The sequence below is a fragment of the Natrialba magadii ATCC 43099 genome, assembly GCF_000025625.1.
GTDB classification, from domain to species: domain Archaea; phylum Halobacteriota; class Halobacteria; order Halobacteriales; family Natrialbaceae; genus Natrialba; species Natrialba magadii.
On the sequence record NC_013922.1, the window covers coordinates 2,036,630 to 2,151,972 of the forward strand.

The 115,343-nt window shown below is 60.7% G+C and carries 102 protein-coding genes, 1 tRNA gene and 3 pseudogenes (2 of these 106 running past the window's edge); 54 read left to right on the forward strand and 52 right to left on the reverse strand.

Features of this window, described 5'->3' with window-relative positions:
- From NMAG_RS20915 to NMAG_RS09590, 7 genes are all read left to right on the forward strand, one after another.
- Positions 1-71, forward strand: partial view of a hypothetical protein gene (locus NMAG_RS20915; protein WP_004267452.1) — the 3' portion only. The gene continues 319 nt to the left of window position 1, outside the view; only the last 71 of its 390 coding nucleotides appear in the window; the start codon falls outside the window, past its left edge; it ends in the stop codon at positions 69-71.
- Between the two features lie 1,002 nt (positions 72-1,073).
- Positions 1,074-1,619 (forward strand): hypothetical protein, encoded by a 546-nt coding sequence (locus NMAG_RS09565; protein WP_004267451.1) that lies wholly within the window; start codon positions 1,074-1,076, stop codon positions 1,617-1,619.
- A gap of 301 nt (positions 1,620-1,920) precedes the next feature.
- The gene (locus NMAG_RS09570) at positions 1,921-4,680 is read left to right on the forward strand and encodes a hypothetical protein (RefSeq protein WP_004267450.1); all 2,760 of its coding nucleotides are present in this window, start codon (positions 1,921-1,923) and stop codon (positions 4,678-4,680) included.
- A 92-nt stretch (positions 4,681-4,772) separates the two neighbouring features.
- Positions 4,773-6,464 carry a PKD domain-containing protein gene (locus tag NMAG_RS09575; RefSeq protein ID WP_237076779.1) on the forward strand — a complete coding sequence of 564 codons (1,692 nt, stop codon included), beginning with the start codon at positions 4,773-4,775 and terminating at the stop codon, positions 6,462-6,464.
- 70 nt (positions 6,465-6,534) lie between these two features.
- Positions 6,535-7,926: a metal ABC transporter substrate-binding protein gene (locus tag NMAG_RS09580; RefSeq protein WP_004267448.1), complete on the forward strand. Its 1,392-nt coding sequence runs from the start codon at positions 6,535-6,537 to the stop codon at positions 7,924-7,926.
- Between the two features lie 97 nt (positions 7,927-8,023).
- Positions 8,024-9,139, forward strand: a complete 1,116-nt coding sequence (locus NMAG_RS09585; protein ID WP_004267447.1) for a metal ABC transporter permease — start codon at positions 8,024-8,026, stop codon at positions 9,137-9,139.
- A 158-nt stretch (positions 9,140-9,297) separates the two neighbouring features.
- Positions 9,298-10,056 (forward strand): PHP-associated domain-containing protein, encoded by a 759-nt coding sequence (locus NMAG_RS09590; RefSeq protein WP_004267446.1) that lies wholly within the window; start codon positions 9,298-9,300, stop codon positions 10,054-10,056.
- 104 nt (positions 10,057-10,160) lie between these two features.
- Here NMAG_RS09590 and NMAG_RS09595 read toward each other — a convergent pair whose 3' ends face one another.
- The gene (locus NMAG_RS09595; RefSeq protein ID WP_004267445.1) at positions 10,161-11,708 is read right to left on the reverse strand and encodes a DHH family phosphoesterase; all 1,548 of its coding nucleotides are present in this window, start codon (positions 11,706-11,708) and stop codon (positions 10,161-10,163) included.
- 179 nt (positions 11,709-11,887) lie between these two features.
- On the opposite strand from NMAG_RS09595, the pseudogene NMAG_RS22770 reads away from it, so the two are divergent.
- Positions 11,888-12,626 (forward strand): annotated as a pseudogene (locus NMAG_RS22770) (IS6 family transposase).
- Between the two features lie 373 nt (positions 12,627-12,999).
- Here the strand turns inward: NMAG_RS22770 and NMAG_RS21610 are convergent.
- The 4 genes from NMAG_RS21610 to hemC all read right to left on the reverse strand — a co-directional run bounded on the left by NMAG_RS21610 (position 13,000) and on the right by hemC (position 17,401).
- Positions 13,000-13,974: a hypothetical protein gene (locus NMAG_RS21610; protein WP_012996617.1), complete on the reverse strand. Its 975-nt coding sequence runs from the start codon at positions 13,972-13,974 to the stop codon at positions 13,000-13,002.
- A 706-nt stretch (positions 13,975-14,680) separates the two neighbouring features.
- Positions 14,681-15,409: a uroporphyrinogen-III synthase gene (locus tag NMAG_RS09605; RefSeq protein ID WP_004267444.1), complete on the reverse strand. Its 729-nt coding sequence runs from the start codon at positions 15,407-15,409 to the stop codon at positions 14,681-14,683.
- A 3-nt stretch (positions 15,410-15,412) separates the two neighbouring features.
- Positions 15,413-16,264 (reverse strand): uroporphyrinogen-III C-methyltransferase, encoded by an 852-nt coding sequence (cobA, locus tag NMAG_RS09610; protein WP_004267443.1) that lies wholly within the window; start codon positions 16,262-16,264, stop codon positions 15,413-15,415.
- Positions 16,265-17,401, reverse strand: a complete 1,137-nt coding sequence (gene hemC / locus NMAG_RS09615) for a hydroxymethylbilane synthase (protein WP_004267442.1) — start codon at positions 17,399-17,401, stop codon at positions 16,265-16,267. It abuts the gene before it with no gap.
- A gap of 220 nt (positions 17,402-17,621) precedes the next feature.
- On the opposite strand from hemC, the gene NMAG_RS09620 reads away from it, so the two are divergent.
- Positions 17,622-17,987 (forward strand): group I truncated hemoglobin, encoded by a 366-nt coding sequence (locus NMAG_RS09620; protein ID WP_004267441.1) that lies wholly within the window; start codon positions 17,622-17,624, stop codon positions 17,985-17,987.
- A gap of 34 nt (positions 17,988-18,021) precedes the next feature.
- On the opposite strand, the gene NMAG_RS09625 is transcribed toward NMAG_RS09620, so the two are convergent.
- From NMAG_RS09625 to NMAG_RS09650, 6 genes are all read right to left on the reverse strand, one after another.
- A complete protein-coding gene (locus NMAG_RS09625; protein ID WP_004267440.1) occupies positions 18,022-18,702 on the reverse strand; it encodes a hypothetical protein in 681 nt (226 codons plus the stop codon).
- Between the two features lie 84 nt (positions 18,703-18,786).
- Complete coding sequence (hemL, locus tag NMAG_RS09630; protein ID WP_004267439.1) at positions 18,787-20,061, reverse strand: glutamate-1-semialdehyde 2,1-aminomutase; 1,275 nt, start codon at positions 20,059-20,061, stop codon at positions 18,787-18,789.
- A gap of 117 nt (positions 20,062-20,178) precedes the next feature.
- Entirely contained in the window at positions 20,179-20,769 is a 591-nt protein-coding gene (locus NMAG_RS09635) for a PH domain-containing protein (protein ID WP_012996619.1), read from the reverse strand.
- Positions 20,770-20,987: 218 nt separating this feature from the next.
- Entirely contained in the window at positions 20,988-21,989 is a 1,002-nt protein-coding gene (hemB, locus tag NMAG_RS09640) for a porphobilinogen synthase (protein ID WP_004267437.1), read from the reverse strand.
- Positions 21,990-22,080: 91 nt separating this feature from the next.
- Complete coding sequence (locus NMAG_RS09645; protein WP_004267436.1) at positions 22,081-22,371, reverse strand: hypothetical protein; 291 nt, start codon at positions 22,369-22,371, stop codon at positions 22,081-22,083.
- Between the two features lie 8 nt (positions 22,372-22,379).
- The gene (locus NMAG_RS09650; RefSeq protein ID WP_004267435.1) at positions 22,380-23,468 is read right to left on the reverse strand and encodes an asparaginase; all 1,089 of its coding nucleotides are present in this window, start codon (positions 23,466-23,468) and stop codon (positions 22,380-22,382) included.
- Positions 23,469-23,618: 150 nt separating this feature from the next.
- Here NMAG_RS09650 and NMAG_RS09655 point away from each other — a divergent pair, with 150 nt between their 5' ends.
- Complete coding sequence (locus tag NMAG_RS09655) at positions 23,619-24,863, forward strand: MFS transporter (protein WP_004267434.1); 1,245 nt, start codon at positions 23,619-23,621, stop codon at positions 24,861-24,863.
- A gap of 161 nt (positions 24,864-25,024) precedes the next feature.
- Complete coding sequence (locus NMAG_RS09660; protein WP_004267433.1) at positions 25,025-25,348, forward strand: 4Fe-4S dicluster domain-containing protein; 324 nt, start codon at positions 25,025-25,027, stop codon at positions 25,346-25,348.
- Between the two features lie 93 nt (positions 25,349-25,441).
- Here NMAG_RS09660 and NMAG_RS22090 read toward each other — a convergent pair whose 3' ends face one another.
- Together NMAG_RS22090 and NMAG_RS09665 are read right to left on the reverse strand one after the other, a co-directional pair.
- On the reverse strand, positions 25,442-25,606 hold the full coding sequence (locus tag NMAG_RS22090) for a DUF6757 family protein (RefSeq protein WP_004267432.1): 165 nt from the start codon (positions 25,604-25,606) through the stop codon (positions 25,442-25,444).
- Between the two features lie 44 nt (positions 25,607-25,650).
- Complete coding sequence (locus tag NMAG_RS09665; protein WP_004267431.1) at positions 25,651-26,457, reverse strand: PHP domain-containing protein; 807 nt, start codon at positions 26,455-26,457, stop codon at positions 25,651-25,653.
- Between the two features lie 187 nt (positions 26,458-26,644).
- Here NMAG_RS09665 and NMAG_RS09670 point away from each other — a divergent pair, with 187 nt between their 5' ends.
- Entirely contained in the window at positions 26,645-26,932 is a 288-nt protein-coding gene (locus tag NMAG_RS09670) for a DUF5789 family protein (RefSeq protein ID WP_004267430.1), read from the forward strand.
- A 138-nt stretch (positions 26,933-27,070) separates the two neighbouring features.
- Here the strand turns inward: NMAG_RS09670 and NMAG_RS09675 are convergent, their stop codons facing one another.
- Complete coding sequence (locus tag NMAG_RS09675; protein WP_049916303.1) at positions 27,071-28,078, reverse strand: DUF5784 family protein; 1,008 nt, start codon at positions 28,076-28,078, stop codon at positions 27,071-27,073.
- A 236-nt stretch (positions 28,079-28,314) separates the two neighbouring features.
- Here NMAG_RS09675 and NMAG_RS22095 point away from each other — a divergent pair, with 236 nt between their 5' ends.
- Positions 28,315-28,488 carry a DUF5786 family protein gene (locus tag NMAG_RS22095; RefSeq protein ID WP_004267428.1) on the forward strand — a complete coding sequence of 58 codons (174 nt, stop codon included), beginning with the start codon at positions 28,315-28,317 and terminating at the stop codon, positions 28,486-28,488.
- Between the two features lie 180 nt (positions 28,489-28,668).
- Here NMAG_RS22095 and NMAG_RS09680 read toward each other — a convergent pair whose 3' ends face one another.
- Positions 28,669-29,715 (reverse strand): YkgJ family cysteine cluster protein, encoded by a 1,047-nt coding sequence (locus NMAG_RS09680; protein ID WP_004267427.1) that lies wholly within the window; start codon positions 29,713-29,715, stop codon positions 28,669-28,671.
- A 116-nt stretch (positions 29,716-29,831) separates the two neighbouring features.
- Here NMAG_RS09680 and NMAG_RS09685 point away from each other — a divergent pair, with 116 nt between their 5' ends.
- Positions 29,832-30,101, forward strand: coding sequence for a DUF7561 family protein (locus NMAG_RS09685; protein ID WP_004267426.1), 270 nt, complete (start codon positions 29,832-29,834; stop codon positions 30,099-30,101).
- A gap of 233 nt (positions 30,102-30,334) precedes the next feature.
- On the opposite strand, the gene NMAG_RS09690 is transcribed toward NMAG_RS09685, so the two are convergent.
- A tRNA-Gly gene (locus NMAG_RS09690) sits at positions 30,335-30,430 on the reverse strand.
- 210 nt (positions 30,431-30,640) lie between these two features.
- Between NMAG_RS09690 and NMAG_RS09695 the strand changes: the two genes are divergently transcribed.
- Positions 30,641-32,551, forward strand: coding sequence for a helicase C-terminal domain-containing protein (locus NMAG_RS09695; RefSeq protein ID WP_004267425.1), 1,911 nt, complete (start codon positions 30,641-30,643; stop codon positions 32,549-32,551).
- A 72-nt stretch (positions 32,552-32,623) separates the two neighbouring features.
- Here the strand turns inward: NMAG_RS09695 and NMAG_RS22650 are convergent, their stop codons facing one another.
- The 4 genes from NMAG_RS22650 to NMAG_RS09710 form a co-directional block, all read right to left on the reverse strand.
- Positions 32,624-32,746: a hypothetical protein gene (locus tag NMAG_RS22650; RefSeq protein ID WP_257719838.1), complete on the reverse strand. Its 123-nt coding sequence runs from the start codon at positions 32,744-32,746 to the stop codon at positions 32,624-32,626.
- 105 nt (positions 32,747-32,851) lie between these two features.
- Entirely contained in the window at positions 32,852-34,081 is a 1,230-nt protein-coding gene (locus NMAG_RS09700) for a class I SAM-dependent methyltransferase (protein ID WP_004267424.1), read from the reverse strand.
- Positions 34,082-34,084: 3 nt separating this feature from the next.
- Positions 34,085-35,236 (reverse strand): 60S ribosomal export protein NMD3, encoded by a 1,152-nt coding sequence (locus NMAG_RS09705; protein ID WP_004267423.1) that lies wholly within the window; start codon positions 35,234-35,236, stop codon positions 34,085-34,087.
- A 92-nt stretch (positions 35,237-35,328) separates the two neighbouring features.
- Entirely contained in the window at positions 35,329-37,065 is a 1,737-nt protein-coding gene (locus NMAG_RS09710; protein WP_004267422.1) for an outer membrane protein assembly factor BamB family protein, read from the reverse strand.
- 336 nt (positions 37,066-37,401) lie between these two features.
- On the opposite strand from NMAG_RS09710, the gene htpX reads away from it, so the two are divergent.
- The 3 genes from htpX (at position 37,402) to NMAG_RS09725 (ending at position 39,205) form a co-directional block, all read left to right on the forward strand.
- Complete coding sequence (htpX, locus tag NMAG_RS09715) at positions 37,402-38,295, forward strand: zinc metalloprotease HtpX (protein WP_004267421.1); 894 nt, start codon at positions 37,402-37,404, stop codon at positions 38,293-38,295.
- Positions 38,296-38,383: 88 nt separating this feature from the next.
- Entirely contained in the window at positions 38,384-38,656 is a 273-nt protein-coding gene (locus NMAG_RS09720) for a DUF7472 family protein (protein WP_004267420.1), read from the forward strand.
- 108 nt (positions 38,657-38,764) lie between these two features.
- Positions 38,765-39,205 (forward strand): DUF3995 domain-containing protein, encoded by a 441-nt coding sequence (locus NMAG_RS09725; RefSeq protein WP_004267419.1) that lies wholly within the window; start codon positions 38,765-38,767, stop codon positions 39,203-39,205.
- A gap of 56 nt (positions 39,206-39,261) precedes the next feature.
- Here NMAG_RS09725 and priL read toward each other — a convergent pair whose 3' ends face one another.
- A complete protein-coding gene (gene priL, locus NMAG_RS09730; RefSeq protein WP_004267418.1) occupies positions 39,262-40,545 on the reverse strand; it encodes a DNA primase regulatory subunit PriL in 1,284 nt (427 codons plus the stop codon).
- Between the two features lie 219 nt (positions 40,546-40,764).
- Here priL and NMAG_RS09735 point away from each other — a divergent pair, with 219 nt between their 5' ends.
- Positions 40,765-41,715: an alpha/beta fold hydrolase gene (locus tag NMAG_RS09735; protein ID WP_004267417.1), complete on the forward strand. Its 951-nt coding sequence runs from the start codon at positions 40,765-40,767 to the stop codon at positions 41,713-41,715.
- A 51-nt stretch (positions 41,716-41,766) separates the two neighbouring features.
- Here NMAG_RS09735 and NMAG_RS09740 read toward each other — a convergent pair whose 3' ends face one another.
- The 5 genes from NMAG_RS09740 to NMAG_RS09760 all read right to left on the reverse strand — a co-directional run bounded on the left by NMAG_RS09740 (position 41,767) and on the right by NMAG_RS09760 (position 47,418).
- The gene (locus tag NMAG_RS09740) at positions 41,767-42,201 is read right to left on the reverse strand and encodes a HalOD1 output domain-containing protein (protein ID WP_004267416.1); all 435 of its coding nucleotides are present in this window, start codon (positions 42,199-42,201) and stop codon (positions 41,767-41,769) included.
- Between the two features lie 337 nt (positions 42,202-42,538).
- Complete coding sequence (locus tag NMAG_RS09745; RefSeq protein WP_004267415.1) at positions 42,539-43,282, reverse strand: DNA polymerase sliding clamp; 744 nt, start codon at positions 43,280-43,282, stop codon at positions 42,539-42,541.
- Between the two features lie 234 nt (positions 43,283-43,516).
- Positions 43,517-44,950, reverse strand: coding sequence for a receiver/sensor box histidine kinase (locus NMAG_RS09750; RefSeq protein ID WP_004267414.1), 1,434 nt, complete (start codon positions 44,948-44,950; stop codon positions 43,517-43,519).
- A 96-nt stretch (positions 44,951-45,046) separates the two neighbouring features.
- On the reverse strand, positions 45,047-46,348 hold the full coding sequence (locus NMAG_RS09755) for an ATP-binding response regulator (protein ID WP_004267413.1): 1,302 nt from the start codon (positions 46,346-46,348) through the stop codon (positions 45,047-45,049).
- Positions 46,345-47,418: a winged helix-turn-helix transcriptional regulator gene (locus NMAG_RS09760; RefSeq protein WP_004267412.1), complete on the reverse strand. Its 1,074-nt coding sequence runs from the start codon at positions 47,416-47,418 to the stop codon at positions 46,345-46,347. Before NMAG_RS09760 ends, NMAG_RS09755 begins: the two co-directional genes overlap by 4 nt.
- Before the next feature lie 200 nt (positions 47,419-47,618).
- Here NMAG_RS09760 and NMAG_RS09765 point away from each other — a divergent pair, with 200 nt between their 5' ends.
- The 4 genes from NMAG_RS09765 to NMAG_RS09780 all read left to right on the forward strand — a co-directional run bounded on the left by NMAG_RS09765 (position 47,619) and on the right by NMAG_RS09780 (position 52,687).
- Positions 47,619-49,064, forward strand: a complete 1,446-nt coding sequence (locus NMAG_RS09765) for a DUF2334 domain-containing protein (protein ID WP_004267411.1) — start codon at positions 47,619-47,621, stop codon at positions 49,062-49,064.
- The gene (locus NMAG_RS09770) at positions 49,061-50,710 is read left to right on the forward strand and encodes a glycosyltransferase (protein WP_004267410.1); all 1,650 of its coding nucleotides are present in this window, start codon (positions 49,061-49,063) and stop codon (positions 50,708-50,710) included. The genes NMAG_RS09765 and NMAG_RS09770 overlap by 4 nt, the downstream gene beginning before the upstream one ends.
- Positions 50,711-50,876: 166 nt before the next feature.
- A complete protein-coding gene (locus NMAG_RS09775) occupies positions 50,877-51,740 on the forward strand; it encodes a midas domain-containing protein (RefSeq protein ID WP_004267409.1) in 864 nt (287 codons plus the stop codon).
- 125 nt (positions 51,741-51,865) lie between these two features.
- Positions 51,866-52,687 carry a 23S rRNA (uridine(2552)-2'-O)-methyltransferase gene (locus NMAG_RS09780; protein ID WP_004267408.1) on the forward strand — a complete coding sequence of 274 codons (822 nt, stop codon included), beginning with the start codon at positions 51,866-51,868 and terminating at the stop codon, positions 52,685-52,687.
- Positions 52,688-52,866: 179 nt separating this feature from the next.
- On the opposite strand, the gene NMAG_RS09785 is transcribed toward NMAG_RS09780, so the two are convergent.
- Both NMAG_RS09785 and NMAG_RS09790 read right to left on the reverse strand, forming a co-directional pair.
- Entirely contained in the window at positions 52,867-53,046 is a 180-nt protein-coding gene (locus tag NMAG_RS09785) for a ribbon-helix-helix domain-containing protein (protein ID WP_004267407.1), read from the reverse strand.
- 141 nt (positions 53,047-53,187) lie between these two features.
- On the reverse strand, positions 53,188-55,560 hold the full coding sequence (locus NMAG_RS09790; protein WP_004267406.1) for a twin-arginine translocase subunit TatC: 2,373 nt from the start codon (positions 55,558-55,560) through the stop codon (positions 53,188-53,190).
- Between the two features lie 176 nt (positions 55,561-55,736).
- Between NMAG_RS09790 and NMAG_RS09795 the strand changes: the two genes are divergently transcribed.
- Entirely contained in the window at positions 55,737-56,882 is a 1,146-nt protein-coding gene (locus tag NMAG_RS09795; RefSeq protein ID WP_004267405.1) for a twin-arginine translocase subunit TatC, read from the forward strand.
- Positions 56,883-57,721: 839 nt separating this feature from the next.
- On the opposite strand, the gene NMAG_RS09800 is transcribed toward NMAG_RS09795, so the two are convergent.
- The 4 genes from NMAG_RS09800 to NMAG_RS09815 all read right to left on the reverse strand — a co-directional run bounded on the left by NMAG_RS09800 (position 57,722) and on the right by NMAG_RS09815 (position 61,039).
- Positions 57,722-58,132 carry a hypothetical protein gene (locus tag NMAG_RS09800; RefSeq protein ID WP_004267404.1) on the reverse strand — a complete coding sequence of 137 codons (411 nt, stop codon included), beginning with the start codon at positions 58,130-58,132 and terminating at the stop codon, positions 57,722-57,724.
- A gap of 156 nt (positions 58,133-58,288) precedes the next feature.
- Positions 58,289-58,648 (reverse strand): hypothetical protein, encoded by a 360-nt coding sequence (locus NMAG_RS09805; RefSeq protein WP_004267403.1) that lies wholly within the window; start codon positions 58,646-58,648, stop codon positions 58,289-58,291.
- A gap of 182 nt (positions 58,649-58,830) precedes the next feature.
- Positions 58,831-59,670: an ATP-dependent sacrificial sulfur transferase LarE gene (gene larE / locus NMAG_RS09810; protein WP_049916301.1), complete on the reverse strand. Its 840-nt coding sequence runs from the start codon at positions 59,668-59,670 to the stop codon at positions 58,831-58,833.
- An 85-nt stretch (positions 59,671-59,755) separates the two neighbouring features.
- Positions 59,756-61,039 (reverse strand): MFS transporter, encoded by a 1,284-nt coding sequence (locus tag NMAG_RS09815; RefSeq protein ID WP_004267401.1) that lies wholly within the window; start codon positions 61,037-61,039, stop codon positions 59,756-59,758.
- A gap of 139 nt (positions 61,040-61,178) precedes the next feature.
- Between NMAG_RS09815 and NMAG_RS09820 the strand changes: the two genes are divergently transcribed.
- Positions 61,179-61,799 carry a DUF6789 family protein gene (locus tag NMAG_RS09820; protein WP_004267400.1) on the forward strand — a complete coding sequence of 207 codons (621 nt, stop codon included), beginning with the start codon at positions 61,179-61,181 and terminating at the stop codon, positions 61,797-61,799.
- A 74-nt stretch (positions 61,800-61,873) separates the two neighbouring features.
- Positions 61,874-62,815: a metallophosphoesterase family protein gene (locus tag NMAG_RS09825; RefSeq protein WP_004267399.1), complete on the forward strand. Its 942-nt coding sequence runs from the start codon at positions 61,874-61,876 to the stop codon at positions 62,813-62,815.
- A 2,075-nt stretch (positions 62,816-64,890) separates the two neighbouring features.
- Here NMAG_RS09825 and NMAG_RS09840 read toward each other — a convergent pair.
- From NMAG_RS09840 to NMAG_RS09850, 3 genes are all read right to left on the reverse strand, one after another.
- Positions 64,891-65,622, reverse strand: a complete 732-nt coding sequence (locus NMAG_RS09840) for a Yip1 family protein (RefSeq protein WP_004267396.1) — start codon at positions 65,620-65,622, stop codon at positions 64,891-64,893.
- Between the two features lie 129 nt (positions 65,623-65,751).
- On the reverse strand, positions 65,752-65,982 hold the full coding sequence (locus NMAG_RS09845; protein ID WP_004267395.1) for a hypothetical protein: 231 nt from the start codon (positions 65,980-65,982) through the stop codon (positions 65,752-65,754).
- Positions 65,983-66,168: 186 nt separating this feature from the next.
- Complete coding sequence (locus tag NMAG_RS09850) at positions 66,169-69,024, reverse strand: PAS domain S-box protein (protein WP_012996624.1); 2,856 nt, start codon at positions 69,022-69,024, stop codon at positions 66,169-66,171.
- Between the two features lie 179 nt (positions 69,025-69,203).
- Between NMAG_RS09850 and NMAG_RS09855 the strand changes: the two genes are divergently transcribed.
- The 4 genes from NMAG_RS09855 (at position 69,204) to NMAG_RS09870 (ending at position 74,648) form a co-directional block, all read left to right on the forward strand.
- Positions 69,204-71,357, forward strand: a complete 2,154-nt coding sequence (locus NMAG_RS09855) for a MutS-related protein (RefSeq protein ID WP_069673590.1) — start codon at positions 69,204-69,206, stop codon at positions 71,355-71,357.
- Between the two features lie 93 nt (positions 71,358-71,450).
- A complete protein-coding gene (locus NMAG_RS09860; protein ID WP_012996625.1) occupies positions 71,451-72,881 on the forward strand; it encodes an amidohydrolase family protein in 1,431 nt (476 codons plus the stop codon).
- 96 nt (positions 72,882-72,977) lie between these two features.
- On the forward strand, positions 72,978-74,108 hold the full coding sequence (locus tag NMAG_RS09865) for an ORC1-type DNA replication protein (protein WP_004267391.1): 1,131 nt from the start codon (positions 72,978-72,980) through the stop codon (positions 74,106-74,108).
- A gap of 156 nt (positions 74,109-74,264) precedes the next feature.
- Positions 74,265-74,648: a RidA family protein gene (locus tag NMAG_RS09870; protein ID WP_004267390.1), complete on the forward strand. Its 384-nt coding sequence runs from the start codon at positions 74,265-74,267 to the stop codon at positions 74,646-74,648.
- 352 nt (positions 74,649-75,000) lie between these two features.
- On the opposite strand, the gene NMAG_RS09875 is transcribed toward NMAG_RS09870, so the two are convergent.
- Positions 75,001-75,270 carry a DUF7553 family protein gene (locus tag NMAG_RS09875; RefSeq protein WP_004267389.1) on the reverse strand — a complete coding sequence of 90 codons (270 nt, stop codon included), beginning with the start codon at positions 75,268-75,270 and terminating at the stop codon, positions 75,001-75,003.
- Positions 75,271-75,524: 254 nt separating this feature from the next.
- Between NMAG_RS09875 and NMAG_RS09880 the strand changes: the two genes are divergently transcribed.
- Positions 75,525-76,478: a DUF4397 domain-containing protein gene (locus NMAG_RS09880; protein WP_004267388.1), complete on the forward strand. Its 954-nt coding sequence runs from the start codon at positions 75,525-75,527 to the stop codon at positions 76,476-76,478.
- Positions 76,479-76,691: 213 nt separating this feature from the next.
- On the opposite strand, the gene NMAG_RS09885 is transcribed toward NMAG_RS09880, so the two are convergent.
- Positions 76,692-77,915 (reverse strand): outer membrane protein assembly factor BamB family protein, encoded by a 1,224-nt coding sequence (locus tag NMAG_RS09885; protein ID WP_004267387.1) that lies wholly within the window; start codon positions 77,913-77,915, stop codon positions 76,692-76,694.
- Between the two features lie 160 nt (positions 77,916-78,075).
- Between NMAG_RS09885 and uvrB the strand changes: the two genes are divergently transcribed.
- From uvrB to NMAG_RS21620, 4 genes and pseudogenes are all read left to right on the forward strand, one after another.
- Entirely contained in the window at positions 78,076-80,136 is a 2,061-nt protein-coding gene (gene uvrB / locus NMAG_RS09890; protein ID WP_004267386.1) for an excinuclease ABC subunit UvrB, read from the forward strand.
- A 163-nt stretch (positions 80,137-80,299) separates the two neighbouring features.
- Positions 80,300-80,460 (forward strand): annotated as a pseudogene (locus NMAG_RS21615) (IS6 family transposase); the annotation flags it as partial.
- A gap of 250 nt (positions 80,461-80,710) precedes the next feature.
- Positions 80,711-81,247 (forward strand): hypothetical protein, encoded by a 537-nt coding sequence (locus NMAG_RS09895; protein ID WP_012996626.1) that lies wholly within the window; start codon positions 80,711-80,713, stop codon positions 81,245-81,247.
- A 601-nt stretch (positions 81,248-81,848) separates the two neighbouring features.
- A complete protein-coding gene (locus NMAG_RS21620; protein ID WP_148221908.1) occupies positions 81,849-82,991 on the forward strand; it encodes a hypothetical protein in 1,143 nt (380 codons plus the stop codon).
- 560 nt (positions 82,992-83,551) lie between these two features.
- Here NMAG_RS21620 and NMAG_RS09905 read toward each other — a convergent pair.
- A complete protein-coding gene (locus tag NMAG_RS09905) occupies positions 83,552-84,040 on the reverse strand; it encodes a GNAT family N-acetyltransferase (RefSeq protein WP_004267384.1) in 489 nt (162 codons plus the stop codon).
- Positions 84,041-84,162: 122 nt separating this feature from the next.
- Positions 84,163-84,459, reverse strand: coding sequence for an SUI1 family translation initiation factor (locus tag NMAG_RS09910; RefSeq protein ID WP_004267383.1), 297 nt, complete (start codon positions 84,457-84,459; stop codon positions 84,163-84,165).
- 167 nt (positions 84,460-84,626) lie between these two features.
- Here NMAG_RS09910 and NMAG_RS09915 point away from each other — a divergent pair, with 167 nt between their 5' ends.
- Complete coding sequence (locus NMAG_RS09915) at positions 84,627-85,070, forward strand: hypothetical protein (RefSeq protein ID WP_004267382.1); 444 nt, start codon at positions 84,627-84,629, stop codon at positions 85,068-85,070.
- A 91-nt stretch (positions 85,071-85,161) separates the two neighbouring features.
- Here NMAG_RS09915 and NMAG_RS09920 read toward each other — a convergent pair whose 3' ends face one another.
- From NMAG_RS09920 to NMAG_RS09930, 3 genes are all read right to left on the reverse strand, one after another.
- On the reverse strand, positions 85,162-85,695 hold the full coding sequence (locus NMAG_RS09920; RefSeq protein ID WP_004267381.1) for a hypothetical protein: 534 nt from the start codon (positions 85,693-85,695) through the stop codon (positions 85,162-85,164).
- Positions 85,696-85,791: 96 nt separating this feature from the next.
- Entirely contained in the window at positions 85,792-87,606 is a 1,815-nt protein-coding gene (locus NMAG_RS09925) for an excinuclease ABC subunit C (RefSeq protein ID WP_004267380.1), read from the reverse strand.
- Between the two features lie 88 nt (positions 87,607-87,694).
- Positions 87,695-88,564: a hypothetical protein gene (locus NMAG_RS09930; RefSeq protein ID WP_004267379.1), complete on the reverse strand. Its 870-nt coding sequence runs from the start codon at positions 88,562-88,564 to the stop codon at positions 87,695-87,697.
- A 137-nt stretch (positions 88,565-88,701) separates the two neighbouring features.
- Here NMAG_RS09930 and NMAG_RS09935 point away from each other — a divergent pair, with 137 nt between their 5' ends.
- From NMAG_RS09935 to NMAG_RS09945, 3 genes are all read left to right on the forward strand, one after another.
- The gene (locus NMAG_RS09935) at positions 88,702-88,971 is read left to right on the forward strand and encodes a hypothetical protein (protein WP_004267378.1); all 270 of its coding nucleotides are present in this window, start codon (positions 88,702-88,704) and stop codon (positions 88,969-88,971) included.
- Between the two features lie 92 nt (positions 88,972-89,063).
- Complete coding sequence (locus tag NMAG_RS09940) at positions 89,064-89,996, forward strand: ABC transporter ATP-binding protein (RefSeq protein ID WP_004267377.1); 933 nt, start codon at positions 89,064-89,066, stop codon at positions 89,994-89,996.
- A complete protein-coding gene (locus NMAG_RS09945; RefSeq protein ID WP_004267376.1) occupies positions 89,993-90,952 on the forward strand; it encodes an ABC transporter permease in 960 nt (319 codons plus the stop codon). Before NMAG_RS09940 ends, NMAG_RS09945 begins: the two co-directional genes overlap by 4 nt.
- Before the next feature lie 42 nt (positions 90,953-90,994).
- Here NMAG_RS09945 and NMAG_RS09950 read toward each other — a convergent pair whose 3' ends face one another.
- From NMAG_RS09950 to NMAG_RS09965, 4 genes are all read right to left on the reverse strand, one after another.
- Positions 90,995-91,396: a PPOX class F420-dependent oxidoreductase gene (locus tag NMAG_RS09950; RefSeq protein WP_004267375.1), complete on the reverse strand. Its 402-nt coding sequence runs from the start codon at positions 91,394-91,396 to the stop codon at positions 90,995-90,997.
- 76 nt (positions 91,397-91,472) lie between these two features.
- Complete coding sequence (locus NMAG_RS09955) at positions 91,473-92,033, reverse strand: universal stress protein (RefSeq protein ID WP_004267374.1); 561 nt, start codon at positions 92,031-92,033, stop codon at positions 91,473-91,475.
- A 57-nt stretch (positions 92,034-92,090) separates the two neighbouring features.
- Positions 92,091-94,190: an NAD-dependent DNA ligase LigA gene (gene ligA, locus NMAG_RS09960; protein ID WP_004267373.1), complete on the reverse strand. Its 2,100-nt coding sequence runs from the start codon at positions 94,188-94,190 to the stop codon at positions 92,091-92,093.
- A 225-nt stretch (positions 94,191-94,415) separates the two neighbouring features.
- Entirely contained in the window at positions 94,416-94,793 is a 378-nt protein-coding gene (locus tag NMAG_RS09965) for a 2Fe-2S iron-sulfur cluster-binding protein (RefSeq protein WP_004267372.1), read from the reverse strand.
- Positions 94,794-94,985: 192 nt separating this feature from the next.
- On the opposite strand from NMAG_RS09965, the gene rio1 reads away from it, so the two are divergent.
- The 5 genes and pseudogenes from rio1 (at position 94,986) to NMAG_RS21625 (ending at position 100,333) form a co-directional block, all read left to right on the forward strand.
- Positions 94,986-95,861, forward strand: coding sequence for a serine/threonine-protein kinase Rio1 (gene rio1, locus NMAG_RS09970; protein ID WP_004267371.1), 876 nt, complete (start codon positions 94,986-94,988; stop codon positions 95,859-95,861).
- Positions 95,862-95,939: 78 nt separating this feature from the next.
- The gene (locus NMAG_RS09975) at positions 95,940-96,854 is read left to right on the forward strand and encodes a hypothetical protein (RefSeq protein ID WP_004267370.1); all 915 of its coding nucleotides are present in this window, start codon (positions 95,940-95,942) and stop codon (positions 96,852-96,854) included.
- A gap of 258 nt (positions 96,855-97,112) precedes the next feature.
- Positions 97,113-98,336 (forward strand): tryptophan--tRNA ligase, encoded by a 1,224-nt coding sequence (locus NMAG_RS09980; RefSeq protein WP_004267369.1) that lies wholly within the window; start codon positions 97,113-97,115, stop codon positions 98,334-98,336.
- A gap of 156 nt (positions 98,337-98,492) precedes the next feature.
- Positions 98,493-98,915: pseudogene (locus NMAG_RS09985) on the forward strand (IS5/IS1182 family transposase); the annotation flags it as partial.
- Positions 98,916-99,526: 611 nt separating this feature from the next.
- Positions 99,527-100,333: a hypothetical protein gene (locus tag NMAG_RS21625; protein ID WP_012996629.1), complete on the forward strand. Its 807-nt coding sequence runs from the start codon at positions 99,527-99,529 to the stop codon at positions 100,331-100,333.
- A 287-nt stretch (positions 100,334-100,620) separates the two neighbouring features.
- Here the strand turns inward: NMAG_RS21625 and NMAG_RS09995 are convergent, their stop codons facing one another.
- Positions 100,621-101,505, reverse strand: a complete 885-nt coding sequence (locus NMAG_RS09995) for an IS1595-like element ISNma3 family transposase (RefSeq protein WP_012996630.1) — start codon at positions 101,503-101,505, stop codon at positions 100,621-100,623.
- Between the two features lie 656 nt (positions 101,506-102,161).
- On the opposite strand from NMAG_RS09995, the gene NMAG_RS10005 reads away from it, so the two are divergent.
- The 3 genes from NMAG_RS10005 to thsA all read left to right on the forward strand — a co-directional run bounded on the left by NMAG_RS10005 (position 102,162) and on the right by thsA (position 105,320).
- Positions 102,162-102,665: a metallophosphoesterase family protein gene (locus NMAG_RS10005; protein WP_004267365.1), complete on the forward strand. Its 504-nt coding sequence runs from the start codon at positions 102,162-102,164 to the stop codon at positions 102,663-102,665.
- Positions 102,666-102,761: 96 nt separating this feature from the next.
- Positions 102,762-103,340, forward strand: a complete 579-nt coding sequence (locus tag NMAG_RS10010) for a KH domain-containing protein (RefSeq protein ID WP_004267364.1) — start codon at positions 102,762-102,764, stop codon at positions 103,338-103,340.
- Positions 103,341-103,661: 321 nt separating this feature from the next.
- Positions 103,662-105,320 (forward strand): thermosome subunit alpha, encoded by a 1,659-nt coding sequence (gene thsA, locus NMAG_RS10015; RefSeq protein WP_004267363.1) that lies wholly within the window; start codon positions 103,662-103,664, stop codon positions 105,318-105,320.
- A 426-nt stretch (positions 105,321-105,746) separates the two neighbouring features.
- On the opposite strand, the gene NMAG_RS10020 is transcribed toward thsA, so the two are convergent.
- Positions 105,747-106,175, reverse strand: a complete 429-nt coding sequence (locus NMAG_RS10020; RefSeq protein ID WP_004267362.1) for a hypothetical protein — start codon at positions 106,173-106,175, stop codon at positions 105,747-105,749.
- A 179-nt stretch (positions 106,176-106,354) separates the two neighbouring features.
- Entirely contained in the window at positions 106,355-107,167 is an 813-nt protein-coding gene (locus NMAG_RS10025) for an alpha/beta fold hydrolase (RefSeq protein ID WP_004267361.1), read from the reverse strand.
- 206 nt (positions 107,168-107,373) lie between these two features.
- Here NMAG_RS10025 and NMAG_RS10030 point away from each other — a divergent pair, with 206 nt between their 5' ends.
- Positions 107,374-108,060 (forward strand): helix-turn-helix domain-containing protein, encoded by a 687-nt coding sequence (locus NMAG_RS10030; protein ID WP_004267360.1) that lies wholly within the window; start codon positions 107,374-107,376, stop codon positions 108,058-108,060.
- Between the two features lie 198 nt (positions 108,061-108,258).
- On the opposite strand, the gene NMAG_RS10035 is transcribed toward NMAG_RS10030, so the two are convergent.
- Positions 108,259-108,441, reverse strand: a complete 183-nt coding sequence (locus NMAG_RS10035; RefSeq protein WP_004267359.1) for a hypothetical protein — start codon at positions 108,439-108,441, stop codon at positions 108,259-108,261.
- Positions 108,442-108,981: 540 nt separating this feature from the next.
- Between NMAG_RS10035 and NMAG_RS10040 the strand changes: the two genes are divergently transcribed.
- The 4 genes from NMAG_RS10040 to NMAG_RS10055 all read left to right on the forward strand — a co-directional run bounded on the left by NMAG_RS10040 (position 108,982) and on the right by NMAG_RS10055 (position 112,751).
- On the forward strand, positions 108,982-109,845 hold the full coding sequence (locus NMAG_RS10040) for a hypothetical protein (protein WP_004267357.1): 864 nt from the start codon (positions 108,982-108,984) through the stop codon (positions 109,843-109,845).
- Complete coding sequence (locus NMAG_RS10045; RefSeq protein ID WP_004267356.1) at positions 109,846-110,628, forward strand: hypothetical protein; 783 nt, start codon at positions 109,846-109,848, stop codon at positions 110,626-110,628.
- A complete protein-coding gene (locus tag NMAG_RS10050; RefSeq protein WP_004267355.1) occupies positions 110,625-111,560 on the forward strand; it encodes a hypothetical protein in 936 nt (311 codons plus the stop codon). The genes NMAG_RS10045 and NMAG_RS10050 overlap by 4 nt, the downstream gene beginning before the upstream one ends.
- A 111-nt stretch (positions 111,561-111,671) precedes the next feature.
- On the forward strand, positions 111,672-112,751 hold the full coding sequence (locus tag NMAG_RS10055; RefSeq protein ID WP_004267354.1) for an alanine dehydrogenase: 1,080 nt from the start codon (positions 111,672-111,674) through the stop codon (positions 112,749-112,751).
- Positions 112,752-112,765: 14 nt separating this feature from the next.
- Here NMAG_RS10055 and NMAG_RS10060 read toward each other — a convergent pair whose 3' ends face one another.
- Positions 112,766-113,548, reverse strand: a complete 783-nt coding sequence (locus NMAG_RS10060; RefSeq protein WP_004267353.1) for a YqjF family protein — start codon at positions 113,546-113,548, stop codon at positions 112,766-112,768.
- 479 nt (positions 113,549-114,027) lie between these two features.
- Here NMAG_RS10060 and NMAG_RS10065 point away from each other — a divergent pair, with 479 nt between their 5' ends.
- A complete protein-coding gene (locus NMAG_RS10065) occupies positions 114,028-114,207 on the forward strand; it encodes a hypothetical protein (protein ID WP_004267352.1) in 180 nt (59 codons plus the stop codon).
- 234 nt (positions 114,208-114,441) lie between these two features.
- Here the strand turns inward: NMAG_RS10065 and NMAG_RS10070 are convergent, their stop codons facing one another.
- On the reverse strand, positions 114,442-114,942 hold the full coding sequence (locus NMAG_RS10070) for a PaaI family thioesterase (RefSeq protein WP_004267351.1): 501 nt from the start codon (positions 114,940-114,942) through the stop codon (positions 114,442-114,444).
- Positions 114,943-115,173: 231 nt separating this feature from the next.
- Here NMAG_RS10070 and NMAG_RS10075 point away from each other — a divergent pair, with 231 nt between their 5' ends.
- Positions 115,174-115,343, forward strand: the start of a protein-coding gene (locus tag NMAG_RS10075) for a DUF4385 domain-containing protein (RefSeq protein WP_004267350.1). Its footprint extends 301 nt past the window's final position; only the first 170 of its 471 coding nucleotides appear in the window; it begins with the start codon at positions 115,174-115,176; the stop codon falls past the right edge of the window.

Here is a 115,343-nt window from a genome sequence, read left to right on the forward strand (position 1 = left end):
AGGTAGTGGACGCGCTGCGTGGCGTTTCGGTGTCCGATCTCGTCCCGGAGCGACGGTTTTCGCGCAGGTAATCCGGAGTTTGCGTTGCAGGGCCTCCTGGCCTGTGTTCTGTATAGCACAATTGAATATATCCTCGTTGAGTGTACGGTGCTCCTACTCTCATCTCTCATTCCGGTCAGTGGCTCTCTCCACCCTGCCAGGGTGCGTTGCAGCCAAGGAATGGCAGTGCTCTCAGCAGTTCTCACTTTGAAACGGACCGTACTCGAGTGCCACGACCCGTACGGTGCCCGTTCCGTGAAGAGAAACTGTCTAGCATCCTTGTGCTGCCAGCGCCACCGCAGTTCAGTTTCGTGTCTCTGATCGCGAACGCCTAACCTGCTATTCCAACGGCTAGCCGCGATCTGAGTGGCAGCGCCGCTGAATCGACTGTCTTGCTCGATGGCAAGCACGTTGCCTGATAGTTTGGCCGACGACCAACACGTCGTCTCCGCATTTTGTGCGATGTCCAGCGTGAGTGGCTTGTTGTGCTTGAGCCGTCACGAGCGGGTGTCTGGTTTGGCGGGTACTGGCTCCTCGGCTGGCAGGGCCGGGATGAACAGCTCTGGAGCGCACATCTCGATGTGCTACTGGAAGGCGGAAACGATCGAAAGTGGAGTGGCGTTACCGTCACGGGTCGCTGTCGGAGATCAGACTCAACGTCATCTGTCATAAACGGCTTTTCGAGTTGATCAGCTAGCGCAGAAATTTCGTTCTGTCACAGTTACCGGCCGCTTGTAAACTCTATGGTACGATACAAAATGTTGGGGATCGGGCGAGAACGAGCCGCCGAATAGTTTGCATCTACAGCGTACGTTCTGGCGGTATCGAACCGGCAGATGGTCGGCATGCAGGTCGGCAGTTAACAGTGCTATTGCCTGAAACGTTCCGTTGTCTGGTTTTCTCCACCCAGAATATGTTCCCTTAGACGTATTAAAACTACCGCAGACAATAACAATTTTAAACAACCTCTCGGAATGAGGGCCATGGAGCTAACACGACGAAAGGCGCTCACGACGAGTTTTAGTGGCCTTGTGATGGGAACCATCGCTGGTTGCACAGATGATACCCCCGAAGATGAAGAAGAACCGGATACTGCGGACAGTCCAGACTCCGATTCAGCGTCGGCAGACCAGGAGAGCGATGGGAACGATGGGGCGGATGACGAATCAGATTCTGCCGACGAAACGAACGACGAAGCGGATACAGAAACGCACACTCTGGAGTTGCTAGCCGAAGAAAAAATCGATCACAACCACGCGTGCCTTCATGCCGAGTTTGATGAGCGAGAGCCCCTGGAGGCTGGTGAGTCGCCTGATACGTCCCCAACGGAAGACGAGACACACGTGATCTGGGAGGTGACCTACGAAGGCGACGCTGGTTACGTTGCGTTCGATGCAGACGAACACGAGTATGACGGACCGTTCGTGTTCTACACAGCAGAGGGTTCAGCGCTTGCTACTACCGGTACGGAAGTTGACCGGGACACCGTTGGTGATGATGACTGTGCTGACCTGGACGAATACGTTCAGGTCGAACCTGACGACGGACAGATTGTACTCGAACTGACGAGTTCGTCCTGATCGGCCGAGGTGATCAAAGGTCTGACTGGGGCCTCGGATGGAGTCCCACCCAGAAGTTCCCATAGGTCTTCATTTTACAAATTTTCACCGTAGTTTCGGATATTGGCTGCCAAAAGGTTCCTGGCGACGACTACAGCTGTCAAACTCATATCACTGAAAAAGAAATAAGAAACCTATATTAATATGGTGTCTCATCATAACATTCTTGAATAGGAAGGGTTCTTTTGTTAATAGAATGGCTCACAAAACCCATCCGTCGGCTGAACAGGCACTCAAGCTCGGAGTTGTTCTGATAGCGGTGATGTTATTTGCTAGCACAGCTTTCGCAGCTGGGGTCGGCGCTGTTGGAGATGTTCCGCCCGAAGAGGCTGAGGGTCCTGAATTGCTCATCGAAACAAGCGTCGATAACGATCATGCATGTACACATGACGAATACGACGACAGGACAGCGCTCGATGCGGGTGACTCACCCGATGATGCACCTGTTGTAACGGACGATCACGTCATCTGGAACGTCACCGTTGACGGGGGCGAAGGATTTGTTCAGTTCGATAATACTGAGCACGATGTGTACCCTGGCCTCGACTCGTGGGTCTTCTACTACGCTGACGGTGACCTAGAGCCCACTGACGGCGAGGTTCTGGAGACTGGAGACGTGCCCGAGTGTGGCCTCGACAGCTACGCCGAGGTAGAGACGCCCGAAGACGGTGTGTTCAACCTCCAGCTCACGAGTGATGAACACGATGATGGCGACGACGCTGACGGCGAAATCAGCGTCGAGGACGACATCAACGCTGACGACGAGAGCTTCGACGTGACGACGTCGGACTACACGGAGCTCACTGACGGGGTCGTGCTCGTCGAGGACGGCCAGGATAACGGGGAAACCTACGACCCAGTCGGCGAGGGTGAGACGCTCACCGTTGACGTTGGTGACGCTGGACTCGACCTCAACGACGGAGAGGACGTTACCGCAACGCTGTACGAAAGCGATAGTCAGGAGAACGAACTCGACACCGACAGCACGACCGTCGAGGAGGCCGTCGGTGACGAAATTGAGGAGGTCGAAATCGTTGACCGCAGCACAGACGAAGTAGCTGCGTACGTCCACGACGACCACTGGCACGATGAACTGCCACATGTCGACGAGGGAGAGCACATCTCACTCGGTGCGAATATCGAGACCGCCGACGGCGAGGAAATCGACCTGAGCGACGAGGAATACTCGCTCGATGTTGAACTTGCCGACGAAGCTAATGAAGATGTCGTCACCTTCGACGAGCACGGCGACCACGTCCACATCGAGGGTGAGGAAGAAGGCCACACCGACGTTGTGTTCCAGCTCGTTCACGACGACCACGTCGAGTACGAGACGCCCTCGATAGCAGTCGAGGTCGAAAACCACAACGACGGTGATGGGAGCGAATTCGACGAAGTCAGCGTCTTTGAACTCCACCAGGACGGAGAGGAAGTCGCTTCGGTCGATGACGGCGAATGGGATGGCGAGGTGCCCGGCATCGTCTACGAGCCGGGAGAGGAGAGGTACGGTAACTTCATCGCTGTTACTCTTCATGCCTCTGCTGAAGATGAACACGGGAACGAAATCGAGCTCGGTCCCGACTCTCCCTACGAACTCGGCGTTGAACCCGCCGACGAAACTGCTGAAGAACTGTTGAGCATCGATGAACGCGGAGACAGCGTCGTACTGGGTGGTGAAGGGAGCGCTACGGCCGATGTTACCTTCCAGATCCGCGACGCGGATGGCGTCGAATATGAGACACCAGTCACTAGCGTCGATATTGACGCGCCCAAGGGAGTCAAACTTCTTGCAGAAACAGAAGTTGACCACGACCATGCTGCCTTCCACGGTGAAATCGATCCGCGGACGCCGATCGACGCTGGTGCTGCACCCGGTGACGGGCCAGTACTAGAGGAGGATCACGTTTACTGGAACGTAACGTACGACGGCACTGCCGGCTACGTCACGTTCGACGCTCACTCGGATGAAACGATCATTGATGGTCCGTTCGTCTTCTATACCGCTGATGGTTCAGTAGAACCTGTTAACGCAGAGGTTCTCGAACGCGGTGAAGTCGGCGAGATCGAACAACCCTCGGGTGGAACATACGAGACCGACACCATCGAAGAATACATCAAAGTCGAAACGCCCGAAGATGGACAGATTCACTTCCAGGTCAGCAGGAACCTCTCGGCTAACAGTACCACTACAGAGAACGACTTCGCTGGTATCGTTGCTGACGACGAGCCGTTGCCGGTCGCTGCCGATGGCCTCATCGACGAAGATGGGGCCACTATCGATGACGACGAGGCAACGGTTCAGCTAGTTCGCGACGGGACAGTACTCGCTCAAACGCACGGCGTATCGATCGACGACGGCCAAATCTCCGACGCGACGATCGACACCGAAGCGATCGCCGACGATGTCGAACCCGGACCGGCGACGGTCGAGATTGCGGGAGTCGAGACCGAGACCGAGGCGCAGGTCGAACTCGTCCACGAAGCGCACTCCCTCGAAAACGAGTTCACCACTACATCGCTTCCCCAGCCGGCAACCCTGCACACTGAATCGGTAGACACGATCGATCGGTGGGACACCGACAACCAGAGTTACGTCAGTCTCGGAGCACAGTACGGCGACGGTGACACTATCGCTAACCCAGATGACCTGCACCGCGGATTGTACATCGGGGCAGCAGATGATGCGAGACTCGGGTACGAATTCGAGACCGATAGCAGACCGGCCCCGAGTGACACCCACCTCTCCAACGGATGGCATCTCGCGAGTTCCAACTTCGCAGTCGGTGAGAACGATGGAAATCGAACCCTCGAGAAGGATCTGGTGAACGTCGATCCGGCTGCCGACGGTGTCACGATCTTCGACTACGAGCAGCGGACACAGCTAGATCCATCGGCATCGATCGCTGGATTTGACACGTACTGGGTGTACGTCGACGATCCCGACCGAACCGACCGTGGGATCGTCAGACCGAACTACGATCCAGTTGAGCGTTCGGATATTCTCCACGGAACGGACGAATAAGCTGACCGAAATCTACAATTCACACTTTCATGAAGTACTTCAGAATACTCGTCGTTGCAATCGTGGTCGTATCCGTAGCCACAGCTGGTGGTATGGCTGTTGCAGTCGCACAGGACGATCCACCAGGACCACCGGCAAGTTTCTACGGTGAAGCCATCGACGAAGATGGGAACGCTGCAGACAGTGATACAACGATCGTCGCTGTCGTTGAGGGAGAGGTTGAGGGACAGATTACTGTCGAAACCGCAGGTGAGTACGGTGGCCCTGATACCTTCGACGAAAAACTCAGTCTCGACAGTGCTGCAGGTGACGAGGTATCGTTCCACGCCGGAAATGCATCCGGTCCGGCAGCTCTCGAGAGTCCAGTCGATCTAGACCCTGGACTGAGCGAACGAGACCTCACGTTCCCGGCAGGGACGTTCGACGACAGTCCAGACGACCCAGACGACGGCGATGATGAAGATAACGGTGACGACGCAGACGAGGGTGACGACGCAGACGAGGGTGACGACGCAGACAACGGCGATGATGAAGACAACGGTGACGACGCAGATGTCGGTTCTGGGAACGTCGAGTTCCTCATTGAAACAGACATCGACAACGACCATGCATGCACTCATGGGGAGTACGACGAGCGCACACCGCTTGAAGCGGGCAACTCACCTGACGATGCACCTGTGGTTGTAGAAGACCACGTAATCTGGGATGTCACCTACGAGGGTGACGAAGGGTACATCCGGTTTGATAACACCGAGCATTCTATCTATCCTGGTCTCGACTCGTGGGTCTTCTACCAGGCCGGTGCCGACCTGTCGCCCACCGACGGAACCGTTCTCGAAACTGGTGACGTAGATGAGTGTCCATCGCTTGATGGGTACATGGAGGTCGAGACACCATCCGATGGGGTCTTCGATATCGAAGTTACCGAAGATGGCGACGTCACAGGACCTGCCAGCGATCGAGAAGACGATCAAGAAGAGCAACTCGAGGCAGCCTTCGATGTCGAGCCATCGGAACCGGTTGTCAACGAGACTGTGGCGCTAAACGCCAGCAACGCTACGAGCGGTGAGGCAGGTATCGTTGCATACGAGTGGGTTGTTGCCGACACGGAGTTGACCGGCGAACAGGTCAATACGACCTTCGATAGTCCTGGCGAGATCGACATCGAACTGACAGTCGAGAACGATGACGGTGACACAGATACGACCAATAAAACGATTCCCGTCTCGACGGAATCTGAGCCTCGTTTTGAGGTAACTGAGGTCGATACTCCTGAGACCGTCCCACCGGGGACTCAATTCAACGTAACAGCGACGATTGTGAATACCGGTGAAAAGAACGGAACGGCAGCGGTTGCACACACATTCGATGGCGAACCAGAGACCGAGCGGACGATTGAACTCGCCAGCAACGAGACCGGCGTCGTTCCCTTCAACGTCAGTGCACCAGAGACAGAAGGAGAATACCGGCACACGATTAGCACACCCATCCACAACAAATCAGTGACAACAGCAGTCGAAAAGACGAGCGGAGCAGACGAGGAAACGGACCCAGAATCAGAAGACGGACCTGAACCCGAAGAGGAAGGGGACGGTGAAGAAAATGGTGTAGAAACGGACGAAACAGCCGAAGCGGAATCGGATGCAGAGGATGAGACTGATGATTCCGTTCCTGGCTTTGGTATTGTGACCATGGCGGGAGTCGTTCTCGTGCTCATCGTTTCTTTCCATAGCCAGCAGCGGATTAGGCGTAGAAGGCAGTCACTTATTAAAAACTCCTTCTGACAGCACATAGATTGTTAATAGGAGTAGAATGGATAATAACATTCTTGCGTAATGAGTTCGACACCTCGGTATGGACGTGACACGACGGTCAGTGTTGAAACGCACTCTGGGTGGCGCGGCGCTGGGTGCTCTCGCCGGCTGTCTGAACGAACCTGACGAAACGAGTGGTACTGATGGCGGATACGCCTCGTTCTTCGCGCTCTGGGACTGGGCTACGCAGATTGCTGGCGATGAGATGGTGTTCGAGAACCCGGTCGACACCGGAGAGATGGGACACGGCTGGGAGCCTGATGGGAATCTCGTCCCGGAAATCGCCTCGAGTGAGGTATTTCTCTACCTCGACACACCGGAGTTTGCGTGGGCACAGGACATCGTTGCTGACCTCGAGCGCGACTACGAGGACGAAATTGTCGTCGTCGATGGACTCGAGGGAATGGATCCGTATCTCATTCCGTTCGATGGTGACAGTGAGTCGCTCCCGGAGCCCGACCACGAACACGGGTTCGATCCAGAGAGTATCTCGAGAGACCTCTTCGACTTCTACGACCTCCGCTCGAACGACCAGCTTGGCTACTGGCATATCGATCACTGGCACGGCGGCGTTCCCGACGTTCCTGTCGATGATAGCGTCCCGATCAGCGCGGCGTTCAGAGATCAGGAAGAACGGGTCGTTCCGCTCGGGCCCAACGAGGAATTCCAGTTTGATGCTCGATTAGCTGACACTGCGCCAACCGATGTCCTCGATATCGCATCACACGGGGATTCCGTCGAGCTAATCGGCCTCGAAACAGGAGAAACGGAGATTATCTTCCAGCTCCGCCACGACGGCGAACTCGTCTACGAAACTGATGCGGCACCGATGAGTGTCGATGTCGTTGCCGAGGTCGACGAAGCGGGCGCAGGTGTGTTCCATGACCCGCACGTATGGGTTGATCCGGTCCTCGCGAGTCGAGTTGTGGACACCATTGCGGATGGCCTTGCAGAAGTTGATCCCGAGAATGCCGAGCTGTTTGCCGAGAACGCTGCGGCGTACAAAGAACGGCTCGATGAGGTCGACCAACAGTTCGAAGCGCTCGTCGAGAACGCAGAGCGCGACGTTGCTGTCTTCGTCGCTCACGACTCGTATCGATACGTCGAACGGCGATACGGCTTCGAGTTACACACCCCGGTAGGTGTTGCACCTGATGCAGCGGAATCTCTCGAGGACATTAGCGATATGATCGATATTGTCGAGAAACATGATATCGATACGATTCTCTACGATCCGTTCGAAACACCGGGGGAGGACGTTCTCCCAACAGCAGCGGAGATGCTCATCGAAAACAGCTCAGCAACCGATGCTGAACCGCTCAGCCCTGCCGAGGGAACGACTCACGAGTGGGCCGAGCAGGAGTGGGGTTGGGTCGAACAGATGGAAGAGGTGAACATTCCGTCTCTCGAGAAAGCGCTGGGGGCAGAGTAAACGTGCTGTCACGTCTCTGTGGGGAACCGTCGTTCTGCACGAGTGCCTCGTTTGCTGACCGCTTCGAGTCGGAAACGAGCTTTGAACACGCTCAGCGATGAGCGCTGACGAAAACGGGCCCATTGCTGCCGGTGAACCGGCCGAATGGAGTCGCAGTCGTTTCGAACAGTGGAGCGGCTACTCACTGCGCAAGCTGATCGAACTGGTCGGTGCGGTTGTCACGATTGGCCTCGCCGTCGCCATGCTCGGATTCATCACGCTCGATTGGCTTCGGTTCGCACCGGAGTGGGCAGTCATTGGCTCCTACGCGGAGTTGTTGCTTGGGCTGTTCCTGACTGGCGGAGCGTGGCTGGATACGTCCCTGGGAACGAACGTGTTCCAGTACTTCTTCACGTGGCGGGTAATCGCAACGGGTGTCCTCGTCGGGATCGCTGCGCCACTCATCGGAACGTTTCTGATCCATCGACAGATGGCCCTTATCGGCGAAACGCTCGCACACACAGCGTTTACCGGTGTTGCTATCGGAGTACTACTCGTCGCTGTTACCGGCTGGACTGGATCTCTCTTGTTCGTCGCACTTATCGTGAGTGTACTCGGTGCGCTTGTACTCCAGTGGTTGACCGAACACACCGCGGCCTATGGCGACGTCCCCATCGCAATCGTCCTCAGCGGGAGTTTCGCAATCGGAACACTGCTCGTCAGTTGGAGCCGAGATTTCGCTTCGGTGTCGCTCAATATCGAGGGGTTCCTCTTTGGCAGCCTCGCAATTATCACTGCCGAAGGCACGCGGATGGTCGCCATACTCACCGTTGCCGTCGTTGCCGTTGTCGCGGTCACCTACAAGCAACTGCTGTTCATCACGTTCGACGAGCAGGCTGCCCGCGTTGCGCGGCTCAACGTCGACCGTTACAACACGCTGCTAATTGGGATGGCTGCAGTCATCGTCGTCGGTGCGATGCAAATCCTCGGTGTTATTCTCGTTGCGGCGATGCTCGTTATCCCGGTCGCAACGGCCTCACAGATTGCCAACAGCTTCCGGGAAACGTTATTGCTCTCTGTCCTGTTTGGACAGGGTGCAGTTCTCGGCGGGCTAGCGTTTTCGATCAGAACGAACCTCCCGCCTGGCGGTTCAATTGTCGTCGCCGGAATCGTCTTTTACGGGCTTACTATCGTCCTCTCAGACCGATCCGCGGTTGCAATCTCTACACACTAACGAACAGGTGGTCGGGAGACGTTTCCTTGGTTGTGGATACTCGATTCGCTCTCTTGTGTCAGTCCACGGCCGTCTGCAATGGAAGGACGTGAACTGAGTGCTAGCGGAGTGCTTATGCCGCCATCGACGGTACAGGGAGTAGCCCCTGCTGGACCTCTATGACACCGCTCCCCTTTACGATCGACTTCCACGTCCACTCGGACGACTCCTACGACGGCCACGAACCGATCGAACTGATTCTCGAGCACGCGACGGATATCGGTCTCGACGGCGTCGTCATCACGGACCACGACGAGATCGGTGAATCACTCCGTGCGGCGGAGTTAGCACCGGAGTACGGACTCATCGGTATTCCGGGCGTCGAAGTCTCGACACGTCACGGCCACCTTCTCGCGATCGGGGTCGAAGAGCGACCGGACCCCGGTCGGCCGTTTATGGACACCGTCGAGACGGTCCGCGAATTCGGTGGGATTGCAATCGTTCCGCACCCGTTTCAGCGTAGCCGCCACGGCGTCCGCAAGCGCCACATCAAGGATGCAGACGCAATCGAGACGTACAACTCGATGCTCTTTACGGGGTATCGCAACCGCCGAGCGCGGACGTTCGCTCGCCGCCGCGGATATCCCGAGATCGGTGCGAGCGACGCTCACTATCTCCCGAACGTCGGCAAAGCGTATACTGAGATTCTCGTTACGCCGAAACCGGCCGGCAACACACCTTCGAAGGCGGAGATCGACGGCGACGACCTCGTCGACGCGATACTCGAGGGGAGAACACAGATTCGCGGGAAGCGAACGCCGGTTCACAAGAGTACGGTTCAGTACGCCAAGGGTGCAGTTCGCAAGTCGGCCTATATGCTGACCTCGCGTGCGCCGCTCGTGCCGACGGTGCCGGCGTCAATGAATCGGTCACGATAGCTATTCGTCGACGATCACGAGAGCTGTTCGCCGCTGCTCACGGTAGCTGTCGCCGCTGCTCACGGTAGCTGTCGCCGCTGCTCACGGTAGCTGTTCGCCGCTGCTCACGAGAGCTGCTCGCCGACGAGTTCGTCCGCGTGCTCAATAAAGTCCGCCTCGTTCCCTTTCGGGACGGTCGCACCGGCCGCCACGTCGTGTCCGCCACCATCTCCGCCGACAGCGCGTGAGGCCTGTCCCATCACGGCGGAGAGGTCGAGCCCCTTCCGAACCAGACTGTGCGTGCCGCGAGCGGAGACTTTGACCTCCTGATGCTGGTCGTCCGTTGGCTTCGGGTCTGGGTCCGGGTCCGGGTCCATCCCTGCTCCTGCGTCATCACCCGACTTATCCGCGAACGCGATGATCGGCTTCGAGCGGCTGATACCCTCGTTGCCCATCGCCATGCCGGCAACGATTCCAACGATCGTTTCACGGATGCGGTCTTCCGCGTGGAACCACTGGAGGTTGTCCGTCTGTGTCACACCTTCCTCGGTGACGAGGTCGATACCGTTCGAGAGGTTACGCCGGTGGTTCCGTAACAGGGTTCGAGCCTGCTCGAGTGCCGCTCCGCGATCACCGAGACAGACTGCCAGGCCAACGTCGGCACGCTCATAGCGTGCGGTCGCGTTGAGCAGCGTGGAAAACTCGCTGGCGTCGCGCAGTTCGGTGCCGACAGGTTCGTCGCACAGGACGTAGGCAGTGCCGACGAGTCGATCGATCTTCCCCGCCGGAACGCCGCGAGAGACGGCTCGCTTGACGAGCGCGCTGGCGACGGTCTGTTTCTCCTCGGCGGTCAGTTCCGCCCAGCGGCGCCACTCGCCGGCGTCGGAGCCAGTGGCGTCTGCCGGCCGACGCAACTCGAGTGGCAACTCGTCTAAAAACGAGAGCACCCCGCGTTCGCTGCCGGAGATGCCCGGGATACGAACGTCGGTGGCGTACTCGAGTAGCTTCGGGAGTGGGCGGGTCTGCTTGCCGTAGAGGGCGAGGTCGGTGCTGGGTTCGACGACGCCGGCGTCGACGCCTTCGGCGACGATGTGTTCGTTTGCGCCGTGGAGTTCGCCGTCGGAGTCTTGCATGTCGCCGACGGCACCGACGATGGCGAGGGCGGCGAGGTCGCGGTTGTCGGCGCGGGCTGCAGTTTCGCTGCCACCGTCGGGAATGATCGTCTCGTCCGACACCTCGGCAAGCGCCCGCGCGAGGACGTAACTCGCGCCAGCGCCCGAAAGTTCGGACGCGCCGTTGATACCGAACAGAAGCGGGTTGAGGTGGTAGTCCGTCTCCGCGTCGGCGGGCTGGTGGTGGTCCGCGATGACCGGCGTAAACGCACCCGCTGCTTCGTGGACGCTGATCTCGTCGAGCTGGCCGCTCCCGAAGTCAGTAAAGAGGACGGTGTCGTACTCGGTGGCCGCAATAGCCTCGATAGCCGCCGCGTCGAGCTGTTTTTCGAAAACGGTCTCGAACGGAATGCCCGCGCGTTCGAGCGCCTGGCTCGCGATGGCGGCGCTCGTCAGTCCGTCGGCGTCGATGTGGGAGGCGAGTAACACGCGCTCTGCCTCACAGAGTGTCTGTGCACACTCGAGTGCGCGGTCCTCGAGTTCGGGGATTGGGCCAGCCATCGCGGTATCGTTGGATCGGCTTCCCGAATAAAGGTGCGGATCAGGCACAGGTGGTGATTGATTGTTGTTGGTCGGACGTTCGTGTTGATATATCCCCTGACTTTATATTGCGACTCCCTCTGGACGGTGGTGTTCAGATAAGATTCAAGGAGTGAGGTGTGGCGTTTTCTGAGTGACTCATGCCCGAAAACGCACGTCTCATAGGAAGTTCGTCCAGATCGACTTGGATTTTGTGGAGCGGGAAGCCACACTGCGACTGTTGATGAAGCTCAGTATTCAGCTCTACCTTGCCGGACTCTTGCTTTCGAATACTGTCTAGGACTCTATATCTTCAGTGTTGAACGGCCCTGATCTACCGTTCACAACTGGGTTCACGAGGGCGACCTACGACCGGAATTCGGCCGGAATCCAGATCACGTTGCGGTTGACGAGGTGATCCGACTCGACGATGAACAGTATTGGCTGTACGCTGCCGTTGACTTCGAAACGAACGAATTGCTGCATACAAAGTACGAACCGATGAGAACCAAGGTTCTCGCGAGCGGCTTCATTCGAGAGCTCCGGGAAAACACGACGTCAAGAGTGATCAGTGCAATAGTTGAACCCCTCTACTGGAGACCACCAACGACTTGCGAGAAGGGGATGTAAAGTAAGTTTCATGAGATGATCAGAACTTATGCAGACCACTTATGACGTCGTGTTTCTCATCGACACAGATCTCTCGTTATAGTGCGCCTGTGACCGCCACGGTCTCGAATTCCGGTACGAACGGCACGGTGAACGAAACAGTTCGTACGTGTCTTCTATAAGATAAAACGACGAACAATCCCGCCCTCGAACAGCTTCAGCAATGCCACGGTAATAACTACCGATCAGTGGCTCAAATCATTGACGTTCGCATGGAACCAGTTTATCTGAACACGACCCTCTGACAGGCTGTTTCAATCGTTATTAGAACCGATACTGGACGCAATCCGAAAAGCTTGTTCGCATAACCGACTTCAACCGTTGACCGCCGAGTAATCTTGCAGGTTGATGTTACTGAGAAGAAGTAGTCGCGTATTTAAGATAGGTGAATAGCTCAACGGTTTGGGCCCCATCGCAATGCGTACATTCTGCAGCCGTCCCCCCTAGAGGGAGCCTCTGGAGAGTACCGACTTTATGTAGTTCTATCCGACAACATATGCCAGTGTGCTTTTGAGACACAACTCTACCCATTCTTCCCCAACTTAGTGTTTGCCACAACAGAAATAAATAATCTGATGTATGTAATATTGTTTTTGTGTATATGTTATATTTCCTCTGGACACCATGTTCCAGTACATTCCTCTTCCATTTCTGATTGAGCTACTTTTATAACGTCCCCCTCAGAATCTGTGAATATTTCATCTTGTTCAATTGTCCCTGTTCCAGTTATTGACACAGATGGTGGGACCCCTACACTTACAGATTCATTAACAGCATAACTGTTATACGCATGTGCATATCGCGCAAATACCTCTCGATCTTCTTCATTGTAGTCACCGCTCGGTTCCAACATTAACCCTGCATACCCACCTACTTTTGGGCCCGAAAATGTTTCGCTTAAGTTCCGTTCTTGACAGTCATAGCTGTCGATTTTTGGCTGGCTCCAGTCATCGTAAGCCTGTTCGTCATTGAACCTGAACGCCATTGCTCCTTCGGCATCACTTGATTCTGACTCAGTAAATGCTACTTCTCCTCCTGTCAAAATATCATCGTTAACATTTCCTGTGGCAAGACTCCAATGCGGATTCTCTGCTTTATAAAATAACCCCGCTCCATCTTTGGGCGATGTGCCATAACTGTGATGATCTGGCCCGCACTGTGAGTAATCTGTAGATGGATGCATAGTAAACTCAAAATTATATGTTATATGAAATTCGACCGTATATATGTGTTCATCGGGCTCTTCAATACCAGTTATACTAAAAACAATCCCACCAGTAGACGGGTCTTCAATAGAATTTGTATTATTTTCACCTTCCTTTCCCTTTTCGTCTGACTCCTGTCCAAGTTTTCTATTTATCGTTGTAGAACTTGACACGGCATTATATCCATGATTGGCTAGGTACTTTTTCTGCGCCTCAGCACCTTCTTCCATTCGAATTTTACCCGATTCTTTCATTTCTTTCCTAATCATATCCACTTTCTTGCTGGATGTGGCAATCACATTCCCAGTGAATCCACCTGCTCCTAATGCAGTCGTTGCTCCTATTGTCTTAAGCAAAGTTCTTCGGTTTGCCATATCTATATCCAATAGATATATCTAAGTAATATTAAAACTTACGACACTATAAGAACTGTGTAAAGAATGCATGTGGCCATATTTTATAACTACAAAACCCAGCAAATATCGGGTGGCCTTCTGATGCCCTCATTTCTGATATACTCTGTAGTCTATATGATTATAATCTCTAAATATCCACGTGTAAAAATACCCTTTTGTGGATGTGAATATTCACTTTTTGGTAGTATAACCTAAATATGGCAGAAGTGTTCCTATAGTTATTGCAAGGCCAATAATAATCATAAAGAAAGAGAACGTTGGTGGTTCCACGCCGCTTAAATGAGAGTCAATCATTAACAAGCCACCTACTATTGATATATGCAGACCAATAATACTAATGTGGGTTTTGCTCATACAGATGCTTTATCGAAGGTTGTCTAAATATTTTGGTTACAATTACTATTGGTTGAATACCTATACTCCCATGTCAAACTACAACATCACTCCGAACAGAATTTCTTGTAAAACAAGTCGTAAATCCGAGGGTGTTGATGATTTAACGGGTTATAATGTTCATCAGAGCGCGTACGTTTTGTGAACGTCGCTATTGAAGACGGCCTTCGGAGAGTGGAGTGCGTTTCGGAGGTGTTCGTTACAGCAAAGAGGTTGTGCGTGTGTGCTGACACTCATCACTGGATCCAAGTCTCGAGTGGTTCTCGTATTGCTACAGAAGTAGTTCGACCGTCTCTCGGGCCAGCGCGTTGAACGTTGCCTCACTCGCGACGAGGTCGACGTCGATGCCGAACTCGGCGGCGGTCTCCCGGGTCGGCTCGCCGATGACACCGACAGTCGCGTCCTCGAGTCCCGCCAGCGCGTCCGCTCGAACGTCGCGCTCGGCGGCCGCCTCGAGGAAGTGTTCGACGGTCAGCGACGAGGTAAAGCAGGCGGCGTCGAGGTCGCCAGCGGCGGCGCGTTCGGCTGACTCACCGCTCCCCTCGGGTCTGACGAGTTGGTAGAGCACCGTCTCGTGGACGTACGCGCCGGCAGCCTCGAATCCGTCGAGCAGGACGGGACTGCCGTGGTCGCTGCGGGCGACTTCGACCCGCGCGCCGTCGAGGGCCGACTCGAGTTCCGCGACGAGGCCGCTCGAGGTGTACTCGTCGGGCACGATGTCGACCTCGTAGCCCGCGGCGCGGATCGCGTCGGCGGTCTTCGGGCCGATGGCACAGACGGTAGCCTCGCCGGGCTCCCAGTCTGTCTCTGCGACGAGTTCGACGCCCGTCTTGCTCGTGAGCACGACGTAGTCCGCGTCCGTGCGGGGGACGGCGTCCGTTGGGTCGACGGCGAGCATCGGATCCGACACTGCTGTCGCACCAAGCGAGTCGAGGAGTTCGACCGCATCCGCGAGGCGTTCGTCGTCGGGGCGGAAGACGGCGACGGAGAGGTCGCGCATGGGTTAGTCTTCCTCCTCGGTCTGTTTGGTCGCTTCGTTTGTGTCGTCCGTGCTGTTCGCTGCGTCTACTCCGTCCGCGCCATTCGTGCCGTCCGCTTCGTTCGCCAGAAACCCGAGTACCCCCTCGCGCGTTCCGGCAACGTCACCGATCACGGTGACCGCGGGCGGCGAAATGTCGTGCTCGTCGCGCACGTCGACGATGGACTCGAGTGTCCCCGTCGCGACCTGCTGGCCGGGCCAGGTGCCGCGCTCGATGAGCGCGACCGGTGTCTCGGGGTTCATTCCGGCCTCGCGAAGGGCCTGCGTGTAGTCCGGGAGCCGACCGACGCCCATCAGGACGACGATGGTGCCACCGGTGGCGGCAAGCGCCTCCCAGTCGACGGCGGATTCGTCCTTCGTCGGATCCTCGTGGCCGGTGACAAACGAGACGGAGGAGGCGTGGTCGCGGTGGGTGACCGGAATCCCGGCCACCGCGGGGGCAGCGATGGCGGAGGTGACGGCGGGGACGACCTCGAACGGGACTCCATGATCCGCCAGGTACTCTGCCTCCTCGCCGCCGCGGCCGAAGACGAACGAGTCGCCGCCCTTGAGCCGGACGACACTTTTCCCCTCGCGGGCGAGTTCGACCAGTCGCTCGTTGATCGCCGACTGGGGCGTCCGCTCGCCGCCGGCGCGCTTGCCGACATCCTCGCGTCGGTCCTCGGGCAACTGGTCGATGATCTCTGGACCCGGAAGTTTGTCGTGAAGCACGACGTCGGCGGACTCGAGTAGCCGCGTCGCTTTGACGGTGAGCAGGTCGGGGTTGCCGGGGCCGCTGCCAACGAGGTAGACGGTGCCCGGCTCGGGTGCGGTCATTTATTTCCCCTCCGGCTGGTCCTCCTGACTCGGCTCGGACTCGCTTTCGGTTTCCTTGCGCGCGTTTTCGATTAGTTCTGCAGCGCCGCGGTCGGCGAGGTCCTGTGCGAACTCGCGGGCGGCCGTCGCGTGGTTCTCGACGGGGAGATCCCGCGTCGCCGCGACCGACTCCTCGCCGTCGCGGTTGAAGACGCTGACCGTTGCGTGGACGTACTCGCCCTGGACGATGGCGTAGATGCCAATTGGGGCGATACAGCCGCCGCCGAGTTCGGCCAGCACGGTGCGCTCGACGGTGGTCTCGACACGACTTCGCGGATGATCGATTGCGGACTGGATCTCCGTGGCGGTCTCGCCGTCCGTTGCGGTGACGGCGAGTGCACCCTGTCCCGGTGCTGGGACGAAGGTTCCGGTGGGAAGCTCCTGTGCGTCGACGTAGTGGTCGAGACCGCTGCGCACCAGTCCTGCCTGTGCGAGGACGATGGCGTCGTACTCCGTTTCGACCTCACGGCCGAGTGCCTGCTTTTCGAGTTCCGAGAGCCCGTCGAACCACTCGTCGACAGTCTGGTCGAACTCGGGCTCGAAGTCCTCCTCACCAGTATTCCCTTTCCGCTCTTTGTCGGCCTCGCTGCGCTCTTCGTGTTCGGCCTGCAGCGACGGCGCGAGGAGCTTCTCGAGTCGGGTGTCGACGTTTCCGCGCAGTGGCTCGACGGTGAGGTCGGGCCGCTCAGAGAGCAGTTGCGCGCGCCGGCGGAGACTCGAAGTACCGACAGTTGCGCCCTGTGGAAGCTCCTCGAGTGTGGCTCCCTCGGGCGTGATCAGGTAGTCACCGGGACGGCCGCGTTCCGGCACGGCCGCGGTGACGAGGTCGTCGGGCTGTTCGGTCGGCATGTCCTTCATCGAGTGAATCGCGCCGTCGAGGTCGCCCTCGAGTACGCGTTCGTCGAGTTCACGGACGAAGGCGCCGGTCTTGCCGAGGCGGTGGATGAGTTCGTCTCGGATCTGGTCGCCTGTGGTCTCAACGGTGACGAGTTCGACCTCGTACCGACGGTTTTCCAGGGCCTCCTTGACGAGTGTGGCCTGCCGCCGGGCGAGAGTGGATCCCCGTGTCGCCAGTCGCAACGTCCCACGCGTTCTCATAGTAGGTAATCCTCGCCTGAGGTATGAAAAGCGCACGCTTGTCGGCCGACTCACCGCGAACCCGTGCTCGGTGTACTCTCGTGCTTCCGAAGTGGGGTTCATCTGCCGGCGATCGGCTGTGGTCGGCCACTCCACCGTCATGTATGTTATCAATAGACATACTTTTTGACTAATATATTCGGGACGGGGTTTATTCACTTCACCAGAGAACCCGTACACGATGACAGACACGCTGTACGACCGACTCGGCGGAGCGGACGCGATCGGTGCCGTCGTCGACGAGTTCTACGACCGCGTCGTGGCCGACGAGCAGGTCGCACACTTCTTCGACGACGTGGACATGCAGAAACAGCGCACCCACCAGGCCCAGTTCATCAGTTCGGTCGCGGGCGGGCCAGTCGAGTACACCGGCGGCGAGATGGAAGCCGTTCACGACGGGATGGGAATCGACCACGACGAGTTTGACGCCATCGCGACGCACCTCAACGACGCGCTACTCGAGTTCGACGTCGACGACGACGACCGCGAGGCTGTTCTCGAGGCAATCGAGAGCTACCGGGAGCCGATCGTCGTCGCAGCGGACTGACCCTGCAACTGTGACTGTGGTTCATTCCGACGGCTCACTCACCGCCGAGACCGATCTCTTGGCGTCGCCTTCGCAGGTAATACCCCGCAACGAGCGGCTGCAACGGTGCGACCGAGAGGCTCAGAAACGCGAGCCCCAGGTAGACGCCCGGATTCGGTCGCCACGAGTTCGACTGGGTGCAGACGTAGGCCGCATCCTGGTGGATCGCTACCGGAAACGCGCCCACAGCGATCGCACCTGCGAGTCCGAGCGCGGCGGCGACGACGCCCGGAATCGCGAGCAGGAACGCCACGACTGCCGCGGTGAGACCGGCTACCGACGTCACCAGCGAGGCCGCGACGACCAGCCACCAACCCGCCCACCCCGGCGGCGTCCCGAAACGCCTGTGCCGGCGCGCGAGATAGACGACGCCCGCCACCGGTGCCCAGACGAGCGCGAAAAGACCGTTGAGCCACGGGTGCGGTCGCCAGTTTCCGCTCGCCTTTGGACGCCGCCGAACCCGTTTCGCGTCCAGCACGAGCGCCGCTGCGAGTGCCACCGTCAGTACTGTATAGCCGAACGTCCCAACGAGAAAGAGCCCAAAGTCGAGTCCAGGGAGGGGGTACTCGAGTTCCTGGAGCACGCCGACGATGCCGACGCCGATTACAGGTGGGAAGAGATAGAGGAGGCGCTCGACGACCCGTGCCCAGTCGAGTCCGTCTACGATCGGCGACACCTGCGAGAGCGAACGATGCCCGGCCTCATAACAGTTCGTCGTTTCCGTTTCGTCTGGTCGCGGCCGGTTTTGAGGGGGTCGACGCTATAGCGCGTGTTTGTACGCTTCGAGTGTTTCCTCGACGTCTGCCTCAGTGTGACCGTAGCTGACGAACTGGCACTCGAACTGGTTCTGTGAGAGGAAGACCTCCTGTGCTTTCATCTGGCCCCAGAAGACACGCCGCCAGCGGTCCGTCTCGGCGTTCTTCACGTCGGCCGCGTTTTTGGGTGCCTCGCCGTCGCGCGTGAAGATCACCTTGAACATGCTGTCGGTGCCCGCGACCGTGTACTCGGGGGCCTGATCGGCGACGATGTCTGCGAGTCCCGACCGCAACTGGTCGCCCAGCGTGTTGACGTGGTCGTAGACGTTGTTCGCCGCTGCGAACTGGAGCGTCTCGAGTCCGGCCGCCATCGTGACGGGGTGGCCGGAGAAGGTGCCGGCCTGGAAGACGGGGCCGGAGGGGGCCAGTTGCTCCATGATTTCTGCGCGGCCGCCGAGCGCGCCGACGGGGAAGCCGCCGCCGATGACCTTGCCGAACGTCGTCAGATCGGGCGTGACGCCGAACTCGCTCTGAGCGCAGCCGAGGCCGCCGACGCGGAAGCCGGTGATCACTTCGTCGAAGATGAGCAGGGAGCCGTGTTCGTCGGTGATCTCGCGCAAGAAGTCGTGGTAGCCGTCGTCGGGGTCGACGATCCCGTAGTTGGCGAGAATCGGTTCGGTCATGACGGCGGCGATGTCGTCGCCGTGTTTCTCGAACGCCTCGCGAACGGCGTCCTCGTCGTTGAACGGCACCGGAATCGTGTGCTCGGCGACCGACTGCGGGACGCCGGCCGAGGAGGGTGCGACGCTCTCTACGTCGCCCTCGACCAGCGTCGAGTCCTGGGCACCGTGGTAGCCGCCCTGATTGACGATGATCTTGTTTCGGCCGGTATAGCCGCGCGCGAGGCGGACGGCCGAGGTGGTCGCCTCGGTGCCGGAGTTGACGAACCGGATCTTCTCGACGCTCGGGACGTGGCGCACGACGAACTCGGCGAGGTCGACCTCGATTTCGGTCGGCGTGCCGTACATCGGTCCCTCGCTGGCGTTCTGCTGGATGCCAGCCTGGACGGATTCGGGGAGGTTGTGTCCAAGCAGCAGCGGGCCGAGACCCATTACCCAGTCGATGTAGCGGTTGCCGTCGGCGTCGATGACGTGGCCGCGGTCGCCCTTCTGGACGAAGAACGGGTAGGGCTCGATCGCGGCGCGGACGGCGGAGTTTACGCCGCCGGGCATTACCGAGAGCGCTCGATCGTACAGCGCGCGCGAGTTGTCGTCGTTCATGCGCGGGTCTAGGGAACGGGACGGCAAAGTAGTACCGAGGTTCGCCTGCGATGTGTCCGGTAGCAGCTGGTGTCTGTCTATCCCGTCTGAACCGGTTGCACCCGGTCGGTAGCCGACTCAGCGCCCCTTCCGCTCGGACTGACGCCGCCGAATTGTCTGTGCTACGTCTGCGTAGTTCGGGACGCCTTGCAACTGTAGGTCACCGCCCAGACTGAAGCCGCTCGGCGTCACTGTGTGTGAAACCGTGATCGTGCCGTATCCACGACTGCGGCTGAACGATGTCGTCTTGGTCTGGAGCCCGCTTACGTCTTCCACCCACGTTTCGTTCGTCGTTCTGGTCGTCATCCCGGTTGAGACGATGATTCGACGGTCAGTGACGAGATATCGCTGATAGGTGCGCTGGTACCAGACGTACCCCACGAGCAGGACGCCTGGAACGAGTGTCAGGAGCCCGACCGCGACCTCGACGAGACTAAGGAGGAGCCCCAGCCCGACGAACATGCCCGCAAGCGCGAGGTAGCCGGTCCACCCCCACCACGTCGGCCGCGTGTCGACCAGCACCGTTTCGTCGTCGAGCAGGTACGACTCATCCTTCGAACTGGAACCGGAACCGCTGTCCGTCCTCGACTGCACTGTTTCGCCCTCCTTGTGCTCGTCCCTCTTCGTTTCCTCGTACTCCACCGTCGACCGGTTCCCACGTTGACTCATTCAGCACCTAGCTTCGAGAGATGCATGATAAATGCAATCATCCGTGATGACAGTCACTAGATCTAACACATACCGTTCACAGACAAGAACTCGCACGTACAGGCACCTCCCGGTCGTCCTCTTGCTTACTCGAGTGCAGCTGCCATCATACGATCACACCTGCGGAAAACCAATCTGTCCACCGACACACCACTCATCACACGACGTCTTCACACTGGTCAGCGCAGTCGTTCCGCAACGTCCTCAGCGAAGTAGGTCAGAATCAGATCCGCGCCCGCCCGCTTGATCGAGAGCAGGGACTCGAGTGCAACCTCTTCTAGGTCGAGCCAGCCCTTCTCGGCGGCGGCGTGGAGCATGGCGTACTCGCCGGAGACGTTGTAGGCGGCGACGGGGTGGTCGAACTCCTGGCGGATGTCGCGGACGATGTCCAGGTAGGGAAGGGCGGGTTTGACCATAAGTACGTCTGCGCCCGCGTCGGCGTCGAGACGGACTTCGCGCAGCGCTTCGCGCGAATTCGCGGGGTCCATCTGGTAGTGGCGGCGGTTGCCGAAGGCGGGTGCGCCGTCGGCGGCGTCCCGGAACGGGCCGTAGAAGGCGCTCTCGTACTTCGCGGCGTAGCTCATGATGGGGACATCGTGGAAGCCTTCGTCGTCTAACCCCTCGCGGAGCGCGCCAACCATCCCGTCGGTCATGCTACTCGGCGCGACCATGTCTGCGCCCGCTTTGGCGTGGGAGACTGCTGTTTTTCGGAGCGAGGTGAGGGTGGCGTCGTTGTCGACAGTCAACGAGGGATCTGGCGTCTCGCACTCGCCGTGACGGAGGTCGGGTTCGAGCGTGCCGCAGTGGCCGTGTTTGGTGTACTCACAGAGGCAGACGTCAGTAATCACGTAGGCGTCCGTCTCGGCGGTGATCCGCCGAGTCGCCTCCTGTATCACGCCGTCGTCGGCCCAGGCGCGCGTTCCCGTCGCGTCCTTGGACTCGGGGATGCCAAAGAGCATGATGGCTTCGACGCCGGTATCGAGTACTTCCTCGACGCGCGCGACGCTCTCTTCGATCGGGACGCGCTCGTGGCCGGGCATCGACTCGATCTGCTGGCGCGTCGTCGCCGTCGCGTCGATGAACACCGGCGCGATGAGATCCGCCGGCTCGAGGCTCGTTTCGCTGACGAGCCCACGTATCCGGTCTTGCCGGAGCCGACGCGGACGGTGTGTAAGATCCATACTTGCGTTATTGACGGCATACGCAAAAGCGGTGCGTTCACGATCCGTCGGGTTCAGTGAAAGATTGGTTTGAGCTAGCGGCCGATTTATACTACCTTCCCAACATGTCTGCGGATGGACCGCCGTCCCGGTCACCGCTCTCGCCGCCGCTTTCTCTGAACAACTCCCGCGCCGTCGATTCCACAGTTTCCGAAACACACTCCCGCTCTTCGATGACGACGACATCGACCGCGTCGTCCTCGAAACGGATCGCGGAACGGCACTCCGCTGGTTCGGCTACGAGGAGATCACGCGAACGGTTTCCTACAAGGAGACCGTGTTCGAGGTGACGGGTGTACTCGAGTCCGACTGATGGCTCCCACTCTCCGGCTCTCACCCGCATCGGTCCGCTTAGACTACCGACTCCACACCCTCGAACGCCGCAGCGATACGATCTTGGGCCTCGACTTCGGCGTCGTCACCAGCCACCGACAACACCAGCGCCACCTTCAACCGCGCCTTCCACGCCGGCAGATCGCCACCCGAAATCGCACCCACCTCGCGGAGCGTCTGTCCACCACCCGGCCCACCGTACAACCCCGCCGCCTCACCCGCGTAACACCGTGAGGTCAGGACTACGGGGAGGCCGTCGTCGATGGCGGACTCGAGTACACTCCCCAACTCACCGGTCGCGTTCCCGAGCCCAGTGCCGGCGAGGACGATGGCGTCGGGAGCGGCGGTGGACTCGAGTGCCCGTTTGATCTGTCGGCCGTCGACGCCCATCGCGTTCGTCACGATATCGACACGGATGTCGGGGTCAATTCGCGCGCCGGCGTCCGGAATTGCTGACGCGTCGGTGTAGCTGCGTGGTTCGCGAAACGTTCGGAGGCCGTTGGGGGTCAGTTCGGCGACCGGTCCCGCGCCGGGTGAGGCAAACGTCTCGAGTTTGCTGGTGTGTGATTTGACGACCCAGCGGGCGGCGTGGATGGTGTCGTTGAACGCGAGGTAGCTACCGGTCTCGAATCGGTCGTCGACGGCGGCACGAACGGCGGTGAGCAGGTTCGAGGGGCCGTCGGTCCCCTCCTGGTCGAACGGGCGCTGTGCGCCGGTGAAGACGACCGGCACGTTGGCGGTGGTGACGAGGTCGAGGTAGTACGCCGATTCGGCCATTGTGTCGGTCCCGTGAGTGACGACGACACCGGTGACGTCTTCATCGGCCGCACGCTCGGCGGCGTCGACGATATCGGTTGCGTTCTCGACGGTTATCTGGAATCCGGATCGCTGACAGACGGTTTCGACGTCGAGGCTGGCGTAATCGGTGAGCTCCGGGACGGCGTCGAGAAGGTCTTCTCCCGACACCGACGGTGTCTTGCCGCTCGTCTCGTTGTCATCACCGGTGCTCGCGATGGTGCCGCCGGTGCTGATGACTCTGACGTGTGGTTTTGAGTGGGACTGTGTCTGTGACTGTGACGATCGTGACGTCGAATCCGTCGCTGGCATACGCGTGTGCTCGACTCCCAGGGTGAAGGGTCTTCTCGCTCGACGGAACCTTGCTGCGAAGCGACATTGTGCTTTGTTGTCGCTTGCACAACCTGGGGGCGCTGGCTGCCGGGACCAATACCCTCATCTGTCAGCATCGGTGACGAACGGGTGAACGATCAGAACGACGATGGCGAGGAATTCGATGCGATCGACACGGAGATGGCTCGTTGGTGGCGAATGAGACGCTGGCGATACAGCGAGACAGTGCTCGCGCTGTGTACACTCGCGTTCTTCGCGACGATGGTTGGCCGGTTGGCGATCAGTCCGGTCTTGCCGATGATCACTGAGGACTTCGATGTCACCAACTCGGTCGTTGGCGTCGCGATGACCGGGATGTGGATGGCCTACTTCCTCTCGCAGTATCCGAGCGGGATCTTCGCAGACCGCTACGGCGAGCGACCGATCATTCTGATCGCCGTCGGCGGGACGGCAGTGACGAGTCTCTTTCTCGCACTGTCGCCCTTCTTCGCGGTGTTCGTTTTCGGAACGATTGCACTGGGTGCCGTCGCCGGCCTCCACTATAGTGTCGCGACGACGCTTCTGACCCGGACCTACGACGATATCGGTGCTGCCATCGGGGTTCACAACAGCGGTGGCCCCGCTGCGGGTCTCGTCGCACCGCCGATCGCTGGCTGGGTCGGTGTCACCTACGGCTGGCGAGCGGCCGTCGCAATCGCCGTTCCCATCGCGATTCTGGTCTACGTGCTATTCTCCCGGTTTATCGACCCAACAGAGCCTCGGCGACCGAACCAGTCCATGCAGGAACGCGTCGACGTCGGGGCGATCACGGACCTCCTCTCGCGGCCGAAGATTGCGTTCCCAATCTGTCTCGCCATCGCCGCGGCGTTCGTCTGGCAGGCAACCTCAACCTTCCTCCCCACGTTCCTCACCGAACACCGAGAGCAGTCGACCGAACTTGCAGCTGTCGTCTTCGCGAGCTACTTCGTCGTGCAGGCAATCACGCAGGTTGGTGTCGGCGCCGTCTCGGACCGCGTCGGGCGTGACTTCGCGACGGCTGGCTGTCTGCTCCTTGCGGGAGTCGGCTTCGTGATTTTCGTCGTTGGTCCCGGATTCGAAGCCGTCGTCGTCGGAGTGGTACTGGTCGGAACCGGTCTCGGCTGGGGAGCAGCGCTTCTCCCGCGGTTTATGGATGTCCTCTCTGACGAGGAACGCGGTGCCGGATTCGGACTCATCCGCACGGTGTACGGCTTCATCGGCGCGCTCGGTTCGGTCGCGACCGGGCTGTTTGCCGACCTCTTTGGCTGGGGGGTTGCATTCCTCGTGTTGGCTGGCCTTCTCGGACTTGGGTTCTGTGCGATTCTGGTCAACTGGCTGTTCTCGCTCGGGTATTGATTGCGATGTGCCGTGTCGCGCTGGATCCCTTGGTACTCTCAGTTGGTGGCTACGTGGCTATCGGCTATCGACTCATCGTCGATGAGCGGGAGAGCCGCGGTTGCACGGACGTACACAAGTCCGTACTTTTAAGTGCGCATCTATCGTCTCAACTGTTAGCAATGGCCATAGATCCACAGTTCCACGAAAACCGCGAGCAGGTCGACGAGCACAAGGGCCACGTCGTCTGGGGTCCCGTCGACGAACCCGAAGAACTCGGGATCCACGGCACCCACGTCGCCGTCGACTTCGACCTCTGTATCGCCGACGGTGCCTGTCTCGAGGACTGTCCCGTTGACGTCTTCGAATGGGTCGAGACCCCCGGTCACCCCGAGAGTGAGGAGAAAGCAGACCCCACCCACGAAGCCCAGTGTATCGACTGCATGCTCTGTGTAGACGTCTGTCCGGTCGACGCGATCGACGTCGACGCCGGACGAACGGCCTAATCTCTGCAGTGTCTCCCGTGAAGCGTGCCGATCGCGAAAGATTTGAACGATAATCCGTGACCGACGATACGTATTCGTCGACTGCGCTCGAGCTTATTCTGCGCGATCGACGTCGACTTTCTCTTTGAGGTTTTCGAGCCCGTCGGCTTCCGCGAGCTCTTGCAGGCGCTCCCGGAAGTGTTCCTCACAGAGACCGACTTTGAGGCCGCCCGACTCCGCGGCAAAGGCGGCCTCGCGGTCACAGTAGTGACAGTTCATACACAGCCGTTGGAGCCACGAGGCATTGAACCCTCCGCTCCCGGCTAGTCCGTCTGTCTTTCTGCGGTCAGTCCCAACTGGTCAAATTCAACCTTCGACAGTCCTGCAACGCCGAGTTCCGCCTCGTGTGCGTCGGTGCCACCAGTCGCGAGTAGGTCGTTGCGATCGATCGCTCGCTCTACTGGTTCGAGATCGACCGTTCGACCGTAGGGGTACGAGAGTTCGACCGCATCGAGATCCGCTGCGTGCGACAGCGCGTGCTCCGGGTTCGGATACCGAAGCGGGTGAGCGAGCGACACGACCTGTGCAGCCTCGCCGAGAATCCGTCGCCCCTTCTCGAACGAGGGAATCTCCCGTGCAACGAAACAGGGGCCGTCGTTCCCGATGAGCCGATCGAAGGCATCCTCGTAGTCGTACTCAGTTTCGGGATGAGCGTCGATCGCGCGGGCGACGTGCGGGCGGCCAAAGCCGTCCGTCACAGTGACGCCGAGGTCGATCCCCAGTTCATCCTCGACGTTGTCGACGATCGCCTGTCCGCGCTTGATGCGGTTCTCCTGAATCCCAGCCGTCAGGGACTCGAGTTCCGCTGTCGGTTCGATCCCGTATGCGAGCAGATCGACGCGCTGACTCGGCGTGTCGCCGTCGCCCTGAATCTCGACGCGGAGTTCGATGCCGTTGACGAGAGTGATACCATCGCGCTCGCACATGGGTTCGTCGAACGGCTGAAGCCGGTCGTGGTCGGTGATCGCGACGACGCGGAGGTCCGCTCGGGCGGCCGCGTCGGGGACGGCCTCGAGTTCGAGACTACCGTCCGATCGCGTTGTGTGGACGTGCAGATCGGCGTAAGGCATTGGTCTGGCTCATCCGAGCAGTTCCGTCGGTAAAGGCGTTTTCAGTGGCGATGATGGGCATCGCTGGCAGCTTCGCGGCTAACCCGCACGCCAGTTGAACCCATTCTAGCGATATTAGGTCTTGGGTGAGGCTAGTAATCCATTATGGACAATGTTTATAATTATCGTTCACGCACTATAGGGTGTAATGCTTCCAACCGGCACCGCCGAGGTCATCGACGACCACGAGTACCCCGCAACGACCGAGGAACTGATCGAGGACTGTGGCGACCGCACCCTCGAACTCCCAAACGGCTCCGAGACGGTTGGCGACGTACTCGCGCGTCTCGAATCCGAAACGTTCGAATCGGCGGATGACGCTCAACTCGCCGTCTACTCCGCGGTGAGCAACAAGGCCGTTGGCCGCGTCGGCTACAGCGACCGCGACCCAACACCGGTCGGCAGTCCGTACTCGCCGGACGCGGTTTCCTTCTGAGGTCGGCCTGTTCGATTCTCTTCTTGGCTGTTGCGCAACTACTCGATCGACGGAGAGTCATCGACCGCGCGCAGAGCAGTCGTTCAGTCGTTCAGTCGTTCAGCCGTTCAGCACCCCAGCACTCCAGCCGCTCAGTAATCAGTCCAGAAAATCGACCGCCCCGGCCAACTCGAGTGGCACCGATCCTTTCCGGTAGCCTTCGACTCGGCCGTTCGGGCGTGCGCGGTAAACGACAGCGGGACGGTGTCGGACGTCGGGTCGTTCGCCGCGAACCGCAGCCCAGGCGTCGTCACGGAAACTCGTACAGTCGACGAAGAGCACTGCGCCGCCGCCGTGTTCGGCGAGTTGGCCGTTCGTCTTCGTCTCCGCAGTATCGCGTACTGCTGCGACGGGGCCGTCTGCCGCCCGGTTCGTCGGCGGCTGCGGTCGGGTGACCTCGACGAGGACGTTCGTCTCGGCGTCTTCAGCGCGGAAGTCGAGTGAGTGGCCCGTCGTCACCTCGATTTCGGGCGTCACGTCGTAGCCCGCGTCGGTGAGGATTTTCGCGGCGATGAACTCGCCGAGTGCGGCGCTCATACGCACCCGGTCGACGTGGTCGCTGGTGCCGAGTTTGCCCGACATGACGTGTCGGTACTCGTCGAGCGCGCCGGTTTTGAGAAAGTCCTCGAAGAAGCGTGTCGTCTCCCGGCGGCCTGCATCGGGGAAGCCGGCGGCGTGCTGGCGGAAGAACGCGCGGGTCGATTCGCGGCCGTCTTTGGACATGAATACCGGCAGGAAGTACCACGAGAGGTGCGGATAGTCGGCGAGCCACGGGTCCTCCTCGTGCAGCGTCGCGAGGAGTTCACGCTGGGTCCAGCGCGCGACGTGATACGGAATCTCGCGCCAGCCGTACTTGTCTGTGCGCCAGAGCGAGGACGGTGTTTCCGTGTTCCCCATCCAGTAGGCCTCGTCGTCAGTGCGCGCAAAGAGGGCGATATCGCCGTTTTGCATCTCGAAGCGGTGTGTCTCCCAGCCTGCGCCGATGTCGAACTGCGGCGTCACTGCACGAGCACCGATATTCGATCTGAGCGGCTGGAGTATCTTCTGTCGAACTCGCTGCTCGCTCCAGGATGTGGGCGAATAGCGAAAGCGAAGCGGCCGTGCCACGGGCATCCTATGGCCCGGCCGGCCATACGTTTTGCGAGACAGCGTCTCATACTACCGGACAGAACTATTCGAAGATTTGGGGCGCTACTGCGGCCGTCTCCGAAGATAACGGCTACAACTTCGTGATTGACCGCTCACGGACTCCTGTCTCACAGTATCACTCATCATGACTGCCTTCGAATATGAACGACCGTTACATTGATATGCGAATCGTTCCTACTATGTGTATACTTGCCATGTCAATGGGTGCCTATGACGAAGACGAACACGAACGCCGTGAAGAACAAGCGTCTCGAGTCGACGCCGACTTCGATGACGAGCGGACAATATATCACGGCCGCGTAGAGTACGATTCGGGTGACTCCGCGGAGGACCTCCTCGACCAGTTCGAGCAGATCAAGTCGGACTAGTGTCTACTTCCTCCCTTCTACGGTCCAGCAGGACAAGTCGTGAGCCACAGCGCTCGCCGCGGGACCGTCCGCTCCCGTCGTCAGTACAGGCGTGACCGGCGGCCGTCGCGCTCGTCGGTGAGCCGTTCGGTACAGGGTACTCGAGTACCATTCCTCACGTTGGGTTTCCGCCTCGCATTCTCACTCTGTCCGCGTCTCCGCTTCGTCTTCTCTTTCCTTCCAGCCGGGCGTCTCGGGTGCGCCGCGGTCCTCCTCAACTGTGACCGCGAGATCCGGTGATGGCGTTGACCCGCTGTCGCACTCTGCTGCGTCGTGACGCTTGTGCCACTCGGTGATTGCGGGGCCGACCCAGGACGCACCGTCGGGAGCGCTGTTTCCACCGTCTCCACCGCCGGCTGATGGCATTGCCGCCATCGCCCGTGTTTTTCCCGTCTCGTAGTGGTGCTCCGAAATCGCGAGCGTCCCCGGACTCGAGGCGCTCGCGACTGCGATGCACTCGGCACGATCTTTCGGCCGAAGGGAACCGGCTTCGAGACGCTCGATAACGCCGTCGAGGTCGTCTGGCCGCGGGTGACAGAAGAGCTTTTCACCGATGGCGTGCGAGCCGAGTAGCGGTCCGTCGTCGAGTTCGCCGTCCGAAAGTTGGTCGTCGAGTAGCCGGTCGTCCCCGAAGGTCGCCTCGACGCGTTCGCACTCGGTTTCTTGCCCGAGTTCGAGATTGTGCGCTGGATAGGCACCGCACTCGGCGGGAAAGTGCTCGTCGCCGTGGATGCGACACTGCAGCGTCGTCGGATCGAGAAAGACACAGGTCGGTAACCAGTTCGGTTCTGTGCGGCCGAAGGGTGCGACCGGTTTCGGCGGTTTTCGGAGGCCGATGAAGAAGGCCGGTCGGCCCGCGATGGCGGCGACCTGTTGACCGTCGATTTCGACGGCCTCGTGTTCGTCGCGGGCGCGCCAGAACCGCGGCGTCATGGCAGCAGCCATTCCCCGATCGAGGACGGTTCGGACCTCGTCCCGGGTGAGCGGAACGAAGTTGGCGTCGTCGTCGAACGGGAGGCGGCGCTCGTTTTCGCTGTCGGCGCTGTCGGCGCTGTCGGCGCTGTCGCTGTCGCTGTCGCTGGCGTCAGCGAATCGCCCGCGCTGGCGCGTTCGGTCCGCCTCGTAGTCATCGAGCAACGCTGTCCAGTCCATACAGCAGCCGGCACAGCCAGCACAGTGCACCTCCATACCCGGCGCTACCACGGGGGGCGGTATAACTCGTCGGCCGACGACGGAAGCCGACTCCGGGAGCCGAACCTGGGGTCGGGGGAACGACTTTGACCACGCAGCACCCAGTGTCAGCTATGGCAACAGATGCCTGCGACGGCTGCGGTCGAGCGGTCAGCGTTGCCGGTGGCATCGCCAACCTCTGGACCTTCGGCGAGAACGACGGCAGCGACGGTTCGGCGATCACGCTCGAACTCGCCGACGGCACGGAGCACCTGCTGTGTTACCCGTGTCTCGAGGCCATCCCCGACGAGCCGACCGCCGAGGACGTGGCGCGACTCGAGCAGGTCGACCCGGAGACGTCCCGCCTCGCTCCAGTTGGCGAGCGCTCTGGGGAGTCGCTGTGAGGCTGTAGATCTGCGAGGCTGCGAGTCCGTGAGTCTGCGAGGCTGTTGCGTTGCAAGCTGCCGGACTCCAAGACTGTCTAGCTATATCGTACTCGAGACCTGCCGGGACGGAGAGAAGACATGAGTCGTGGTCCGCGAACGGTCTGGCCGACGCAGCGGACCACGAACAGGCCACTGTGATGGGGGGAGGGTGGCAATGCAACGGGAAAGGTCATGCAGACCGATCCCGTAAACGGAAGGGGTGGGATTTGAACGCCACGAGGCATGTGCTGCCGTCGCGGGCCAGGGTCAGCTGGCACCGCGATGCTCTACCGCTGAGCGACCCTTCCGCGACTAAAGCCAAGGGCGGTGTTCGTATTTGTAATCGGTCGGTTACCTGCAGGTAGCTGGCACCTACCGGCCGTTTTTGAACGGCTTCTTCGCTCTGGGTTGCCGCCAGTCAGTTTCGATCCCGACCAGTATCGCTCACTATGGCCGAACAGTTCAGCGCGAGCAACGCTCCGTAGCCTTTAGGAGTCGGCCGGTCCGTGACTCAGACGGTGAACCCCGAGCGGATCTTCGACGCCTTTCCCGCGCCCAGCTACCGCGGGAACCAGGAGCAGGCCCTCCGCGACATTCGTGACGCCTTCGCGGCCGGCAACGATGTCGTCCTCGTGCGCGCACCCACCGGGAGCGGCAAGTCCCTTCTCGCACGGTCCGTCGCCGGCTGTGCCCGAACGATCGACGAGGCGGAGCCGAGCGAGGCCGCCGGGGCCTACTACACGACCCCGCAGGTCTCACAGCTCGACGACGTCGCCTCGGACGACCTGCTCGCCGATTTGAACGTCATCCGCGGCAAGTCGAACTACACCTGTATCCTCCCCCAGGAGCGCAATACGCCGGTCAACCAGGCACCCTGCGTCCGCGAACGGGGCTATGACTGCTCGGTCCAGCATCGCTGTCCGTACTTTTCGGACCGTGCAATCGCCTCGAATCGCTCGATTGCGGCGATGACCCTCGCGTACTTCATGCAGACTGCGGGTAGCGAGGTCTTTCGCAAACGCGACGTCGTCGTCATCGACGAGGCACACGGTCTCGCCGAGTGGGCGGAGATGTACGCGACGATCCAGCTTGGGCCGCGAACCGTCCCGTTCTGGGACGACCTCCGTGTGCCGCAAATCGACAGTATCGAACGGGCCGTCCGCTACGCCGAGAACCTCGAGCAGACCTGTACCCGTCGCAAGGACGACCTGCTCGCACAGGAGACGCTCTCGCCTCGCGAGGTCCGCGAACGCGACCGGCTGCAGGAGCTGATCGGCGAACTCGACTGGTTCGTCTCGGACTTTCGGGACCCACAGAGTCCGACGACGTGGTTGGTCGACCAGTCCGAGCGGAACGCAGCCAGTACGGACGACGAGACCGACGACGAGGAACTCGGCGGTCCCCTGACCATCAAGCCGATGAACCCCGAGAAGTACCTCGCCCACACCGTCTGGGACCGAGGCAACAAGTTCGCGCTCCTCTCGGCGACCATCCTCAACAAGGCGGCCTTCTGCCGGCAGGTCGGGCTCAATCCTGACGACGTCGCGCTCGTCGACGTCAGCCACACCTTCCCCGTCGAAAACCGGCCGCTGTACGACGTCACCCAGGGGAAAATGACCTACGAGCACCGTGACGAGACGACGCCGGACATCGCCCGTACCATCGTCCGGCTCATGCAGCGCCACCCCGACGAGAAGGGGCTGATTCACGCCCACTCCTACAACATTCAGGAGCGACTCGCCGACCTCCTGCGCGATTTCGGCGTCGGCGAGCGTATTCGCGTCCACGACCGCGACGGCCGCGACGCCGACTTAGAGGAGTGGAAAGCCAGCGACGACCCCGACGTGTTTATCTCCGTGAAGATGGAGGAAGCGCTCGACCTCAAGGGCGACCTCTGTCGCTGGCAGGTGCTCTGTAAGGCCCCCTACCTCAACACCGGCGACTCGCGCGTCGCCCACCGACTCGAGGAAGGCCAGTGGGCGTGGTACTACCGGACCGCGCTGCGAACCATCATCCAGGCCTGCGGCCGCGTCGTCCGCGCCCCCGACGACCACGGCGCGACGTACCTCGCGGACTCGAGTCTCCTCGATCTTTTCGAGCGCGCGCGAACGGACATGCCCGACTGGTTCGCAGCGCAGGTCGACCGCATGTCGACGCCCGAGTTGCCGGCGTTCGATCCACAGGCGGCGTGTGACTCGTCCGGACCGGGTGGCCGGCGCGGCTCTGGTCGTGGTGGTGGCTCGGGCAGGGACTCGAGTACAAGTGGGTCACAATCCGAGTCACCGGGTCAGTCTGCAACTGGGTCGGATTCGGGGAGTGCGTACACGCGCTCTCGGTCTCGGTCTGGTTCTCGCTCGCGCTCACAGTCGGGGTCGTCGAAAGACTCATCATCGAGTCCGCTCGCAGATGTCTGGGATACGGACGGCTAATGAGGTCGACTGCCGACCGGCGAGCGAACGCTCATCGCAAAATCGAGTTACACACGCCGGGGCGATGCTGCCTCAGAACGCGGCGAGTGCGCCCCACGCGATCATCGACGTGACCATGAGGAACGCGAAGCCGAGCGCGATGAACTGATTTTTGTCCATAGATGATGCAATTCGCCCGGGAAGTATGAATGTCACGACCGATCGCGGTCGAGTAGGGCCGACGACGGCCACACTGTGACGTGGTGTCTCTCTTGGTCTGGTCTGGGCTGGTTCGATGCATCAATCGCCACGAACCGACCGCTACTCGAACACAACGTCGACGACGACGTGTTCGACGCCGGCGCTGTGGCTCTTGACGCGGCGCTTCTCGAGAATTTCGTACTCTCTCCCCGCAGCGGCTCCAGCAGCGTCGATGCGCTCGAGTGGCCGCTCCCAGAGCCGTGATTCCGGGGTCGCCTCGTGGTAGTGGAGCACGCCGCCAGGGACGAGTGCGTCGAGGGCGTCCGCGAGGAAGGTGTGGGCCGCTTCATCGCGGGTCTCTGCCTGTGCTGTGTCTACTGCTCGCTCGTTGTCACTGTCCGTTTTGGATCCGCTGCTGCTCCCGCTGCCGCTCCCGCTCCCGTAGTACCCCATCACGATCCGATCTGCCGCCACCTCGCTCGTCAGGTCTCGACAGTCGCTCATGTAGGCATCTACCCGGTCACCCACGTCGTTCAGCATCGCGTTCTCGAGTAGGTACCGAAACGCGGTCGGGTTGATTTCCGTCGCCGTCACCTGCGCACCGGCGCGGGCCATCGGCAGTGTGAAGTAGCCAATCCCCGCGAACATGTCGAAGACACGCTCGTCCGGCTCGCAGACGTCGCCCATCCGGACACGTTCGGCCTGATTCCCCGGCGAGAACATCACTTTCGTCGGATCGAGCCCGTACCGCGTCCCGTGTTCGGTGTGAATCGTCTCCGTATCGCGCTCACCTGCGAGCAGTCTCGTCTGCGGCTCGCGCACGCGGCCTGCTTCCCCCTCGTTCGCAATTCCCTCGTCCGCGAGCACGCTCTCCGCTTCGCCGTGTAACTCGAGTAGCGCCTCGCCCAGGTCGCGCTCTCGATCTGCGGGGAAGTCAGCCGGCAGCGTCACCAGAATCACTGAGCCGATGACCGCCCACGAGCTCGGGGTGGACTCGAGTGCGTCGTCGCTCCAGCCGCGGTCTGCGAGGAGGGTCGCCAAATCCTGGGTTCGGTATTCGGGGTCGAGTTGGCGAACGATGTCGAGGACATCGGTGTCTGCAGGCGGTGCGGTGACGGGTAGTGCGACTCGTTCCGGACTGTCTTCCTGTACGTGTCGCGAGTTGTCGTAGATGCCCTCGGTTCGGAGCGATTCGATCGCAGTTTCGGCGCGCGGTTTGTCGACGATGACTGCGAGCGGGCCGTCTGCGCTTGCGTGCTCGAGGATGTCTGTTACGCGCTCTGCAGTGTCTGTTTCTCCCCTGCTGTCTGCGTGTTCAGCTCCGCCTTCATCTGTCGGTTCATCCGACATGGGCTACTCCTCCGCGGATGCGGACTCGTCGGGAAGAATGTGCAGCCCCGCGCGACTCTTTAGAACGGGGACCATCTCGGCCTCCGGATCGAAGTAGTCCGGCCGGGCGACGGTCTTCGCCTGGTAGGTCTCGGGGTCGAGCACCTGCACGGCGTTCTCGTCCTCGACGGTGACAACGGTGGTCTCCTCGGCGTCCTCGTGCTCGCCGAGTTTGCGCGCGTCGGGTGAGTTCCCCTCCTCGTAGCCCGCCTCGTAGCGCTCGCCGGTCGTCACGCGGATCCCCTTCAGGTTGCCGCGAGCGCTGCGGACCAGAACCGGCCCGTCGTCGTCGGCGTCGTCCGCGAGGTCGATCACGTCGCCGGGGGTGTACGGCGGGAGACGGACGGCGAAGGTGACGCGATAGACTTCGTTGCCGTCGGAGTCCTCGGTGACGAGAGTTTCGGCGTCGTTGACGGTGCCGCCGAACTCCTCGACCATCTTGTTTGAAATTTTCTTGCCGATCTTGTTGGTCGAGACCTTGATGTTCAGTCCGTCGTCGGTCTCGCCGACCTCGGTGACGAAGGCGTTGCGGTCGCCCGTCGCCTCCATGTCGGCGACGATGCTGTGGGCGATTTCCTTGGCGCGATCGGTCTCCTCGCTCGTCGGCGTGCGTCCCTCCGCGCGGATCTGGACGATGCTGGCGTAGTAGTCGCCGGCGATGCGGCCACAGCGCTGGCAGGTCTGGCGGGCGATCTTGACTGGGACCGTCACCTGCTCTTCGACTGGCGTGCCGCGGACGACACCCGTGAAGAAACAGTGCATCCGGATCGTGTTCTGGTCGACCTGTTCGGGTTCGACCTGCCAGGCGACGTCCTCGACATCGACGTGGACCGAGAGCGCCTCGCTCACCTCCTCAATCGCAATGTCCGTGTAATCCTGTGCGCCAACGTCAATCCAGCGGTTGCCCCGATACACGGCGCCACAGCGGGCGCAGACGCGGACGTCGATCCGATTCGGCGCGTCCACGAAGTCGAAATCCTCGAAGTAACACGAATCGCAGAGGTCGACCTCGCTGCCGGGACGAAGCGGATCGGCGGCGTCGCCCGACTCGTCGTCGGCCGATCGCTCGGGAACAGGGTCCCCACATCGGGGACAGAACGCGCGAGACTCACTCATTATCTCCGATTGGTGGCTGAAAGAGTTAAACGGCGCGCTCTGAACCCGGTTCGGAACGCACCGAACCGACACGTCGCGGTGCAGGCACTTCGTTACTCGCGTCGGTCAGTACCACCGCTCGCATTGCTTCCACCGCCGGCCCGTCGGCGGAGCCACTCGAGTGTCGCTCCAGCACCGAGGACGCCCGCGCCGGCGGTGAAGCCGGGCGTGCCGTCCTTGTTGTTGTCGTTGTCGTTCGAGTCGGCTTCAGATTCGGTGGATTTGTCGGCGGTTTCGTTGGTTCCGCCGTTTCCGTCGGCCGATCCGGTCGAGTTGTTTTCGGTCTCGTTGTCAGTGCCAGTGTCAGCGTCCGTGTCAGTGCCAGTGTCAGCGTCCGTGTCAGTGCCAGTGTCGTTGTCTGTGTCCGTCTCACTCTCCTCACTGGTGGTGTCCTCGCTCTCCTCCTCGCCCGCTGCCTCGTCTGTCGTATCGTCGGATTCGTCCCCACCCTCGTCGTCCGCCGTGTCCGCCTCCTCCTCGTGCCAGTCGTCGTTCTCCGAACGGAGCGCTACGAGCGTTTCCGAACTGGCGTAGACCGTCTCGTTCGCGAGTGCGATATGCGGAATGCCGTCCGTTCCGACCGACCACTCGATCTCACCGGTATCCGCGTCGAAGGCGTACACGCCGTCGTAGTGCTCTGGTACGTCGTCCTCGTCCGGGTCGTATCCAGCCCCGTCGAGCGTCAGTCCTGCATAGACGATTCCGTCGCCGACGGCTATCGAGGGGACGCGGTACGTGATACTGCTTGGATCCCAGCTTTCCTCGCCGCTGTCCCGGTCGTAGCCCCTGACATTGTGCGAGTCAAGGGCGTAGAACCGCTCGTCGGTGATTGCACCCGGATCGAACGTCGAGCGCTCGCTCGTGACCCGCCGCTCGCCGGTCTCCACGTCGTACAGCGTTGTGTAGCCAAGCGGCCACATCGAAGCATCGCCCGTGTCCACGCTGCCGATCGCCACGACCTCGTCCGTCGCGACCGGGTAGCTCGTCTGGCGCGGGTTCGGTTCCATGAACCGGCTGTATTCGTCATCACCGACGGGGTCGTCGACCCGCCAACGCTTGGTGCCGTCCTCGAGTTCGAACGCAACTGCATGGCTCTCGCTGACGGCGACGACGGCCCCGCCGCCGACGGCGACGGGCTGTTCGTACAGCGGTTCGTGCTCGTCAGTATCGGCTGTTGGTGTAAACTCCCAGGCGACCTCGCGCGGGTCGATGTCGAACGCGAACAGGGTCCCGTCACCGACCGTGAACGCGTAGTCGCCCGCGACAACGGGCGAGGCCAGCGCCCCGTCGTAGCCGAGATCGTGCTGACAGCAAATCTCGCCGTCGGCAGCGTCGATCAGCGTCAGGCGCTCGCCGCCGACCAGGACGGTGTCACCTCGCACCGCGGGCGTCCCGCTCGCACCAATGTTGTGGGTGGCCCACTCGAGTGCCCCGTCGGCTGCGTCGAGGGCGTGGACCTCGCCGTCGGTGGTGAGATAGACGGTGTCGTCGACGATCGCCGTCGGGCCGGCGTGTTCGTACTCCCAGGCGACGTATACTGGCGGCTCGGGTTCGGCTGCCGGCTCGACGACCGGGTTGTTTCCGGGAGTACCGCCGATCGATGGCCAGCCGGCTGTCTCGGTGACAGTCGTGTCAGCACCGACGGCTGAGTGAGTGGTTGTCGTCGACGCTCCTGTCGTGTCGGTGCCGGTCTCAGCGCTGGCACTCGACGTGCTCGCCGCTGCGAGTGTCGCACCGACTGTTGCGAGTCCAGTTCGCTTCAGCACGCGCCGCCGATCGTGTTCGACCATGGCGTGACGTGTTCGGTTGGGCACCTTCGCTATCCGGACGGTAGCACGGTTTTGCAGGGGAGAACGACCACGTCGTTGTATGGAGCTCTGTTTCACGCACTGAAAACTCGACACGAAACGAGGGGGTTCGCTGGGAACCGAAATCCTGTCTGACGGGCGTCAGACAGCGACTGGCTGTGAAATCGTGGTCTTTCCGTCTGCCGGTTTCCATCCGAAACGGAGGGGGTCAGATCGCGAGAATATCGGTCTGTTTTCGATCGAGGCACAGTTCGACTCGACGCGACAGTTGACCGTGAGGTCAGGATACTTATTTCCTCTGAGCACTTACAACAGCCTATGAACTGGCAGCCGGACTGGGGTCTTCGCGGCCGGATGTTCCTGACGATGTTCCTGCTGTTCGCGCTGTACATCGTCTTCGCAGCCGTCCTCACGCTCTACATCGGTGGTGGACTGTGGACGATCGCGATCCTGTTTGGTGGGTTCTCGCTCGTCCAGTACTACTTCAGCGACACGCTCACGCTTCGCAGCATGGGCGCGAAGGAGGTCTCGGCCGACGAGTATCCACAGCTTCACTCCTCGGTCGAACGGCTCTCTCAGCAGGCGGACCTTCCGAAGCCGACGGTCGCCGTGGTTGATTCGAACGTCCCTAACGCCTTCGCGACGGGACGCAACCAGCGCAACGCTGCCGTCGCAGTGACGTCTGGCCTGATGAACACACTCGATCGCGAGGAACTCGACGGCGTCATCGCCCACGAACTCGCCCACGTCAAGAATCGAGATATGATGGTGATGACCATCGCGTCGTTCCTCTCGACGATCGCGTTCATGATCGTCCGCTGGGGTGCGTTCTTCGGCGGAGGACACGGCCGCGGCGGTGGCGGCGGGAAAGGCGGTGGCGGAGTCCTCGTCGCGATCCTCGTCTCCCTCGTCGTCTGGATCATTAGCTACGTCCTCATTCGCGCGCTCTCGCGCTACCGTGAGTTCGCGGCCGACCGGGGGGCCGCGGCGATCACCGGCAACCCCTCGGCGCTCGCCTCTGCGCTCCTGAAGATTTCGGGCGAGGTCGACAAGGTTCCGGACAAAGACATGCGCGAGGAGGCCGAGATGAACGCCTTCTTCATCATCCCGCTGAAGTCCGGCGTCGTCGGTCGGCTGTTCAGCACCCATCCCTCGACGGAACGACGCGTCGAACAGCTTCGCGAGCTCGAACGGGAATTGACCACGGCCTGAGTGCCTGTAGCGCCGGCCGGCCGCGAGCGTGCGCCACCTTCGACCCCTTCGAAGCGCTTTTGACGCGTCCGGCGAAATGTTCGCTATAATGCTCGAGCGTGAGCGACTCATCGAACTGGTCGTCGCTGTCTCCTCCGTTCTCCTGATGCTCGGCGTCATGGCCAGCATCGGCACGAACTACGGTGGCGACGACGGAATTCTCACCCCTGACGGCGCACAGCTACTTGTCGGTGCGATCATCGGCTTCGTCTTCCTTCTGACTATCATCGGCATCGCCCTGGCGTTCGTCCTGAACGACCCCGAAGACGGTCTCGAAAGCGACGACGACAACGTCGAGACGGATACACCGGACGCGGTCTAACTGTCAGGGCTCGCGCTTTTGTACTGTTCGTCGTACTTCGCTATCTTCTGTCCACACTGTTCTCTCCGCCGTCGGCACATTTTTTAGTCACTGCGATAACATCTCCGTATGACCAGTTCCGATACCGCGGTTGAGATGACCGGATCATCCTCACAGCCGTCCCTGTTCGGTCAACTGGCCGTCCTCGCGGTCTTCGTACTGCTCGGAACCTCTGTCCTCGTCCGCTCGGCAGGGGCCGTCTCACCTGGGTCTGCCGTCGGACTCACCGTAATCCTCGCCGGCGTCGGCGTTGTGCTCCTCTGGCGACGCGCGACGAGCACAGCCGATGCTGGCGATCACGATTCAGCGCAGACACAGAACACAGACGCCACCGACACAGACACGCCACCAGACGAGTCGGACTCGAGTGTCTGGAACGCGATCCCTTCCTGGCAGTACGAGGGTCGCCACGTCGAGTCCGGCGGTTTAGCTCGCAGCGAGCAGGAGAAAGCGTTGCAGGATATTCAACAGCAGGCTGCCGAATTGTCGGAAGAACCCAACGAAAAGTAATCCGCTGTTCTGGCCGTTGCGGTATTCCCGGCTGCTGCCTTCTTCTGGCTGGTATTCTATTTCTGGCCGTTGGTGTCGGTTACGTCGCCGTTCTCACTCCCTGCATCGCCATCGTCGTCATCGTTATCGCCATCATCACTATCACTATCACTATCGCCATCACCGTCACCTTCCCGCCAGTCCTCGAGTTCGTCGTCGTCAGCGTCGTCGACGCGCTGCTCGTAGTAGGCCATCGGGTGCGGAATTCGCTCGCAGAGGTCGTCCTTGTTCACACAGTCGCCGTACGACTGCATCGTCGCACACGAGGGTGGTGAGTACTCCGTCGGTGAGGTCTCGCCCCGGATATGGTCGGTCTGGTAGCGCGTCATCTCCTCGCCGAACGAGGAGTTCACCCGATAGAGATCGACGATTTCGTCCGTCGTCATGCCGATACTCGAGAGGAAGGCCGTGATGGCAAACCGGGAGTGATGGGGCAGGTGTTCGCCCTTCTGGACCTGATCCAGCAGTGACTTCATACACGGCGGGAAGAGTTCGGGGACGACGGTATCGATCTCGCGCGTGAGGTCGAGATTGGCGAGCACCTCCCGAACGTCGTCGGCGGCATCCTCGAGTGGGTCACCGATCGTAGTGGGGACTTCGAAGGGGAGGCCGTCTTCGATTCGGTCGCGGATGGCTTCGCGCAGGAGGAGCAGGAGGTCATCTTTCTCGACGGGAACCTCGCCGTCGGACAGGGGCTGGTTGACGAGCCCCCATTCGTCGTCCCAGAGGTCGGCGGCGAGCGGGAGGTAGGTGCCGACGTCGATTCTGAATCGGTCGGCGTCGTCGGGGTCGGTTGCTGTCGTTGTGCCGGCTGTGGTTGTGCCGGCGTTGGTCCCGGTTCCGGAGCCGGCTCCGGTTCCGGTCCCGGTCCCGGTCCCTGTAGTCGCACTCGCCGACACGGACTCGGCGGTAACCGTCTCTTCGAGGTCGAACTCCGCGAGGAGTTCCGCGAGTTCGAGCCCCGTCGACTCGACGCTCTTGAGTTCGGTTGTGTTCTCGAGGTCGGCGGTAAATCGTTCGTGGGCAGTCTCGGCTTCGGCACGGGCGTATCGGCGCACGAGGACGCGTTCCTCGACCATCGAGACGAGGACGCGCGCAACTGGATAGGAGAGCAGTTCGGTGCGGGGGTCCCGGTGGGGCTCACCAATCTCGCCGTCTTCGAGCGCGGTAATCACTCGTTGTCGCGCGCGCTCGACGACTGCTTGCTCCTGCTCGACGACGGTTGCCAGATCGACCGTCTCCGTCGCCACAGTCTCGCGGGCGGCTTCGAGAAACGGGTATCGAGCGTGCAGTCGCTGCATCGGTAATGGGAAACTACTCTGATGGATTAAGTCCACTGATTGTCGCTGGCTTGCGACGGTGTCGGTATCCAATGATTACGGCCCGTTCTGATCGCGCTGTCTGATCACGTTTCCCGCCTTTCGTTCGCGTTTCCCGCCGTTTGTACAGGCGTGCGCCACCGTCGCACGGGCCGGAAGACGAGCCCCCAATTCAAGAGGATCCGACCCATTGTCTCGCCTATGCCACGGGCGACGCGGGACGGCGTGTCGATCTACTACGAGTTCGACGAGCGACCGATGGACGAGCGACGAACCGCGACACCTGTCGTCTTCCTCCAGGATCTGGGATACGGCCGATGGATGTGGCGCTGGCAGCGCGAGGCCGTTGCGCGCGAGTTCGGCGCACCCGTAATCGCGCCCGACCTGCGCGGCACCGGTCGTTCGGACGCCGGCCTCCCGCCGCTCGTTTCGCGCCTGCCGGGCCGACTCCGAACTCCACTGCTTCAAAACGTAGCGAGCTACTCGGTGTCTGGGCTGGCGGCCGACCTGGAGGCCGTCCTCGACGACGCCGGCGTCCACAGCGCCCACCTCGTCGGCTCGGGCCTCGGCGGAATGATCGCCCAGCAGTACGCCATCGACCACGACCGCGCAGCCTCGCTGACACTCTGCGGGACGACCCACGGCGGGGCGGACGCCGATCCGATCCCCGACGAAATACCCAGCCGGCTGCTCGCCGCCTCCGCCGGCGGGAGCGAGCGCCACCGCCTCCGCGAACAACTGCGCCCCGTCTTCACCCCCGCGTTCACCAACCGGAACCCGCACCTGATCGAGCAGCTACTCGAGTGGCGACTGGAACAGGATGCGAGTCGGCCGGCACTCGAGGCCCAACTCGGTGCGTTCCTCGGGTTTGACAGCAGCGCCGACCTGGACCGCATCGATGTGCCGACGCTACTCGTTCATGGGACGAACGACGAGGTCGTTCCCTGGTTGAACGCCAGGCTGTTAGAAGAGGGGATTCCAGATACTCGCCTCGAGGTAATCGAGGGTGGCCCGCATCTGCTTGGTGTGGAGCGTGCGGACGAGGTGACGGACGCGCTGTTGTCGTTTTTGGGGACCCAGGCGGCGGTCGAGGACGGGACGACGGGCACGGCCAGTGAGCGCTCACAGACCCGAGTCGACACACACGCCTAGTGCCTCCATCTTGGCTGCACGGCAGGCAGGTTCGGTAGCGCGAATCCGGCTTCAAACCGGCGGCGCGTCGACCGTATCGGCCTCGCCTCGAACGGTGATCGTTCCAGTACTGTTCAGCCCAACGTCGAACCCGGCGTAGGCGAACCAGACTTCCTGTTCGCCAGCCGCTGCGTTCGTCGCTGCGCGTTCGACAACCCGATCCAGTGCGTCCGGGTCGATGACGCGCAGCAACGGCGGCAAATCCTCGGGTGCAGTGTCTGTGAGCGCGGCAATCGTGAGGATAACGCGCTCGCTCGCGCTGTCTGTTGCCGGATCGAAACTGGTCGTGTACTCGAGTGGGGTCTGTGGTTGTTCGTGGTGCTGGTTCTGTTCTTGCTTCTGGCTGTCTCTCGCTTGCTCTTGCTCTTGCTCTTGCTTTCCACTTCGGTCTCGATCCGGTAGTACGGCGGAGTCGTCGGCATCGGGGGTATCGTCGCGGGAGGGCATGATCGTATCTGACACACCAGTACTGGACAGGTAACGACTATCCTGTCTCTGTGCAGCCTTTATGTCCGGCTTGATGGACTATCACCAATGGATCACGGTCAGCGGTGGGAGACGGAGCGGAGAGCGAGGAAGAATCGTGCCGGTTCCGGTTTCGGTTCCGGTGCCGGTACTAGTAGCCAGCGTCAGTGTCGATGCCGGTGGCAGAAACACCAAACCGGCATCGAAACGGTGGCTGACTCGATGAGAAAACAGCGTGGACTGGTTTCGGTTCAGTTCGGTTCAGTTCGGTCCAGTTCGGCTCAAACCTCGCCGAAAACCGCCTTCGTAGCGTTCGGGATCAGTCGCTCTGGATCCGCGGTGCGAGCATGTAGGTAACCTGGCCCTGCCCTTCCGCGAAGCCGAAGTAAATCTTGACCGGGAACTCTTCGCCCAACTGCAGCGTAACCTCGGTGTTCGAGGGAATCGCCTTGTTCATATCCTTCAGGTAGTCCAGACTGAACAGCGAGTGGGCCGGCCCGGCCTGCAGGTCGATCAGGTCCGCTTCAGTGAGTTCGAGGTGGACGTCGTCGGTGTCACCCTCTGCATCGACGTAGAACGAGTCGTCGCCGTCGTTGACACCCAGCGCGATATGGTCAGAGACCATATCCGCCGCCGTAACCGAGCGATTGACGTCTTTCCCTTCGAGAACGACCTCCGCTGGCAGGTCGAGTTCTGGAATGTCTGGCTCCTGGCGGATGCTGTCCGGATCGATGAGCGCGAGGGTGTACTCGAGTCCGTCGATCTGGATGTGGAGTTTGCGGGTCTCCTCGTCGAGTTCGAACTGGATGAGCTGGCCGGATTCGGCCATGCCCGCGATGTCTTCGAGTCGGGAGAGGTCGACGCCGATCAGCCCGCCGTCGGCCTCGTAGGATTCGAAGGCGGCCGCGTCGAGCGAGAGGTCGACCATCCCGACGTTTGCGGGGTCGACGGCTCGAATTTCGAGTCCGTCTTCCTCCAGGTGGATCTTACACTCGTCGACCAGCACGCTGATCGAGTCGAGCGCGCTGGTGAGCGTTTCCGCGCTCACGATGGCCTTAAACATATGAATCGGGCTACGGACGGTTGGCATAAAAAGGCACCCTTTCGGATGAGAACCGTTCCGGAAGTGGGACGCTCACGTGGCAGTAGTGTGTTACGTTGACGGTGGTGTGTTACGTTGACGGTGGTGTGTTACGTTGACGGTGTGTTACGTTGGCAGTGGTGCACACACGCCGCAAGCGGTGCACATCTCGCTGCCAGTGATGGATATCACGCTGGCTGCGGCCTGCTGACGGCGTCAGTCGTCGGCGTTATACACGTTCGTAATCTCGAAGCGAGCACCGCCGTCGTCGCTCTCTGTTACGGTTACGTCCCAGCCGTGGGCGTCGACGATATCCTGGACGATTCGAAGGCCGAGTCCGGTTCCGTCGGGGTTGGTCGTGTAGCCGGATTCGAAGACGGCTTCGCGTTTGTCCGGCGGAATTCCTGGCCCGTCATCCGCGACGAAGAACCCGTCCTCGAGTAGTCCGACCGTGATCGTCACCGTCTCCGTTCCGTCGTCGTTGTGAATGCCATGTTCGAGACTGTTCCCGAGAAGGTTCTCGAACAGCTGTATCAGCCGATTCTCGTCCGCCTGCACTGTCACATCGTCCGCGATCTGAACGTCGAGTGTTGCTTTCACGTGGGGTGGTGGATTCCAGGCATATTCGACGGCTTCCGTGATCGGGACAGCACTGCTGTCGTCGATGACGTTGCCAGCCCGAGCGAGCACCAGCAGGTCGTCAATCAGCGTCTTCATGCGCTGGTGGGCGGCTGCGACGTCGTCGAGAAACGAAACGTCGTCCGCTTCAGCTCGTGCCAGTTCGAGGTAGCCCATTGCGGCGGCGAGCGGCCCGCGGAGATCGTGTGAGACGGTTCCCGTAAACTCCGAGAGCCGCTCGTTCTGTCTGCGCAGTCGCTGCTCGGCGAGCTTTCGGCGGGTGATCTCGTGCTGGAACCCGACGAAGTACGGCGTCTCGCTGTTGTCGACCGGAGCGATCGTCACCTCGTTCCAGAACATCGTCCCGTCGCGCCGGTAGTTCCGAACTTCGGTCGTAATCGGTTCCCGCGCTTCGATTGCCGCTCGCATTCGGTCGACAGGCTCCTGTTTGGTCCGCTCGCCCTGCAGAAACCGGCAGTTTCGACCGAGAACCTCTGCTTCGGGATACCCCGTCAACTCGTAAAATTTCTCGTTGGCGTAGACGATCGGATTATCCGGCAGACTCGAGTCGGTTAGTACGATCCCAACCGGCGCTTCGTCCATCGCCGCGTTCTTGCGCTGAAGCTCCTCGACGGTGCGGGAACGCTCGACTGCGTTTTTAATTTTCGACGCGAGCAGATCGTACTGCGCCGTCCCGGGTTGCTTCCGAAGATAACCGGTTATCCCGTGCTGGATCGCCTCGCTTGCTATCTCTTCCGAGCCAGCGCCGGTGAAGAGAATTACCGGTATCGTGGAGTCCTCTTCACGGATCGCATCGTGCAGTTCGAGCCCCGACAGCCCTGGCATCTCGTAGTCGCAGACGACACAGTCGAACTCTCCCGTTCGAACTCGGTCGAGCGCTGCCGTCGGATCCGTTTCCGTCTCGACGACGATGGAACCGTCGAGTCGCTCGAGAACGGTCTCCGTGAGCGCGAGAACGACGCTATCGTCGTCGACACAGAGCACACGAATCTTGTCTGTCGCCGCCGTCATACTGTTCGTACGTGACTCTGGGGCTTGAAACTTCGAGCAGCAGTCTCGGGCCAGGACACCGACATACCGAGACGACACAACCTCACTCAGCACATATCAGTCAGTAGCGTTTAATTCGACGCGTAGCACCGGCTCCTCCTCGTCAGCTGTCGGGTGAACGACCGCTGCCTCGCCACCGTAGCGCTCGAGAAACGTCCGCACCAGAACCAACTCGATGTCGCTCCCCTCGTTCAGTTCGTCTACCGTTGCTTCGAGCACCGACGTCTCGAGTGCGGGGCCGAGGAGTTCGAACCCGGCGCTGATCGCACTCCCGCCCTCACTCCCACTCCCACTCCCACTTCCACTCTCCCCGCCGGTATCGGCGAGACGCTGGTCGCCCTCGATGTCTTTGCTCTCCGAATTCGGCCCCCGTTCGAGACGGCCGTCCGTCTCACGCTCCGCTCGGAACGGCCGCAGGACAACCCGCTGTTGTGACACGCCACTGCGTTCGACGAGCGTATGCACGACCGCTCGGACGACAATTTCAAGAAATCGGTCTGCCAGCACCTGAACGTCCGCTTCCGGTGTCGGATCACACTCGAACTCCACGTTGTCGTAGCGCGTTTCGAGCCGGTCGACTGCCATCTCGAGTACCGGCTCCAGCGCGACGGACCTGAGTACCGGATTCGGCGTTTCGATCGCCTGGACCATCGCGCCGATCGAGTCGGTGAGATCGACGATGTGTTCTCCCGCGTCGACGATCCGTGAGACGGTCCGCTGGGTGTCGGGATCGCTCGGCGAGAGCTCCGCCGCCCAACCCAGGATTACCGCGGCGTCGTCACGATACTCGTGGCGGACGTGCCAGTGGAGCAGCGCTAACTCGCGACGCTGGCGCTCGATTTCGGCGCGCTGGCGCTGGCGCTCGATTGCGTAGGCCACGGTCTGTCCGAGCAGCCGCGGTGTCACGTGCTCTTTCATCAGGAAGTCCTGCGCGCCGCGTTCGACCGCCTGCTGGCCGAGTTCGGTGTCGTCCATCGCAGTCAGGACGACGACCGGGATTTCGTCGGTGTACCCAAGTACCGAGGTCAGTGTGTCGAGACCACTCGAGTCGGGGAGGTTCAGGTCGAGGAGGATGAGGTCGAACGGAGGAGTTGTGGTGGGTTCGGTGTCGGTGTTGATGTCGGCGCCGGCGTCGGTGTCACCATCAGTATCGATATCAGGATCAGCTTCAGTGCCGGACTCGATTACATCCCTGGCTGCTGCCAGCGTTTCGACGTGCTCGACGGACAGCGACTCGAGTGGTGTATCCGTCAGCGTCGCGATCTGCTGGAGCATCGTCCGATACAGCCGGGCCTGAATGTCATCGTCCTCGACGAGCAGGATCGATCGGTCGGCTGGTGGTGGGTCGGAGACTGTCATTCGTTCCCATCCCCGTCACTGTCGTCGTGGGTTCGGTTGTGATCGCGGTCTTTCTCAGCCGCCCGATCTCGTTTGGAGTTGCGGTCGCGTTTTCGCTCTCGGTCTCGGTTCCGTTTTTGTGCTTGTGCTCGTTCTCGTTCTTGATTCGCCTGTCCCCGCTCCCGCGCTTCGTATTCACGCCGCTTTGCTCGACCCGACGCATCCGACTCCGCTCCGTTTCCCCGTCTCAGCCGCCGCCACGGCGCTCTCGCGTCGGCTGTCCGCTCTCGTTCCTGCTCGAGTGCCGTCAGTTCGTCCGCAGCCCGCTGATAGGGCTCCGTCTCTGAGACCGTCGGCCCGAGGTGGCGCTCGACGAACGCCAGCCGATGGCGGCGAGCACGAATATCCCGGCCAATCGGTGACTCCTTCGGAAGCCGTGTGAGCTGTTCGACGGTGTCGATCAACTCGGCTTTGGAGAGCGGATCTCGAACTAACAGATCTGCCGAGATCGAGACGTCCTCCGGCGAGATGTCTGCCGACGTGATGATCGCGACCGGCGTTCGCTGCCCGGCCGTCTCGAGTGCGGCTGCGACCGCGGCCCCGTCGAGTGTCGGCAGATCGCGAGCGAGGACTGCCACGTCGACTGACTCGTCGAGGGAGCGGAGTGCTGTCTGACCGTCGGGGACTGTCAGTACGTCGTAGTCGGTTTGCAACCACAGTGCATAGAGCTCTCGCAGGCGCGGATCGTCTTCGGCGAGGAGGACTGTCGGCACACCACGTTCGGTTGCGTACGTCGCATCCCACTCTGTGAGTGCTTCGATGAGCTGGTACAGCTCTCGCCCGGCCCCGGTTAGTTCGTACTCGACGCGCCGAGGCTGTTGTTGCACGACGTCGCGGGAAACGACGCCGTGATCGCGCAGTTCGTCCAGGTTCTCCGACAGCACCTTCCCCGAGATACCCGTGAGTTCGCGTTTCAGATCGCCGAAGCTGAGCCGGTCGTTGGTCGCGAGGGCAACGATCAGCCGGGGTTTCCACTTGGTGCCGAGGATCGACAATGCGGTCGACTCTGCCGGGGTCGGTGGGTGGCTCATGGGTCGTCGGTGTGGGTAGCGATCGCGAGGTGCGTTGCAGTTCGTCTGCAGACCGGGCCAGTCACTGTTCGCTGTGCCCGCCAGCGATGATAAACCGACGGACCGTTCGGAACGGAAAACCGGAGTTACCTCGAGGTAACCAACCGGGAGTACGCACAGGTCGCTGACAGTACTGGCTACCTTGACTCCCAGTTCATAGTATGAGCTCACTTCCGTCCACTTGTCCTGTCTGTGGTTCACACGAACTCACCGCAGAGCAAATCGTCGAACACGACTGCGGTCACGTCGCGCCCGTAGACGACTTTGCGGACGGCTGTGAGAAGTGTGACGGACAGGTTTCCGTGGACGAGCTCGCACAGCTTCAGACCGTCGGCCGGTGTCTCGAGTGCGACGCACGTGCCACCGACGACTTCGACCTCAACCTGGACGTCGCGCCACCGCTCCCGACGGTGACGTTTCCGACGCTCCCCTCTCGGGAGGACAACCTGAGCTGGCTGCCCGCGCGTTACGTTCCCGAGTCGCGACTGGCCCGGCAACTGCTGAGTTCGGCGCTCGTCGTGATGGTGCTCCTGGCCGGGATCACGGGGGCGATATCGGTGATGCCGATGCTCGAGAGCGAGCCGGCGACGGTGGCTGCGGGCGAACCGGAGTGGGAAGAGTACGACTCCATCGTGCTCTTCAGAAACGACGATATCCAGGCCTGGTACAATCAGGACGAGCTCCGGGCCGTGAATCAGGTGTTCATCGACGAGGAGGTGCCGGTAACGCTGGGGATTATCCCGGATACGAACGGTGAGGCTCCGCTGACCGACGACCCCGACCTCTGTACGTATCTGCAGTCGCTCGAGACGGAGTATCCCGGCCAGTTCGAGATGGCACTGCACGGCTACACTCACGAACCAGTGACGGACTTCTATGGTGCGAGCGAGTTCGGCGACCTCCCGGCTGACGAGCAACGCGACCGGCTCGCGGCCGGTGAGGAACTGCTCAACGAGTGTGTCAACTCGCCATCCTCGACGTTCGTCCCACCGATGAACACCTACGACGAGACGACGGTGTCGGTCCTCGAGGATGCGAACTACACCACCGTCTCCGGAGGTTCGTGGTTCACCGATGCGTACTTCGATGCGAACGAAACCGTCTTCGAAGACGGTGACGGTGACCTCGTCCACGTCCCCGAAACCCGGGCGTTCGAAAACTGGACTGCCTACGAGGAACAGCTCCTCGAGGAGGACAGTAACGAATCCGACGACACCAACGAATCCGACGACACCGCCGTCCCGTTCGAGGACCTCGAGACGCTCACCGACTCGTTCGACGACGCCCACGCAGCGAACGACGTCCACGTCGTGATGTTCCACTACCAGTACTTCACGACCGACGAGCGCGTCGAACAACTCGAGTTACTCATCCAGCACATGAAGGATGAAGATGCGGGCTTCCTCACTATCGAGCAGTTCGGGCTCGGACTCGAGATGGGGGCGGTCGAGCAGACGGACGACGGCTGGCGCGTTCTCGAGCCGGCTCACGCCGCGATTGCGGCGGAACAGGCTGAGATGTCTGACGAGGGCAGCGATGACGAGCCGAGAGAGGACAGTGGAGTCGAACAGGCGCTTGCCGACGTACAACAGCGGGTGAGCCCATGAACCCAATCATGGTCGCGCCGGTCGTCGTCGGCCGCGAGCGTGCACGGTTTGTGGTCCGCCAGCTCCAGTCGGTCAAGTGGCGCTCGGTCGCGCTGTTTCTCTCCGCACTGGTGCCGTTCTGGCTCTTGATCAACGTCATGACACCAGAGACGCTGTACGCCATTGGGCTCCTTGGTGTCCTGTTACTGGCCTATCTCGGCTGGTCGTACTACGTCGTCGAACACGCCCCACGGTTCCGGGCCGTCTTCGGAACGCGAGGGCTGGCGGTTGCCGTCGGTAGCTACCTCGGACTCATCGTCTGGCTCGGCTGGCTCACCCCGTCGCCGCTCGCGCTCGTCCACCTCGGCGCCGTCGTGTTGATCTTCGTCTACTACTGGTTCATCGCGTTCATCGCGCTCTTCCACGACCAGATCGGCCGTTCGAAGTACGTCCCGAACCCACCCTACCCGCAGATTACCGTCCTCATTCCGGCCTACAACGAGGAGGGCTACGTCGGCCGAACGATCCAGTCCCTGCTCGACGCCAACTACCCCGCAGACGCACTCGAGATCATCGCAGTCGACGACGGCAGCACCGACGACACGCTCGCTGAGGCGAGCGCCTTCGCCGCCGCGAGCGAGCAGGTCTCAGTCGTCAGCAAGGCAAACGGCGGCAAGTACTCCGCGCTGAACTACGGCCTCCTGTTTGCCGCCGGCGACATCATCGTCACCGTCGACGCCGACAGTATCGTCGACCGAGATGCCCTGAAACACATCGTCGCCCCGTTCGCCGCCGACGACGACATCGGCGCCGTCGCGAGTAACGTCACCATCTGGAACCGCGACTCGCTCATCACCCGCTGCCAGCAACTCGAGTACACCATCGGTGTGAACATCTACCGGCGCGCGCTCGATTACTTCGGCATCGTGATGGTCGTCCCCGGTTGTCTGGGCGCGTACCGCCGCGAGGTGCTCTCGGAGGTGTTCGCCTACGATCCCGACACGCTCACGGAGGATTTCGACGTGACGATGAAGGTGCTTCGGGCTGGCTACCGCGTCTCCGTGAGCGATGCGCGGGTCTACACCGAAGCACCGGCGACCTGGGGCGATCTCTACCGCCAGCGCCTGCGCTGGTACCGCGGCAACTACATGACGATTATCAAGCACTGGTCGGTCGTGACGGACTCGTCGTACGGCTACTTGAACCGGATCGCGCTTCCGTTCCGGCTGGTCGAGATGTTCTTCCTGCCGTTTGCGAGTTTCGTCGTGCTTGCGTACATCCTCTGGCTGATCGCTGCCGGCCACGTCCTCACCGTGTTCGCGGTGTTTGTCTTCTTCACGAGCATCGTCTTCCTGATCGCGGCGCTCGGTATCCAGATCGAAGGCGAGGACTGGCGGCTGCTCGTCTACGCACCGCTGCTCGTTGTCGGCTACAAGCAGTTCCACGACGCGCTCAACGTCAAGTGTCTGTTCGACGTGCTCACGAGCCCAGAACTCGGCTGGACGCGCGCAGCGCGCATCGAGCAGGTTGTGGAGGCTCCGGACGCAGGTGCAATACCAGAGCCAGCTGTAAGTGCATCGCCGTCTCCAGCCCCAACTCCTGAGGCAGGACCACCAACAGAAACGGAGACAGAGAGCGAGACCGTTGCCGACACGGACTCGAAGTAATACTGGCGGACAGTACTATTCGAAGATCGGTCGCGCTACTGCGACCGTCACCTTCGGGGATGACCGCGACTTCGCGGCCGACTTCTCACTGACCGTTTGCCGGACCATGCGGGTCCCGTGCTGTGCAGGCACGATACCCTTCCCGTCACTCCCACTACGCCCGGCTATGAGTCCCACATTCACGGACGACGACGTCGGGAAGGCCGTCGAGAGCGCGGATGGCGACTCGCTCGGCATCGTGGTCTCCGTCGAGCCGGAAACCGCATACGTCGACCCGGATCCGGGCACCACCGACTCGATCAAGGCCGTCCTCGACTGGGGGAGCGAGTCGGAGGGTGCAGTGCCAGTGACGGACGACGCGGTCGAGCGGATTATGGACGACGCGATTCGGCTGTCATCTTCTGTCTCGGCGGAGAGCATCACGAGCGACGAGCCACGAGACGCCGGTCGAACCACCGAGCGGCGAGCAGACCGACAGGCGGCGACAGGCGCTGAGCGCGCTGACGACGAGTACACGCCCGGCGAACCGGTTTCCGGTGATACCACCGAATCCGAAACCGGGATCGACGGCACCGAGGAAGGCCCAGGTACGACGGCGGGCGACACCTCGGAGCCGATGATCGACGACGAGCACTACGACGACCTGGAGGACGAGCCACGCGTGGATCCGGACGAGCAACTGGACGCCCAACCGGACGACGAGTCACGCGCTGACGAGCTCGACGCCGTCGAGGAAGCGGCAAGCCGCGGACTCGAGGTCGACCCAACCGAACTGACCGGCCCCGACGCAGATGCCGAAATCGACCCCAGCGAGGATCTGGGCCAGCGAACGGATGCGGAAGTCGAACCCGAGATGGATCTCGAAGAGCGTTCAGACGCCGACGTCGCGCCGGGTCACATGGACGAACGCCGTCGTGACGACGCCGAGGTGGATCCGGAGCGAATTGATTCCGAAGTCGGCGAGGGGGCTGGCGTCGACGACGAGCGAACAGGTGAGGAGGACGATGACGATACATCGTCCTCGCAGTAACTCACAGTAACGCCACATCGCCGCCGTACTTCTTCTGAACGTCGAGCACTGAACACTGCACCGAACGGCCAAAGTCGCGACACCTATCCGTCTTCACCCGCTAGTACAACCAACCGAGTACCCGTATGGCACGAAAGGACCACTACTACAACAAAGCAAAGCAGGAAGGCTACCGCAGCCGCGCAGCCTACAAGCTCAAACAGCTCGACCAACTCGAGAACGTCATCTCCGGCGGCGACACCGTCGTCGACCTCGGTGCCGCCCCCGGCGGCTGGCTCGAGGTCGCCGCCGAAGCCGTCGGCCCCCAGGGCCAGGTGATCGGCGTCGACCTCCAGCGCATCCGAGACTTCGACGACCACGACACCATCGAAACCCTTCGCGGGGACATGACCGAAGAACGAACCCGCGAGCGCGTTATCGAGGCTGCAGGCGGCGACGTCGAGTCAGCAGAGACCGCTACCGACGCCGGTACCGGCGGCCCCGTCGACGTCGTCATCTCCGACATGGCACCCAACATGTCCGGCGAATACTCCCTCGACCAGGCCCGCTCGCTCCACCTCGCCCGACAGGCGTTCGAGACGGCACTCGAGTTACTCGCCACGGACGGCGACTTCATCGTCAAGGTCTTCGAGGGGCCGGACGTCGACGACTTTCGTGCGGATGTCGAGGAGGAGTTCCAGTACGTGCGTGCGACGAGTCCGAAGGCGTCTCGCGATGAGTCCTCGGAGATTTACTTTATCGGGAAGGGACGGCTCACTGCGCCGGTTAGCTCGGGAGAGGAACTCGAGGTAGAAATCGTTGACACCGGAACGGAGGGCGACGGAATCGCCTCGGTCGAGGGCTATCGACTGTTCGTGCCGGGAACTGCGGAGGGGGATGTCGTGACGGTTCGTGTCGGTGACGTGAAGCCGAACTTCGGGTTCGCAGAGCGGATCGACGAGGAGTAGGTCGGCTTTCGTCAATTGTTCTCTGTCTCTTCTTTCCCGTGTCCCGTCTCCTGTCTCCCGTCTCCCGTCTTTCGTCTTTCGTCACTCAGCACTCAGCGTCGCTCTCGATTTTGCCGCTGTTCTGCTGTTGCGTTTCCCGCTTGACCGGCTCCGTGGCCGACTGTGACCACTCGAGTGCCTTATTCCTCGTCGGTGTCGAGTCGGTCGTGTCGATCGTCGATTTCGTCGAGGAGATCGAGCGTCTTCCGAATCGAGGCGCGGATTGCGTCGCTTCGGTTGACGAACTTGCCGTCGTCGCCGACGTGGCCGTCTAAGTCGTCGAGCAGTTCCTGTGGGATTTCCACGCTGATCTTGGGCATCAGTCTAGCAGCCCGTTTCGTAGCCTCCTGCCTTAAGTCGTGGGACAGCGGTGTCGTGGCTGGCGGGTGTCGGTATTGCTGCAAGGAGGTGAGACAGGAAGTAGGAGTGTTGCTGCGAGAACAGCCGTGGGTGGTGACGACCTACGTCGTCGCCTCGGGCTCTGACTCCGGACCGGCCTTGTCACCACCGCGGCCGCCACCGCCGAAGAGTCGGCCGCCGCCGGTGAGTAGGTACAACACGCTGAGTCCTAGCATGTAGGTCAGTGCGATCGGAATCGCGAACAGGAGCATCGTCAGGATGCCCTTCGGACTGGCGATGGCCGCGATGGCGAAGATACCGACCACGACCGGCCGCCAGCGTTTGAGCATCGTCCGGTAGCTGATGATGCCGCCGACGTGGAACAGCGCCATCGTGACGATGATGTTGAAGAGGAAGCCGATACCGATGGTCGTGAAGATCACCAGCCAGAAGAAGCTGCTGATCCGGTAGGAGACCACCATACCGTTGGTGATTGCGTCCGAGACGAGGTACGAGATGACGGCGGGTGCGACCCAGAAGAACCCGAGGTAGGTCCCGAACGCAAAGCCGCCAAGCAGTGAGCCGCCCCAGACGACGAAGACGCGCCGGTCACCGCGGACCAGGCCGCGCTCTTTCATCGCCGGCCAGCTGTAGTACAACACCATCGGAAGGATGGCGACGATGGCCGCGAGTACACTCACCTTCACCTCGAAGATCAGCACTTCGACCGGGTGAAGTGCGATGACGATGTCCATCTCCATGATGAGCTCGTCGAGAGTCATCCCGGCCGGATCGACGTCGTTTCGGACGGCGACCTCGTGGAGGACGTGCTCCGGAACGCGGTCGAGGAACATGGTGAGAATCCATCCGAGTCCACCCTGGTAGAGCCAGAAGAACGTCCCGCCCATGACGACCATGAAGACGGCCACGATGCGGAACATCTTCGAGGTGAGGCTGTTGAGGATGAACGCGATGTCGTAGGCGTAGCCGCCGATATCGTCCTCGTCAGTTTCCTCCTCGGTGAACGGATCGAGCATGCCGGCGGCCGTACTCGCAAAGAGGCCGCCTTCCTCTTCGTCGTCGGTGTCGGCGTCGGTCTGGCTCAGTCCGTCTCCCTGGATGTCCTCACCTTCTCCTTCTGCGCCCTCTTCGCCCTCTTCGGCCGCAGCTTTTGCTTGCTGCTCTTGTAACGTATCGAACCGATCCAGAATCGCCTGGGCCTTGTCTCGGTCGTCGTCGTACATCGCCTTCCGAGCCGTCTCCATGGCTCGATCCTCGTCCATCTTGAGGAACACCGTCGCCGGCACCTCCTCGATGTCCTCGGGCGTGAGCATCTCGAAGTCGACGTCGTCGGGATCGCTCGCCGATCGAATGTCTCCCTCGCGTGGGTACACCGGTGCCTGCAACACTTTGAGCGTGTAGACGAACAGGCCGGCCAGCCCCAGTCCGAGGGCGACCACGAGACCTATCGCGACATCACCGAGCAAGCCGTACTCGACGGCGACCGACTCGAGTCCGAGCGGGCCATCGGGGCCGGGGTGTGCCCAGTCAGGGAGGGACGGATAGATCGACTGCTCGAGGTAGTCGAAGGCACCCTGATTGACGGCTGCGGCGATAGCGGCCGCAGCGACGACTAGTACAGCGACGAACTGGATAACGAGTCGTTTGAGGTGGTCGGTTCCGGTGCCGTCGGTTTCGGCTGCGCCGCGTCGTCGGATGTTCGAGACGACTTTGGCGAGCCCGAGACTGAAGATGTAGAGGACGACCATCGGCATCGCCCACATGATGAGTGTAAATGGGTCCGGTGGGGAGAACAGCGCGCCGAAGAGGGTGACACCGACAATCGCGTGGCGCCACTTGTCCCGGAACGTCTCGTAGGGGACGATTTCGGTGTACGAAAGGACGCCCATAAAGAGCGGCAACTGTGCCGCAAGGCCGAACGAAAGCGTTAGTAGTGCCATGAACTCGGTGAACTCGGTGATCCCGAAGCTCGGCTTGACGCCGGCGTTGACGGCGTTGCCCGCAAGGAAGTCGAACGCGTACGGGAAGAAGATCGAGTAGGCGTAGGTAATACCGATACAGAAGAGGACGACCGACGTGATGCCGAAGCCGGCCATGTACTTTCGCGAGATGGGGACGACGCTCTTGTAGCCGCGGCGGCGAAGCGCGTCGCGGGAGAGATACAGCAGTGCAGGAATCGCGAGCGCGACCCCGACGAGCATTCCGATTTTCGCCTGTAAGAGGATCACTTCGAACGGCGTTCGCGTAATCAGGTCCGTCGAACTCGCGACGTACGGCGACATCTCTGCTTTCGCCGTCGCTTCGAGAAAGTCCCAGATGAAGACGCGCAACGCATAGAAGGAGCCGATAAAGCCGATAACGAAGACGATGAACACCTTCTGCAGATGCGTCTGCGCGCTCGAAAACATCGCGCCGAGGGTTTCGCGCCCACTGTTAATCGCGCGGGCGGTATCCTCATCGACGGCAGAACTCATTTCCTGTGCAGGGGTAACTGACATCCAGTTATCAACCTTTCGAGTCAGGGACCCCCTGACAACGGAATCGTCCGTGAGACGGCCCCGAATTCGGGATCGGTCATCCGGCTTGTCACTCTCTCGCGGTGCTCGTAAGAAAAAGGCCTATAACTGGCGGCCTATCTATATCTCGATAGATGTCGGACGAGTCGGCGGACGCGGGGGAGACTGTGGACCCCGATGAGGACCCTGCGAACGGAGACGAGGAGCCGTCGCCATCGTCTGAGTCGGATGCGCCGGAGACGTCGGAGGGTGCGGACGCGGATGCAGACACAGACGCTGAAACTGAAACTGGTACTGATACCAACGCTGACTCCGCTTCCGCTTCTGATTCCGAGACCGACTCCGGCGCTACTGCTGATTCTGACGCTGATTCCGACGCTGATTTCGGCCCTGACCCGGATGCTGATTCGGATTCAGACTCAGATTCCGATTCTGACGCCGACCACCCAGTCGAAACCGACGGCGAAGGCGTCGTTGGCGGCCACGAACCCGGCTCAGAGTCAGACGACCAGTCATATCCCGACCCCGATGAGGACGTTGGCGGTATTTCGACGCCGCCGGACGACCAGGAGATGCCCCTCGCCGACCACATCGAGGAGATGATTCTCCGCGTTGCGGTCGTCTTGCTCTTCGCGTCGGCCGGGACGGCGATCGGACTGCTTGGCGCCTCGCAGGCGATCGAGCACATCTGGTTCAACGTCTTCCCGTACGAGATCGAGAACGTCCCACCGCCGCACGTCTATCACCCACTCGAGTTGTGGCTGACCCGAATCAAGGTCTCGGCACTGCTCGGCATCATGGTCGGGCTGCCGGTATTCGTCTACCAGTGTTACCGGTTCATGAAGCCTGGGCTGTACCCACACGAGCGCAAGTACTACCTGGCAGCCGTGCCCACGAGCGTGGTGCTCGCGGGGATCGGAATGCTGTTCTCCTACGTGCTCGTCCTGCCGATCCTTTTCGAGTACTTCACGTTCTACGCAGAGGGGAGCGCGGATATCGCCTACGCGCTGGGTGACACCTTCGACCTGATCATCACGCTGATCGGCTTCCTCGCCATCGTCTTCCAGATTCCGCTGTTCATCATGCTCGCGATCATGATGGGCGTGACAACCCGGCGCTGGCTCGTGGACAAACGCCTGTACTTCTGGGCGGCCTTTTTCGGGCTGGCGTTCATGTTCACGTTCGACCCGACCGCGATGGCTCCGATCCTCGTGGGAATTACGATGATCCTGCTGTTCGAGGGGACACTGCTGATCCTGAAGTGGGTTGGCGTAGACTAATCCCGTTCGCTCTTGTCACAACTGGTGCCACGAACGATGCTTCCGCGAGGAGTGTGATCATGTGTCTAATCACCGGTCTCTCGACTCTCCCGACTCCTCGATGAGAACGCTGTGCCTGTATGTACACGCAGCGTGTCTCCTCCAAATCGCCCGCTCTCGTTCACGCATCGTTTTCTGCCGAAGCTCGGTCACACGTTCGTTCTTCGTTGCAGAGCCTACTCGAGTAGACGTCCGATCACACGCACTCGTTGGTGGGTTGCCCGTGCTCGCCGGCGTGATCGGAGCTGCTCGACGGCGCGGGTGCACGTGCTCCACGACGGCTTGTGATCGTGATCGTGATCGTGATCGTACTGGCGTACCCACACGGATGCTTCCTCACACCGTCTTCGCTCGGCTGTGCTGATTCCAGCTACGCTCGGCGTTGCTTCGACGTAATCTGGCATCGTTGAGCACCCTTGTATCTCGAGTAGCCGCATCGTCGTTGCGTGACCTTCCTGCCACGAACACCGTCACTGTCACTGTCACTGTCACTGTCACCGTCACTGTCACCGTCGAACGAGTTCGTCAGTACATGCTGGCAGACGAAACGCCGAGTGTGGTCCGACACCTGCTCGTGGCGTCCGTCTGGACTCGCGAGAAAACAGCTTGGAGCCGACCAACGAACGAAGCAGGTCCGTTACGGGTTTCGTCAACGAACTCTCCGCACTCGCTGCTGGTGTGCGTTGTGGGGCGTTTATCGACGTCTCGTAATTGCGGAGCAGTAAACAGGTGCGGGAGCCGGCTGTGACCACCATTCAAATCACAAGAGGAACGGACAGCCATCCAGCATTCGCGGCCGATCAGTCAGCGGACTGCTGGTGACCGGATTGGTGTTCAGTTTGCGATTGTGCCTGTGCCTGTGGCTGTGCTTGTCCATGCCCATCGTCCGTTGGGAGTGCGATCTGAACGATGTCTCGCGTCTGTCGACCCAGATCGGTCGCAAAGCGCAGGACGTTTTTCATTCCCTGTTCACCAGGTGCGCGGTAACACGCGATCAGCGACCACATCACCGCGACGCCGATCGAGCCGGCAGCCGAGAACGTCATGCCCATCGTGCCGTAGGTGAACGCATAGATGCCACCGATCGTCATCGAGGGCACACTCGAGCCGAGAGGGACGCGAGCCGAGGCGTCTTTGATCGTTGGTGCAAGGAAGACGATCGAGAGAATGCTTCCAGCGAGAAAGACCAGGTCTTGCCACATCATTCCCATCATCAAAAGTGCTTACTCGGTAGTGAGTAAAAAGTCTCTCGGTGTTGAAAACCGAACGGAAACCGGACTCTCGCGCAAATCTGGTTGTTTAATCACTGGTACTGACGCTGACTAGTGACAGTCACCAGATAGTGGGCATTCGTCCGACTCTGAGACTCAGCGATGTGACCGCGTTCGCACCGCCGCGTACTCACGGGCAGCCGCCAGCGACCCCGCACCGTCATACTGGGTCGAAAAGAGCACCATGAACCGTCGCGCGAGTTCGTCACAGCGTTCGAACGTCAACACCGTCCGCACCTGGTGGCGCTCACTGCACTCGAGTTCCGGATAGCTCGTGACGGTCAGCGCGTAGCCGGGCTGGTCGTCGCCGTCGAGCGAGGCGGGAGCGACTTTCAGCCGCAGGTCGCTGGTGCTGTGGTTGTCGAGTCGGTATTGCCGTTCTCGCTCGCTTTGGGCAGGGGTGTACGCTCGGGCGGTGTGGACGGCCCACTCGGGCGGTAGATCGGCGTCGTCCATCGCCTACTGCTACTCGATTGGGTGTGACGTTCGTATCGTCTCGTGCAATATTGTCGGACACTGTGGTTGATACTGGGTCAGCGGCGTATTTGGGTAACAGAATCGCGTTATATTCTGACCGAACGGATACTTCTGACCGAACGATTCGGACGAACGAAAACCGACGGGCCGCGAGCCGGCGCTCAGTCGTCTGACCCTGTCGCAACTGTGTCGTCCGATTCAGGGCTGACGCTTCCCGTCCGATAGCCGTGGAGGTCGAGCGTGACGTGGTCGAAGCCCAGGTCCGAGAGTTCCTCGCGAACGGTCTCGACGAACTCGTGCTGGAGGGCGCGCTCGAGTTCCGCGGGCGAGACTTCGATGCGTGCGAGCCCATCGTGGTCGCGCACGCGGAACTGGTCGAATCCCCACTGGCGCAGCAGTGCCTCGGCCTGTTCGACGCGCGTGAGCCGTTCTTCGGTGACCTCGAGTCCGGTCGGGATGCGCGAGGAGAGACACGCCATCGAGGGCTTGTCCGCCACCGAGAGCCCGTACTGGTCAGCAATGGCGCGTACCTCGTCTTTCGCGATGTCGTGGGCTAACAGCGGCGAGTGGATCTCGAGTTCCTCGACGGCCTGCAGCCCTGGCCGATGGCCCGCACCGGGGTCGTCGGCGTTGGTCCCGTCGCAGACGGTTTCGATCCCAAGGTCCCGGGCGGTCTCGATCATCTCGCCGAGGCGCATCGTTCGGCAGTGATAGCAGCGCTCGTCGTCGTTTTCGACGAACTGATCACTCTCGAGTTCGGAGAAGGAGACGATTTCGTGACGGATGCCGATTTCGTCGGCGACGCGTGTTGCGTCCTCGAGTTCGGCTTCGGGAAGCGTCTCGCTCTTTGCGGTGCAGGCGACGGCATCGTCCCCGAGCGCATCGTGGGCGAGCGCGGCGACGACACTCGAGTCGACGCCGCCGGAGAAGGCGACGAGGACACCGTCGTGGGTGGCCAGTTCGTCGCGGGCGGCCTCGCGTTTCGCCTCGACCGTTGTCATGGCCTTGCGTTCGGACTGCGCGGGCAAAAGCGCGTTGTCGTTGTCGTGTGCTGCCGGCCCCTTCGTTTCGCCGTTGGGACCACTCTCAATCGTCGAGCGATTCGTTGATGCCACCGCGCAGCCGCGTTGCGGGGAGCAACATGCCGGTTTCCCGGTAGACGCCGCCGAGCAAGATTGCACCGGCGATCAGCGGCATGACCGCGCAGGCAGCGTACACCGGTGCGAAGCCGACGACTTCGACGATCGGGATGGAAATCAGCGGGCCAAGTCCGCCGCCGACGTCGCCGAGGACGTTGTTGGTCCCGGCGGCGCGTCCCATCTCGTCGTTCGGTGTGAGGTCGGCGAGCAACGCCATGAGGGGGCCGCTCGTCCCACCCTGGCCAGCGCCGATGAAGATACACGCGAGGGTGAGCGTTGCGACCGAGTCGGCACCAGCGAGGAGGATAAAGCCGACGAACGAGACGACCAGAAAGACGAGCAGTGTCGGGATACGCGAGTTGGTTCGATCGCTCACGAAACCGCCAAGGAACATGAAGACGGCCGCGGCGAGGACGGTAACGGCCATGAAGATACCCGACGTCCCCTGTGCGTCGAAGCCGAGAACACCGATGCCGTGTTCGTCGAGGAAGAGGACGAGCGTCGCGAACAGCGCGCCGATGTAGGCAAACAGGACGGCGAAGTTGACCAGACCGACGGTGACGGTGGTCAGGCTCGTGTCGATGTTCCACGGGGAGACGGTCTGGCGATTCTCTCCCTCGACGTGGGTCTCTGGAACGGTCATGTAGGCCATCACGCTCGCGACCAGTGCGAACGCCGTGGCGACGATGAACGCGGCGTTGATACCGGCGACTTCACTCACGATACCCCCGAGGACGAGTCCCGTCGGGAAGCCAAAGATACTCCCGCCGCGGATGAGCCCCATGCTGGTTCCGCGCGAACCGCCCTTGCTGACGTCTGCAGCGATGGTGTACGCTGTCGCGAAGACGAGCGCGCTGCCGATCCCCCAGACGAGTCGCGCGAGGAGGAACCAGGCCTCGGGAAGCGGTGCGACCATCGCGATGACGTAGCCGAACGTACCGACACTCTGGATGAGCAGGCCAGCGATGAACGGCGTTCGGGTGCCGATGCGGTCGACGAGGCTCCCGGCGGGTGCGTTCGCGACGAGCCGCGAAAACCGGTTCGCACTCAGGATAAAGCCGACAAGAAACGGCGAGATTCCGAGCAGTTCACCGAGGTTTGGTAGAATCGGAAAGATAACACCGCCGCCGAAGCCGACGAAGAAGGTACTGGCAACGACGGAGCCGATGATGAGATACCGTCGTCTCGAACTGTATTCCGCTTGTCCGTCTGCAGTCGTCGTATCGTCCACGTGTCCGTTCTCACTGACTACTCGGTCAGTTCCACGTAATGGTCTGTCGGTTCCGGCAGGCCGGCCCGTTCACTCGCCGCCGGCAGTCAAACGCGCGCCGGAGCGTTAAGGGGCCGCTCGTGGTACCAGACGAGAGCAGATGTCTGTACTCGCTCGGCTCCCATCATCGCTCGTTCCACAGTCCGTCCGAGATCAGTCAGAAACAGATAGCGGGGGCGCGTCGGCAACTCAATCTGCGCCCGCATCCACGCCGCCGCGCGATCGGTCGCGGACAGCGCACGTTGCCGGTGCCGCTGTCCGCGGCTTGCAGGCTGGCTTCGTCGCGACACTCATCATGACCGCGTTCCGCCTCCCGATCTTGCGCTCGCTACCACCCTCCGCAAACTTCTGGACGCAGTACGTCGCTCGTGACGACTCCGATCCGGGTGACCACCCGATCGCGGGGCTCGTCTTGCACCTCCTCTACGGCGTGCAGGCCGGTGCCATCTTCGGCGGCCTCTTCGCGCTTCAGGACGCAGAGCGCTCGATCGAACCCGAACAGCGCGGCATCGTCTGGGGGAGCGTCTTCGGCATGGCGCTCTCGGCATTTGGCTCGCAGTTCATGCTGAAAGAGTTACTCGACGTCCGTCTCGAGAACGACGAACTCGCGCTGTTCCACGCCAGCCACCTCGTCTACGGCATCGCACTCGGTGCCTGGGTCGGCTCGCGCACCGAAGGCGTCGAAGACCCAGCGCGGGAGTACGGCTACAACGACGAGTGAGCAGCTCTGCGCTGACACACCGTCTCGAGTGCACGCCGCTTCCCGCCCTGCCACCCTGAGACACCACCGATCAGATGGCGCGTCCACACACCGGTCAACTGCTCGCCCGGTTCGCTCGACCCACCGCAGCCGAGCCGACGCGCATCGCCATCCTCTCGGATGTCCACCTCGCGACCGACGCGACCGGCACCTGGAAAGTCTTTCACCGCACCGAACGCCACCTCCGAGCCGCTGTCTCGGCGGTCAATGACCGCGCGTTCGACGGCGTCGTCGTCGCGGGCGACCTGACGCGAAACGGGACGCCGTCCGAGTTCGATCTGTTCGACGACCTCGACGAGTTCGACCCGCCCGTGGTCGCAGTCCCCGGCAACCACGACTTCCCGACGACGTTCGACGAACACGACTCACTGCCCATCCGGTCGTTCGAGGACCGGTACACCCCCGACGGGCTGCCGTTTCACGTCCAGTTCGGCGACCTCCACGTCTTCGGACTCGACAGCCACGCCGCGACCCCCGGTTCACCCGCCGAGACCTGGGACGGCCGCATCGATTCGGCACAGCTCATGTGGCTCGACGAGGCCCTCTCCGCCGCAGACCCCGACACGTCCATGGTCGTCGTCCACCACAACCTGCCCGCGACGGGTGACCTCTACGAACGCTACCGCGCCGAACTCCCCGTCGAGGGCACCGTTCCCGGCTTCACCAACCCCGAACCGCTGGTCGAACTGCTCGTCCAGCACGACGTCTCGCTCGTCGTCACCGGCCACCTCCACTTCTCCGCCGTCGAACGGGCCGACGGCGTCACCGAACTCACCGTCCCCGCTGTCTCCTCGTTCCCTCACGCCCTCGTCGCACTCGAGTCCGACCCGCGCGGGACGACAGTACGATTGGTGCCGTTGACCGACGGGGAAGGGATGGTCGAGTCGATTGCCCACGGCTGGGAGAAGGATCGGGTGTTGCTGTCGGCGGCGCAGCTGGCGACGCTGCCGCTGGTCGAGGACGATGGACTCGAGTAGTCGGGTCCTTTTTGTTAGCTTTGTTGAAATACTCATAACATGATGGGAGTTGGCTGCTGAATATAGAGGATTAGTGCAGCACCGCGACCCTGTTTCTTTCGCGCCGGAATCGCTGAACCAGACAATCACTACACGTGCACACTTACCGCTGGATGGTTGCCAGCTCCAATAGATATCCTCCTTTCGGGTAAGATACAGCACTCAGAACCCGTAAAATCAATCTGAGTTACTCGGAGTTTTAACAATCAAATGTTCTCCAGAACCAAAGGCCTGGCCCGCTATCTTCTCGTGCTTCTCCAATGTCCACGCGGACTTGAGCGCACTCATAATCATAGTCGGTGAGATCGAGTGTTATTCCTTCCTCTCGTGATTGATCGGCCCGCCACGCTTGAACGATATATGATCCCGGCTGTGTTGGGTAGCCTTCGAAATGTACTCCACTCCATCTGTCGTCTCCTAACTCAGACGTTGTGTCCTCTGCTGATGGGATTCCAATTGAGTTCTCGTGGACAATCTCATCATGTTCAGAAATATCTATGTGTAGTGTATACGAGTCGTCCTCATAATTGATAGCCTGTAATCGATCTATGCGTGTATCTCTTGTCGGTTCGCTCCGATCAAAACATCCTGCAAGCGCTACCGGAATTAACGCAGTCGACCAGCGGAGAACTCGACGGCGTGAGTGTGGGGACATACGCGAGATCAATCGACCCAAAACATATCTGTTTCTAAATGACTTTGCCCCGGAATACCGGGGATGATCTGATAATCACACTATCTGTACTTACCGTTCGATCTTCCGCGTTGATCGCTTCTCAGTCCGTGCAACATTCGCGCTGTGAGTTCAGCACGTCTCGCTCAATCTGTCCAGTGGCTGGCAGAAAGTGCGTGCAAGATACAGAGGATTAATGCAGCAAACCAAGATTGTTTCCTCCAAGAGGTTTGTGCTGAATCACCCGTTCAGTAGAACTGCATACTGACGGGGGATTCCCTGCCAGTTACGGTAGAGTGTCTTGTTACAGCGGGATACAAGCTGAAAGGTCCACCAGAAAACTCATTGAAGTGTTGGCGGTAGTAGTGATACAATGATGGAAACTCTCGCAATGGCCGTTTACACGATCATGGCCCTCCTCATAATCGGGATTCCTACGTGGTATATTTGGAGGTGGAACATCCAACAATACCGAGAAAAAGACAATACATGACCCCTGTAGCACCCAATTCATAATTGATGGCGAGTGCTGTACTGACTACTGCTTTAGTTGAAGCCTGTGATGCTCACTGCTCACAAAATGTCCTGTACTGAACGTTCGATCTTCGTCGCTCATCGGTCCTTAGTCTGTGCCACATTCGCGCTGTGAATTCAGCACGTCTCGTTCTATTTATCAAGTGGCTGGTAGAGATCCCGTGCACCATTTAGAGGGTTAGTTCAGCATATGCTCCCATTGGAATCAGGTCAAAAGTGGTGATTCATCCGTCACTACACGTACGTTGTTGATCGGAGATATTCTCCGAAGTCCAGCGGCAAATCTTTATCAACAACCCTGATTTATCTACCTGATGCCCAGAGACCGGAGACAGCGCAGCGCGACCGCTGGGGGAGCTGTAGCGGTGTACGCGGGGGCAATCGTGATGTTTGCGCTGGGTTTCCAGATGGATGGCGTACTTGCGTATCTGGTTGCGATCGCTGGTGTGTTATCATTCTTTGGGGCCACCCTCCTGCTGGTTTCCGTCTATATCGACTGAGAAGAGATCGGGTGGTCAGCGCCCGCGACATAAGGGTTCTGTATATCGATTCTTCTGTCAGCAGTGACCGGTCACTACAGAGGTTGTACTGACCGAGTCGATCCACCTGTGACGTGACGCTCGCGCTGTGCCACATTCGCGCTCTGTATTCAGCACAATCGCTGAATCCTCTCTCAATGAGGATCTCAACAGGTCCATTTTGTTTTGTTCTGCTCTGTTCTATTCCACGCTGTGCTATAGTAGCCACTGCAAGTCACTGCACACCTGATCGCCAGCCTGCTCGGCGATCAGTGTGTAACTAGTTGCAGTTGTCACTATATCTTGTCCTGCTAGGCCAGACTGAGCAGCAACACGATCACGAGCGGGACACCGACTGCGACGCCGGCAGCCGCTCGCGACAGGTCGGCGTCTTGCTGGACACCGCCGGTAAGCAGGGCCCACTGCCAGATGGTGGTCGCGACGGTGGCGAGGACGAGCACCGGTTCGACGGACGCGAGCGCCACTTCGATCACGTCCGGCGCCTGTTCGAACTGGGTAATAGTCACGTCCGAGAGCGCAACTGTGATCGCGAGCAGACCGGCCACCAGTCGTGCGAACTCTGGAACCGCTGCCCAGCCGGCCAGTGCGAACGTGCCGCCGAGCGAGGGCGATCCGTTCGCGAGTCTGCCGGCGGCGAACAGGACGAGGCCGCCAATGACCCACATGAGGAACGGAAGGATGGCTGCGTAACCCACGTAGTCGGTCACAGCGTCGGCAAATAGCTCGCTCCCGTCACGTTCGATGGTTTCTGGCTCGTCACAGTTGCTTGCATCGTGCATGCCGCTGGTGTGACCGTCACACACCCACTCTGGCGGCCGATTCGGGTTGTCGACGGTGACTGTCCCCTCAATCGTCCCGCCGAGAACTGATGCGACGAAATAGACCGAGAGGACGAGCGCGAGCGAGAACGTAACAACGATACCGATCGCGAGCGGGAGCGTTGTAGCCGGGTCGTGTTCCTCGAAGAATCTCGACGGACTCCGGAGGAACAGGTGGAGGGAGTGCAGCAGGGACCGTTCCATACTGCCTGCCGTTTCACGTCACACAGTTAGCTCTGTTGATCAGTTCGTGGATTCGTGGTGAGAACGAGATCGCTTTCTGGGTCGGCGACGAACCAGCCGTCGCTCAGGTGGACGCCTTCTCAGACGGACTCAGGCTGGCTGGGAACTCGAGTGCTCCGACTCCTCTCGCCGGATCAAACTCGCGAGCCCGTGTGCGACCAGCCCGATTACGGCCCACTTCCAGGCGAGCACCGCGACGCCGAGCAGCAAAATCGCGCGGGCGTTGTGTCCGCGGTCGAGTGCCCGTTTTATCTCCGCGAGAACGGAGACGACGGTGAACGATCGCGTCGCCTTCGACCCGAGGAATCGTTTGAGTACCATGTCTGGTCTTGGGACGCACGCCGGATAACGACGGTCCCGTAGACCGCAAGCGATAGGCCGGTCCGTAGCCCGCAAGCGATAGGCCGGTCCGTAGACCGCAAGCGATAGGCCGGTCCCGTAGCCCGCCGGTGACAGCAACCGACAGCTACTGACAACAACCCACTCCCTCACCCACGCCCGCTCTCGTTAGGCTGCTGGCACCGTAAACGAAACCGTCGTCCACGCACCCGGCTCGCTCTCGATCCACATCTCGCCGCCGTGGCGCTCGACGATTCGCTCACAGAGCGCCAGTCCGATCCCCGTTCCCGGGTGGTCCTCAGGGTTGTGCAACCGCTCGAACACCTCGAACACCCGATCCTGATCCGACGACTCGATTCCGATTCCCTCATCGTGGACCGAAATTACCCACTCGCGCCGCCGGTCGCGAAACCGCGACTCGGCATCGACGTGTATCCGCGGTCGGTCGTCGCCGCTGTACTCGAGTGCGTTCTCGAGCAGGTTCTGGAAGACCTGTCGCAACTGGTTGGCGTCGCCTCGGACGCGGGGGAGACCGTCGTCGGCGACGGTGATCTCGGCGTTCGTCTCGGCGATCTGTAGCTGGAGGTCTTCGCGGACGTTTGCGAAGACGTCATCGAGGTCGATGGGTTCGAGCGGATCGCCGCGCGTTTCGACGCGGGAGTACGCGAGCAGGCCGTCGATCATCCGGCGCATTCGCTCTGCGCCGTCGACGGCGTACTCGAGGAACTCCTCGCCGTCTTCGTCGAACGCGTCGCTGTAGCGCCGTTCGATCAGCTGGAGATAGCTCGAGACCATCCGCAGGGGCTCTTGCAGGTCGTGGGAGGCCGCGTAGGCGAACTGCTCGAGGCGTTTGTTCGACTCCTCGAGCTGGGCGACCGTTTCCTCGAGCTTGCGCTGGTTCTCCTTGCGCTCGGTGATGTCGTGGGCCATCGTCATGCCGGCGAAGACGGTCCCCTCACTGTCGGTTACCGGAACCGCGTACAGCATCCACTCTCTGTCATCGTGCCAGAATTCGACCGACTGCTCGTCGCCCTCGAGTGCGCTTCGAAGCACGGGCTCGAGTGTGTCCCGCGTCTCCGGTGTCCAGGTGTTTTCGAAGCTCGCCCCTTCGATTTCGGACGGTTCCTCGTCGATTTTCTCGAAGCCCTGTCCCGCTGCGAGGGTGTACTCGAGGTCGTGGTCGAACAGGGCGACGACGCCGTTCGGGAAGTACTCGGCGATGGTCCGGTAGCGCTGTTTCGATTCCTCTAACGCCTGTTCGCGCTGTTTTCGCTCGCTTACGTCCCGGAAGTAGACCGAGATGCCGGTTTCGGACGGGTAGAGGTTGGCTTCGACCCAGAAGCCGAGCCGGGGATAGTAGAGTTCGTAGTCCGTTGGGATCTGTTCGTCCCGTGCGGTGTGGAACGCGTCCCAGACGTCGTCGATTTCAGCCGCCGACGGGAAGACGTCCCAGAGAGACTCGCCGAGGAGATCCGCTTCGGGGTAGCCGAGCAACTCTTCGGCGCGGTCGTTGACGAGTGTGAATCGGAACTCGTTGTCGACCGCATACAGTGCGTCGGACACGCGGTTGAACACGCGCTGGAGTTCGGTTTCGAGCTCCTGTTCCCGGTTTCGCCGGTCGGTCATATCGCGCGTTACCTTCAGAAAGCCCTGATGGGTGCCGTCGGCGGCTCGAATTGGCGTGATCGTGACGTTCGCCCAGAACTGTGACCCATCGCTCCTGACGCGCCAGCCCTCGTCTTCGGCCGAGCCGGTCTCGAGTGCGGCCTGGAGATTCCGTTCGGGAACGTTCATCGCCCGGTCTTCGTCGGTGTAGAACGTCGAGAAGTGCTCGCCGAGGATTTCGTCACGGTCGTAGCCTTTGATCTGGTGTGCACCCTCGTTCCAGCTGATGATACGGCCGTCTTCGTCCAGCCGAAAGATCGCATATTCTTCGACGGTGTCGACGAGGGTGTTGAACGCCTCCTGGCTCTTTTTGAGCTGTCCCTCGGAGCGCTTCCGGTCGGTGATATCGTCGTAGAACTCGACCCGACCGCCGGCGTACGCGCCGGTCTTGATCGGCTTGCTCTGGTACTCGAGCCAGCGCTTGCCGCGGTCGTCGACGAGTTTGAACTCGAGGGTGTCAGCGGGTGGCGCTTCGTCGGTGGTGTGTTGACTCTCGTTGTCGCTCCCAGCTGTGTCGGTTGGCGTCTCGTCGTCTTCGTCGCTCTCTCTGCGTCCGTACCCAGCCTGACTGACGAACGACGGCGGTTCGACGACTCGGTCGGCGAGCTGTTCCTCGACGACGGCGTGTTTGGGCCGGCCGAGAACTGACTCACGGTCGAGACCGAGGATCGTTTCGGCAGTTTCGTCGATCCATTTGATCTCGAACGAGCCGTCGAGGACGATCGCGCCGATGCTGGCCCCGTTTAGCGCGGCTTTGATCGAATCCGCCGAGGCGCGATCCGTTTCCGAACTGGTTAGTTCCAGGGGGGATTTCGACTCTGATTTTGGTTTCGATTCTGATTCTGGCCCCGGTTCCATCTCTGGTTCTGACTCCGGTTCGAGTTCCACAGTCCGCTCCGATGCCCCGTCCACCTCAGGAACCGGTTCCGATCCCACTGTCGAACCGCCACCCCGTTCACGAACAAAACAGAGGACGCTATCTAACTCGTCCTCGCGTGCATCTCCCGCTGGTGGGACTCGAGTAACTCGCACGGTACACGACAGAGGGTCCCCGCTTGCGGTTTGGACGTCGACCGCAGTCTCGACGACGTCGTCCTCGGAGGGGGACGTGAGGACATCGTCGATTGCTGCGATACCAGCATTGTCAAAGAGCGCTGAAATGTGTGTGTCCGTGAGTTCCTCACCCGGGTAGCCGGTGAGCGACCGGAAGCGGTCGTCGACGACCTCGATGTCGCCGTGTTCGTCACACTGGCAGAGTCCGCCGTCGATCGCTCGGGCGAGCGCACGATATCGTTCCACTCTACGCTCACCCTCGACATCATCCCACAACGACTCGGATGCCCCCGATCGACGCGACATACGTGCCCGAAAGTTCGCAAGGGGGATAAACGACGTGGCGGCCCTTGGGCATCTACCTACCCGCTCTCAACCGCTGTGGCCGCGAAATTCGACCAGTAGTATTCCATTGGTGGATGGTAGCACAGGATGCAGCGGGCGGGAGCTTTTTCTCGCTCCGGTTTGATACGACCGTCGAGAACATGGACCTCGAGTCGATTCCGGGTGTCGGCGAGAAGACCGCCCGGGCGCTGTCGGACCTCGACGATCCCGAGCGGGCGCTGCGCGCGGGCGACGTCGCGACGATCGCGTCCGCCCCCGGCATCACGCAGGGACGGGCCGCCCGGATCGCACGCGGTGCGATCCGCCTCGAACACGACGACGCTGGCGGCTTCCTCGCCACCGACCGCGCCAGAGAGATCTATCGCGAGATCCTCTCGTTGCTCAAGCAACGAACAGTCACGGACTATGCCGCCCAGCGCGTCGAAACGTTCTACCCGAGTTCGCGCCGCTCGCGCATCGAGGAGGTCCAGACGTTCGCCCGCGAGGCAATCTCGCGTGAGGCCAGCCCCGCCGTCCTCGAGGCACTCGAGGGCGTCGAACCGCTCCGAACGCCCGGCGACGTTCGCGTCCGCGAGCGCTGTCTCGCGACGACCGACGCCGAGCGCTACTCCGCGGCCCGCGAGGCGATTCCCGAACTCTCCGTCGAAGTCGTCGAGGACGCCCAGGGACTCGCCGAACTCGCTCGCGGCTACTCGACCGTTATCGCGCTCGACGAGTCCTTCGCCGGCGTCACCGTCGAGGGCGATGTCCAGGTCAGACCGGACGCACTCGAGTCCCCCGCCGAAATCGTCCCCGAGCGCCCGCTCGCGTTTTTCGCACGAAATCGGGATCGGATCACGGCCGCGATCGACGTTCACCGGACCGCTGGCCTCGCAGACGAGGTCGACTGCGACCTCGACGCACTCGAGGACGGCCTCTCGCGACTCGAACCGGACGGGACCGTTGCCGGCGACGACGAACTCGACCGGCTGACGGTCGCCGCTGACGATCTGGACGCCGCGGTCGGCACCGCCGAAACTGTCGCGAACGACCACCTCCGGGACGCGATCCGCGAGGAGGACGTGACCATCGAGGGGTCGGACCTCCTCTCGCTTGTCGAACGCGGCGCTGGCGTCGACTCGCTGCTCTCGCGGGAACTCGCCGACGAGTTCGCCGCGGCCGTCGACGCCGCGCGCGAGCACCTGATCGACTCGCTCGACCTCGACGCGGGCGAGGCGGAACTCGCGCGACGCATCTTCGGCGACGAACCGACCTTCCCTGTCGAGCGCGACGAGGACGCCACCGCTCGACTGCGTGAGGAACTCGTCGCAGCCAAGGAGCGCCGTGCTGGCAAACTCAAGCGCGAACTGGCGGCCGACCTCGCCGATCAGCGCGACGGCGCGCGGGAACTCGTTCGAGGCGCACTCGAGTTGGACGTCGAACTCGCGATTGCCCGGTTCTCCCGGGACTTCGAGTGTACGATGCCGGAGTTCGTCTGGGACGCTGACGGCGGCGGTAGCGGTGGCGGTGGGGGTAGCGGTAGTGGTGACGGTGGCGGTAGCGGTGGCGGTAGCGGTAGCGGTGACGGTGGCGGTGATGACGCCACGAACGCCACCACCGGCTTCACCATCGAGGCCGGTCGCTCACCGCTGCTCGACGAACCGCTCGAGAAAATCGATCCCGTCGACTACGAAGTGTCGGGTGTCGCGCTCCTCTCGGGGGTCAACAGCGGCGGGAAGACCTCGCTGCTCGACCTCGTCGCGAGCGTCGTCGTCCTCGCGCACATGGGGCTGCCAGTCCCCACCGAGCGCGCGGAACTGCGCCGGTTCGACGACTTACACTACCATGCGAAGACCCAGGGCACCCTCGACGCTGGCGCGTTCGAGTCCACCGTCCGCGAGTTCGCCGACCTCGCCCAGGGCGGCGAAGGCTCGCTCGTGCTCGTCGACGAACTCGAGAGCATCACGGAACCGGGCGCGTCGGCGAAGATCATCGCCGGGATTCTGGAAGCCCTGCACGAAAACGGCGCGACGGCAGTCTTCGTCTCCCACCTGGCCGACGAGATCCGTGAGATGGCCGGCTTCGCGGTGACCGTCGACGGCATCGAGGCCGTCGGACTGGTCGATGGGGAACTCGAGGTGAACCGCTCGCCGGTGAAGAACCACCTCGCGCGTTCGACGCCGGAACTGATCGTCGAGAAGTTGGCGACGGAGGCGACGGAAGCGAGCGCGAGCGACACGGTGCGTGCGAACGGCGGCACCGAGACCGTGTCGGAGCCGCAGTTCTACGACCGGCTACTCGAGAAGTTCGACTGAGTGATCGGCGTTCGTTGGCGATCCATTTGCAGACCGGTACTCGCGTTTGCCGCCTCGTGATCGTTTTTGCATCTCCTGTTCGTGTCTTGATGTATGACCAGTGACCTTGCGATCACGAACACGCTCGCACTCACAATGGGCGACGGCCGGCTCGGAATCGTCGACGACGCGACAATCGCCCTCAAGGACGGTGATCTCACCTACGTTGGACCCGCCAACGAGTTCGACGGCAACCCGGCGCGAACCATCGACGGCACCGGTCGGGTCGTGCTGCCCGGACTGGTGAACGTCCACGCCCATACCGGCCTGACGCTGCTTCGCGGCGGCGCACAGGACGTGCCCGAAATCGAGTGGATGAACCGCGCGCTCGGCCCGCTCTCGGAGGCGATGACGACCGACGACGAGATCGCCGGCGCGCGACTCGGTGTTCTCGAGGCGCTGCGATCGGGGGTGACCACTGTCGGCGAGTACGCAGCAGACGTTTCGGACCTCGTCGACGCGGTCTACGATCCGATGGGCGTCCGCGTCGTTGCCGCGGAGACGATCAACGCCGTCGACGACGCCGCAGCCGACCTCGGCCCGGACGAACCGTACCCGCTCGACGAGGAGCAAGGCTGGGCGGGACTCGAACGCAACGAAGATCTGTTCGACACGTACGCCGACCACGACCGCGTCTCGTGTCTCTACGGGCCGCAGGCGCTCGACATGGTCCCGCCCGAACTACTCGAGGAGATCCGCGACCGCGCCGTCGAGCACGACCGGGACATCCACATGCATGTCGCGCAGGGCGAGCGCGAGCACCGCCAGATTCAGGCCCGCTACGGCGCGGACGAGACGACCGTCAGCGTTCTCGACGATCTCGGAATCGTCTCGGAGCGACTGCTCGCCGCGCACCTCCACAACGCCACGCCCGCAGAACGCGAGCACCTCGCCGACGCCGGCGTGCGGATGGCCGCAAATCCAAGTTCGATCGCCGCCATCGACGGCATCACCCCACCGATCGCCGAGTACCGAGAGTACGGCGGCGTCGCCGGCATCGGAACGGATCAGGCTCCCGGTCCGGGCGGGCACGACTTCCTGCGAGAGTTGCGGACCACGGCGCTGCTCGCGAAGACCAAGCGGACCGATCCGACCGCGTTTCCCGCGTGGGAGGCGCTTCGCGTCGCGACCATCGAGGGCGCGAAGACGCTGGGGATCGACGACCGCGTGGGCTCACTCGAGGCCGGCAAACGCGCCGATCTCGTCGTGCTCGACCTCGACCACCCCTCGACCGCACCCGTCGTCTCCGAGCCGCTGCAGACGGCCGTGCCGAATCTGATCTACGGCGCGAACGCCGGTCTCGTCGACACAGTCGTCGTCGAGGGCGAGGTGGTACTCGAGAACGGCATGGTCACGACGGTCGACGAGGAGGCGGTACTCGAGTCGGCGAACGAGCGCGCTGCGGCAGTCTTCGATCGTGCGGGTGATGCGTGGCGCGCGGCAGATTCCGAACTCGTGGGTCGAGTGGCGGACGGCTGGCTCTGAACACTGTGCGCAATCGGTGTGGATCACGGCTGTCGAGCGGGTCAGAACCCGATAGACAGCAAACAACTAAGTAACTCGGACAGCGTGGTGAAAGTGATGGCAGACGACCCCGAGGAGGGGATGTTGTCGTGGGACGAGTCCGTGTTTCGGGACGAGCACGTCTTCGAAATCGACTACGTTCCCGAGACGTTCCAGCACCGCGAGGGCCAGATGCGAAACCTGACGTACGCGCTGCGGCCAGCGGTGCGTGGCTCGCGCCCGCTCAACGTCGTGGTTCGGGGCCCGCCGGGCACTGGCAAAACGACCTCGATTCAGAAACTGTTCGACGAGGTCGGCGCACAGACCAGCGACGTGCGAACCATCCGCGTCAACTGTCAGGTCAACGCGACCCGCTACTCGGTGTTCTCGCGACTGTTCGAGGGAACCTTCGACTACGAACCGCCGTCGTCGGGGATTTCCTTCAAAAAGCTGTTCAGCCAGATCGCAGAGAAACTCGTCGAGGACGACCGCGTCCTCGTCGTCGCTCTGGACGACGTCAACTACCTCTTCTACGAGAACGAGGCCTCCGACACCCTCTACTCGCTGCTTCGCGCCCACGAGGAACATCCCGGCGCAAAGATCGGCGTCATCGTCGTCTCTTCTGATCCCTCCCTCGACGTCATCGATGAACTCGACTCCCGCGTGCAGAGCGTTTTCCGCCCCGAAGACGTCTACTTCCCGGTCTACGACCAGCCCGAAATCGTCGACATCCTCGACGAACGCGTCCGCCGGGGCTTTCACGACGGCGTCATCGGCAGAGAGACACTCGAGTACGTTGCCGAGCTCACGGCCGACAGCGGCGACCTTCGGGTTGGGATCGATCTCCTGCGCCGGGCGGGGCTCAACGCGGAGATGCGCGCGAGTCGCAGCGTCGAACGGCAGGACGTCGAGGAGTCCTACGAGCAGTCGAAGTACATCAACCTCTCGCGGTCGCTGTCGGGGTTGACCGACACCGAACAGGTCCTTCTGGAGGTTATCGCCCACCACGACGGCGAGCAGGCGGGCGAGGTGTACGAGGCCTTCCGCGAGCAGACGGATCTCGGCTACACCCGCTATTCGGAAATCGTCAACAAGCTCGACCAGCTCGGATTGATCGACGCCGAGTACGCAGAGGTCGACGGCCGTGGCCGGTCGCGGTCGCTGTCGCTGTCTTACGAGAAGGACGCGGTGCTTGATCGACTCGAGTAAGCCGTTGACCGCGCCGACCGCGCCGACTGCGCGGATCGCGCCAACCGGACAGTATGGGCTCACCGCCCGCTCGCAAGACGAAAGTTCTTCGACTCGGATACGTGTTTGGCAGCTCGACCTTCTGTTTTATCGTGGTTGCAGCTGTGGAGGTGAACGATGGAGCCAGTTACGACAGACGACGCGCCGTCGTTTACCGACCTGTATTCGCTGCCGATCGGGCAGGGGATGATCCACGGAGAGACGCTACACGCTGTACAGCTCGCTGGTGATCCGGAGACCGGCGAGATCGTCGGCGACACGATGAGCGAACAGACCGAACAGACGCTCGATAACATCGAAGCGACCCTCGAGGCGGGCGGCTCATCCTTCGACGACGTCATCAAGGTAACTGTGTACGTCACCGATCTCGATTCATTCGATGCATTCAACGACGTCTACGAGCAGTACGTCTCTGAGCCGTATCCGGTTCGGTGTGTCGTCGAAGTCTCCAATCTCGCTGCAACGGCCATGGTCGAGGTCGCCGTCGAAGCCGCAGTCTGAGACGGTCTGTTGTCGGTCATTCTGGTGCAACCGCAGGATGGAACCCGGTTTTACCGGGAAACCGTTCGATAACTCGTCCGACACGTGATCGACTGCCCGTCAGCGTCGTCTCTGAACTGTTGTCGCAAATATACTGACCCGGATCCGATCGGAGCGTTCCTCGGACACCGAGACGGTCGATTTCACCGGTGGCCACTGGGTAGAGCTCGTCTTCGTGAGCGGTGTGTCTCAGAACAAATCAACTGGTAGTGCGTTGTGGGATAGTGGACTCATATGGATTGCTGTACCGATGTACCGGCGCAACCGCGACCTGTGCGGCGGTTGCGCCGGAACTGACTTACAGTAACCCGTATCAGGCCTGATCGACCTGTTTCCGATACTCCTCAGCGATATCGAGTGCGTTATCGACCCGGTCTTGTGTGTCGGTGTTCGTCCGCTCGCTGAGCTGTCGAAGCTGATTGAGGTGTTCGTCGAGAATCGCGTGATCGGGTTCGTGATCACCGACAGTGTAGTCTTTGAACGAATCGGCGACCTCGCGGATCTCCTCGCGAGCATCGTCGTCGTCTGCCGTCTTCGCCGCCTCCTCGAGTTCGTCACGTGCCTCCGATAGTTCCTGAACCATGTGCGGGGCCACAACGACCCTCCCTATAACGCTTAGCGTGGCACCTGAACACGGCGTTGTTAGGGTCTGCCGAAACCCGTTTCAGTCTGTTTCAGACCGGGTATTTTGTGTGTAACGTTGTGTTTAGCGCCTGCTATTTATGGGGAGGCTGCCACCACTGCCGGGATATACAGCATTACCATCGGAAAGGAAAGTTGGTTCGGTGAAACGGACTGCTGTGTTCTTCTGGTCGAACGTCCCCTATTCGGCTGCAAATGACGTTCTCACGACGTACGACGCTCAAGGTGATTGGTATCGCAAGCGGAGTTGGCCTCTCCAGTGGAGTCGCCCTCGCGAGTGGTGACGACACGACAGACGAGTGCGACAAGCCGTCGAAAGACGACAAACCGATGGATGACGACCGACCGGTTGACGAGCCCGCCGACGCCGGGGTTCGCGTCGCTCACTTCTCGCCCGACGCACCCGCGGTCGACATCCTCGTCGACGGTGCGGAAGTCCTCTCGGACGTTCCCTACGGTGCCATCTCGCCCTATCTGGAACTCGATCCCGGAACCTACACGATCACGATTACTGCGGCCGGCGATCCCGACACCGTCGCGTTCGAAGGTGACGTCGACGTTGGCGACGCTTACTACACGGTCGCAGCGATCGGCGAACTCGAGGCGGAGACGTTCCGGCCAGAGGTGCTGACTGACGCCGACCCACTCCCAACAGATGCGCCGGCGGAGTCGGCGTTCGCCCGCGTCGCACACTTCTCGCCCGACGCGCCCGCAGTTGACATCTACGCCGACGACGATCCGCTGGTCGAGGACGTTTCCTTCGGTGACGTCTCCGAGTATCTCGCCGTTCCCGCAGGTGCCTACGAACTCTCCGTCCGGCCTGCGGGCGACCCAGAGACTGTGGTTGCGTCGTTCGACGTCGAACTAGACGCCGACGTGGCGTACACCGGATACGCGATCGGCTACCTCGAACCAGCGGCCGACGTGACTGACCGCGACTTCACGGTCGAGATCGCGGTCGACGGTCCCGATGCGGACGAGGAGATGCCAGCCGAGAGGGAGGCCGACGCTGTAGACGAGGAGGATGACGTTGATGACACTGCCGAGCCCGATGAGCCTGCCGAGGAACCGGTGGCTGATCCCGACGCTGACGCCGAAGCCGACGACGCAACTGTCGACGAGCCAGGCGAGGCTGACGCGGGTGCCTAATCAGGGCCTGACGGTACAGTAGGTCGAACGGAGGGCCGAGCGGAGACGGCACCGACCGGCGACACACCGTGACTGTTGGCCCCAATCCGGTCCGCTTTTTCCCGACTCTCAGTCGTTTCCCCGGTTCGCTTGCTCGAATACGTCTTCTTGTACGAGAGGTCGCTGTTTAACCCGAGTCGAAACCCTGCTACCGTGCTAGGCGGTCGGTGTGAGTCAGTCATACGCCACGACCTGCCCGTGCTCCGTTCCGACCACGAGCAGGCCGTCGACCGCTGCGAGCGACGCCGTTCCAGCCAGTCGCACGCCCTCGCCTCGCACCTCACGTTCCCAGCGCGTCTCGCCGGTTTCGGGATCGATCGCGGCCAGGGCGGGAGCGTCGTTCTCGCCGCCGACGAAGACAGTCTCACCCGCAGCGACCAGCGTCGGCATCTCCCACGCCGTTTCGATTTCCCAGTCGATCGCCCCCTCCGAATCGATGGCGACCAGTTTGCTCGGCTCGTCACTGTCGCTCCAGTCACCGCGTCCGGCGTGGAACACCGCTCGCTCGCCGACGATAGCGGGTGGGATGATATGCGCGTCCTGATACTCGAGTTCCCACTCGAGTGCACCGTCGGCCGCGGCATACGCCTGTAGTCGTTCGGAGTCACTGAGTGGGCCGTCCCTTGTACTCGAGAGAACGAGGTCGTTCCAGACGACCGGCGGGTGGCCGGTGCCATTTCCGCGAACCTCCCACTGGTTCTCAGGCGGGTTCTCGGAGCCAAGACTGAACCACGAATCCGCGGGGTGGTACGCGGCCAGCCTCCCACTCCCCCGGAAGAGTTGTCCATCCGCGATGGCACAGCCACCGTAGCCGGACAGCTCCCACAGTTCGTCGCCCGACGTGGCATCGTACGCGGTGAGTCTGTGATAATCGCCGCGGTAGACGATATCGCCGTCGAACAGCACGGTCGCGCCGACCGTCCGTGCGCTCGATTGGCCGTCGTCGACCCACTGCTGCTCGCCGGTTTCGCGGTCGTAGGCAGTGACGGCACGCTCGGTCGATGCTGTGTACACGCGCTCGTCGCCGAGTGCGAGCGAATCGACACTCGCAGCCTCGTCGTCGGCCGCCCACAGCCGCTCGCCGGTGTCGCGGTCGAGGGCGACGAGGCTAGTGCTTGCCGCTCGTTCGCTGCCGGCGAGTACGACGTCCTCGCCGACGACCAGCCCGTTGACGGCTCGAACTGGTGATTTCGGCTCGAAGCGCCAGCGCTCGTCAGGGTCGTCGGGGACGGTTGCGTCGATGTTGGCGGCCGTATTATGCAGATCGTACCGTGACTGTCGCCAGCTGTTCGCGTCCGTCTCGAGTGCACCGAACGAGTGGTTGCTTCCGAGGCAGCCAGCGACTGTGGCGAACCCGGCCGTCGCTCCCGCGCCGAGGACGGATCGTCTGGAGGGCATGGCTTGCTACGCGGTCCTGATGTGAGTCGCATAGTTCTTCTGGTGTTCTGTCACGTCGACGGAACCGATCTGTTGTCCCAGAGCTGATCGAGACAGCCCATTCCGAACCGGGCCTCGCATATGCGAGCGCGTAAAGTAGCTCCAGTCCTTGCTTCCGATGATGAGTGATTCTCGAGGTCCCCTGCAGCCGGACCGACCGGACGCCGACCATCCCTTCGAGGTCGACGCTCCCTTCGAGCCCGCCGGCGACCAGCCCGAGGCGATCGAGCAGCTAGCCGACGGGTTCAACTCGGGCATGGAGAAACAGACGCTCCTCGGCGTCACGGGATCGGGGAAGACGAACACCGTCTCCTGGACCATCGAGGAGGTACAGAAGCCGACACTCGTGATCGCACACAACAAGACACTCGCGGCCCAGCTCTACGAGGAGTTCCGCAATCTCTTCCCAGAAAACGCCGTCGAGTACTTCGTCTCCTACTACGACTACTACCAGCCCGAGGCCTACGTCGAACAGACCGACACCTACATCGACAAGGACGCCTCGATCAACGACGAAATCGACCGGCTTCGGCACTCGGCCACGCGCTCACTGCTGACCCGCGAGGACGTCATCGTCGTCGCGAGCGTCTCGGCAATCTACGGCCTCGGTGACCCGCGAAACTACATCGATATGTCGCTTCGTCTTGAGGTCGGCGAGGAAGTCGGCCGCGACGACCTCCTGAAACAGCTCGTGGACCTGAACTACGAGCGCAACGACGTCGACTTCACACAAGGCACGTTCCGCGTCCGGGGCGATACCGTCGAAATTTACCCGATGTACGGCCGCTACGCCGTCCGCGTCGAACTCTGGGGCGACGAAATCGATCGCATGGTGAAAGTGGACCCACTCGAGGGCACCACCCAGGGCGACCAGCAGGCCGTCCTCGTTCACCCGGCGGAGCACTACTCGATTCCGGAGCCCAAACTCGAGCGCGCGATGGACGAGATTCGCGACGACCTCGACTCTCGCATCTCGTACTTCGATCGCACAGGCGACATGATCGCCGGCCAGCGCATCGAGGAGCGCACGACGTTCGATCTCGAGATGATGCAGGAGACGGGCTACTGTTCGGGGATCGAGAACTACTCGGTCTACCTCTCGGATCGCGAGTCCGGCGAGGCACCGTACACGCTGCTCGATTACTTCCCGGACGATTTCCTGACGGTGATCGACGAGTCCCACCAGACGATTCCACAGATCCGCGGCCAGTACGCCGGCGACAAGTCCCGGAAGGACTCGCTCGTCGAGAACGGGTTCCGGCTTCCGACCGCCTACGACAACCGCCCGCTCACGTTCGAGGAGTTCGAAGAGAAGACCGACCAGACGCTGTACGTGTCTGCGACGCCGAGCGACTACGAACGCGAACACTCCGAACGTATCGCAGAACAGATCGTTCGTCCGACTCACCTCGTCGACCCCGAAATATCGGTTTCGCCCGCCAGCGGTCAGATCGACGACCTCATGGACCGCATCGACGACCGGATCGACCGCGATGAGCGCACCCTCGTCACCACGCTCACGAAGCGGATGGCCGAGGATCTCACGGAGTATCTCGAAGAGGCCGGTGTCAACGTTGAGTACATGCACGACGAGACGGACACCTTAGAGCGCCACGAGATTATCCGCTCGCTTCGACTGGGGGAGATCGACGTACTCGTCGGGATCAACCTCCTGCGGGAGGGGCTGGACATCCCCGAAGTCTCGCTCGTGGCGATTCTCGACGCTGACCAAGAGGGCTTCCTCCGCTCCGAGACGACGCTCGTCCAGACGATGGGGCGCGCGGCACGAAACGTCAACGGCGAGGTCATCCTCTACGCCGACGACCCCTCGAACGCGATGAAGTCCGCAATCGAGGAAACCAAGCGCCGCCGCCGCATCCAGCAGGAGTACAACGAGGAACACGGCCTCGAACCGACCACCATCGACAAGGCCGTCAGCGAGACAAACCTGCCCGGCAGCAAGACCGATACCTCGCAGGTCTCCGGCCGGGAACTCGAGGACGAGGACGAAGCCGCCCGCTACATCGACGAACTCGAGACCCGGATGGACGAAGCCGCGAGCAATCTCGAGTTCGAACTCGCCGCGGATATCCGCGATCGGATTCGGGAGGTCCGCGAGGAGTTCGAACTCGCAGGCGGTGCCGAAGACGAGGGTGTCGCGCCGCCGGCCGAGGAGTTCTGACGAAGGCGGTCGTTCGCATCGGCCTGGTTTTGAATCCGCCCGATACTGCTCGGAAAGTTAATTTCTGTCTGACAGAGTGATTTCAGTTGTCTTAGCTCGGGATACTCGAGGCACTGTCTAGATGAGAGCTTGAGGAATGAGCAGGTGGTGGCGGGAAGTGTCCATGCAACTCGCCAATCTGCTCAGAGAGTGCTTAGACGTGGATTGTGATGCGATTTGGGCGAACGAGCGCACCCTGACACCTGTCAGGATGTCCGGGTGCGTCTGCCTTCAATGGGGTTGCCAGTTCGGAATGTCGTCTCAGTGTTGGAATTACTCGCTATTAGAATGGCTCAATATGTCCTGCAGAAACAGTATTACTTATATATCATATTTACAATTCAACGGCTCTGTTGAAACCCTCTTCACGTCTTGTGATTTGCTAAGGAGTTCGTTCTCAGTCGGATTTGCGAAACCCAGCAGGAATAGTAGCTCTTCTCAATGTCATTTCTGAAGGGTTTCAACAGAGCCAATTCAACTAATATATATTGAACTATGACCGAACATTTATTAGCTGTGGAAGGTTATTTGACATATGAGGCGGAGAATGTTACTTACAGCAATCGGGGTAGGCAAACTCCATTTAGCAGGTTGCCTAAACTGGATTCCCGACGACCCACCTGAACTGGCCCTTGGTAGAATACATATCGAAAATCATAGTGACCAAGACGTAGAAGTCGATGTCTCTGTGACGAAAGATAGTGAAAGGGTGTACCAAGAAGAACACTTAATTAGAGGGGAAGAAACATCCGGTGAGTATCCCCAATTTGGTGCGATGAATATCGTCGAGGACTGGATGGGCGAACTAGCCGAGTACGAATTCCGGGTAGAGGTGGTTGACTCGGAGATCGGGACCTCCCTGACGACAGAGTCGGTAACTGAGTCGGTAAGAGAACAAGTCGAGGAAGCCGCGCGAGACGATATCCAAGATGGAACGTGTTTCGAATTTACTGCCAGGTTCGGCGAGCCGGGCCACGGCGGTGAACTTGATGACGTGACTATTGGATACGGACTTCTCCAAACGGAGGATTCCCTAGAAACTGCTCCCTCGTGTAACGTTTCAGAGGAGTGATCATGAAACAGTTGACAAGGGATCACTCTCACCGCTACCAGAACCGTCGAAATGCGTCTTGATGGCGTACCCGATCATTCAGCCGATTCTGCACCTTATCTCGACTTAAGATCAACGTCCTTGATCTTCATTTCTAGCCGCCCTTCGATCCACGATTCTGTCTCAAGCTCGGTTCGGTCATGCGTGTTCTTGTCTGTGCGCTCTTGTGTAGACTAGCGGAAGAGCATGTTAGCAACCCACGCCCGCCCCCGTGTTACGGACTGAGACGGTCGAAGATTCGAGAAAGCCTATTACTCGGTTCGCTGTCTGAGCCAGTACCGCTGTACTATAGAAGAGCGTTTAGTATTGAGTACCGCTCCAAGCGTAAACTGATGAGTGAAACCAAACGAACGGTCTCGGTTTCGCCTATTCGATTCAGGTTGAAACGCCACTAAATGGTTCTCTCCAGTCTTTATATGGCTCCAATCAATCTTCTCTACATATAAATATATGATGGAAACTCACCATCTGCTATTTTGATATATAATAATATTAGATTATAATAATCACGAAGGAACTATTGTCAATTAGCTATATGTATCCAGAGGATATTGCCTATAGTATGGCAAAAGATACCAATACGATAAATCGCCGGACTATCCTTCGAAATGTGTCCGTTGGGACAGCTATTGTCGGTGTAGCCACTAGTACCGTGAGTGCAAATAGCGGAGTTGGAAAAGATAAGGTTGAAACCTCAGAACAAGATTCCCATTTAAGTTGTACCTCTTGGGAACACCACAGTGATTTCTGTCCTGAATCAACTAAGACTCGTGATTTGACTGCAACTTCGATGTCTGATTGTGAGGAATCATGGGTAGAGTTCAATTGTATCAATGATCAAGAACACCGAAGGGAGTGTTGTTATGACCCACATCAATTAGAATATGATAGTGATTCTATCGTAGCCTCTGGCGTGACGGAGGTCCATGGAGAATTAACTACTTCTGTCGCCCGTGAGACGGAGTGGCGAAGTCCGTATGAAGATGACCCAGTTGAAAGTTATTGGATGGCACAATTCAATCTTGTTACCCTTGCCGAAACTCGAAATGAATCCGGCTCATTAGTCTGTTTTGTTGACGAATCCGAACTCAATATTAATAGATCTGGAAATGGGCAATTGAGAACATTTATCCAGGATGATAACCGTGAAGATGAAAACTGGGTTGGTGGTTCAGGAGATCTAGATAAGAGCAGTGAATATGATATCGGAGATTACGGAGAAGAGATTCTTACGTTTGCTCTTGGTGAAATACCTGGCGGGTTTGGAACAGGATGGAGCGCGGGCGAAATGTTGGGTAGTATGTATAATATGTACACAGATGAGTACGAATTTGATGATACAATTTCACTCGCGTACAACTGGGATGATAATAGTCCCTGCAGTAACCAAGCAGAGAGTACCGCACATTGGCTTCGATTTGAGGTGACAAATATGGACGGAGGTGATGAAGCTACTCTTAGTGTTAGTGATGAAACAAATATAGATGGCCCTACGATGGAAACAGATATCACTATGCCAGTTTCAGCACCTTCTGCAGATCCGGATACGCTTCGAGAGATGTCTGACGCGGAACTGCAAGAACAAAATATGAGTGCGGCAACTGTTAAAGAAATTCGTGAAAGTCCCCAGAATTACGGTGTGTCTTCAGAGAGTATTGAATCCGAGCATCCAGAAACCCTAATATTCCTTGGAGAAACTGAGTGACACAATAGAAATCTATTAAGGGTATTAAAATTTTATATATCACGATAGGGTTAGGGATGTAACTCGTCTTTGCATGTTTATAAGCCACCTTCAGAACGGATAAAGAAATGGCCAATTCTTTCAGCAATCCATCAAGGCCTCGCTCTGATTGTTTGCGGACCCAGGAAAATAGGTTGTAGATAGCCTCTTTCAGACCATGAATGGATCGTCAATATTTCCAACGAACGAAATGTGGAACCTTACAAGTGCAATGTGGTTTCATTCATATTGTATCCTTAATCGCCTCAAATAGGGGAGCTTTAGATTTAATTGAGAAAATTCTATTTAAAAATCTATGGTGTATTATAACCCTTGAATAGCTCCGTGGTATCTATTCACTGACCCCATAACTGTAGGTCATATTTAAAGTCAACATTCATGGCGATAACACAGTCGTGTGGTACGTCAGCTTCTCGCTTGTCCACTACGTTTTCACAGCGTCGCCTCTGCTTGACCAGCAATCTGTTCCTGGAGAGCGACCCACGGTAGCGCCCAAGCACAAATCAAACTACAGATCGCTACTACAACTCGAGTGTGTAGACGACTTCCTCGTGCTCCTCGTCACCCATTTCGACCGTGCCGCCGCCCGTCTCCTCGAAGCCCAGGTCTTCGTAGAACGTTCGCCCGCCCTCGTTCGTGGCGAGGTCGATTGCCCGCATTCGGTTCATGTTGAAATCCGCGAGGTCGTCGCGCAGACGCTCGTGGAGCGCCGTGCCGACACCCTCGCGCTGGTGCTCCGGATGGACGTACATCCGGAGCACATTGCCCTCGTCTTCCTGCACGACGCCGTGGGTGAAGCCGACGACGCCGTCGTCGGTTTCGGCAACTAGCACTGCGGTGCCGGGTTTCGAGAGTGCGCGCTCGAGTTCGTCGTCGGCGTACCAGTCGTCGACCGTTTCGTCGATGACGTCGCTCTCGAGTTCGTCGTAGGTGTCGTGCCAGGTGTCACGGGCGACTTCGCGGATTGCCTCGCGGTCGTCGGCAGTTGCTGGTCGGATTGCTCCCTCCATACTGTGCTCTACAATACCGAGGGACAAAGAGATACACTCAACGCGGGTTGTGTTAGTGCAACTAACGTTACGCCTGGGTGGGGACTGAGTCGGTCAGCAGTCGGTTTGGACAGGTGCGAACGCTACGCCTGCACGTCGAATCCGCGGTCACGAAGCAGGTCCGGTACTCTGTCGCGGTGCTCGCCCTGCAGTTCAATTCGCCCGTCGTCGACGGTGCCGCCGGTGCCGAGCGACGATTTGAGATCGGAGGCGATCGACTCGATTTCGGAGTTCGAGAGGTCGAAGCCCTCGACGATCGTCACTGGCTTGCCGTACCGCCGGGATTCCATGCGAATCGACAGCACCTGCTCTGCGGTTTCGAGGTCACTTTGGCTATCTAATTCGTCAAGCAGGTCGTCGAGTGGGTCGTCTGCGGGCACAGTTGAACGAATGTCCTCCAGTGACTAAGACCTGCGCCTCACGTCCGCCGGTGTTGCTTGGAATTGTCTCCGTAGGTATTGTGCCTGTGAAACACGAGATTTGAACACAACGATCTTAATTCATCACATTCAGAAAGCTTATTATTCCTCCTAAATGGTGAACGCATATGTTGCGGAGGAAATTCGCATTTGCATGTGGTGCAGTCACCGTTCCAGCCCTCTCTTCGTTCTCGACGAGTGCTGGCGAGTCGAACGCTAGTAACACGGACGTTCAAAAGACCGCCCTCATCGTTGTCAATGAATGCAACGGTACGATCGACGGAGACGTGTCGTTTGAAGGAACGAACGGTGATCACGAGGCTGTCGCGGAATTTTCACTCACGGCTGAGTCAGTCGAACGGATTCCGGTAGCCCTGCCAGCAGACCGTGAGATTGACGTTATCATTTCCGGCGAAATTCGGTCGACAGGAGCAACGTTCACGAGATCGGATACCGAGGTAACGACAACGTTCCCCGTCAAGGAGACGGAAGCAATCGTTCCGGGTGATGGACCACTTCTCGTTCTCGTCACTCGAGACTCGGTGACGGTCGCTACTGTTCAAGGACAGTGACGTCTCGGTTTGTCGGTTGTATGTGTGCGAACTGTTTGCCGAATTCGTATTCGTCTGTCATCGCGTACGCCGCAGTACTACTGGCCACCGATCAGATTTCCGGACCGCCATCCGTCCTCCAGCGCCCAACGAGTTCGGTGGTGCCGACCGAGAGGACCGACAGCCAGAGGGCACAGGCGACGAGACCGACCGTCGTCGCGACCGCGGAGTGGATCGCAAGCGGTGCGAGAACGAGCAGCGGGAGGCCGGGGAGGAGCATCACGAACGTCAGCGCGTCGCCGAGAATTGCTGGTCCGATTCCGGCGAAGGCGACCAGCGCCCAGAGCGCACAGAGTCCGACCAGCGCGAGAAAGACGGTAAGCGAGGCCGTGTCGGGCTGAAACACCCGCTGTCGAAATGGCAACTCTTCGGCCGCGACGGACTGATTTCGCCCGACGGCCGCGAGAAGGGCGGCAACAGCGGCCGAGCCGACGACCGCGCCAGCCAACCCGAGTAGGATCAGCCCTGCACTCGGTTCGACCGTCGGCGGAAGCTGGGCGGTCGTCAAATTCCGGTTGACGAACCAGACCGCCGGAAAGAGGGCCATGAAGAAGGGGACCACCATGGCGCGGACGAAGTCGTTCATTACCCAACGGTTCAACCGGGCAATACAAATACGTTAGCGAACTGTGACGAATCGGCCTGCTGTGACTTTTGTGCGTCCTCTCACTGCACATCGACGCTACAGCCGTTCCTTCACCGTTCGAGCCGTCTTCTCGCCGACACCAGAAACGCTCTGTAGGTCCTCCACGCTCGCCTCGCGAACGTTCTCCACACTCCCGAAGCGACCGAGCAGCCGTTTTCGCGTCTCAGGGCCGATTCCCGGAACGTCGTCTAACACCGTCCTCACGTCGTCACGCAGCGTCTGATGGTACTGGACGGCAAAGCGGTGAGACTCGTCGCGAACACGCTGGAGCAGGTGCAGATGCGGCGCATCCGAGGGCCAGGAAAGCTGTCTATCGGGGATGATAACCGTCTCCTCGGCCTTTGCCAGCGCGATTGCAGGTACGTCCCAGCCGACTGCACTCAGGGCGTCCCGGGCCGCCTCGAGTTGCCCCTCGCCGCCGTCGATCAGCAGGAGATCCGGATCCGGCCTGTCGTCCCGGTCCTCGACGGCTCGGCTGGCGCGCCACTCGAGTAGCGCGCGCATGTTGTCGTAGTCGTCGTTCTGGTCGGTGAGTTTCTTCCGGCGGTAGTCGGCCTTTTCAGCGCTGCCGTCGACGAAGGTGACGTTGCTGCCCACGGCGGCTGTTCCCTGGGCATGGCTCACGTCGAAGCCCTCGATTCGGCGGGCCGTGTCGAGGTTGAGTGCGTCGGCGAGCATGCCACACTCGTCGCGCCGGCCGACGTTTCGCCGGGCGTTTTTGAGCGCGAGGTCGACGAGTTTGGCCTCGCGACCGGCACCGGGGACGCGGACGGCGACGCCCTCGGCGTCGAGCCAGGTGCTGACCTCGTCGTCGTTGTGGCGTTCGGGGAGGAGGAGTGCGTCGGGGAGGTCGCGTTCGGCGTAGTACTGAACGATGAAGGCGGCGAGGACGGCGGGGACGCCGCCCTGGCTGTCCGCTGTCTCCGCACCCGCTGCGAGGCCGCCATCGCCTGCAGCTGCCGTTTTCGCTTCCGCTCCCGCTTCTGTTCCTGCACCCGGCGCTTCGAGCGTGTGGCGCTCTCGATCCACGAGCTTCCCGCTCTCGGCGCGCAGTCGAGCCACCGTCGCGTCCTCGCCCTCGATGGCGACGCCGAGCACGTCGACGGCACGCTCGTCGCCGACCGATTGGACCGCCTCGCCGCCCTCACCGTGGAAGGCTTCGACCGTCTCGAGTCGGTCCCGCAGATTCGCCGCGCGCTCGAAGTGCTGTTCCTGGGCGGCGGTTTCCATCTCCCGACGCAGTGGATCCGTGAGAATCCCGGTCTCGCCCTCGAAGAAGCGCTCGACGGCGGTCACGTCTTCGGCGTACGTCTCGAGTTCGATCTCTCGCGTGCAGGGGGCGGTACAGAGCCCCATCTCGTAGTCGAGGCAGGGACGGTCCCGGCCCGAGTACTTGTGGTCCGAACAGCCGCGGACGCCGTAGGTCTCGCGCAGGGCCTTCACGACGGTCTCGACCTGCCGTTTGTTGGTGTAGGGCCCGAAGACGGTCGCGGATTCGCTCGGATCACGGGTGATCTCGATCTGCGGGGCGGGGTGATCCGTCAACTGGACCATCGGGTACGATTTGTCGTCCTTGAGCCGGACGTTGTACCGCGGCTGGTGGCGCTTGATCAGGTTGGCCTCGAGCAAGAGCGCCTGTGTTTCGGTGTCGGTGACCGCAATCTCGACCGCGTCTGCGCGGTCGATCATCCGACTGATGCGGGCGCTTCGCGGATCGGCGTAGGAGCCGACGCGACTCCGGAGGTCGACGGCCTTGCCGACGTAGAGGGTTGTGCCGTCGGCCTGGAACTGGTAGACGCCCGGCTCTCGCGGCAGCGATCGGGCACGCTCGCGAACCGCGTCTGCGTTCATCGGGCGCGCTAGGAGGTGGACGGCTTTCAGCCTGACTCATCGGGTCTGCGGTTCCGTCACTGTCACCACCGCTGACTGTACCCGTAACTCACCACCCGTTCCCTGGACCGAACTCGTCGTTTAGCGAGTGGTCGTCTCTGTCCCGGTCTCTGTCTCCGTTGGAAACACCGCCGCTCGTCGCCGCGAGGGACTGCCCACCGATCGGCGAGCCCGGCTGGATCGCCTCGCGGAGACTGAGCGCAGTCACCCTCCCGTCGTCCGTTCGACTGAGCGGCAGTTCGATATCAGCCTCGCCCGCAACTTCGATCCGCAGGCGCTCACTGCGAGAGCGGACGTACAGTGTCGCGAACACGGCCGCCAGTCCGAGTGAGAGCAGGCCACCCACGAGCACGACCAGGTCGAGCACTTGAAACACCAGCCCGAACGTCTCGAAGAGTCCATCGACGGCAGCTGTCGTCGCGATATCCGTTCCGGACTCTGCGCCGGCTGCTGTTTCCGCGCCCGACCCGGCCGTTTCCGATTCAACACCTGCGCCGGCCCCGTCTCCGCTCGCCTCGTCGCTTTCGAGTGCCACCGTTGGAACCATGGCCGCGAACGAGGTTGCCAGCGAAATCGTCAGGAGTGTGAGTCCGAGCGCGCCGGCGAGCAGCGTCCGGTAGAGGTTCGCTGGTGACCCGCCCGTGCTGACAGCAACGTGCTGGACGTTCGGCCGATCGACGTGTCGGTAGGGTCGACTATCGGTGCCGGTGGTTCCTCGACCGCTGCTACCATCGTGATCGACCGCCAGCACGCGGTGGCTGGTGACGACGACCGTCGCCGACTCGAGTGCGACGCGTCGCTGTTCGGTTTCGCCCTCGTAGCGAAGCTGGTCGAGGTAGTCGAGTCGAGATCCGGGGTTGGAGGGGTCGCTCTGGTTCTCTCGACTGTCCCCATCGTCCCGGTTCCTGCGCGTGGCCATCGGTTCGTCTCGTCCGTGAGTCCATCAACGCGCCTCAAGTACGCTGTGGCGTTCTGCTGTACGTGCGAACGCTCGATTCTGCGACCGGCTACGACGGACGCGATACTTTCTCGGTGTTCCGTCGGTAACCATAGTCCATGACTGAGTCGACGGTTCAGTGTTGGCTGGTCGAACGCGAGTTCGGGACGCGAAATATCGTGACGCTCGTCTACGCGACACCCGATGGCTCACGATACCAGCAGCGTGAGCGTTCATCGACTGCGCTGCAGACGGGTTCTCAGGTGACTGCCGCAACGGCTGTCCCCGAGTCGGATCTCGAGCCAGTCGAGGACGAACAGACCCGCGAACGCTACGCCACGGAGGTCGAGCGCGTGACTGATCAGTATGAGCCTGACGACCCGATCTGACTGGCTGCTGTAGTTTCTTCCTTTCGATCTGGTGAGTGGATTATCTCTCACAAGTGGCAACTCTTATCGGTGAACGCACTGATGGGTCAGCCATGCCCGCACTCCGCGTCGACGACCTGACGAAATCATACGGTCAGACGCTCGCGCTCGACGACCTCTCCTTCGAGGTCCGTGAGGGCGAGGTCTTCGGCTTTCTCGGCCCGAATGGCGCAGGGAAGTCGACCACGATCAATGTGGTCCTCGACTTCATCCGCCCGACAGCCGGCCGCGTCGAGGTGCTCGGCCGCGACGCGCAGGCTCACAGCCGCGAGATTCGCTCGCGGACCGGCGTCCTCCCCGAAGGGTATCGAACCTACGACCGGCTCACCGCCCGCCAGCATCTCGAGTTCGCCATCGAATCGAAAGGTGTTGACGACGATCCGGAAGCCCTCCTCGAGCGGGTCGATCTGGCAGACGCCATCGACAAGAAGGCCGGCGGCTACTCGAAAGGGATGGCCCAGCGACTCATGCTTGCGATGGCGCTGGTCGGCGAACCCGACCTGCTGATCTTAGACGAGCCCTCGACGGGGCTCGACCCGAACGGCGCACGCGAGATGCGCGAAATCGTCCGCGAGGAGAACGCCCGCGGCGCGACGGTGTTCTTCTCGAGCCACAGCATGGAGCAGGTCGAGGCGGTCTGTGACCGCGTCGGCATCCTCCGGAACGGCGAGATGGTCGCCGTCGACTCCGTCGAGGGGCTTCGCGACTCGGTCAGCGGCGGTACAACGCTTCGGATTACGGTTGACCGTATCGACGACGAGGCGATCCAGGCCGTTCGTTCCCTCTCTGACGTATCGAACGTTACCGTTGGGTCGGCGCAGGAACAGTCACCGACGATCACCGCACAGGTCGAGGGCTCGAAGACCGCTGTGCTCACCGCACTCGAGGACCACGGCGTCGACGTCAGGGATTTCTCGACGGAGGAGGCCTCGCTCGAAGACGTCTTCCAGTCGTACACGACGGGAACGGAGGTGCATGCGCGATGAGCACCGACGTTGGGTCCGGCTCTGGGTCCGAGGCGACCGCAACCGACACTGGGCCTGACACGGCTGCAGGTGGCTCTCCGAGCAGTTCGATCAACCCGTCGAGTGTCCGCGCGGTCGCGAAGAAGGACTTTCGGGACTCCATCCGCTCGTGGATGTTCTGGGGGCTGAGCGTCTTCTTCTTCACCCTGCTGGTTGCGACGACCGGCGTCATTTCCTACTTCGGCGATGATATCGCCGCACAGGGACAGACGACGGAGGCGCTCGTGGCCATGGTCAACGGGATCACGCGGCTGGTCATCCCGCTGATCGCGTTGATCCTCGGCTGGAAGGCCATCGCCGGTGAGCGCGAGTCGGGGAGCATCAAGATCCTGCTCTCGCTTCCTCACTCCCGGAAGGACGTGCTCCTCGGGAAGCTTATCGGCCGGGCTGCCGTGCTTTCGGTGTCACTCGTCGTCGGCTTCGTGCTTGCGGCGCTCGTCGTGGTCGCCCTACTCGGCAGCTTCGATATCGTCGACTACGGCGGACTCCTCGTGATGTCGATCATCTACGGGCTCGCCTACACGAGTATCGCGGTCGCCGTCTCGTCGCTGACGCGCTCGACGACCGTTGCCGGTGCGGGGATGTTCGGCATCTTCGTCCTGTTCTACATTCTCTGGGACACCATGCTCGTCGCGTTCATGACGCTGATGAATATGGGCTATTTGCCGGAAGGAGAAACGACCGCGCAGGTCATGCTGTTCTTCAACAGCCTCGATCCTGGAATGGCCTACCAAAACGTTCTCTCGCTGGTGACGTCGGTGGGTGACCTCGACGGACAGACGGTGATGATGCTCGAAAATATGTTCGGTAGCGTGCCGTTCTATCTGCAGGATTGGTTCGCGTTCGTCATCCTGCTGGGCTGGATCGTCGTGCCGATCGCGATTGCGCTCTTCCGGTTCGATCGGGTCGACCTCTAGAGCGACTCTCTCGCGTCACTCGTTGTAGAGCGCCCTCTCGCATCACCCTTCGAAGTGACTCACACGCTCAGGTTCGATTGAAATAATGACGCGCTCGGTCTCGATTGGGTTCGGGTACTCCTCGACGTCCATATACCGCCGTGCGAGTTCGTCGATGTGCTCGCGAGCGTTCTCGGTCGTCACCTCGTCGACCCGTCCGGTCACTGAGAGCATCCGATACGGGTTATCGGGATCGGTCATACTCACGGCCACACGGACGTCGTGCCGGGCATTTTTCTCCTTGCGCCGGTCTCGTTCAGTGTTCACCAGTAGTCGATCTGCGTCGGCATCGTAGTCGATCCACACCGGTGTCACGTGCGGTGCACCGCCCGGCAACAGCGTGGCGACGTGGGCGAACGTTTCCTTCTCGAACAGGTCCTGAAAGTCGTCGGGGATCGAAGCCATGAGGGCCGTACACCGCTTCGCTACTAAGTCACGTGGCCCACATTGGTAGGGTACGATTCACTAGACAGCAGCCTGGTCAGTCTTCGTCCGAGAGCGGCACGATCGTCAGTGGGATCTGTGTCTGTTCCGCCAGTTGCTCGGTCGTCCGTCCGAAGATCGTCGCCTCGAGCTGTCCTGCACCACTCTGTCCAACGAGGACTAGATCCGCATCAATTTCAGCAGCATACGCCAGCAAGGTATCAGCGGGGTCGCCTCGACGAACCTCTGCTGTAATATCCCCATCATCGGTTGCGTCTGTGATATTCTCAACGAGGGTCGCCTTCGCCTGATTCAGCTCGTCCACTTCAGTAACGCTGAACCGCATTGGATTCGCCGTCGAATCGACAACCGTGATGACGTGGAGGGTTGCCCCAACAGCTTGCGACAGTTCGACAGCATGCTCAAGCGCTTTCTGTGCAAAGTCACTGCCATCCATCCCGACCAGAAGCGTTTCGTACATGTGATACTGTTGTGCACCGATCAGCTTCGGCGTTCTGGTTGCCGTCGGCGTTCTGGTTGCCGTCCCCGTTCTGGTTGCCGTCGGCGTTCCGGTTGCCGTTCTCGTTTTCGTCCCCGCCCCGTCTCCATTTTCGTCCACGTCCCGTCTCCGTTTTCGTCCCTGCCCCCGTCCTCTACTCTCCACCACCGACTCACGCTACTGTGACGCGAGGCCGATCCCACGCTCTGCCAGCAGCTCGCGGAACTCACTCTCGTCGATGATCGGCACGTCGTTTTCCTCGGCGTCCTCGCGCTTCGTCGCACCCGGATTCTCGCCGACAACGAGGTAGTCCGTATTCCCCGACACGCTTCCCGTCGCGTTCGCCCCATGGGCCTCGACCGTCTCCTGGGCCTCGCTGCGGGTCACGTCGGCGAGCGACCCCGTAAAGACGAACGTCAGGCCGTCGAGTTCGTCGCCGCCGGACTCCAGGTCGGACTCCTGTGGCGAGACGTGAGCGAGAATGTCGGCCACTGCTGCAGCGTTCGCCTCGCTTGCGAAGAACTCGTGAATCGTCTCCGCGACTGTCTCGCCCACGTCGTCGACGCCCTCGAGTGCCGCCGGGTCGTCCTCGGCGGCCTCGCGGACTGCCTCGAATGTCCCGAACTCACGGGCGAGTTCGCGTGCCGTCGTCGGTCCCACGTGGGGGATACCAAGCGCTGAGAGGAAGTCCGCCAGCGGTGGCTCGCGGCTGGCCTCGATCTCCGACAGGAGGTTCTCTGCGCTCGTGTCACCCCAGCCCTCGAGTGCGGTCAGTTCCTCGCACTCGAGTTCGTAGAGGTCAGCGATGGATTCGACGAGTCCGGCGTCGACGAGTTGGCGGACGCTCTTCTCGCCGAGGCCCTCCAGGTCGAGACCGCCGTCGCTTGCGTAGTACTCGATAGAGCGCCGGAGCTGGGCGTCACACGCCAGGCCGCCGGTACAGAACGCCATCGGCCCGTCGCGTTCGATGGCGCTGTCACAGACGGGGCAGTGGTCGGGGAGTTCGTAGTGGCTCTCGGGGTCGTTGTCCGCCCCTTTCTCGATGACTTCCTCGACATAGGGGATTACGTCGCCGGCGCGCTGGACGCGGACAGTGTCGCCGATAGCGACGGTTTTCTCGGCGATTTCCTCGGGGTTGTGCAGGCTCGCACGCGAGACGGTGACGCCGCCGACGTCGACCGGTTCGAGCAGTGCGACGGGGGTTACTCGACCGGTGCGGCCGATCTGGACGGCCACGTCGGCGATTGGCGTCACCTCCGCGCGGGCGGGGAACTTGTAGGCGAAGGCGTAACGGTCGTGTCTGGCCGTTCGGCCGAGTTCCTCGCGAGCGTCGCGGTCGTCGACCTTGATCACGGTGCCGTCGATTTCGTAGTTCAGGTCGTCGCGAGCCTCGAGCATCCGGTCGCGGTACGCAATGGCGTCGTCGATGTCGTCGACAATCTCGACATGGTCCGTCACTCGCAGGCCGAACTCGGGAAAGCGCTCGAGTTCCTCGCGATGGCTGTCCTCGAGTTCACTCGCTGCGAGCACGTCGAAGTAGAAGACGTCGAGCGGCCGCTCGGCGACAATTTCGGGGTCAAGCTGGCGGATGGTGCCGGCGGTCGCATTGCGCGGGTTGGCGAAGGGCTCCTCGCCGCGTTCGATCCGCTCGCGATTGTGTTCCTGAAAGGCGTCTTTCGGCATGAAAACCTCGCCGCGGACCGCGAGGAAGTCGGGGTAGTCGCCGTGGAGCTTCTGTGGAACCGAGCCGATGGTCCGGGCGTTTCGCGTCACATCGTCACCCTCACGGCCGTCGCCGCGGGTGACGGCGCGCTGGAGGCTGCCGTCCTCGTAGACGAACTCCATCGAGACCCCGTCGAACTTGGGCTCACAGACGTAGTCGACCGCTCCGACCTCGCGCCGGACGCGCTCGTCGAACTCACGAACATCGGCCTCCTCGCCGCTCTGGTCGATCGAGAGCATCGGTGCCTCGTGTTCGACCGTCTCGAAGGCCTCGATCGGCTCGCCGCCGACGCTTCTCGTCGGACTGTCGGGGTGACTGAGATCGAAGGTGGACTCGAGTACCTGCAGTCGCTCGAACAGCGTGTCGTAGGTCCGGTCGGCGATGAGCGGGTCGTTTTCGACGTAGTACCGGCGGTCGTGTTCGCGGATGGCGTCCCGAAGCTGTTCGACCTGTTGCTCGGCCTCGTCGTCCGAGAGTTGTTCTGGCGGCTCGAACGCTGTCGGTGGGTCCCGGAGATACGGGTTCTCGTCCGTGTTTTCGTCGGCGAGAGACATTCGTTGCCCGAAACTTGCCACGCGCCCCCGTTAACGTTACTGTCGTGGCTTTGGCTCCTTTGGGCTGTCGTGGCGCTGGCTCCGGCCAGTGCGCCAGCGACGTGTGAGTGCTGTGCCAGCACGATAATGTGCCACGGCTGCACCAGCATCACGATGTGCCAGCTACCGGGCGGGTACGGTAACGACAGAGTGACGATCACACTGGTGACGATCGAGTACAGTGGCCTACCGCCAGGGACTGTCGCCGACTTCGGCACGCACCTGCGGCCCGGCCTCGATGCGACAATCGGCCCGTGGCAGCGCGATACACAGCAACACGTAGCCGTCGGCGCGCTCGTGTCCGGCGAGCGCCTGCGGCGGCCGTCGGTAGTCAACGGCGAGCGCTGCGTCCGGTCTGGAATCAGTCGTCTCGTCATCACCATCGTCTTCGCCTTCGACCCCAACCACTCGTCCCACGCAGGTCGTGCACGTCCCTTTCAGGCAGTCCGCCGGGAGTCGAACACCGTCTCGGCGGGCCGCTTCGAGTATCGTCTCGCGTTTGCTGACCTCGAGCGTGTGGTCTGGCGAACCGGGGCGCTCGAGTACCACTTCGTAGCTGGTCATGGCTGTCCCTCCGCAGTCAGCCGACCGCCAGTGAACTGGCCCATACCGGTGCTACGTTGCGACGGGAAAAAAGACGAGGCTGGCATACCGATTCAGACGGTCTCCTGTCCGTACGGTGAGCCATCTCAGGCTGGTCGGTCGGGCAACGGATACCCAGTGCTTTACCCGCCTGCACCTCTTAGGTGCGACTAGATGGGACAGGGAACGGACGCGGAGTTCGGGTTGGTCGATCTCGAGGAGGTCGAGACACCGGGAGACGAATGGGAGGAGATCGATGTCTCGGACACCGAGGCCGACCGGATCGCTCGCAAGCGCGACCGCGAGTTCGAGCAGTTCGAGGAGCGAATCAAGGACGCCGATCAGTTCAAAGTCGAGCAGTCGGTGTTCGACGATGCGACGCTGGCGGCGCTCTATAAGCTCGTCCAGGATGGCTACGTCGAGGCCTTCGGCGGCCCGCTCTCGACGGGAAAGGAGGCGAACGTCTATCACGCACTCGGCGACGAGCGCGAGGTCGCGGTCAAGATCTACCGAATCAACGCCTCGAACTTCCGGCACATGCGCGACTATCTCGAGGGCGACCCGCGCTTCGAGGGGCTGGGTGGCAAGAAGAAGGACGTCGTCCTCGCCTGGACGAAAAAGGAGTTCGCGAACCTCCGGCGAGCCGAGAAAGCGGGCGTTCGCGTTCCCGAACCGATCGCCACCGAGCGAAACGTCCTCCTTATGGAGTACATTGGGAACGAGGACGGCCGCGCAAAGCGCCTCGGCGAGGTCCACATCGAGAACCCACAGACCGCCTACGAGGTCATGCGCGAGTACATGCGCCGTCTCTACGCGGCCGGCATCATTCACGGTGACCTGAGCGAGTACAACGTCGTTTTCCACGAGGGCCAACTCGTCGTCATTGACCTCGGACAGGCCGTCACCGTCCACCATCCCAACAGCCGCGATTTCTTAGAACGCGACTGCGAGAACGTCGCGACCTTTTTCTCCCGACAGGGACTCGAGACCGATGCCGACGAGCTACTCGAGTTCGTCACCGATCCGGAGCCGGATCCGTCCCGAGACTGACCCGAGGGTAGCAGTTCGCTCAAAGAGACGTTTCACCTTCCTGAAGATACTTGTTCGGTCCCGGCGTGCGTGTTCGTAATGTACCGACGCCGCCTGCTGGCTGCTGCCGGACTGACCACTGCGGTGGTTGCTGGCTGTCTCACCAGCGACGGCACTGACGGTGATGGTGGCGATAACGACGACAGCGACGGCAGCGACAGCAACAGCGAGACAGACGGCTCCGAGGAATCTCTTCCAGACCCACCCCAAAACGCGCCGAGTGGTGACTGTCCCGCGACCGACGCTGAGCCGCCGACGGAGCTCTCGCGTGAGACGGCCGAATCGTTTGTCGACGCGTTCGAATCAGACTGGGTCGCTGTCTCAGCACCGAAAAACGCGACACGCAGCGGGTCCGTCTCCATCGAGGCGGTGCGCGTCGCGGACGAGGCTGAGGGAGAGAGCGAAGATGAAGGTGAAAATGAAAATGAGGACGAAAACGGGGTCGACCGGGCACGAGTCGATGCATCCGTCGACTTCAGCGGCCGCGGCTGGGAGGGTGAGATAGTGATCCGGCCGTTCGAGGACGACGAGTCTGCTGCGGACAGCGACAAAGACGATACCGAAGCCGCGGACTCGTCTGATCTCGAACGCGTCTCCACGACAGCGGACCCGATCGCCACCTCCGAGCCGGTACTCGACGCAATCGACCACGTCGTCGACACCGGCGAGTCCCGGTCGATCACGGACGCCGACTCGCTCGAGACGCTCACTGAGGCAGGCGAGTACCTCGATAATTTCCTGATCGAGGTCGAACACGACGACAAGCTACTCTACGCCGAGAACGACGCAACCACCTGGGCGAGTCACGGCCAGTGGTTCGTCGGTTACTTCCTCACGCCGGATGCCGTCTACCGAACCGAACACGACCCTGGCGAGTGGACCGACAACAACCGTTCCGACGAACCGCTCTCGGTTCCCGACGAGGACTGGAAACGACTCGAGTGCTGGTCGTGATCGAACCCCCTGCGCTGTCTGCCCGTGTTCGGGGTCGGCGAAACTGTTAGGTGGTCTGGGTAGCTACTGGGTAGTGATGACGACTGCTCTCGAGTGGCAGTGGCGCTGGGGTTGGCAGCCATCCTCGAGAGCGGACAGTATCGTCGCTGCGGCCGACGCGGCCTAACCCGCGGTTGCGGCGGCGGGTGCTCCCTCCGTTTTTCGTTTCGCACAGAATCGCCGACGAGCACCTGCGATACCCTCAAGTACGCGATACGAATGCCGACACCAACCGACACCACGAATTCCACAGACGCGACAGCAGATCCGCCTGAAGACGACTTCACCGTCACACCGTACGCCGTCACCGGTGAGGTCGACTACGACAAACTCTTAGAGCGCTTCGGTGCTGACCCGCTCACCGACGACCAGATCAAGCGCTTTCCCGATCATCCGCTACTCCGTCGGCGGACGTTCTACGCGGGTCGAGACGTAGATAGCTACCTCGACGCCGCTGCGGCCGGCGAACCGCACGCCATCGTGACCGGCCGTGGCCCCTCGGGACCGATGCACCTCGGGCACGTCCTCCCGCTGTACCTCGCGAAGCGCTTCCAGCAGGAGACGGGTGCGACGGTCTACATCCCGCTCTCGGATGACGAGAAATTCCTCGCGAAGGCACAGTCGTTCGAATCGATCGGCGAGCACACTCACGAGAATCTCCGGGACGTTCTCGCGGTCGGCTTTGACCCGGAGCGAACGCGAATCGTGGTCGACACCGCTGACGCGGACGTGGTCTACCCGATTGCCGTCCGCCTCGCGAAACACCTTACGCCGGCCACCGTCGAAGCCGTCTACGGCGAGCAGGACACCGTCGGCCTGCAGTTCTACCCTGCCGTGCAGGCGACCCACCTTTTGCTCCCGCAACTCGTGGCGGGCCGGCAGCCAACACTCGTCCCCATCGCCATCGATCAGGACCCGCACGTTCGCATCTGTCGCGACGTGGCCGCGAAAGAGGCGCTGCCCGTCGACAAACCCGGCGCGTTGCTCGGGCGATTCCTCCCGAGTCTGGCGGGCCCGGGGAAGATGAGTTCCTCCGGCGACGCACCGTCGATCGAGTTGACGGCCGACTACGACACCGTCGCCGAGACGATCCACACCCATGCCTACACCGGTGGCCGGGCCACGCTCGAGGAGCATCGCGAACACGGCGGCGATCCAGCGGTCGACGTCCCCTTCCAGTACCTGCGATTCTTCTTCGAGGAAGATGACGACGCACTCGATTCCATCGCCGACGCCTACCGTGCGGGCGACCTGCTCAGCGGCGAGTTGAAGGAACTCGCAATCGAGCGGATCACGGACTTTCTCGCAGCCCATCAGCGCCGGCGCGCCGAATTGGATGGGATTTCGAACGAACTCGAGTCCTATCGGCTCACGGACGACGAGCGCCGACGGGCGCTGGAGCGGGCTGGCGTTCCGCGGGTACTCGAAAACTATAGCCACTGAAAGTCAGTACACACTCAATCGTACGGAGGCTGTGCGAATAGTGTGTAAATGGTTTCAGTTGTTACTATAGATCTCTCCGAACTGCTTTGTTGAAGAGCGATCTAATCAGCTGATATCACGGGTTAGAAGGATGAAGTCAAGGAAATCGAGGTGGATATGGAAATCGATATCCTCGACTTCGTTGAGCAGTGTCGAGACCTAGCCAAACAAGCGTTGGGGAAGCACGCGGGCGAGCCCGCCAGCGGCGGGTTCGCCCGCTGGGTACACGTCGTTTTGCACTGTTTTCGGCTCGAAGAGGGCCATAGCTACCGTGAAACGCCGAACCGGCTGAAGTACATGTCTGAGGTTCGTGACGTACTTGGCCTAGATCAGGACGAGCTGCCGGATTACAGCACGATCTACAAGTCGTTCGATCGGCTGAAAATGTGGGTGTGGCGGGCGTTGCTGCGCGTTTCAGCGCAGCAACACCCGCAGTCTGGGCACGTCGCTCTCGACAGTACGTTCTTTGACCGACGCGCTGCTTCATCGTACCACTGTCAGAGATCTGGATATAGCGTGCAGACGCTGAAAGTGACGACACCATTCGTCTTTAGCTAATACTCTCAGTAATTCTCAATTCTGTCGATAGGCGTCGAAAACCGCCGTTCAAAGCGGTTGAATCGGCTGGGTCGAGGCCATGGAATAACTCACGATGCTACGGCATCGGCACAGCTGACGGCTGAACTCCACAACAGTCATCGATAATACCCCCATGCATAATCATAACACGGATATTACTGATGGGCTTAGCTAAAGACGGATGACCGCCGTTCCTTCACAAAGACACTCCTTGCGGCAGGTTTCTCGCTCGGAACTGCTCTTGGACTCTCCACAGGCGATGTGAGAGCGGCCAAACGGGATGAGGTGCCTATTGTAATCGGATACTCCACAGAAGAGGAAAGTGGACCGAACAACGAGCACAAAAAGACGGTTTCTGCCCGCTGGTACGATCGGCTCACCAAAGCCCGAAGCGAATACCAAAAATTCCTGGATGGAAATTCAATCGCGGGCCGACAGGCGTCCAGCGAGACTGTTCGAGGGATTTGGGTTTCTGCTGGCAAAGTTGATGGTCAACACCCATACCTCGAGCTTCAAGTGACGGATACTGATGAAGTGACTCCGTAGGATATCTCGAAACAAATGGCGTCCCAGTGAGGATCACAGAAACTGAAAAAGAAGAACCCAAAAAGCCGACTCCAGGGACAGAAGACGAGGTAACGACATCGAACACTACTCGCCAACCTGGTGAGGCAATCGGTGATGGTGAAGATTATATTGGCACGTTGGGTGCACCAGTTCGCGAATCCGCAGGCGATGACTGGCATTTCTTCACGTGCGAGCACATTGGTGATGGGTTCAGCGAAGGCGACACGCTATATACTGGAGGATCATCATTTTCCTCTGAGATTGGCGAAGTCATTGACGAGAGCTGCTCAGATGACATGGCAGTCGCTGAACCAGAAGACGGTTGGGAACCGTCGAGGGCAATTGCTGGTGAGGGTGGAACAGAAGTTTCTGGTGCTGGTCAGTTCACGCTTGACGGTCTCGCAGACCTTGAGGAAAACGATGAAGAAGTGAAAAAATTTGGCACATCAAGTGGTATAACTAGTGGAGAAGTAGAAACCCACGACGGTACTTATTGGGTCAACGAATTTTCGTGCCCACGTCGAACGAATCAGCTACGGTGGGGCGATGAAGATGTCGGTGAAGGTGGTGATAGCGGTTCCCCAGTCTATAAGACATCGCCCAATAACGATGACTGGTTCTGGGTTGCTGCGTCATTCCACGCAATCAGGGAGGACCACATTGGTGGTGGTGACTTTGCCCATGGAACTTCTGCGTGGACAATAACGGAAGACCACGGCTGGCAGTTTTACTCACCTGAATTAGTGAACCGCCTCGGGGTCAATCCCCGAAGCGCTCGGCCTGCTCAGCCTGTAGAACAATTTCTTTGTTGAGTGCGGAGTGTGAAACTCGCGGTGAGTACAGAAGGTGCTTCCTCCAGAGTGAATTAACTCTGGTAAAATGCAGGTTTAACCCGAGGCAACATATAATGTATCATAGGTAAATTGACAAATACGGTGCCAACATGAAATGGAGTTACCCAATCCAGTCGCAGTATAGAGTCAATGAACACGCAAGGAAGAGGGGGTATTACTGCAATGAATAACAACCAAAATGGCAAGTCTATAAGTTTTCTGCTCGGCAAAAACCGCCAACGCTCTTGTGTAGCACTTTGTTGATCTCATAGTGTGGCTTTGATAGCGTGTTTGAGCGCTTTTCTCCCTGGTTTCCGCAGTAACTTTCGTCGAAGTTGGAACGCTCGGAGATACTGTGTGAGCTTATCTTTTGAGATGCCTCGATGAGGTGAGAGCCACGGTCGCAGCAGCGATCCGTGGCTCTCGCAGGTGTTGACGTGAACGTCTTCGTCGGCGTATTCGCCGTCACCGTGGACGACGTATTCGCGGTCGAATGCGTCGTCCTCGGCTAACGGATCGTAGGCACGAAATCCATCGGTGTAGACAGTCAGTGGCTCCTTCTCGCGGTTTGCAAGAAGGAGCCGAACCGTCGATTCGTCGGCGGATTTCGCGGGGATCACGTACCGATTGCCGGTGCCACGATCGACGATCGTGAACACCGGCGGTTTGTCCTGCTCGTACGATCCTCGTCCACGTGTGGACAGGCCACGCGAGCGCGACGGTCGGTCGCGCTCGCGGCCTTTCATCCCTGCAGAAACGTAGACTTCGTCAATTTCGATCGGACCAACGAGGTCAAGCGAAGGCGCGTCGAGCGCCTTCGTGAAGCGCTCGACGCGCTTGTAGATCGTTTTGTACTGAACATCGATCTCTAGCTGAAGTTGGCGCAGACTTGTGTTGAACCGGAGGAACGCGTAAATCGAGAACAGCCACTTTCCGAGTGCGATCTTCGAATGGGCGAAGATTGTGCCAGTCTTATCGTTGAACGTGCGGTCGCAATTCTTACAGAGATAGCGCTGAAAGTGCCCATAGCTGCCGTTCTTGACCGTTAGGTCAGAACGGCAGCGAGGGCAAGTAACACCGTTACGCCAGCGAACCTGCTCCAACAGGTCCGCTGCGACCGATTCCGACCCAAACACATCTAGCGGAATCATGCCTAACGGACACCGCTGACGCGGTGTCCTTGCTCTCTTCGATTTCCGAGCCACAGCTGAGCAGTATCAACAATCTCCTACAGAAGAGCGTAATGGTAAAACAACCCTATCAACCCTCGAGATTCTCAAGGGGTAGTCTGTCTGTGAACTGCCTCAAGTCAAATCCCGTGGCACTCTGCCTTGACCACATGGAGAACACCAAACCTCCCTCAACAGTCAAACACCTGGATACCATCCAAAAGATCAACATATGCTTAGTGGGCCAGCTGACCTGAATATCTCCAGACTGCCAGCCAACGTCGAACTCAGAAGGGTCCGCCACCGCAGAATGTTTGACGCCGAGAAGTCATATTGTGGGTCCTTAGTGGAATCACATCCCTGATTGGAGGGCCGAAGCAACGGAGTTAAGAATCAGTTTCGGAGTCTAAATTCTCGCCCACCAGTGATGACCAGATCGTGTCGGCGAGAGACGACCGGACAGTCATCGTTTCCATCGTGTTCTCACGCTAATACTATGTAGGTAGGGGTTAGGATACCGATGTCTGTCGCGAGCCGTTCGCTCAAAAACGCTGTCGAATGTCGCAGACGTTCGTCCGTCTGCGGGATATGAACACCCATCCCGAACGGCTTAGTGGCTCGCCGGTACCCCATTGGGTATGAAGATCGGAATCGTCTCCGACACTCACGACAACGTCGCGGCAACCGAGCGAATCACCGACATTCTCGACTCCGAAGGCGTCGAAATCGTTATTCACTGCGGCGACTTCGTCGCGCCGCTGCTCCCACCGTACTTCTCGGAGTTCGAACTGCACGGGGTTCTTGGGAACAACGACGGCGACGTTGCCAACCTGCAGGCAGCCTTCGACTCGCTCGGTGGTGAAAGCGAACTCCACGGTCGGTTCGCCACACTCGAGTTCGACGGGCTTTCCTTCGCCGTCCTGCACGGGGAGTCGATGGACGAAGTGCGAGCAATCGCTGACTCCGAGGCGTACGACTTCGTCTGCTACGGCCACCACCACACCCGCGACCGATCGGAACATGGCCGCACGACGCTGGTGAACCCCGGCGCGCAGTTCCCGACGACGCCCGCTGACCATCAGACGATTGCACTCGTGGACACGCGCACGGAGTCCGTTCAGTTTCGGTCGGTACTCGAGTAACGACCTGTGCTGAGCCGTTTGTCGCGGTGTGTGCAGTGGTCCCGAACGGCGACGACGGACCAAGGCCTTAACCTCACGCAGCAAGTACCCGGGTACATGCAGCACGTGAAGATTCCGCAGGACCGGATCGGAGTTCTCATTGGTGAGGGTGGCGAGACGATGCGCGAGATCGAGGCGGAAGCCGAAGTGCGACTGGACATTGATTCGGAGAACGGTTCCGTTGCCATCGAAACGGTTGGCGACCCCGTTCTCGGGCTGAAGGGGCCCGAAATCGTTCGTGCGATCGGACGTGGGTTCCCGCCAGAAGACGCGCTTCGGTTGCTCGAAGACGACATGATGATGTTCGATATCGTCGACATCGACGCCGCCTCGCGGAACAAGAACGACATGAAGCGCCAGAAGGGCCGACTCATCGGCGAAGGCGGGCGGACCCGCGAGCTCATGGAAGAGCTCTCGGGTGCGTCGGTTGTCATCTACGGGTCGACGCTGGGACTCATTGGGACGCCGCCCGAGGTCGAGGCCGCACGAACCGCCGCAGAGATGCTTCTCGATGGGGCTCCGCACGGAACGGTCTATTCGTTCTTAGAAGAGAAGCATAACGAGATGAAACATCAGGGGCTGCAGTATCATCGGTACCCTGGCTCCGGCTCCGATTCTGGGTCAGAGTCGCCGTAGCTCCTATCTTCCTGCTCCGTCAATTCTCGTGCCGTTCTGTCCCGTCACGGTCTCTCCCGCTCCCTTCTGTCACAGTGTCCGACGGCCGTTTTCGCTTTTCCAGGTTCTCCGACGCGTTTTTCGCTCTCCATCGAGTTCCTAACTTTCGATTGGCTCGCTGGAACTTCCTCGATCATGCGGACTGATCGCTGATAAATAACTGCTGACCGGTTTCACGCGGTGCAACACCCCCCGTCGATTCAGTGCTGCTGAGGGATCGAACACCACAACATTTATATAGAATAACAATCAATCCTTCGGTTGACTATGGCTCAACAGCAGATGGGCAACCAGCCCCTTATCGTTCTCTCGGAGGACAGCCAGCGAACCTCCGGGAAAGACGCGCAGTCGATGAACGTACAGGCCGGCAAGGCAGTCGCCGAGTCCGTTCGGACGACCCTCGGCCCGAAGGGGATGGACAAGATGCTTGTCGACTCCTCGGGCAACGTCATCGTTACGAACGACGGGGTCACACTCCTCTCGGAGATGGAGATCGACCACCCGGCGGCCGACATGATCGTCGAAGTCGCCGAAACCCAGGAGGACGAGGTCGGCGACGGCACCACGAGCGCCGTCGTCGTCTCTGGTGAACTCCTGAGCCAGGCCGAGGATCTCCTCGAGCAGGACATCCACGCAACCACGCTCGCACAGGGATACCGCCAGGCCGCCGAGGAAGCCACGAACGCACTCGAGGAGATCGCGATCGAGGTCGACGAGGACGACGACGAGATCCTCCACCAGATCGCCGCCACCGCGATGACCGGCAAGGGCGCAGAGAGCGCACGCGACCTCCTCTCGGAGCTCGTTGTCGACGCCGTCCAGGCCGTCGCTGACGAGGACAGCATCGACACGGACAACATCAAGGTCGAGAAGGTCGTCGGCGGCTCGATCGAGAACTCCGAGCTCGTCGAAGGCGTCATCGTCGACAAGGAGCGTGTCTCGGACAACATGCCGTACTTCGCCGAGGACGCAAACGTCGCGATCATCGACGGCGACCTCGAGATCAAGGAGACCGAGATCGACGCCGAGGTCAACGTCACCGACCCAGAGCAGCTCGAGCAGTTCTTAGAGCAGGAAGAGGCACAGCTGCGCGAGATGGCCGAAGCAGTTGCTGACGCCGGCGCTGACGTCGTCTTCGTCGACGGCGGTATCGACGACATGGCCCAGCACTACCTCGCACAGGAGGGCATCATCGCCGTCCGTCGCGTCAAGTCCAGCGACCAGTCTCAGCTGGCCCGCGCGACCGGCGCAACGCCCGTCTCCTCGGTCGACGACCTCACCGAGGACGACCTCGGCTTCGCCGGCAGCGTCGCCCAGAAGGACATCGCAGGCGACCAGCGCATCTTTGTCGAGGACGTCGACGACGCGAAGGCCGTCACCCTCATCCTCCGCGGTGGCACCGAGCACGTCATCGACGAAGTCGACCGCGCAATCGAGGACTCGCTGGGTGTCGTTCGGACGACGCTTCAGGACGGCAAGGTGCTCGCCGGCGGCGGCGCACCGGAAGTCGAGCTCTCGCTCGCGCTGCGTGACTACGCTGACTCCGTCGGTGGCCGCGAACAGCTCGCCGTCGAGGCGTTCGCAGACGCACTCGAGGTCATCCCGCGCACGCTGGCCGAGAACGCGGGTCTCGATCCAATCGACTCGCTCGTTGAGCTTCGCGCAGACCACGACGGCGGCAACGAGGCCGCTGGCCTCGACGCGTTCACCGGCGACACGATCGACATGGCCGAGGAAGGCGTCTACGAGCCGCTGCGAGTGAAGACGCAGGCGATCGAGTCCGCAACCGAAGCCGCAGTCATGCTGCTTCGAATCGACGACGTCATCGCGGCCGGCGACCTCGCGGTTGCCGACGATGACGAGGGCGAGGACATGCCACCAGGCGGCGGTGGCATGGGCGGCATGGGCGGTATGGGTGGCGGCATGGGCGGCATGATGTAGGCGAGGGACGAACGAAGTGAGTTCCTCGTAAATTCGAGCGGGGAGCGCGAGCGATCCGCGAGCAAAGCGCGGTTTGAACGAAACCAAACCCGCGTCCATGCGAACGGCGCGTTGCGCCGTGAGTACGCGACGTCGGGGCAACCCACACGAGCAAGCGTCTCGTGAAAGCGAGCGGGAAGCGAACGACCCGCGAGCAAACCCGACTCGCAGCGACCCACGCCCCACTGAGTAGTACTGTCGTCTCGGATTCCATCCGAGAACACTTGCGACGGCCCATTTTGCCGTTTGCGCTCGCTATCACTGAGTGACAACGATACTGTTGTCCGGCTCTCTCGGCCGGAGAACCACTTAACAGTTGTTGGCAATGTGGGTGATGTTATTCAGTTTGAGGGTGCCGTCGGGACGATCTCTTTCAGAGGCTGAGCTTCAGGTAAAACCCTTCCGAATCATCTCGATGAATTCTGATAACTCCCCCTCAGGAACTTCCCCGATTTCGAGTGAACCCGGGTCGTCAATCATGTTACTCAGGAACACGATAGCCTTCCAGTATTTCCCGTCCTCACCGAGGTCGTGATCGTCGTCTCGGTCGGCACCAATCGCGTTCGCCACTGTCCACATGTTGTACAGCAGCACCGCGTAGCCGAACAGGAACATTCGGTGTTCGATCTGACTCGATCCGGACTGTGGCAGAAACCGATTCTTGATCACTCGATATGAGGTCTCTACCCTCCATCTGCCACGGAATTTCTCAGCCAGTACCTCCGCGCCGTTTCGCTCCTTGGTGGCGAATTCTCGCGGGTCGCGGTTGGTGTAGAACTGCGTCAGCGCGTCGGTCGGGTCGTCGATAATCAGCATACTGGCATTAGTACTACCTAGCGTGCAAGATGTCGAGAATATATGCAGCAATCAGGTCCTGTTTTCACTGATATTATGTTGGATCAAAATTATTGTATCTTGAACTAAACGCTGGAATGCCTGGTCTACTCTCACAGAATGCGTGATGAACGTGTGGGAGTTAGAGGCGTCTATTCGAGTTATTTCTGAGAAGCGATCGAGTGAGCACCCAAGAACGAATCGATCTCCAAAGAGATTCGTTTTGGCGCTTCAGCGGGACCGCTGTGACTCACACCGTCGAATTCAACAAGACGACTGTGGGGAATCACCTTGTGAATATCTCGGGCACTCTCACGGAGGAAGTTGGGTCCGCTGGTGCCGGTCAGTACGAGTACGGGAACGGAAATGTCGAGACGGTCGGGGAGTTGGTATTGCTCGACGGCTCGGTTCATCCTGACGACTTCCTCGGCGAGCTGTACGCACTCTGGCCAGACTGGCCACTCCGCTAACCACGCATCCAGGTCGTCGATTCCCTCGGGATGGAGGACCTGTTCAATATAACGCTTCACCGCCTCCCGGGGTTCTCCCGTGTCAATGAGTGTCTGCATGCGATCGGCAAGATCAGCATCGGCCCGGTAGTCCTCAGGGAGGACTGCTGGCTCATACGCGACAACTCCTCCAACCGATGCTTCCGTCGCGGACTCAATCGCGGTGAGTGCGCCGTACGAGTGCCCGAAGAGGATCGGCTCGCCGTCAACAGAATCAACGAGGGTTCGGACATACTCCACCTCACGGTTCAGCACATCGTCGGCACTGGTCTCGCTCGGGTCGTCGAGACACGTCCCGAATCCGGGTCGTTGTGGAACGATAGCGGCGTACTCGTCGAGGTGTGAAACGACTGGATTCCAGTATTCGCGTGGTGCCATTCCTCCGTGAAGGAGGACTACCGGCCGACCATTGCCATGGCGTTCGTACGTTACGTCGATAGCACCTTCTGATTGTTTCGTCTGCATACGTGTCGGCGTTCGTGGCGAATTGGCCAAAGCTATTCTCTCAGTGATGGTGCCGTTTAAGTCAGAGATGCCATTTCCTGAACATGTGAACCACGGCCGTCCGTCCAGTACCGAGGTATCCGTGGTTAGATCCAGATATTCCACATGAATTCAGGCTTGCCCAACTCTTTCGATATCCTCATTACCGTAACTAGAGACCACGATGCATGGGGCTCGTTGCAGAGTTCAATATTCACTGTGAGGCTCTCCCACTCGTCGAGGTAGCGGCTGCAGTGCCACGAGCAACGCTCATTCTTGACATTCAGTTCAATCACGGTGACCGGCCACTGTTTATTGCTACCGTAACAGACGGTTCGCAGGCTGTCATTGAGGAGGCTTTGACCGACGCTTTCGACGTTGGTGAGTGGACACTGATTGGTCAGGCTGGCAAGACGCGACGGTATCAGGTGTCACCAGCACTCGACTTCGAGGAACAACTTGGTGAGCACATCGAGGACCTTTCTGGGCTCGAATCCCTCGCCACCACCGAAGCTATCATTGAACGTATCGAGGTGAAAACGGACGGCTGGCGACAGTCAGGCTGGTTTGCCGACCGGGAGGCGTTCAACGAGTTCTCGTCATTCTGGCAGCAAAACGCTGGGTTTCGGTTGCACCGACTCACTCGTGATGGCGAGTCTGAGCCACCCGGTGATGGCCTCTCGGACCGACAACACGAGGCACTTAGAACAGCCTACGAAATGGGTTATTTTGACATTCCACGGAAGACCTCTCTAGACAGAATCGGGAAAGAATTAGACATTTCGGCGTCTTCCGTATCGGAGCGTCTCCGTCGCGCTCAAACCCAGTTCCTACAGGATACGATGGCCCCAACGTGGCCACCACTCCCCGAGTAACAAATGTTCATATGGATTTACTGGACTAAATGGTCGCCCTAGTCCCAATCAGACCAAATCCTCGTGCAAGACTTGCGCCTTGTATCCATCTCAGCGTATTCTGACTGGAAATAGAAACGGCCGTCTTCTCACTCGAATAAGAGTCTACGGTTAATACTATGAGCTGATGTTTCGCCCGAGGCATTACCTCGTAATCAGTCACCCCTCGTCACAAACAACGTCTCGCAACTCTTTGAGCAGTTCCGGGTGATGTTCTGCGAGAACATCGACATCTGTCTCCAATTCATCGATTCTGCTACGCACACGGTGGATCGCCTGGTATCGTTTTTCATCAGATACAGTAACCTCACCGGTAATTCTCTCACGGTCAGTCGTTGTCATAATGGCTCGGTATTTGCTCACGTACCGTGATTCAGAGACCATCTACTTCTACGTTAGCACCAAAGCAACCTAACTTTGCACCATAGCCAATAGTTTGCTATAATGCTAAGTTCTAAGTTGGTGGCCAATAGAGATGTAGCTGAGAAGCGCGGGATTGCTGAAAATGAGACCGGTGTTGAAGGCACCGACCCCGCGCTTCGTGGAGCACACGAAGCATGAAAAACTCGACCCTAAAACCAGATGAAGGCATCGGACTGATGCTGTCTGGCGATATGAAGCAGCGGGGTATCCTGCTGCTGTACCATGACAGTGAACCGCACTGCAGGGAGCCGCTTGAAGCTAACGCGAAGACGCAACTGAAAAAGTTAGAACACTCCTGCGAGATGATTACTAATGATTGCCGAGACGGTGGTGGGAACGGACGACTTGATCCACCAGCAGCACGTGGGTGGTGTCGTCTATGTCTCTCTCGACGCGCTGAGGAAGGCACTCGACACTCGCTGACCTTTAAATGTGATGAGGTCACGAAACTGGCTCACCATGATTGAAGACATCGACCGCGACGTATTCGTGCGAATCCAGACTGACCTGCTGGTGGTCGGTGACAGCATCATGACCGATAGACACCACGCCTCGAACGGCAACTACGAGGACGACGACCCGCAGAACCAGATTGGCGGCATCATCCCCGCCTTTCCGCTCTCGGGCTGGCTTCGCCACGGAATGGAGCGCGTCGTTCACGAATACGACGGCACCGCCTGTCATCCTGGCGAGGCCAACGCGAACTTCATGAAGGAAGACGTCTACGAGCGCGATCTCGGCGACGGCTACCACGAGAAGGGTGCGTGCATCGATGATCCCAAAGAAGACAACGGCTGCGTGGTCTTCGACCTCTTCGGCGGCTTCGGCAACCAGCCGGGAAAGGTGATGCGTCGCCCGATCAAGTTCAACCCCGTCCGCTCCAGCGTGGACTACACGTGCGGACAGGCCGAAGGCCACTACCGGCGGTTGAACCGGAATATCGTCTCTCGCAACCGGGAAGACAACCGCGAACCGCTCCGGAACGCCGAGGTGGATGCCGTCGCCAATCTGGACGGCTGCTGGCATCTCTCGTTCCGGGAGACGAAGCCCGAGTTCATCGGTCTCCTCGCGGAGGGGATCGACTTCCTTGATGAGCACAAGACGAACTTTATGCACCAGCTCGGTGGCGCGCGCAACTTCGGCGCGGGGATCGTTGATTGCCACCTCATCAATCCGCTGTACGAGGAGCGCGAACTGAAGTGCGTCTTCGACCGCGGGAAGGGCAACACGAACAAGATGGACGAGAAAGACGACCGGTGGGCCGAAGAGTACCGCCCGGCGTTCGCGGATGCGCTGGAAGAGCGCATCGCGGAGGGGCTGTAGATGGCCAAGAACGTCGCAGTCAGCGACTTCCAAGGCGACGGCGGCCAGGACATGATGATCGCCGCGTACCGGCACGACGCCCACAAGCTCAACGGTGAGACGCATGACTACGCGCCGGACACCTTCAACGGCGTCCCGGTCAACCAGACCGTCCCGCACGGCGCGGACGGCGACGCGTCGGCGCTCTCACGACCCAACGGGAAGCCCGAACAGACGGTAGACAACCACGAGACGCACTACCGGCTCTCGCTGCTGACGGGCAACTCTCACTACGACCCCGAGGAGTTCTCACGCCCGCGTCTTTCTGAGGCCATCAACGACCTGCTGACGGGCTCCGGCCCCGAGGCGATGCATCGGGCGTGGCTCACGTCGGACGTAACGAGCGGGTTCAACGAGAGCATCTACTACCCGTACACGAGCTTGAAGTACCACACGCTGCTCGTAGCGGCGCTCTTGGACAACTACCGCGCCGGTCACGAGTTCCCCGATCTCCACCTGGTCGTGGACGACGCCGAGGAGATCGTGCCCCACCGGACGGTCTACGCGGGCGACCGCTTCTCGCTTCGAATCGACGAGAGCGCGGGCGGGCAACCATGGGCGCGCCTTGGAAGCCGTCCGTGGCGGTCGTGGGCGTCAGCGTGGAAGCGCCTCACCGCGCACCCGCTCGATGTCAATCACGACAAGCACGACATGGTGCTCGATGCGAACCTCCGGCGGATCTGGAGTTGGAGCACCGCGCTCCAGTACATCGAGGATCTCGAAATCCGGAAGGTGAGCCAATGACCCGCATCCAGCAGGTTCATTGGGAACTCGACATGGACTACCTCGGGCACCCGTACTACGTCTCGGGGAACGCGATTTACCACGCGCTCGGGATGCAGCTGGAACACGACGTCCACCAACACATCAACGCCAGTCACGGGATGTTCGTGCCGGGGCAGTTCGGGACGTTCCCCGAGGAGCACTCGCAGAGCGGGATTCGCCCGTACATGGGGTCGTCGCTCCCCGACGTGGAGAGCTACGACGACCTGTTCCTCTTCCGGCATTCCGATCATCCCTGGCTGCTCGATACTCGGCCCCGAGACGGGCTGAACGCCCACGATATCCGGTTCCAGAACAGGATGCCCGCGCTGGCTCACGAGACGATCATGGGCCGGCCCGACGACGCTCGGAAACAGCAGCAGACCACGCGCTGGTACGTGAACGCCTACTTGCACGCCGATGACCCGGACGTTCTGCCCCTCGGCGAGGACGTGCTTGACGGCCTCCAGTTCGGAGGCAAACGGAACTACGGCTACGGGACGACCACATTGAAAGACACGCAGGTCGTTGACTTGGAGGCCCTGGACTACTCGCGTCTCGAAGACGGCGAGGCGTTCATCCTCGAACTCGTGACGCCGTTCGTCCTCCGGTCGGAGTACCCGAAGGCGGACAACGTGGACGTGCCGTGGTGGTGGAGCGTAGACGATGGCGCGCAGCTGCGCCACCGCCTGGAGAAGGTCATCGAGGGCGGCGACGTGTACGAGTTGGAGACCGTCGATCACGGCGTGGTCGTCGGCTACGACGGCAACCGTCCGGTGGAGACTGCGATGTCAGTACTCACTCGGGTCGGGAACCACTCGAAGTACGGTTTCGGAGAGCTTCGAGTGAAGCCAGTCACTCCAGACGAAACTAACGTCAAGAAACAAATAGAAAAGCCGGAGCCGGAGCACTGACAAACGAATAATGACCGGCAAGGATTCCGCAGTGTCCCGGTCGGTCAGACTGAATAAAGTAGATCACATTGCCAACAACTGTTAAGGTGTCACCCCGCAATATTCGCCTCTATGCAGACACTGCTTTTAGACAGCGACGACGTCGAGGCGAACGCCCAGATGGGTGCCGTCATTGGGGCGGTCGAACAGGCTTTCGGTGCGTTCGAGCGCGGCAATACACAGATGCCAGCCAAGTCCTACATCGACCTCCCACAGTACAACGGCGACTTCCGATCGATGCCGGCCTACCTCGAGGTGCGAGAAAGCGACGCCTCCTCGAGTCAGTCGGGATCACAGCGCGATTCCGACGCCGCCGGTGACTGGGACGCAGCAGGCATCAAGTGGGTCAACGTCCACCCAGACAATCCGGAAAGCCACGACCTGCCAACTGTGCTGGGGACGATGATTTATTCCGATCCCGAAACGGCCTCTCCCCTCGCGATCATGGACGGGACGGCGCTCACGATGAAACGAACCGGAGCCGCGGCCGCCGTTGCGACCGACTACCTCGCTGTCGAGGATGCGACGAGTCTCGGCCTCGTCGGCGCTGGCGTTCAGTCCTACACCCAACTCGACGCGATCAGCGAGATTCGGCCCATCGAGGAGGTCGTCGTCTCGGATCTCGACGACGAGCGCACCCAGCGGTTCATCGACGCCTACGACGACGAGTTCGACGTCCGCGCCGGCTCGATCTCGGAGGCTGGCCACTGCGACGTGCTCTCGACGGTGACGCCTGTCCGCAACCCCGTCGTCACGCCCGACGATGTCGGCGAGCACACGCACATCAACGCCATCGGTGCCGACGCAGAAGGCAAGCACGAACTCGCCGACGAACTCTTAGAGGCGGCGACCATCGTCATCGACGACCACGAGCAGTGTACCCACTCGGGTGAGATCAACGTCCCGTACAACGAGGGAACGCTGACCGATGCAGACATCTACGGCGAGATCGGCGAACTCGTCGTCGGCGCAAAAGCGGGTCGGACTGGCGAGACAGGTGGAGACGATGAGTCGGGCGTGACCGGCGTCTCCGTCTTCGATTCCACTGGCCTCGCAATCCAGGACGTCGCCGCCGCCCGCATCGTCTACGAGAACGCCCGCGATCACGACAACGGCACTCCGTTCGGGCTGATCGATACTGAGGTCCAGTAAGCACAGGACACCAGCTACCGCACACGCCGCGGAATCGACCCCGTCATCTCGAGTTCGTCACAGTAGTAACAGACCGGCTCGGCAGTCGGCTCCGGCAACCCGTGCAGTTCGAACATCGTATTCTCGAGAATCGTCGCATCCGCTGGCTGCAACGGCCACGGGTCGTGTGCAATCTCCCCCGCGAGCACACTCCCATCCTCCGGTGCGTAGAATTGACGGCGTTCAGTCAGCCAGTACTCGAGTGTCCCCGGTTCTGCCGTGGTGACTGGCCCGTTCGGACGATAGGTTGTGGCGAACCAGGCAGTCCTGTCGTCGGTATCCGCATTCGGGTCGGGGAGATCGGCGTTCGTCGCCGATCGGCGACTCGAGAAGGTGATTCCGTCCTCGGTGCCGCTGACGGACATGTCGGCGTTGAAGACGGGCAGTCTGGTGAGGCGGCCGATGGCGTTTGCGAGCAGCGGTTTGTCGAGGTCGACGCTGAGGAAGAAGAGTCCCGGATCGCCGCGGTGGGTGACGTATGTGCGGACGTTGAGTTCTGGAAACGCGGTTCTAGTTGCAGCGGGCGAGCCACGGACGCCGGCGTTTGTCAGAACGAACGGGAGGATGCTAACCCAGGCGTTGCCGTCCCAGGTTTCGAGACGTAGTGGATTCGGAATGTGGGGCCGGAGTTCGTCCGGGTCGACTGGCCAGTTTGCAAACAATCCGTGTCGCCAGGTCATCGTCGCCAGGTGCGGTGCTCGTGGCGCGGTACCGTCGGTGAACCGCCACCGAAGCTGTCCCGTTCGTTTGCCTGTCATTTCTCTTGTCACGGTGTGACGACCGGTGAATACCCATCTCCACCGTATGCTGGACAGCGACATAAAACAGATAGCTGTCTGTCAGAACCGGTGGAGGTTCGCCACCCGGGAGACACCTGTGAGTGTATCGAAATCCGAAATGAAACTGGGTTGAGATCGGGACGAGATTGGGACAGGATTGGGACGAGGTCGGGACGAGATTGGGACAGGATTGGGTCGCGATCGGAACGAACTCGGAACGTAATCGAGATAGATCGAACTGAGACTGAAACGAACTTAATACGGGGATTTGAGCACACCATCTTCGCGAGCGGCGGACATCAGATCTGCAAGGAAGACACAGCCAATACAGACGGAGTTTTACCTGTCTCGTTCAAAACGTCGGCTATGACTGCGAACAGGTGCTGTCGTTCGAACGAGCGGACTGACACTGATGACGGGGTGCCAGCTAGAGGCTGCAGCCATCGGGGTGGCGACCGATGACGGCGCGCCGGTTGCAGGCGATGTACGTCTTCGGAATCCTTCTGAATGCGGGTGCGCTGGTCGCTGCGGCGACAAACGGAGCGACACTGTATGCCGTCACGTTCGGGTTCGTAATGTGTTATCTGGGGATCCGATTCTGGATGGTGAGCCGGGACCAGGCGGCTAGCAGTAGTTAACTTTCACTGCCTCTCAGTACAGGGCCGTCTCCCCTCGTCGGATAAAGCGTTACTCAGTTCAGGTGTGGGTGTATCCGTCACGGGCCGCTATTCGACGGTGATGGATCCGGTCCCCGTCTACGTCGAAACGGCAATTTATGGCTACTTCTTGCTCGTGTGTGCAATCGGCTGTTTCCTCCACGGTCGACTTTGGCTCGGCACTCGGAGTGGCGAGGCCGCGACCCGATCGGAATCTCAGTCCTCCCGTCGGAACACCCGGTAGGAACCCTGTCCGGTCGCGACCTCCTTTGTTTCGCCGTCCGGCGTCGTACTCTCGACTGTCACCTCGCTAACGCCGACAGTCCCACCGACACGGATCACGTTCGCCGTTGCCGTCAGATCACCTGTCGCCGGACGCAGGTAGTTCACGTTGAGGTTGATCGTCGCAATCGAGGCATCGACCGGGTCCTCGAGTTTGGTCCGAAGCGCGAGGCCGCCGACGGTGTCGATTAACGTGGCGGCGATGCCGCCGTGAATGTCGGGGCGGCGGTCGGTGTCGCCCGCGGCGGCCGGGCGGACGTTCGTGAGCTTCTGGTCGTAGGGGATCGACATGGTCATCGTCCCTGGCCCGACGTCATCGACGCTGGTGCCGATCCACGAGAGGAAGTCCTGGTACTCGTCGATGTAGCTCTGGAGGTACTGTGCGATGTCGTCGTAGCCGCCGTCGCCGGTGATGTCGGGGGCGTCTTCGGTCATATCCTGTGGTCCGGCAGCGAGTGTCTTGATCGCTGCGCTTCTGTGGCTGCCAGTTGATCGGCGTTTGTTGTCGCTTCGGCGAGCGTTCACCGGACTCACACTGGCTCGATGACACTCTCGCCCGTCTCTGGTACTGGCACTGGCACTGGCACTGGCTCCACAGTTGCGTCACGTAGCGTGGTTTCGTATGCCGGCCGAGGGTCGTTCCCACTGGTCCGCCACAGGTGAACTATGGGGGACAGATCGACGGACACCGACGACGGTCCGGAGTACGGGATCGACTTCCGTGCCAACCCCGCCGAATACGATATCGGCCGCGGCGAGGAAGGCGTTTTCAAGATAGAGCCGTACAAGAGCGAACTCTTGCCGCTGTGGTCGTACAAAGACGAGGCCGCAGCCGC

Excerpts from the sequence above, each read along its gene's own strand:
- NMAG_RS09870 (WP_004267390.1), top strand. The coding sequence starts at position 74,265 with ATGGAGCCAGTTACGACAGACGACGCGCCGTCGTTTACCGACCTGTAT.
- NMAG_RS09925 (WP_004267380.1), bottom strand. The coding sequence starts at position 87,606 with ATGAACGCAGACGCGGTTCGCGAGCGTGCCCGATCGCTGCCGCGAGAG.
- ligA (WP_004267373.1), bottom strand. The coding sequence starts at position 94,190 with ATGTCTCTCGCCGACGAAAACACGGACGAGAACCCGTATCTCCGGGAC.
- NMAG_RS09745 (WP_004267415.1), bottom strand. The coding sequence starts at position 43,282 with ATGTTTAAGGCCATCGTGAGCGCGGAAACGCTCACCAGCGCGCTCGAC.
- NMAG_RS09950 (WP_004267375.1), bottom strand. The coding sequence starts at position 91,396 with ATGGCTTCGATCCCCGACGACTTTCAGGACCTGTTCGAGAAGGAAACG.
- NMAG_RS09595 (WP_004267445.1), bottom strand. The coding sequence starts at position 11,708 with ATGGCTGGCCCAATCCCCGAACTCGAGGACCGCGCACTCGAGTGTGCA.
- NMAG_RS09885 (WP_004267387.1), bottom strand. The coding sequence starts at position 77,915 with ATGCCCTCCAGACGATCCGTCCTCGGCGCGGGAGCGACGGCCGGGTTC.
- NMAG_RS09855 (WP_069673590.1), top strand. The coding sequence starts at position 69,204 with ATGGACCTCGAGTCGATTCCGGGTGTCGGCGAGAAGACCGCCCGGGCG.
- NMAG_RS22090 (WP_004267432.1), bottom strand. The coding sequence starts at position 25,606 with ATGAACTGTCACTACTGTGACCGCGAGGCCGCCTTTGCCGCGGAGTCG.
- NMAG_RS09735 (WP_004267417.1), top strand. The coding sequence starts at position 40,765 with ATGCCACGGGCGACGCGGGACGGCGTGTCGATCTACTACGAGTTCGAC.
- NMAG_RS09800 (WP_004267404.1), bottom strand. The coding sequence starts at position 58,132 with ATGGGAATGATGTGGCAAGACCTGGTCTTTCTCGCTGGAAGCATTCTC.
- NMAG_RS09740 (WP_004267416.1), bottom strand. The coding sequence starts at position 42,201 with ATGCCCTCCCGCGACGATACCCCCGATGCCGACGACTCCGCCGTACTA.
- NMAG_RS09850 (WP_012996624.1), bottom strand. The coding sequence starts at position 69,024 with ATGTCGCGTCGATCGGGGGCATCCGAGTCGTTGTGGGATGATGTCGAG.
- NMAG_RS10020 (WP_004267362.1), bottom strand. The coding sequence starts at position 106,175 with ATGCTGATTATCGACGACCCGACCGACGCGCTGACGCAGTTCTACACC.
- NMAG_RS09635 (WP_012996619.1), bottom strand. The coding sequence starts at position 20,769 with ATGAGTCAACGTGGGAACCGGTCGACGGTGGAGTACGAGGAAACGAAG.
- NMAG_RS22095 (WP_004267428.1), top strand. The coding sequence starts at position 28,315 with ATGTCAATGGGTGCCTATGACGAAGACGAACACGAACGCCGTGAAGAA.
- NMAG_RS09765 (WP_004267411.1), top strand. The coding sequence starts at position 47,619 with ATGAGCTCACTTCCGTCCACTTGTCCTGTCTGTGGTTCACACGAACTC.
- NMAG_RS09780 (WP_004267408.1), top strand. The coding sequence starts at position 51,866 with ATGGCACGAAAGGACCACTACTACAACAAAGCAAAGCAGGAAGGCTAC.
- NMAG_RS09605 (WP_004267444.1), bottom strand. The coding sequence starts at position 15,409 with ATGCGCGACCTCTCCGTCGCCGTCTTCCGCCCCGACGACGAACGCCTC.
- NMAG_RS10010 (WP_004267364.1), top strand. The coding sequence starts at position 102,762 with ATGCAGCACGTGAAGATTCCGCAGGACCGGATCGGAGTTCTCATTGGT.
- htpX (WP_004267421.1), top strand. The coding sequence starts at position 37,402 with ATGAACTGGCAGCCGGACTGGGGTCTTCGCGGCCGGATGTTCCTGACG.
- NMAG_RS09805 (WP_004267403.1), bottom strand. The coding sequence starts at position 58,648 with ATGGACGACGCCGATCTACCGCCCGAGTGGGCCGTCCACACCGCCCGA.
- NMAG_RS09795 (WP_004267405.1), top strand. The coding sequence starts at position 55,737 with ATGTCGGACGAGTCGGCGGACGCGGGGGAGACTGTGGACCCCGATGAG.
- NMAG_RS21620 (WP_148221908.1), top strand. The coding sequence starts at position 81,849 with ATGGCAAAAGATACCAATACGATAAATCGCCGGACTATCCTTCGAAAT.
- NMAG_RS09700 (WP_004267424.1), bottom strand. The coding sequence starts at position 34,081 with ATGTCGGATGAACCGACAGATGAAGGCGGAGCTGAACACGCAGACAGC.
- NMAG_RS09565 (WP_004267451.1), top strand. The coding sequence starts at position 1,074 with ATGGGAACCATCGCTGGTTGCACAGATGATACCCCCGAAGATGAAGAA.
- uvrB (WP_004267386.1), top strand. The coding sequence starts at position 78,076 with ATGAGTGATTCTCGAGGTCCCCTGCAGCCGGACCGACCGGACGCCGAC.
- NMAG_RS09980 (WP_004267369.1), top strand. The coding sequence starts at position 97,113 with ATGCCGACACCAACCGACACCACGAATTCCACAGACGCGACAGCAGAT.
- NMAG_RS09995 (WP_012996630.1), bottom strand. The coding sequence starts at position 101,505 with ATGATTCCGCTAGATGTGTTTGGGTCGGAATCGGTCGCAGCGGACCTG.
- NMAG_RS09915 (WP_004267382.1), top strand. The coding sequence starts at position 84,627 with ATGTTGCGGAGGAAATTCGCATTTGCATGTGGTGCAGTCACCGTTCCA.
- NMAG_RS09775 (WP_004267409.1), top strand. The coding sequence starts at position 50,877 with ATGAGTCCCACATTCACGGACGACGACGTCGGGAAGGCCGTCGAGAGC.
- NMAG_RS09845 (WP_004267395.1), bottom strand. The coding sequence starts at position 65,982 with ATGGTACTCAAACGATTCCTCGGGTCGAAGGCGACGCGATCGTTCACC.
- NMAG_RS09895 (WP_012996626.1), top strand. The coding sequence starts at position 80,711 with ATGAGGCGGAGAATGTTACTTACAGCAATCGGGGTAGGCAAACTCCAT.
- hemL (WP_004267439.1), bottom strand. The coding sequence starts at position 20,061 with ATGAACGACGACAACTCGCGCGCGCTGTACGATCGAGCGCTCTCGGTA.
- NMAG_RS09820 (WP_004267400.1), top strand. The coding sequence starts at position 61,179 with ATGTCTGTACTCGCTCGGCTCCCATCATCGCTCGTTCCACAGTCCGTC.
- NMAG_RS10005 (WP_004267365.1), top strand. The coding sequence starts at position 102,162 with ATGAAGATCGGAATCGTCTCCGACACTCACGACAACGTCGCGGCAACC.
- NMAG_RS09770 (WP_004267410.1), top strand. The coding sequence starts at position 49,061 with ATGAACCCAATCATGGTCGCGCCGGTCGTCGTCGGCCGCGAGCGTGCA.
- NMAG_RS09840 (WP_004267396.1), bottom strand. The coding sequence starts at position 65,622 with ATGGAACGGTCCCTGCTGCACTCCCTCCACCTGTTCCTCCGGAGTCCG.
- NMAG_RS09590 (WP_004267446.1), top strand. The coding sequence starts at position 9,298 with ATGACACCGCTCCCCTTTACGATCGACTTCCACGTCCACTCGGACGAC.
- NMAG_RS09670 (WP_004267430.1), top strand. The coding sequence starts at position 26,645 with ATGCTTCCAACCGGCACCGCCGAGGTCATCGACGACCACGAGTACCCC.
- larE (WP_049916301.1), bottom strand. The coding sequence starts at position 59,670 with ATGACAACGGTCGAGGCGAAACGCGAGGCCGCCCGCGACGAACTGGCC.
- NMAG_RS09575 (WP_237076779.1), top strand. The coding sequence starts at position 4,773 with ATGGCTGTTGCAGTCGCACAGGACGATCCACCAGGACCACCGGCAAGT.
- NMAG_RS09935 (WP_004267378.1), top strand. The coding sequence starts at position 88,702 with ATGACTGAGTCGACGGTTCAGTGTTGGCTGGTCGAACGCGAGTTCGGG.
- NMAG_RS09720 (WP_004267420.1), top strand. The coding sequence starts at position 38,384 with ATGCTCGAGCGTGAGCGACTCATCGAACTGGTCGTCGCTGTCTCCTCC.
- NMAG_RS09785 (WP_004267407.1), bottom strand. The coding sequence starts at position 53,046 with ATGCCCAAGATCAGCGTGGAAATCCCACAGGAACTGCTCGACGACTTA.
- NMAG_RS09650 (WP_004267435.1), bottom strand. The coding sequence starts at position 23,468 with ATGCCAGCGACGGATTCGACGTCACGATCGTCACAGTCACAGACACAG.
- NMAG_RS09620 (WP_004267441.1), top strand. The coding sequence starts at position 17,622 with ATGACAGACACGCTGTACGACCGACTCGGCGGAGCGGACGCGATCGGT.
- NMAG_RS09930 (WP_004267379.1), bottom strand. The coding sequence starts at position 88,564 with ATGGCCACGCGCAGGAACCGGGACGATGGGGACAGTCGAGAGAACCAG.
- NMAG_RS09945 (WP_004267376.1), top strand. The coding sequence starts at position 89,993 with ATGAGCACCGACGTTGGGTCCGGCTCTGGGTCCGAGGCGACCGCAACC.
- NMAG_RS10060 (WP_004267353.1), bottom strand. The coding sequence starts at position 113,548 with ATGACAGGCAAACGAACGGGACAGCTTCGGTGGCGGTTCACCGACGGT.
- NMAG_RS10025 (WP_004267361.1), bottom strand. The coding sequence starts at position 107,167 with ATGCAGACGAAACAATCAGAAGGTGCTATCGACGTAACGTACGAACGC.
- hemC (WP_004267442.1), bottom strand. The coding sequence starts at position 17,401 with ATGAGAACGCGTGGGACGTTGCGACTGGCGACACGGGGATCCACTCTC.
- cobA (WP_004267443.1), bottom strand. The coding sequence starts at position 16,264 with ATGACCGCACCCGAGCCGGGCACCGTCTACCTCGTTGGCAGCGGCCCC.
- NMAG_RS09645 (WP_004267436.1), bottom strand. The coding sequence starts at position 22,371 with ATGCGGGTGAGAGCCGGAGAGTGGGAGCCATCAGTCGGACTCGAGTAC.
- NMAG_RS10055 (WP_004267354.1), top strand. The coding sequence starts at position 111,672 with ATGCAGACACTGCTTTTAGACAGCGACGACGTCGAGGCGAACGCCCAG.
- NMAG_RS09660 (WP_004267433.1), top strand. The coding sequence starts at position 25,025 with ATGGCCATAGATCCACAGTTCCACGAAAACCGCGAGCAGGTCGACGAG.
- NMAG_RS09920 (WP_004267381.1), bottom strand. The coding sequence starts at position 85,695 with ATGAACGACTTCGTCCGCGCCATGGTGGTCCCCTTCTTCATGGCCCTC.
- NMAG_RS09865 (WP_004267391.1), top strand. The coding sequence starts at position 72,978 with ATGGCAGACGACCCCGAGGAGGGGATGTTGTCGTGGGACGAGTCCGTG.
- NMAG_RS10030 (WP_004267360.1), top strand. The coding sequence starts at position 107,374 with ATGGGGCTCGTTGCAGAGTTCAATATTCACTGTGAGGCTCTCCCACTC.
- NMAG_RS09860 (WP_012996625.1), top strand. The coding sequence starts at position 71,451 with ATGACCAGTGACCTTGCGATCACGAACACGCTCGCACTCACAATGGGC.
- NMAG_RS09875 (WP_004267389.1), bottom strand. The coding sequence starts at position 75,270 with ATGGTTCAGGAACTATCGGAGGCACGTGACGAACTCGAGGAGGCGGCG.
- NMAG_RS09685 (WP_004267426.1), top strand. The coding sequence starts at position 29,832 with ATGGCAACAGATGCCTGCGACGGCTGCGGTCGAGCGGTCAGCGTTGCC.
- NMAG_RS09750 (WP_004267414.1), bottom strand. The coding sequence starts at position 44,950 with ATGACGGCGGCGACAGACAAGATTCGTGTGCTCTGTGTCGACGACGAT.
- priL (WP_004267418.1), bottom strand. The coding sequence starts at position 40,545 with ATGCAGCGACTGCACGCTCGATACCCGTTTCTCGAAGCCGCCCGCGAG.
- thsA (WP_004267363.1), top strand. The coding sequence starts at position 103,662 with ATGGGCAACCAGCCCCTTATCGTTCTCTCGGAGGACAGCCAGCGAACC.
- rio1 (WP_004267371.1), top strand. The coding sequence starts at position 94,986 with ATGGGACAGGGAACGGACGCGGAGTTCGGGTTGGTCGATCTCGAGGAG.
- NMAG_RS09880 (WP_004267388.1), top strand. The coding sequence starts at position 75,525 with ATGACGTTCTCACGACGTACGACGCTCAAGGTGATTGGTATCGCAAGC.
- NMAG_RS09975 (WP_004267370.1), top strand. The coding sequence starts at position 95,940 with ATGTACCGACGCCGCCTGCTGGCTGCTGCCGGACTGACCACTGCGGTG.
- NMAG_RS09965 (WP_004267372.1), bottom strand. The coding sequence starts at position 94,793 with ATGACCAGCTACGAAGTGGTACTCGAGCGCCCCGGTTCGCCAGACCAC.
- NMAG_RS09585 (WP_004267447.1), top strand. The coding sequence starts at position 8,024 with ATGAGCGCTGACGAAAACGGGCCCATTGCTGCCGGTGAACCGGCCGAA.
- NMAG_RS10045 (WP_004267356.1), top strand. The coding sequence starts at position 109,846 with ATGGCCAAGAACGTCGCAGTCAGCGACTTCCAAGGCGACGGCGGCCAG.
- NMAG_RS09580 (WP_004267448.1), top strand. The coding sequence starts at position 6,535 with ATGGACGTGACACGACGGTCAGTGTTGAAACGCACTCTGGGTGGCGCG.
- NMAG_RS09725 (WP_004267419.1), top strand. The coding sequence starts at position 38,765 with ATGACCAGTTCCGATACCGCGGTTGAGATGACCGGATCATCCTCACAG.
- NMAG_RS09570 (WP_004267450.1), top strand. The coding sequence starts at position 1,921 with ATGTTATTTGCTAGCACAGCTTTCGCAGCTGGGGTCGGCGCTGTTGGA.
- NMAG_RS21610 (WP_012996617.1), bottom strand. The coding sequence starts at position 13,974 with ATGGCAAACCGAAGAACTTTGCTTAAGACAATAGGAGCAACGACTGCA.
- NMAG_RS09755 (WP_004267413.1), bottom strand. The coding sequence starts at position 46,348 with ATGACAGTCTCCGACCCACCACCAGCCGACCGATCGATCCTGCTCGTC.
- NMAG_RS10050 (WP_004267355.1), top strand. The coding sequence starts at position 110,625 with ATGACCCGCATCCAGCAGGTTCATTGGGAACTCGACATGGACTACCTC.
- NMAG_RS09665 (WP_004267431.1), bottom strand. The coding sequence starts at position 26,457 with ATGCCTTACGCCGATCTGCACGTCCACACAACGCGATCGGACGGTAGT.
- NMAG_RS09940 (WP_004267377.1), top strand. The coding sequence starts at position 89,064 with ATGCCCGCACTCCGCGTCGACGACCTGACGAAATCATACGGTCAGACG.
- NMAG_RS09905 (WP_004267384.1), bottom strand. The coding sequence starts at position 84,040 with ATGGAGGGAGCAATCCGACCAGCAACTGCCGACGACCGCGAGGCAATC.
- NMAG_RS10040 (WP_004267357.1), top strand. The coding sequence starts at position 108,982 with ATGATTGAAGACATCGACCGCGACGTATTCGTGCGAATCCAGACTGAC.
- NMAG_RS10070 (WP_004267351.1), bottom strand. The coding sequence starts at position 114,942 with ATGACCGAAGACGCCCCCGACATCACCGGCGACGGCGGCTACGACGAC.
- NMAG_RS09790 (WP_004267406.1), bottom strand. The coding sequence starts at position 55,560 with ATGAGTTCTGCCGTCGATGAGGATACCGCCCGCGCGATTAACAGTGGG.
- NMAG_RS09705 (WP_004267423.1), bottom strand. The coding sequence starts at position 35,236 with ATGAGTGAGTCTCGCGCGTTCTGTCCCCGATGTGGGGACCCTGTTCCC.
- NMAG_RS09710 (WP_004267422.1), bottom strand. The coding sequence starts at position 37,065 with ATGGTCGAACACGATCGGCGGCGCGTGCTGAAGCGAACTGGACTCGCA.
- NMAG_RS09825 (WP_004267399.1), top strand. The coding sequence starts at position 61,874 with ATGGCGCGTCCACACACCGGTCAACTGCTCGCCCGGTTCGCTCGACCC.
- NMAG_RS10065 (WP_004267352.1), top strand. The coding sequence starts at position 114,028 with ATGACGGCGCGCCGGTTGCAGGCGATGTACGTCTTCGGAATCCTTCTG.
- NMAG_RS09680 (WP_004267427.1), bottom strand. The coding sequence starts at position 29,715 with ATGGAGGTGCACTGTGCTGGCTGTGCCGGCTGCTGTATGGACTGGACA.
- NMAG_RS09760 (WP_004267412.1), bottom strand. The coding sequence starts at position 47,418 with ATGAGCCACCCACCGACCCCGGCAGAGTCGACCGCATTGTCGATCCTC.
- NMAG_RS10035 (WP_004267359.1), bottom strand. The coding sequence starts at position 108,441 with ATGACAACGACTGACCGTGAGAGAATTACCGGTGAGGTTACTGTATCT.
- hemB (WP_004267437.1), bottom strand. The coding sequence starts at position 21,989 with ATGGATCTTACACACCGTCCGCGTCGGCTCCGGCAAGACCGGATACGT.